Annotated in this window: 80 protein-coding genes; 45 read left to right on the top strand and 35 right to left on the bottom strand. The window is 73.9% G+C overall.

Translation table 11 applies throughout. The features are described 5' to 3' along the window. Positions 1-240: 240 nt before the first annotated feature. Positions 241-804, bottom strand: coding sequence for a DUF305 domain-containing protein (locus ABD353_RS14770; protein ID WP_344624031.1), 564 nt, complete (start codon positions 802-804; stop codon positions 241-243). Positions 805-871: 67 nt separating this feature from the next. Then, entirely contained in the window at positions 872-2,188 is a 1,317-nt protein-coding gene (locus ABD353_RS14775; RefSeq protein ID WP_344624032.1) for a DUF1996 domain-containing protein, read from the bottom strand. Positions 2,189-2,550: 362 nt separating this feature from the next. Between ABD353_RS14775 and ABD353_RS14780 the strand changes: the two genes are divergently transcribed. Together ABD353_RS14780 and ABD353_RS14785 are read left to right on the top strand one after the other, a co-directional pair. Then, entirely contained in the window at positions 2,551-3,546 is a 996-nt protein-coding gene (locus tag ABD353_RS14780; RefSeq protein WP_344624033.1) for an MBL fold metallo-hydrolase, read from the top strand. Between the two features lie 76 nt (positions 3,547-3,622). Next, positions 3,623-4,675, top strand: coding sequence for a HEAT repeat domain-containing protein (locus tag ABD353_RS14785; RefSeq protein WP_344624034.1), 1,053 nt, complete (start codon positions 3,623-3,625; stop codon positions 4,673-4,675). Between the two features lie 32 nt (positions 4,676-4,707). Here the strand turns inward: ABD353_RS14785 and ABD353_RS14790 are convergent, their stop codons facing one another. From ABD353_RS14790 to ABD353_RS14835, 10 genes are all read right to left on the bottom strand, one after another. Then, on the bottom strand, positions 4,708-5,568 hold the full coding sequence (locus ABD353_RS14790) for a peptidase associated/transthyretin-like domain-containing protein (protein WP_344624035.1): 861 nt from the start codon (positions 5,566-5,568) through the stop codon (positions 4,708-4,710). A gap of 88 nt (positions 5,569-5,656) precedes the next feature. Next, positions 5,657-6,148 carry a YcxB family protein gene (locus ABD353_RS14795; protein ID WP_344624036.1) on the bottom strand — a complete coding sequence of 164 codons (492 nt, stop codon included), beginning with the start codon at positions 6,146-6,148 and terminating at the stop codon, positions 5,657-5,659. Positions 6,149-6,210: 62 nt separating this feature from the next. Beyond that, a complete protein-coding gene (locus tag ABD353_RS14800; protein WP_344624037.1) occupies positions 6,211-7,161 on the bottom strand; it encodes an endo alpha-1,4 polygalactosaminidase in 951 nt (316 codons plus the stop codon). Next, positions 7,158-7,868 carry a spherulation-specific family 4 protein gene (locus ABD353_RS14805; RefSeq protein ID WP_344624038.1) on the bottom strand — a complete coding sequence of 237 codons (711 nt, stop codon included), beginning with the start codon at positions 7,866-7,868 and terminating at the stop codon, positions 7,158-7,160. The genes ABD353_RS14800 and ABD353_RS14805 overlap by 4 nt, the downstream gene beginning before the upstream one ends. Beyond that, on the bottom strand, positions 7,868-8,800 hold the full coding sequence (locus ABD353_RS14810) for an NAD-dependent epimerase/dehydratase family protein (RefSeq protein WP_344624039.1): 933 nt from the start codon (positions 8,798-8,800) through the stop codon (positions 7,868-7,870). The genes ABD353_RS14805 and ABD353_RS14810 overlap by 1 nt, the downstream gene beginning before the upstream one ends. Before the next feature lie 3 nt (positions 8,801-8,803). Then, positions 8,804-9,517, bottom strand: coding sequence for a sugar phosphate nucleotidyltransferase (locus ABD353_RS14815; RefSeq protein WP_344624040.1), 714 nt, complete (start codon positions 9,515-9,517; stop codon positions 8,804-8,806). 42 nt (positions 9,518-9,559) lie between these two features. After that, on the bottom strand, positions 9,560-10,567 hold the full coding sequence (locus ABD353_RS14820) for an SDR family NAD(P)-dependent oxidoreductase (RefSeq protein ID WP_344624041.1): 1,008 nt from the start codon (positions 10,565-10,567) through the stop codon (positions 9,560-9,562). Between the two features lie 139 nt (positions 10,568-10,706). Then, complete coding sequence (locus ABD353_RS14825) at positions 10,707-12,281, bottom strand: hypothetical protein (protein WP_344624042.1); 1,575 nt, start codon at positions 12,279-12,281, stop codon at positions 10,707-10,709. After that, a complete protein-coding gene (gene pelF, locus ABD353_RS14830) occupies positions 12,278-13,783 on the bottom strand; it encodes a GT4 family glycosyltransferase PelF (protein ID WP_344624105.1) in 1,506 nt (501 codons plus the stop codon). The genes ABD353_RS14825 and pelF overlap by 4 nt, the downstream gene beginning before the upstream one ends. Before the next feature lie 238 nt (positions 13,784-14,021). Next, positions 14,022-16,232: a hypothetical protein gene (locus ABD353_RS14835; protein ID WP_344624043.1), complete on the bottom strand. Its 2,211-nt coding sequence runs from the start codon at positions 16,230-16,232 to the stop codon at positions 14,022-14,024. Between the two features lie 597 nt (positions 16,233-16,829). On the opposite strand from ABD353_RS14835, the gene ABD353_RS14840 reads away from it, so the two are divergent. The 4 genes from ABD353_RS14840 (at position 16,830) to ABD353_RS14855 (ending at position 19,551) form a co-directional block, all read left to right on the top strand. Then, positions 16,830-17,003: a hypothetical protein gene (locus ABD353_RS14840; RefSeq protein WP_344624044.1), complete on the top strand. Its 174-nt coding sequence runs from the start codon at positions 16,830-16,832 to the stop codon at positions 17,001-17,003. A gap of 154 nt (positions 17,004-17,157) precedes the next feature. Further along, positions 17,158-17,559, top strand: a complete 402-nt coding sequence (locus ABD353_RS14845; RefSeq protein ID WP_344624045.1) for a YciI family protein — start codon at positions 17,158-17,160, stop codon at positions 17,557-17,559. Position 17,560: 1 nt separating this feature from the next. Continuing rightward, complete coding sequence (locus tag ABD353_RS14850; RefSeq protein ID WP_344624106.1) at positions 17,561-18,829, top strand: RNA polymerase sigma factor; 1,269 nt, start codon at positions 17,561-17,563, stop codon at positions 18,827-18,829. Between the two features lie 62 nt (positions 18,830-18,891). Next, positions 18,892-19,551 carry a class I SAM-dependent DNA methyltransferase gene (locus ABD353_RS14855; RefSeq protein ID WP_344624046.1) on the top strand — a complete coding sequence of 220 codons (660 nt, stop codon included), beginning with the start codon at positions 18,892-18,894 and terminating at the stop codon, positions 19,549-19,551. 7 nt (positions 19,552-19,558) lie between these two features. Here the strand turns inward: ABD353_RS14855 and ABD353_RS14860 are convergent, their stop codons facing one another. After that, positions 19,559-20,635, bottom strand: a complete 1,077-nt coding sequence (locus ABD353_RS14860) for a phosphotransferase family protein (protein ID WP_344624047.1) — start codon at positions 20,633-20,635, stop codon at positions 19,559-19,561. 361 nt (positions 20,636-20,996) lie between these two features. Between ABD353_RS14860 and ABD353_RS14865 the strand changes: the two genes are divergently transcribed. Next, entirely contained in the window at positions 20,997-22,394 is a 1,398-nt protein-coding gene (locus tag ABD353_RS14865) for an FAD-dependent oxidoreductase (protein ID WP_344624048.1), read from the top strand. Between the two features lie 114 nt (positions 22,395-22,508). On the opposite strand, the gene ABD353_RS14870 is transcribed toward ABD353_RS14865, so the two are convergent. The 3 genes from ABD353_RS14870 to ABD353_RS14880 all read right to left on the bottom strand — a co-directional run bounded on the left by ABD353_RS14870 (position 22,509) and on the right by ABD353_RS14880 (position 24,847). Then, entirely contained in the window at positions 22,509-23,285 is a 777-nt protein-coding gene (locus ABD353_RS14870) for an MBL fold metallo-hydrolase (protein WP_344624049.1), read from the bottom strand. Positions 23,286-23,485: 200 nt separating this feature from the next. Further along, on the bottom strand, positions 23,486-23,986 hold the full coding sequence (locus tag ABD353_RS14875) for an RICIN domain-containing protein (RefSeq protein ID WP_344624050.1): 501 nt from the start codon (positions 23,984-23,986) through the stop codon (positions 23,486-23,488). A 186-nt stretch (positions 23,987-24,172) separates the two neighbouring features. Next, complete coding sequence (locus ABD353_RS14880) at positions 24,173-24,847, bottom strand: hypothetical protein (protein WP_344624051.1); 675 nt, start codon at positions 24,845-24,847, stop codon at positions 24,173-24,175. A 166-nt stretch (positions 24,848-25,013) separates the two neighbouring features. Here ABD353_RS14880 and ABD353_RS14885 point away from each other — a divergent pair, with 166 nt between their 5' ends. Then, positions 25,014-25,691, top strand: coding sequence for a hypothetical protein (locus ABD353_RS14885; RefSeq protein WP_344624052.1), 678 nt, complete (start codon positions 25,014-25,016; stop codon positions 25,689-25,691). Positions 25,692-25,773: 82 nt separating this feature from the next. On the opposite strand, the gene ABD353_RS14890 is transcribed toward ABD353_RS14885, so the two are convergent. Next, positions 25,774-26,691, bottom strand: coding sequence for a DUF6891 domain-containing protein (locus ABD353_RS14890; RefSeq protein WP_344624053.1), 918 nt, complete (start codon positions 26,689-26,691; stop codon positions 25,774-25,776). 157 nt (positions 26,692-26,848) lie between these two features. Here ABD353_RS14890 and ABD353_RS14895 point away from each other — a divergent pair, with 157 nt between their 5' ends. Continuing rightward, positions 26,849-27,043 carry a hypothetical protein gene (locus ABD353_RS14895; protein WP_344624054.1) on the top strand — a complete coding sequence of 65 codons (195 nt, stop codon included), beginning with the start codon at positions 26,849-26,851 and terminating at the stop codon, positions 27,041-27,043. A gap of 63 nt (positions 27,044-27,106) precedes the next feature. Next, positions 27,107-28,108 (top strand): GNAT family N-acetyltransferase, encoded by a 1,002-nt coding sequence (locus tag ABD353_RS14900; RefSeq protein WP_344624055.1) that lies wholly within the window; start codon positions 27,107-27,109, stop codon positions 28,106-28,108. A 21-nt stretch (positions 28,109-28,129) separates the two neighbouring features. Here the strand turns inward: ABD353_RS14900 and ABD353_RS14905 are convergent, their stop codons facing one another. Then, a complete protein-coding gene (locus tag ABD353_RS14905) occupies positions 28,130-29,533 on the bottom strand; it encodes an NAD(P)/FAD-dependent oxidoreductase (protein ID WP_344624056.1) in 1,404 nt (467 codons plus the stop codon). A gap of 57 nt (positions 29,534-29,590) precedes the next feature. Then, complete coding sequence (locus ABD353_RS14910; protein WP_344624057.1) at positions 29,591-30,178, bottom strand: helix-turn-helix domain-containing protein; 588 nt, start codon at positions 30,176-30,178, stop codon at positions 29,591-29,593. Positions 30,179-30,413: 235 nt separating this feature from the next. Here ABD353_RS14910 and ABD353_RS14915 point away from each other — a divergent pair, with 235 nt between their 5' ends. From ABD353_RS14915 to hypE, 14 genes are all read left to right on the top strand, one after another. Further along, a complete protein-coding gene (locus ABD353_RS14915; RefSeq protein WP_344624058.1) occupies positions 30,414-31,499 on the top strand; it encodes an NADH-quinone oxidoreductase subunit B family protein in 1,086 nt (361 codons plus the stop codon). A gap of 38 nt (positions 31,500-31,537) precedes the next feature. Then, complete coding sequence (locus ABD353_RS14920) at positions 31,538-33,313, top strand: nickel-dependent hydrogenase large subunit (protein WP_344624059.1); 1,776 nt, start codon at positions 31,538-31,540, stop codon at positions 33,311-33,313. Beyond that, entirely contained in the window at positions 33,313-33,828 is a 516-nt protein-coding gene (locus ABD353_RS14925) for a hypothetical protein (RefSeq protein WP_344624060.1), read from the top strand. The genes ABD353_RS14920 and ABD353_RS14925 overlap by 1 nt, the downstream gene beginning before the upstream one ends. Continuing rightward, positions 33,825-34,475 (top strand): DUF5947 family protein, encoded by a 651-nt coding sequence (locus ABD353_RS14930; protein ID WP_344624061.1) that lies wholly within the window; start codon positions 33,825-33,827, stop codon positions 34,473-34,475. Before ABD353_RS14925 ends, ABD353_RS14930 begins: the two co-directional genes overlap by 4 nt. Next, a complete protein-coding gene (locus ABD353_RS14935) occupies positions 34,472-35,161 on the top strand; it encodes a DUF6084 family protein (protein WP_344624062.1) in 690 nt (229 codons plus the stop codon). The genes ABD353_RS14930 and ABD353_RS14935 overlap by 4 nt, the downstream gene beginning before the upstream one ends. Next, positions 35,158-36,549: a hypothetical protein gene (locus tag ABD353_RS14940; protein WP_344624063.1), complete on the top strand. Its 1,392-nt coding sequence runs from the start codon at positions 35,158-35,160 to the stop codon at positions 36,547-36,549. The genes ABD353_RS14935 and ABD353_RS14940 overlap by 4 nt, the downstream gene beginning before the upstream one ends. Beyond that, complete coding sequence (locus tag ABD353_RS14945; protein ID WP_344624064.1) at positions 36,546-37,127, top strand: hydrogenase maturation protease; 582 nt, start codon at positions 36,546-36,548, stop codon at positions 37,125-37,127. The genes ABD353_RS14940 and ABD353_RS14945 overlap by 4 nt, the downstream gene beginning before the upstream one ends. After that, complete coding sequence (locus ABD353_RS40425; RefSeq protein ID WP_420706243.1) at positions 37,112-37,213, top strand: DUF6893 family small protein; 102 nt, start codon at positions 37,112-37,114, stop codon at positions 37,211-37,213. Before ABD353_RS14945 ends, ABD353_RS40425 begins: the two co-directional genes overlap by 16 nt. A 131-nt stretch (positions 37,214-37,344) precedes the next feature. Next, positions 37,345-37,719, top strand: a complete 375-nt coding sequence (locus ABD353_RS14950) for a hydrogenase maturation nickel metallochaperone HypA/HybF (RefSeq protein WP_344624065.1) — start codon at positions 37,345-37,347, stop codon at positions 37,717-37,719. Positions 37,720-37,723: 4 nt separating this feature from the next. After that, positions 37,724-38,560, top strand: coding sequence for a hydrogenase nickel incorporation protein HypB (gene hypB, locus ABD353_RS14955; protein WP_344624066.1), 837 nt, complete (start codon positions 37,724-37,726; stop codon positions 38,558-38,560). Then, positions 38,557-40,878 carry a carbamoyltransferase HypF gene (hypF, locus tag ABD353_RS14960; RefSeq protein WP_344624067.1) on the top strand — a complete coding sequence of 774 codons (2,322 nt, stop codon included), beginning with the start codon at positions 38,557-38,559 and terminating at the stop codon, positions 40,876-40,878. The genes hypB and hypF overlap by 4 nt, the downstream gene beginning before the upstream one ends. Positions 40,879-40,925: 47 nt before the next feature. Next, positions 40,926-41,216 (top strand): HypC/HybG/HupF family hydrogenase formation chaperone, encoded by a 291-nt coding sequence (locus tag ABD353_RS14965; RefSeq protein ID WP_344624068.1) that lies wholly within the window; start codon positions 40,926-40,928, stop codon positions 41,214-41,216. Continuing rightward, positions 41,213-42,346, top strand: coding sequence for a hydrogenase formation protein HypD (gene hypD / locus ABD353_RS14970; RefSeq protein ID WP_344624069.1), 1,134 nt, complete (start codon positions 41,213-41,215; stop codon positions 42,344-42,346). Before ABD353_RS14965 ends, hypD begins: the two co-directional genes overlap by 4 nt. Then, positions 42,339-43,412, top strand: coding sequence for a hydrogenase expression/formation protein HypE (gene hypE, locus ABD353_RS14975; protein WP_344624070.1), 1,074 nt, complete (start codon positions 42,339-42,341; stop codon positions 43,410-43,412). The genes hypD and hypE overlap by 8 nt, the downstream gene beginning before the upstream one ends. 17 nt (positions 43,413-43,429) lie before the next feature. On the opposite strand, the gene ABD353_RS14980 is transcribed toward hypE, so the two are convergent. Continuing rightward, positions 43,430-44,356: a LysR family transcriptional regulator gene (locus tag ABD353_RS14980; protein ID WP_344624071.1), complete on the bottom strand. Its 927-nt coding sequence runs from the start codon at positions 44,354-44,356 to the stop codon at positions 43,430-43,432. Positions 44,357-44,609: 253 nt separating this feature from the next. On the opposite strand from ABD353_RS14980, the gene ABD353_RS14985 reads away from it, so the two are divergent. The 3 genes from ABD353_RS14985 to ABD353_RS14995 are packed head-to-tail and all read left to right on the top strand — an operon-like array spanning position 44,610 to position 47,991. Next, on the top strand, positions 44,610-45,314 hold the full coding sequence (locus ABD353_RS14985; RefSeq protein ID WP_344624072.1) for a succinate dehydrogenase cytochrome b subunit: 705 nt from the start codon (positions 44,610-44,612) through the stop codon (positions 45,312-45,314). Then, on the top strand, positions 45,311-47,257 hold the full coding sequence (locus ABD353_RS14990; RefSeq protein WP_344624073.1) for a fumarate reductase/succinate dehydrogenase flavoprotein subunit: 1,947 nt from the start codon (positions 45,311-45,313) through the stop codon (positions 47,255-47,257). Before ABD353_RS14985 ends, ABD353_RS14990 begins: the two co-directional genes overlap by 4 nt. Further along, complete coding sequence (locus tag ABD353_RS14995; RefSeq protein WP_344624074.1) at positions 47,254-47,991, top strand: succinate dehydrogenase/fumarate reductase iron-sulfur subunit; 738 nt, start codon at positions 47,254-47,256, stop codon at positions 47,989-47,991. The genes ABD353_RS14990 and ABD353_RS14995 overlap by 4 nt, the downstream gene beginning before the upstream one ends. 77 nt (positions 47,992-48,068) lie before the next feature. On the opposite strand, the gene ABD353_RS15000 is transcribed toward ABD353_RS14995, so the two are convergent. Further along, entirely contained in the window at positions 48,069-50,447 is a 2,379-nt protein-coding gene (locus tag ABD353_RS15000; protein ID WP_344624075.1) for an ATP-binding SpoIIE family protein phosphatase, read from the bottom strand. A gap of 434 nt (positions 50,448-50,881) precedes the next feature. Between ABD353_RS15000 and ABD353_RS15005 the strand changes: the two genes are divergently transcribed. After that, positions 50,882-52,303, top strand: coding sequence for a ricin-type beta-trefoil lectin domain protein (locus ABD353_RS15005; protein WP_344624076.1), 1,422 nt, complete (start codon positions 50,882-50,884; stop codon positions 52,301-52,303). Positions 52,304-52,335: 32 nt separating this feature from the next. Beyond that, positions 52,336-54,552: an RICIN domain-containing protein gene (locus tag ABD353_RS15010; protein WP_425555158.1), complete on the top strand. Its 2,217-nt coding sequence runs from the start codon at positions 52,336-52,338 to the stop codon at positions 54,550-54,552. A 75-nt stretch (positions 54,553-54,627) separates the two neighbouring features. Here ABD353_RS15010 and ABD353_RS15015 read toward each other — a convergent pair whose 3' ends face one another. Further along, the gene (locus ABD353_RS15015) at positions 54,628-55,212 is read right to left on the bottom strand and encodes an AMIN-like domain-containing (lipo)protein (RefSeq protein WP_344624077.1); all 585 of its coding nucleotides are present in this window, start codon (positions 55,210-55,212) and stop codon (positions 54,628-54,630) included. Between the two features lie 113 nt (positions 55,213-55,325). On the opposite strand from ABD353_RS15015, the gene ABD353_RS15020 reads away from it, so the two are divergent. After that, a complete protein-coding gene (locus ABD353_RS15020; RefSeq protein WP_344624078.1) occupies positions 55,326-55,751 on the top strand; it encodes a YchJ family protein in 426 nt (141 codons plus the stop codon). A 30-nt stretch (positions 55,752-55,781) separates the two neighbouring features. Here the strand turns inward: ABD353_RS15020 and ABD353_RS15025 are convergent, their stop codons facing one another. Continuing rightward, positions 55,782-56,219, bottom strand: coding sequence for a hypothetical protein (locus ABD353_RS15025; protein ID WP_344624079.1), 438 nt, complete (start codon positions 56,217-56,219; stop codon positions 55,782-55,784). Between the two features lie 93 nt (positions 56,220-56,312). Then, on the bottom strand, positions 56,313-56,621 hold the full coding sequence (locus tag ABD353_RS15030) for a DUF6087 family protein (protein ID WP_344624080.1): 309 nt from the start codon (positions 56,619-56,621) through the stop codon (positions 56,313-56,315). Between the two features lie 167 nt (positions 56,622-56,788). Here ABD353_RS15030 and ABD353_RS15035 point away from each other — a divergent pair, with 167 nt between their 5' ends. Together ABD353_RS15035 and ABD353_RS15040 are read left to right on the top strand one after the other, a co-directional pair. Further along, a complete protein-coding gene (locus ABD353_RS15035; RefSeq protein WP_344624081.1) occupies positions 56,789-57,163 on the top strand; it encodes an RNA-binding S4 domain-containing protein in 375 nt (124 codons plus the stop codon). Positions 57,164-57,272: 109 nt separating this feature from the next. Further along, positions 57,273-57,680 carry a hypothetical protein gene (locus tag ABD353_RS15040; protein ID WP_344624082.1) on the top strand — a complete coding sequence of 136 codons (408 nt, stop codon included), beginning with the start codon at positions 57,273-57,275 and terminating at the stop codon, positions 57,678-57,680. A gap of 217 nt (positions 57,681-57,897) precedes the next feature. Here ABD353_RS15040 and ABD353_RS15045 read toward each other — a convergent pair whose 3' ends face one another. The 4 genes from ABD353_RS15045 to ABD353_RS15065 form a co-directional block, all read right to left on the bottom strand. Further along, the gene (locus ABD353_RS15045) at positions 57,898-59,046 is read right to left on the bottom strand and encodes a CapA family protein (protein ID WP_344624083.1); all 1,149 of its coding nucleotides are present in this window, start codon (positions 59,044-59,046) and stop codon (positions 57,898-57,900) included. A gap of 127 nt (positions 59,047-59,173) precedes the next feature. Continuing rightward, the gene (locus tag ABD353_RS15050) at positions 59,174-60,232 is read right to left on the bottom strand and encodes a LacI family DNA-binding transcriptional regulator (protein ID WP_344624084.1); all 1,059 of its coding nucleotides are present in this window, start codon (positions 60,230-60,232) and stop codon (positions 59,174-59,176) included. Positions 60,233-60,388: 156 nt separating this feature from the next. After that, positions 60,389-61,780 carry a DUF1996 domain-containing protein gene (locus tag ABD353_RS40430; RefSeq protein WP_425555159.1) on the bottom strand — a complete coding sequence of 464 codons (1,392 nt, stop codon included), beginning with the start codon at positions 61,778-61,780 and terminating at the stop codon, positions 60,389-60,391. A 141-nt stretch (positions 61,781-61,921) separates the two neighbouring features. Further along, positions 61,922-65,383: a galactose-binding domain-containing protein gene (locus ABD353_RS15065; RefSeq protein WP_344624085.1), complete on the bottom strand. Its 3,462-nt coding sequence runs from the start codon at positions 65,381-65,383 to the stop codon at positions 61,922-61,924. A gap of 339 nt (positions 65,384-65,722) precedes the next feature. Here ABD353_RS15065 and ABD353_RS15070 point away from each other — a divergent pair, with 339 nt between their 5' ends. The 7 genes from ABD353_RS15070 (at position 65,723) to ABD353_RS15100 (ending at position 73,685) form a co-directional block, all read left to right on the top strand. After that, the gene (locus ABD353_RS15070; RefSeq protein ID WP_344624086.1) at positions 65,723-67,018 is read left to right on the top strand and encodes an ABC transporter substrate-binding protein; all 1,296 of its coding nucleotides are present in this window, start codon (positions 65,723-65,725) and stop codon (positions 67,016-67,018) included. Positions 67,019-67,051: 33 nt separating this feature from the next. Beyond that, entirely contained in the window at positions 67,052-68,017 is a 966-nt protein-coding gene (locus ABD353_RS15075; RefSeq protein WP_344624087.1) for a carbohydrate ABC transporter permease, read from the top strand. Next, positions 68,014-68,847 carry a carbohydrate ABC transporter permease gene (locus tag ABD353_RS15080; RefSeq protein WP_344624088.1) on the top strand — a complete coding sequence of 278 codons (834 nt, stop codon included), beginning with the start codon at positions 68,014-68,016 and terminating at the stop codon, positions 68,845-68,847. The genes ABD353_RS15075 and ABD353_RS15080 overlap by 4 nt, the downstream gene beginning before the upstream one ends. Positions 68,848-68,954: 107 nt before the next feature. Next, the gene (locus ABD353_RS15085; protein ID WP_344624108.1) at positions 68,955-71,345 is read left to right on the top strand and encodes a glycoside hydrolase family 3 C-terminal domain-containing protein; all 2,391 of its coding nucleotides are present in this window, start codon (positions 68,955-68,957) and stop codon (positions 71,343-71,345) included. A gap of 158 nt (positions 71,346-71,503) precedes the next feature. Beyond that, positions 71,504-72,502, top strand: coding sequence for a Gfo/Idh/MocA family protein (locus tag ABD353_RS15090; RefSeq protein ID WP_344624089.1), 999 nt, complete (start codon positions 71,504-71,506; stop codon positions 72,500-72,502). A gap of 23 nt (positions 72,503-72,525) precedes the next feature. After that, a complete protein-coding gene (locus ABD353_RS15095; protein ID WP_344624090.1) occupies positions 72,526-73,026 on the top strand; it encodes an NUDIX domain-containing protein in 501 nt (166 codons plus the stop codon). Positions 73,027-73,076: 50 nt separating this feature from the next. Further along, positions 73,077-73,685 (top strand): hypothetical protein, encoded by a 609-nt coding sequence (locus ABD353_RS15100; RefSeq protein WP_344624091.1) that lies wholly within the window; start codon positions 73,077-73,079, stop codon positions 73,683-73,685. A 45-nt stretch (positions 73,686-73,730) separates the two neighbouring features. Here the strand turns inward: ABD353_RS15100 and ABD353_RS15105 are convergent, their stop codons facing one another. Continuing rightward, complete coding sequence (locus tag ABD353_RS15105; RefSeq protein WP_344624092.1) at positions 73,731-74,459, bottom strand: SDR family NAD(P)-dependent oxidoreductase; 729 nt, start codon at positions 74,457-74,459, stop codon at positions 73,731-73,733. A gap of 50 nt (positions 74,460-74,509) precedes the next feature. Between ABD353_RS15105 and ABD353_RS15110 the strand changes: the two genes are divergently transcribed. Beyond that, positions 74,510-75,367 carry a helix-turn-helix transcriptional regulator gene (locus tag ABD353_RS15110; protein WP_344624093.1) on the top strand — a complete coding sequence of 286 codons (858 nt, stop codon included), beginning with the start codon at positions 74,510-74,512 and terminating at the stop codon, positions 75,365-75,367. A 33-nt stretch (positions 75,368-75,400) separates the two neighbouring features. On the opposite strand, the gene ABD353_RS15115 is transcribed toward ABD353_RS15110, so the two are convergent. Together ABD353_RS15115 and ABD353_RS15120 are read right to left on the bottom strand one after the other, a co-directional pair. Further along, positions 75,401-75,838, bottom strand: a complete 438-nt coding sequence (locus ABD353_RS15115) for a hypothetical protein (RefSeq protein WP_344624094.1) — start codon at positions 75,836-75,838, stop codon at positions 75,401-75,403. A gap of 57 nt (positions 75,839-75,895) precedes the next feature. Continuing rightward, complete coding sequence (locus ABD353_RS15120) at positions 75,896-77,125, bottom strand: serine hydrolase domain-containing protein (RefSeq protein WP_344624095.1); 1,230 nt, start codon at positions 77,123-77,125, stop codon at positions 75,896-75,898. A gap of 215 nt (positions 77,126-77,340) precedes the next feature. Between ABD353_RS15120 and ABD353_RS15125 the strand changes: the two genes are divergently transcribed. Continuing rightward, entirely contained in the window at positions 77,341-78,234 is an 894-nt protein-coding gene (locus ABD353_RS15125; RefSeq protein WP_344624096.1) for a LysR family transcriptional regulator, read from the top strand. 67 nt (positions 78,235-78,301) lie between these two features. Here the strand turns inward: ABD353_RS15125 and ABD353_RS15130 are convergent, their stop codons facing one another. After that, positions 78,302-78,838 carry a GNAT family N-acetyltransferase gene (locus ABD353_RS15130; RefSeq protein WP_344624097.1) on the bottom strand — a complete coding sequence of 179 codons (537 nt, stop codon included), beginning with the start codon at positions 78,836-78,838 and terminating at the stop codon, positions 78,302-78,304. A gap of 278 nt (positions 78,839-79,116) precedes the next feature. Here ABD353_RS15130 and ABD353_RS15135 point away from each other — a divergent pair, with 278 nt between their 5' ends. Continuing rightward, positions 79,117-80,754, top strand: coding sequence for a M4 family metallopeptidase (locus ABD353_RS15135; protein ID WP_344624098.1), 1,638 nt, complete (start codon positions 79,117-79,119; stop codon positions 80,752-80,754). Between the two features lie 80 nt (positions 80,755-80,834). On the opposite strand, the gene ABD353_RS15140 is transcribed toward ABD353_RS15135, so the two are convergent. Continuing rightward, complete coding sequence (locus ABD353_RS15140) at positions 80,835-81,236, bottom strand: pyridoxamine 5'-phosphate oxidase family protein (RefSeq protein WP_344624099.1); 402 nt, start codon at positions 81,234-81,236, stop codon at positions 80,835-80,837. Positions 81,237-81,379: 143 nt separating this feature from the next. Here ABD353_RS15140 and ABD353_RS15145 point away from each other — a divergent pair, with 143 nt between their 5' ends. The 3 genes from ABD353_RS15145 (at position 81,380) to ABD353_RS15155 (ending at position 84,432) form a co-directional block, all read left to right on the top strand. Beyond that, complete coding sequence (locus tag ABD353_RS15145) at positions 81,380-82,765, top strand: DUF2252 domain-containing protein (protein ID WP_425555160.1); 1,386 nt, start codon at positions 81,380-81,382, stop codon at positions 82,763-82,765. A gap of 219 nt (positions 82,766-82,984) precedes the next feature. Continuing rightward, on the top strand, positions 82,985-84,187 hold the full coding sequence (locus tag ABD353_RS15150) for a cytochrome P450 (RefSeq protein WP_344624101.1): 1,203 nt from the start codon (positions 82,985-82,987) through the stop codon (positions 84,185-84,187). Continuing rightward, a complete protein-coding gene (locus ABD353_RS15155) occupies positions 84,184-84,432 on the top strand; it encodes a ferredoxin (RefSeq protein WP_344624102.1) in 249 nt (82 codons plus the stop codon). The genes ABD353_RS15150 and ABD353_RS15155 overlap by 4 nt, the downstream gene beginning before the upstream one ends. A 69-nt stretch (positions 84,433-84,501) precedes the next feature. On the opposite strand, the gene ABD353_RS15160 is transcribed toward ABD353_RS15155, so the two are convergent. Beyond that, positions 84,502-85,749, bottom strand: coding sequence for an MFS transporter (locus tag ABD353_RS15160; protein WP_344624103.1), 1,248 nt, complete (start codon positions 85,747-85,749; stop codon positions 84,502-84,504). A 188-nt stretch (positions 85,750-85,937) separates the two neighbouring features. Beyond that, positions 85,938-86,950: FUSC family protein (locus ABD353_RS15165; RefSeq protein ID WP_344624104.1), on the bottom strand; the 1,013-nt coding region annotated here is incomplete at its 5' end.

Consider the following 86,950-nt stretch of genomic DNA (forward strand, 5'->3'; position numbering starts at 1 on the left):
CCCTGAACGCGGCGTCGGACCTCTACGGTGCCGGATCCGCCGAGTACGCCCAGGTCGCCGCCGCCTGGGCCGCGGTGAACGTCAGCTGACGCACCCCGGAACGGGTACCGCGGCAGCCGGGTCTCCAGGGCGGAGGCCCGGCTGCCGCCGCGCCGGTTCCACAGGTGCGGCGAGCCACGGGTGCGGCGAGCCGCCGGCGAGGTCGGCACGTGAGCGGCGGGTACCCGGCACGGCAGCGGTTTACGGGCCCAGGCGGGCGAGTTGGGCGGCGCGGGTGCGGCGCAGGTCGGCGGCGAGTTGCCGGGCGGGCGCCGCGGCACCGGCGGTGGACTCGGAGTCGGCGAGGCGGACGGACTGCTCCAGGTACTCGCGCAGGTGCAGGACGGCGTAGCGGTCGAAGTCGGCGCCTCCGGTCCGCTCGGCCTCGGCGTACTCGGCGGCGGTGGTGAAGCCGGGCATGTCGTGGCCGGTGTGCGGGTTGTCGCCGGCCACTCCGCCGAGCCGGGTCAGTTCCTGCAGTCGGGCCAGGTCGCCGCGGCCTCCGGCGGCGATCTCCGAGGCGAGCGAGCGGAGTCCGGGGCCGGTGGCCCGCTCCGCGGTCAACTCGGCCAGCCGGACGTTCTGTTGGGTCATCGGCACCAGCAGTTGCAGCCAGGCCGCGTCGGTCGGGTTGAATGCGGTGGCAGAAGGGGAGGCCGGGGCCGCCACGGCAGCCGCGGGCCGGTCCGACGGCCGGGCGACCGCCGCCAGGGCGCCGCACACCGCGAGGGCGGCCACGGCCGCGGCGGCGAAGGCTCGTCTCATCGTTCCTCCTGGGCCTCCGGGTGCGGCGGGGAAGGGACCCCTCGCCGCACCCGGAGGGGTCGTCGGGTCAGGCCGTGCCGTCGGCACCGCACTTGACGATCGGGGCGATGCAGTCCCGGACCCGGCGGGCCATCTCGGCCGCCGGCCAGACGTTGAAGAAGTCGCCGTGCATCGTGTAGCCGGGCCCGGAGGCCAGCCGCAGCCGCGACGGGTCGCCGGTCACCGGGTAGCGCAGCACCTGCCGGAGTTTGGGCACCGGGATCGGGTGGTTGGCCGGGCAGGCGCCGTTGACCGGGTAGGACATGTGGCTCTTGTGGTCGGCGGAGTCGAGGTCCTTGCCGTTCCAGCACTGCGGGAAGTCGAGGTAGGACTCCAGCATCGATCCCGCCGGGCAGTTGACGAAGTCGTGCGAGGGGTTGACCTCGCCGGCGTGCAGGCAGGACCAGCGGGCGATGCTGTTGTCGTTCGGTCCGGTGGCCTTGGCGTTGCCGGCGACGATCCGCAGACCGCGCGGCAGCGGCTGGGTCTGTGCGATGACGTCGTCGCGGACGCCTTCGCCGAGGTAGTAGAAGGTGGTGCCGGTGGGCTCGACCGGGACGTTGTCGGCGTACAGGGTCGGCACCCAGTAGGAGGAGGTGTCGACGGCGGGGTTGCAGGTGCCGCCGGACTGCTCCAGCCGGCCGAGGTCGGAGTTGGCGTCGGTGGCCGCGTTGCCGAAGAAGCTGTGCATGTGCGAGGCGCCGGGCAGGCCGGGGAAGACGATCGGGTCGTCGGGCAGACGGTGGCTGAACGGGCAGTCGGCGAGGAACTCGGCGACCCGCACCGCGCCCGGCGGCACGCCCTGGGTCCCGACCGAGCCGTAGACCTGGAACTCCCAGAGCGAGACGCCCCAGACGGTGGCGCGGGCGGTGGCCAGGACGCGCACGTAGCGGCCGGTGGCGGTCAGGTCGAGGGTCTGCCGGCCGCCGGTGGCGCCGGTGACCTGGCGGACGGTGAGCCAGTCGTTGCCGTTCGCGGAGACCTGCACCTGGTAGGCGCTGGCGTAGGCGGCCTCCCAGCCGAGGACGATGCGGTCGATCGCGGCGTTCCCGCCGAGGTCGACCCGGATCCACTGGTTGTCGGCGGCGGCGCTGGACCAGCGGGTGCCGTCGTTGCCGTCGACGGCCAGCGAGGCCGGATAGGCGGCGTTCTCGACCGAGGAGGCGGTGACCGGCCGGCCCTGCGAGATCGGCTGGTCGACGGCCTGCGCCGGGCCGGAGGTGCCGGTCAGCACCGCGCCCGCGGTGAGGACGGCGGCGGCCAGGGCCACCAGACGGCGCCGCCAGGCGGCACGGCGGTGGATCTGCGGGCGCGGTCGGGAGGACCGCAGCACGGTGGGACTCATGGCTCTCCAATCGGGTGGGGGTCGGAGCCTGAGCGCACGGTGCCCGGGTGGGGCGACACCGCATGAGAGAGCGCTCTCTCAGGGAAGATAGGAGCGCCCCCAAAGGGTGTCAAGGATTCATGAGGATGCTCCGTCAACGGATCGATGTCCGCGGCCCTCGCCCCGACACATCGTCAGAGAGCGCTCACCCGACGGGCATCGACCGAGGCGCCTGCGGAGGCGCACGGGCCGGCCCGGCGGGCGGGGCCGGTCGGCCGGGAGGGCCCGGCGACCGCCGCCGGACCGGCCGCTACGATCGGCGCCGCACCCGATCACGGCGGCCGATCCACCGCCCGCCCCGCGGACGACGTGGAGGACTTCCGATGACGCAGGCGCCCGAACGGCAGGCCGGTCGTACCGAGGAGCAGGCCGACCATCCGGAACGGCTGACGGCCGGCCACCCCTTCCGGCAGTGGAAGACCTGGCGGATCCCCGGCACCGGGCTGACCCTCACCGGCTACTCGCGAGCCAACGACAAGACCTTCTTCCACATACCCGAGCTGCGTTGCAGCCTCGACGCCGGGCTCTGCGAGGGGCGGCAGCCGGACACCGTCTTCCTGACCCACACCCACGCCGACCACGCCAAGGACATCGACTTCCTCGCCGCCAAGGCCTCCGGGGTGGACATCCACCTGCCCGCCGCGGCCGTCCCCTTCGTGGAGTCCTACCTGCGCTCCTCGGCCGAGCTGAACCACGGTCCGGAGTACGACCCGGCGCTCGCCGGGCACCGGCTGCACGGGGTGCAGGGTGGCGACACGTTCTCCTTCGGCCGCGGCGGCCACCGCGTCCGGGTGGTGGAGTGCGAGCACAAGGTGCCCTGCGTCGGGTACGCCTTCTCCGAGGTGCGCACCGCCCTCTCCCCCGCGTACGAGGAGCTGCGGCGGACGCTGCTCGGCGAGGGGCGCGGCGCGGAGTTCGGGCGTCTCGTGGCGCAGCGCCGCAGGGAGGGCGCGGAGGTCGACCGGGAGGTCGTCCGGCCGCTGTTCGCCTACCTCGGCGACACCCACGTGAACGTCTTCGAGCGGAACCCGTGGCTCCTGGAGTACCCGGTGGTGATCACCGAGTGCACCTACCTGGACGACGCCGAGCTGGAGCGGGCGGACCGGGTCGGGCACACCGTGTGGAGCCGGCTGCGGCCGGTGGTCGAGGCGCACCCGGAGACGCTGTTCGTGCTGACGCACTTCAGCCTGCGCCACTCCGATCGCGAGGTCCTGGAGTTCTTCCGGACGGAGAGGGAGCGGGGCGGGCCCGGCAACGTGCTGCTCTGGGTGCACCCGGAGAGCAGCCTGCCGGAGCAGCACCAGCGGACCGACGGCTGACCGGCACTCCGGACCGATGCGAACCGAACCCCTGATCATGTCCTCAGACCGAGCCTCGAAGGGCAGGAGCGCCGCCGTGCCCGAGACCCCGCCCGAACCGCGCACCGCGGCCCTCGCCGACCCTGATCCGGTGGTGCGGGAGCGGGCCGTGCGCGATCTCCGGTCCCGGGGCACGGCGGAGCTGGACACCCTGCCGGCCCTGCTCGGGCTCTTCGGCGACCCGGACCGGAGGGTGGCGTGTCTGGCACGCATTGCGGTCGAGGAACTCGGGGCACCGGCCGTCCCCGTGCTGCAGCGGATCCGGCGTTCCGGGCCGGGACGGCTGCGGCCCGCCGCGCTGACGGCCCTGGCCGAGATCGGCGGCGAACCGCTGCTGTCCGAACGGGACCGGGCAGCCGTCGAACGGCTGGTCCGGATCAAGCTGACCGCCGATCGACCGCAGCCGCTCTCCGCCTGCTGGCTGTACTGGATCGCGGTGGCCGGCGGTGACCAGCAGGGGATCATGCAGGTCCTCGGGCTGACCGGGCCGCGGCCGGTGACCTTCGAGCTGGGCACCGCGATCGTGGACGCGGACGCCCACGGCTGCGGTGACGACGAGCCGGGCAGCCCGGTGGGGCGGGTGTTCGTGACGCCCGAGCTGGACGGCTGGACGCTGGTGGCCGGCGCGTGGTGCGACCCGTGCGATCCGGAGCTCGGCGAGCAGGTGCGGGGGCAGGTCGTCGAACTGAGCGCACGGTACGGCCGCGCGCAGGCGTACTACTTCGGCGCACAGAACGACGGTTCGGCCTGGCTGGTCGCCGAGAACGGCTCGGTGGTGCGCCGCTACAAGGAGGCCGGCGAACCCGACGACCGGCTGTGGACCCTCGGCGAGCCACTGGAGTGCGAGCGTGCCCGGCGCGCCGAACTCGGGCTGCCCGTCCCGTGGGACGACACCGTCCGGGAGGACCTGGACGACGCCGAGGACGAGTGGCGGTGGGAGGCGTTCGGCCTCGCACCCGCGGTGGCCGCGGCCCTGAGCGTCGATCCGCTGACGATCGGACCGGGCACCGTGGTACGGGGGACGCCGGTGATCGCGCTGACACCGATCGGTGTCGCCGAGGGCGTGCCGCGCGGCGCCTACGCGATCTGACGCCGCGCCCGGCACGATCCGGAAGAGCAGGCCTACCGGCCGTTCTTGTCCGGGTCGACGGCGAGGGTGATGACGCCGAGGTGGCCGCCGCCGTCCTCGGTGATCTTCAACAGCATGGCGGGCTTGTAGATGCCGTCGCCGTCGTTGAAGGTGTCGCGGCCGGTGTGCGCCGCGTAGGGCTGCTCGGCGAGGACGGCCGAGTTGAGCTTCTCGTCCATCATCAGCTGGGTGGTGAGGGTGCGTTCGTCGTTCACGTGCACCATGGCGTGGATGTGCACGGTGCGGCCGGAGTACCAGCCGGGCCAGATGGTGGTGAAGGAGACGATGCCGTTGGTGTCGGTGACCTGGGCGCCGCGCAGGTAGCGCTTGTCGTCCTGCGGGACGAGGTCGGCCTGGCTGCCCCCGCCACCGCCACCGCCGTTACCGTCGGGGCGGCCCGGTGCGCCACCGGGGGCTCCGCCGCCGCCCGTGGAGAGTGCCTCGGCGCCCGAGTAGTGGCCGGCCGCGTCGCAGTGCCAGATCTCCACCACCGCGTCGGGCACGGCCCGGCAGCTCTCGCTGTCCTGGACGCGGATCGCCAGCCGCAGCCGGGAGCCCTGCCGGTCCTCGCGGATGTCGGAGCGCACCTTGTCGGCGTCGAAGTAGTACGGGCCCTGGGTGGTCGAGGGCGCGAGCGTACAGGTGTTGGCGCCGGCGAACAGGCCGGTCAGGTCTGCGGTGCCGGTGGCCTGCGGCGAGACGCTGACGGTGGCACCGTCGGAGGCGGTGGCCGTGGTGGTGCTGCCGCCGCCCCGGCCGCAGGCGGCGAGCAGCGCGCCGAGCCCGATGCTGCCGAGCCCGGCCAGGGCGGTCCGCCGGCTCACCCGCCGGCCCTCGTCGTGGTCGATGTCCATGCCACGATGCTGGGCCGCCCTGATGAGATCGGGCTGTGGACACGCTCGACCGGCCATGAGAAGACCGCTTCCCGGCCGGCCTCGGTTGTCAGCCCACGGGCCGGGCGTCCGGCTGCACCGTCCGCCCCGCTGCCGCGGCGGCGCGCACCTCCGCGAGTTGCTCCAGAGTGAAGCAGCGCTTGGGGACGGCGGTGAAGAACCTCGGCGCGTGGAACAGCAGGAGGAAGTCCGCGCTCTCGACGAACCGAACCGACCACCACGCGATCTCCGTCGCGTGGCCCGGCCGCCGGAGGGCCACCCCGGTCGGGGTGACGGTGACCTCGGTGGCGCCCGGCACGGCCGCCGTCTGCTGCCGGGCGGCCGACCGGGTGCCGACGGTGAGCTGGGTCAGGAGGCCGAGGGCGAAGACGGCGGCCACGACCCCCGCCACGGGCTCATGAAGAGCCCAGCCCCAGACCGGGCCACCCAGCAGCAGGGAGATGCCCAGCGTCCAGGCGTTCCGGCGCTGCTTCGCCATGCCCTGTTGGAGCATCCGCACGCGCTCCTGCGGAGTCGTCTCGTAGCTGGCCGTGATGTGCATGGTGCTCCGTTCGCAAGGGACGGATCATCATGGCGCAGTGGCCGCGCCCGGCGGAAGGGTGATCAGCACGGCTGCCGCCAGGCGTCGAGCTCCAGGTGCTTGGTCATGGAGCTGAGGCCGATCTGGCGGCTCTTGGCGCAGTACTGCGCGTTGGGCGTCTTGTACTCGACGTGGAAGACCGCCTTGCCGGCCGTGATGAAGGGTTTGAGGGCGTCGCACTCGTCGAACTCGGCGCACTGCTCGTTGACGGCGAAGTCGAAGTCGCCGACCAGGGCGGGGATCTGGTCGAGGTCGTTCTTGAGGCCGACGGCGAGGCCCCGGTCGTGGGCGAGCTTGGCGATGGCCTTGTTGTAGGCGAGCTGGTCACCGGCGCTGATCTGGAATCCGGTGTCGGCGCGGTAGTTCTCCACCAGGTCCGGTTCGACGCCGTCGAAGCCCTTGTCGCGGCACATGTCGAAGCGCTTGGCCATCAGCGGGAGCAGGACGTCGGTGCGGCGGATGTCCAGTGAGGACTCGCCCTTCCAGCCGTTCGCCCCGCCGAGGACGGTCTTGGGGAAGCTCTTGGCGTCGGAGCGGTAGTCCTCGTACGCGCCGACGTTGACGTAGCAGATGACCTTGCGGCCCTTGGCGTGCAGCGCGGCGACCGTGGCGGCGTCGTTCTCGAAGCCGTCGATGTCGTAGACCGGCACGTCGACGCCGGTGTCGACGCGGCCGTCGAGCTGCCACTGCCAGGCCGTGCGCGGGGCGGGCTGCCAGCGGGCGGCCGTGGTCGGGCGGCCGCCGGTCGGACTGCCGGAGGGGGCCGTGTCGTTGCCCGGGGTCGGCGAGGGGCTCGCCGAGGAGGTGCCGCTCGCGCTCGCGGACCCGGACGGTGCCGGGTTCGCCGTACCGGACGGCGCCGCGGTGGGCTCGTCCGGGTCGGGGCCGTCGTCGTCGCCGCCCCCGCCGGAGCACCCGGCGAGGGTGAGCAGCAGGGCGGCCGCGGCGAGGGCGGCGGGGTGGCGGCGGGTCATGGGTCGGTCTCCGTCCGGGTGGGCGTGAGGGCGGGCCCCGCGAGGGCCGGTGTCAGGGCCGGCGACAGCGTCCGCCACGGGTTGTCGCCGTCGCCCGGTGTCGCGTAGTGGACGGCGGCGCCGCGCAGCCTGGCCTCGCGGGGGACGGCGCGCAGCCGGCCGGACGGCACGCCGTGCACCAGGTGGCAGAAGAGCTCCGGCGGGTGGTCGGCCGTCCAGCGCGGCACGGGAGCCGCCTCGTACGCCTGCCAGTCTCCCTCGAAGGTGACCAGCAGGTCGGCAACCCCGCCGTCGGCGTAGGCCGGGTCGGGGTGGGTGCCGTGGCCGAGGACGACGCTCTCGCAGCCCAGGGCGCGGGCGGCGACGGTGAGCCGCCGCTGGTAGGGCAGGAACGCCGGGTCGGTGCACGCCTGGTCGAAGTAGACGCCGTCGGTGCCGTACCAGGCGCGGTGGCGCTGGAGGTCCTCGGCCACGGCGGCGTGCGGGCGGCGGCCGTAGCCGGTGTCGACGTAGCCGAGGATGCGGACCCCGGCCTCGCGGAGTTCGGCGACGGGTTCGGCGAGCACCGGGTCGGGTGCCTCGCCGGGGCCGTCGGCGGCGTTGACGACGACGCCGTACAGGCGCGGTGCGGCCCGGACGAGGGCCCGCCAGGCGGACGGGTCCTCGGCCGGGTGCACGTAGAGCGGTACCAGCAGTCGCTCCTCCATCAGGCGGCGCGCCCCTGGCTGTCGTTCGGGCCGTCCTCCGCGGCGGCCTTCAGGCCGTGCCAGAGGTCGGCCAGCGAGTCGGCGAGCGTGGTCCGCGGCTCCCAGCCGAGGGCGCGGGCGGTGGAGATGTCGGCCTGCTGCCAGGAGACGGCGGCGGAGCGCTCGGATCCGGCGCCGTGCTCCTCGATCCGGCCGGCGAACCGCGCTGCGGCGACCAGGGCGTCGGCGACGGCGCGGACGGGCCGGGCCTCGCCGCCGGCGATGTTGACCACCGGGGGCAGCGGGTGGGCGGCGGTGAGCACGGTGCCGACCGCGCGGGCGACGTCGCGGGCGTCCACGAAGTCGCGGTGCGCGGAGAGGTCGCCGAGGGTGACGGTGCCGTCGGGGCCGACCCGGCGGAGCTCGGCGGCGAGCCGGCCGGCCAGCGAGGTGCCGGGCGCGCCGGGGCCGATCGGGTTGAACACCCGCAGCACCACGGCGTCCTGGCCTTCGGCGGCGGCGTCGGCGACGGCCAGGGTGCCGGCGAGCTTGGTGGCGCCGTACAGGCCGCCGGGCCGCGGGGCGGCGGTCTCGGCGAGCGAGCTGCCGTGCTCGCAGGCGCCGTACTCGGCGGCGGAGCCGAGGTGGACGAGCCGGGTGCCGGGCAGTGCCGCGCGCAGGGCGGCGGCGAGCACGGCCGGGCCGCGGGCGTTGAGGCCGGTCTGCAGCAGGGCGTCGCCGGTGACGGCGCCGGCGCAGTTCACCACCGCGGCGGGGCGGAGGTCGGCGAGCAGTGCGGCGAGGCCCTCGACGGTCTCGTTGGCGAGGTCGATCCGCAGGTCGGCGGCGGCGGAGTGGCCGGCGCGGAGCACCCGCGCACCGGGGAAGGTGCGCAGGTGCTCGGCGATGTGGCCGCCCAGGAAGCCGGTGGCTCCGAGGACGAGGACGTCCATGGGTCAGGCACCCCGCAGCAGCAGGTCGCGGTTCTCGCGGAAGTCGGCGTTGGCCCGGTCGTAGTCGTCGGGGCGGCCGATGTCCAGCCAGTAGCCGTTGAACTCGTAGGCCTGCGGCGGGGTTCCGGCGTCCAGCAGGTCGAGGACGAGGTCGTCGAAGCCGAGCGGCTTGCCGGGGGTGTACCGGGTGAGGGTGGTCTTGGAGAGGCCGTAGACGCCCATCGAGACGTGGTAGTCCATGCTGGGCTTCTCGCGGAACTCGGTGACCCGGCCCTGCTCGGTGGTGAGGACGCCGAAGTCGATGTTGACCTTGCGGGCGTAGGTGGCGATGGTGAGCGGCGCCTCGGCGTCGATGTGCTGCTTGAGCACGTCGCCGTAGGCGAGGTCGGTGAGGACGTCGCCGTTCATGACGAGGAAGTGCTCGGGCAGGGTGTCGAGCATGGTGAGCAGCGGGCCCATGGTGCCGAGCGGGGTCTCCTCGGTGGTGTAGGAGACGTCGATGCCCCACTGCGACCCGTCGCCGACGTACGCGCGGATGATGTGGCCGAGGTGGCCGATGGCGAGGGTGCAGCTCTCGAATCCGGCCGCGACGAGCTGGCGCATGACGATCTCGAGGATGGCGTGCTGGTCGCCGATGGGCACGAGCGGCTTGGGCAGCGCGGTGGTGTACGGGCGCAGGCGGACGCCCTTGCCGCCGGCCAGGATGACAGCGTGCATGCTGGTGCTCCTTGTCTGTGTGCGGTGGTGGCGGGGCGCGGGTCAGACGTTGTACAGGTCGGTCTTGTAGCGGGCCAGGTTGGCCGGGTCGCGGAAGAACTCGATGGTGTGCAGCAGGCCCTCCTCCAGGGAGTGGGCGGGGGCCCAGCCGGTGGCCTCGCGCAGGCGGGTGGCGTCGGCGACCAGGCGCATGACCTCGGAGGCGGCGGGGCGGATGCGGTCGGTGTCCTCACGGACCGTCAGGTCGGCGTCCATCAGCTTGCCGACCAGGGTGACCAGGTCGCCGACGGAGATCTCGCCGCCGGTGCCGGCGTTGAAGGTGCGGCCGACGACCTGCTCGGCGGGGGCGGTGCCGACGGTCGCGAACGCGGCGGCGGTGTCCTTGACGTAGAGGAAGTCGCGGGTGGGGCGGAGGTCGCCGAGGGTGATGGTGCGCTCCCCCGCCGCGACCTGGCCGATGACGGTCGGGATGACGGCGCGCATGGACTGGCGCGGGCCGAAGGTGTTGAACGGACGGAGCGTCACCACGGGGGTCTCGAAGCTGGCGTGGTAGCTGTCCGCGAGCCGGTCGCCGCCGGCCTTGGAGGCCGCGTACGGGGACTGGGTGTTGATCGGGTGGTCCTCGGTGATCGGGACGGTCTGCGCGGTGCCGTAGGTCTCGCTGGTGGAGGTGTGCACCAGGCGCGGGATCTCCAGGTGGCGGACGGCCTCCAGCACGTTGAGGGTGCCGGTGACGTTGGTCTCCACGTAGGAGTGCGGGGCCTGGTAGGAGTACGGGATCGCGATGAGCGCGGCCAGGTGGTACACCGCGTCGGCGCCCTTGACCAGGCCGGTCACCGAGCCGGGGTCGCGGACGTCGCCGAGCACGATCTCCACGTTGTCCAGGACGTCCTGGCCCAGGGTCTCCAGCCAGCCGAACGAGGAGAAGGAGTTGTACTGGACCATCGCGCGGACGCGGTGGCCGTCGGCGACGAGCTTCTCGACCAGGTGCGAGCCGATGAAGCCCTCGGCTCCGGTGACGGCGGCGGTGGTGGCGGTGGTGCTGCTCATGGACGAGCCTCCGGTGGTGTGGACGTGTGGGTGTGCCTCGCGGGCCCTGGACGGGGCGCGCGGTGGGGGGTACGTGGGTGCCGTCGGTGCGGCACGGGCCCGTTCGGGCGGGTGGCGCGTCAGCCGTGCGCGGTGCGCGTCATCTGTGCGCGGTGACGCGGCCGGTTCTGGCGCGGGCGGCGAGGACCAGCGCGCCGACGGCGAGGCCGGTGGCGGCCAGCCTGGCCGGGGTGGCCCAGGCCGGGTCCAGCGCGCCGGCGGTGCTCTCCGCGACGGCGGCCGCGGTACATATCAGTGCGGGCGGCCACACGGCGCCGAAGACCTGGAGCAGCAGGGCCGTCCAGAGCAGGGCGCCGAGCAGCAGCAGTCCGCCGAGCTGCACCGGGCCGGGCAGGGCGCCCGTCCAGAGCAGCGCGGCGCCGGTGCCGAGGGCGGCGAGGACGGCGAGGTAGCCCGCGAGGAGCCTGACGAGCGTGCGGTCGGTGCGGTTGCGGAACTGGTCGGCGGTGGTGCTGGTGTACAGCGCCGTCACCGAGCGGCTGCGGAACCGGAAGAGCAGCCATTCCGCGAGCCCCATGGTGAGGGTCAGCGCGACGGCGGCCGAGGCGCCGCCGGGCACCGCGGGCCGCCAGGGGTCGCCGAACGAGGCGGTGATCACCAGCGCGCCCACGGCGAGGCCGAACAGGCCGTGCGGCAGGCTGTCGGCGAGCGGCACGCCCGCCTCCGGCGTCTTGTCGCTGGCCTTGAGCCGCTGCCCGATCTCGATGCCGGCGAAGACGGCGGCGAGGAGGAGCGACAGCGCCGGGCCGGCGATCCGCAGCCAGTTCGGCAGGTCGACCGCGAGGGTGGCGGCCGCACCGGCGGTGGTCGGTGCGAGCGCGCCCATCAGCCGCTTGGCCCGCCGGGTCACCAGTAGCACGGTGGCCGAGGCGAGGTAGAGCGACTGCCCCGCGGCGAACAGCAGCACCGCGGTGTCCGCTCCGGCGAGGGCGGCCGCGCCGGTGCCGAGCGCGGTGGCGGTGAGACCGCCGCACAGTAGGCTGCGGCCGACCGCGGCCCGGGCACCGAGCGAGCGCCAGGCGTACGCCCGGTGGGCGAGCGCCTGGTTGAGGCTCCAGCCGACCAGGGCGGTCAGCGCGAGGGCGCTGCCGGCGCCGCCGGACTGCAGGAACCGTGCGGTCGGCAGGTAGGCGAGGCCGGGCAGGGCGAACAGCAGGCCGCGCAGCACGGTGCGTAGCGGGTCGGCCTGCCAGGGGTCGTGCGGCTCCGGTGGCGCGGTGTGGCGCCGCTCGGTGCGGGCGAAGAGCTCCTCCGCGATGGAGAAGGAGTCGGTGCGGCCGTAGCGGACGGCGGCCTGTTCGTCCGTCAGTCCGTCGGACTCCAGGACGGCGGCGATCTCGAAGGGGTGGACGGCGCGGGCGCAGACGTCGGCGAGCCGCTCGGCGAGTTCGTCCAGCGGGTCCTCGGGCAGCGGCACGGGCTCCGCGGCGCCGCGTCCGGCGGCACCGGGCTCGACGATCCGCAGGGCGAGCGTCTCGTCGGGGTTGCGGAGGGTGCCTGCGGCCTTGCCGGTGAGCTCCTCGGGCGGCGGGACGCGCAGGGCGAGCGTCTCGTCCGGCTTCGCGGCCTTCTTGCGGCGGGCCGGCGGCAGGTGCAGGACGACGGTGTCCTCGGGGCGCGGCCCGTCCTCGGAGAGGTTCAGCAGGGTGCTCATCCGGCGGCTCCGACGGCCGAGCGGGCGGCACCGGCGGCGGCCTCCGCCGCCTCGCGCTGGGCGGGCGTCCACCAGTCGAACGGGCCGTCGTCGCGGGCCGTGCGGAAGCGGTCGCGGCGGTCGAGTTCGCTGTAGATGTCGCGGAAGGAGTCGATGGTCTGGCGGAGGGTGAACTGCTCGATGACGCGCATCCGGGCGCCGCGGCCCATCTCGGCGCGGCGGTCGGCGTCGCGGAGCAGTTCGAGCGCGGCCTTCGCCATCGCCTCGGGCTCGCGCGGCGGGACGACCAGCCCGGTGTCGCCGACGGCCTCGCGGACGCCGCCGACGTCGGTGGAGACGGTGGCCCGGCCGCAGGACATCGCCTCGATGAGGGTGAACGGGAAGCCCTCGCTGATGCTGGACAGCATGACGACGTTGCCCGCCGCGTAGGCGTCGCGGATGTCGTCGACGCGGCCCTCGAAGACCACGGCATCGCCGATGCCGAGTTCGGCGGCGAGGGCCTCGCAGCGCTCCCGGTAGGCGGCGCCGCCGGCGGGGGTGCCGCCGAAGAGCCGCAGCCGGGCGCCGGGTATCTCGGCGCGGACGATGCCGAAGGCCCGGATCAGCGTCTCCAGGTCCTTGATCGGGTCGACCCGGCCGGCCCAGCTGAGGGTGGGCACCTCCGGCTCGGGGCCGGCGGGCGGGAAGGCCTCCGGGTCGACGCCGTTGTAGACGGTGCGGATGCGCTCGGCGGGAGTGCCGGCGCGCTCCTCCCAGCGGCGGTTGTAGCGGTTGCCGGGGGTGACCAGGGCGGCCCGTGCGTAGCTCTCGACGGCGAGCATCCGGTAGAAGCCCAGGACGAGCGCCTTGACCGGCCAGGCGTAGCCGGTGCCGTAGCCGAGGTAGCGCTCGCGCAGGTAGATGCCGTGCTCGGTGAGCAGGAACGGGGTGCCGTGCAGGTGGTTGCCGACCAGGCCGGGCAGCGCGGCGAGGCCGCCGCTGACGGCGTGCAGCACGCCGCCGGGCTTGGGGTGCGCGGCGAGGGGGCGCAGCGCGTGCTCCAGGAGCTCGGTGGCGGTGAGGGCGTCGTGCAGGCTGGGCTTGGCGGCGGCGGTGGCGAGGTGGGGGCGGTTCCAGACGTCGGCGAGGACCCGCAGGGCGGCCTCGGAGCGCAGCGCGGGGCTGAGCCGGCCGGCCCGGGCGTGGTCGGCGAGGACGTACAGCTCGGGGCCGAAGGCCTCCTCCTCGGCGGGGTCGAGCAGGGAGAGCAGGAAGCGCTCGTAGCCGGTGAGGAAGGCGCGCATGGCGGCGCCCCTGGGTGCCTGGCCCGGTGGGGCGGGGCCCCAGAGCGGGACGGCGCGGACGTCGGTCACGTGGCCGGGGAGGTCCCAGGAGAGGGGCTGCCCGGCGGTGCCGGTGATCGCGATGACCCGGAACTCGATCTCCGGCATGCCGGTGACGAGCTGGTCGCACCAGACGCTGACGCCGCCGTGGCTGTGCGGGTAGGTGCCCTCGGTGAGCATGGTCACGCGGGTGCCGACCAGGTGCGCCAGGTCGGCCGGGCGTGCCGCGCCCGGCGCGTCGGGCTCGGTCCCGGCCGCGGGCACGGCGTGCAGACGTGTGTTCATGGATTCCCCCCCAGGAAATCCCGCCCCCGGGCTGGCGGGCGGTGGTGGTGCGCGTGGTGCTGGCCGGTGCCCCGGGCCGGGGAGGGTCGCTCCCCGGCCCGGGGCGTTCGGCGGCGGTCGCCGTCCGGTCGGATCAGCGGGTGCTGCGGGTGCCGCCCTTCGTCGCGGTCGACTTGGGCGCGGCCGCCGTGCTGCTCTTGGCGGTGAGCTTGTTAACCGTGGTGCCGTTCGCGGCCGGGCCGGCCGGGACGGGCGTCTTGACACCCTTCGGAACCGGGAGGCTCGCGACCGTCTTGGCGATGGTCGTGCGCAGGGCCGTCATGGCCGTCTTGGCCGGCACCTCGCCGGCCGGCAGCTTCAGCGTGACGCTGACCTGGGTGAGGCCGGGGCCGGCCCAGCCGGACAGCTGCCCGGCGTAGGCGGAGCCGAACGCGGTGGTGCCGATCAGCTGCTTCTGGACGGTGCCGGTGGGCATGGTGGCCTCGGCGAGGACGCCCGACGGCGCGCTGATGGTGACGGTGTCGCCGACCCGGTAGGCGGTGACCTGGCCGGTGTCGACGGCGTTCTTCCACTGCGCGCGGCGCTGCAGCTCGACGCCGATGTCCTTCTGGCGGAGGTTCACCAGCGGGGTGTTGGAGGCGTACAGCCCGTCGTACTCGGAGAGGATGCGCTCCATCACCGGGTAGGCGATGCGGTCCTCGGCGTAGTTCGACTGGTGCACGAAGTGCGGCCGCGGGTCGTTGTTGATCGCCCGGTTGACGGCCAGTCGGGCCTCCAGCGGGACGATGTAGTCGGCGTATCCGGTGTTCACGTCCAGCGGGGTGGGCAGGCAGGTGCTGGTGGCCGGGTTGTCCTCGCAGATGCCGCTGCCGCCCTGCGCGCGGGAGGTGTAGATCCAGTTGTACTCGTCCACCTCCTCGACCGTCTTCGCCGCGTTGTAGAACACGTTCAGCGGGTAGCGCGGGATGGTGAGGGCGTCACCGACCTCGCGCTGCTCGTGCTCGCGGGAGGCGTCGCTGGCCAGCCAGCGGGTGCCGGTGTTGTCCACGGACGGGGCGAGGTACGGGTTGTCGGTGGGCTGCTGCGGGTTGGTGACGAGGCCGGAGTGCTCACCGGTCACCAGCTCGGTGTTGTCCACGTTGGTGAGGCCGTTGTTCGCCGCCCAGGTGCGGTTGTTGGTGATCTGGGAGGTGATGTCGGCCTGGCTGGTCCACACCGTCTGGCCGCTGGCGTTGGTGGTGCAGCGCCACGGCACCACGGTGGTGTCCTGGACACAGCCGAGGAACTGGTGCTGGTAGGTGTGGTTGATCCAGCGGTAGGCGGACTGGTCGGCGATCAGCTGGGCGGCCAGCGGGTCGGTGCCGTTGCCGTCGGCCTTGAAGTCCTCCGAGCCGCCGCCGTTGTACGCCAGGTCGACCTTGAAGTTGTGGGTCTGCTGCCACTGCTTCAGGTACTGGGCGTCGGCGACCGACATCCGGCTGGGGTGCTCCTCCGGGTTGCTGCCGGGCGGGCAGGTCACGTCGCCGGGGGTGCACTTGAGGACGGTGTCCCAGCGGTCGTCCGACATGAAGACGTCGTCGACGTGCAGGGCGAAGTAGTTGCGGTCGTAGCCGAGGTGGATGCCCTCGGTGGCCCACTCGACGATGCCGCGGGCGAGCTGCCGGTACTGCCGCTGGTAGGCGTTGTAGACGAAGGTGACGACCAGTTCGCGGCGACCGTCGTGCGCGTACTCGCCGACCAGCGAACCGCGGGTGTCGGTGCCGGGGATCGGCGCCTCCACGTACGGGGTGAAGGTGGCGCCGGCGGCCTGCTGGGCGAGCGGGGTGGCGATGTAGCCGTAGCTCTCCGACACGGACGGCGAGTTGTCCTCGAAGGTGATACCGCCCTCGAGGTAGCCGAACGGCCCGGACTTGCCGGCGGTGGTCACCTGGGCCTGGACGCCGTCCAGGGTGCCGGCGTAGGCGCCGGGCAGGGTGCCCCAGTTGAGGCCGACGCTCGCACCGGCGTAGGTGTAGGCGTCGACCTGGCGGATGCCGAACTGCGCCTCGTAGGAGGCGAGCGCGGTGAGCTCGGCGGCGCTGAGGCCGGCCGGGCTCTCGCTGGGCATCACCACGGCCTGGAACTTGGCCCGCGGCGCGCCGTTCAGGGTGTCGCTGAGGAAGCCGGCGGCGATGGTCGGACGGCCCGCCGCGGCGAGGTCGATCCGGGTGTACGGCACGCCGGTGCTGTCGAGCTCGGCCACGATCGCGCCGACGGCCGGTCCGCCGTCGTCGACGACCAGCAGCCGCAGGTCGATCCTGGGAGTCGTGGCCGCGTACGCGCCGGGCATCGGCGCCAGCGTCATGACGAGGCCCGCCACCGTGCAGGCAGCGGCAATTCGGGCTCTACGCCCCATGAGGTGTCCCTCCCCCTCGGACGGCGCGCGGGTCGCGCGGAGAGTCGCCGTCCGGATCGTGCGATGTGCGAGTGCGCATTGCGGTGTACGTGTGGTCACCAAAAACGCGGCGCTCAAGGGCGCCGCGCAACGTCATCCCCCGCCGCACATCGTATGACCATCGGCCCCGGTCGCATCCACCGAATCACCCAGGAGAGTGCAAAGTTGTCGAATAATCAGCACATAGGTCATTTGCCATTTCACACGTACCCACCCCGTGCGCCCCCCGCGCTCCCCACTCAGCAAACTCCCAGGTGACCGGCGGGTAGACCGCATCCCTTGCGAGCCCCGCGACCTGGGAACCGTACCGTGCGGGAGCCGTCCGTGCACCTGATCCATTCTCAGGAATGGTCCAGGATCCGCCGAGGAGCCACCTCGCCCGCCTCTCGGGCCTCACAAAGGGAGGGTGACGTTCCGCTACCGACGGCGCGTCAGAAGCGGAACCCGGTTGCGCCACCGGTACGGTTCTGTGACGAGACCGCGACAGTGCATGGGAAGGCCACGTCCATGACACCGTGCTCCCCCTCCGCCGACTGCTCCTGCTCCCCCCGGGACCTCGCCGAGCAGGCCCGCGCCTGGTCGCTGCCCCGGCACCGGCGGCCCACCCCGGCCGGGACGGGCCAGGTGATCGACAGCTTCCTGTCCTGGTGGGGCCGCGCCCGCCGCGCCGACCTCCGCTAGCGCCCGCGGCAAGACCTCCGGTGAGGACCTCCGGCGGGAGCGGGCCGAGATTCTTCGGGGAATCCCGGCCCGGCCTGTCGAAATCGCGCCGCCGGCTTCTACCCACCTGTGACGGCGCCCCGCCCGGGGCCGCCCGCACGGCGAGGAGAGAACGATGAAGTACATGCTGCTGATGCAGTTCAGCGCCCGGAACACCGACTTCCCGGCGATCACCGAGTGGGCCGAGGAGGACGTGCAGGCGCACATCGCCTTCATGGCCGCCACCAACGAGAAGCTGGTCGCCGACGGCGAGTTCGTGGACGGCCAGGGCCTGGCCTTCCCGGACACCGCGAAGATCGTCCGCGCCTCGGGCACCGGCGGCCCGCTGGTCACCGAGGGCCCCTTCCCGGAGACCAAGGAGTTCCTGGCCGGCTACTGGATCGTCGACTGCGAGAGCGAGGGGCGGGCGATCGAGATCGCCGCACACGCCTCCTCCGCGCCCGGCCCCGGCGGCGAGCCGCTGAACATGGCGATCGAGGTGCGCCAGGTGATGGCCGCCCCGCCCGCGGAGCTCTGACCTGACCGGCACCGGCACCGGCACCGGCACCGGCCCTTCCGTCGACGACCTGCTGCGCGACCTCGCGCCGCGGGTCGTCGGCGTGCTCACCCGACGGTACGGCGACTTCTACGCCGCCGAGGACGCCGTCCAGGAGGCCCTGCTCGCGGCCGCCGTCCAGTGGCCCGAGCAGGGCCTGCCGCACCACCCGCGGGCCTGGCTCGTCCAGGTCGCCGCCCGCCGGATGACCGAACAGGTCCGCAGCGAGACCGCCCGCCGCCGGCGCGAGGAGACCGTCGCCGCCCGCGAGCCGGACGACCGCCGCACCGCACCGGCCGCCGACGAGGACGGCGGCGCCGACCGGGACGACTCGCTCACCGTCCTCTTCCTCTGCTGCCACCCCGTGCTGTCGCCGGCCGCCGCCGTCGCGCTCACCCTCCGCTCGGTGGGCGGGCTGACCACCGCCGAGATCGCCCGCGCCTTCATGGTGCCGGAGGCCACCATGGGCCAGCGGATCAGCCGTGCCAAGCAGCGGATCAAGGCCTCCGGCGTGCCGTTCTCGATGCCCGCCGCCGAGGAGCTGCCGCACCGCCTGGACCTGGTCCTGCACGTGCTGTACCTGGTGTTCAACGAGGGCTACGCCGTCAGCGGCGGACCGGACCTGCAGCGCACCGACCTGTCGCGCGAGGCGATCCGGCTCGCCCGGTCCCTGCACCGCGCCGTCCCCGACAGCAGCGAGGCCGCCGGACTGCTCGCCCTGATGCTGCTCACCCACGCCCGCAGCGCCGCCCGCACCGGGCCGGACGGCGAACTCGTCCCGCTCGCCGAGCAGGACCGCGGCCGCTGGGACGCCGCGGCCGTCGCCGAGGGCACCGCGCTGATCACCGCCACCCTGCCGCGCGGACCGGTCGGCCCCTACCAGCTGCAGGCCGCGATCGCCGCCGTGCACGACGAGGCCGCCACCGCCGAGGAGACCGACTGGCCGCAGATCCTCGCCCTGTACGGCGTGCTGGAGCGCCTCGCCGACAACCCGGTGGTCCGGCTCAACCGGGCGGTGGCCGCCGCGATGGTGCACGGCCCCCGCACCGGACTCGACCTGCTCGCCCGGCTCGACACCCCCGACGCCCTCGCCGGCCACCAACGCCTGTACGCGGCACGCGCCCACCTGGAGGAGATGGCCGGCGACCGGCAGGCGGCCCTCGCCGACTACCGCGCCGCCGCCGAACGCGCCACCAACCTGTCCGAACGCCACTACCTCACCCTCCGGGCCGCCCGGCTGAGCGCGGACTGAGCCCCCGGACGGGCTCCGCCGCGTACGGGCCCGAGGCCCGGGCCCGCCGATAGCCTGCCCGCATGACGGAGAACACCGGCGCCGACCACCTCGACGCCACCAGGGACGCCTACGACGCGGTGGCCGTCCAGTACACCGAGCTGTTCGCCGACGGCTTCGGGGCGCGGCCGCTGGACCGGGCGATGATCGAGGCCCTCGCCGGGCTGGTGCTGCAGGAGGGCGGTGGGCCGGTGGCCGACCTCGGCTGCGGGCCCGGCCACGTGACGGCCTACCTGCACGGGCTGGGGGTGGACGCCTTCGGGATCGACGTCTCCCCGGCCATGGTGGCGATCGCCCGGTCGCGGCACCCGCAGCTGCGCTTCGAGGAGGGGGCCATGCTCGGCACCGGACTCGGAGCGGGCTCGCTCGGCGGCATCCTCGCCCACTACTCGCTGATCCACACGCCGCCCGCGGAACTGCCGGGCGTGTTCGCGGAGTTCCACCGCCTGCTGGCGTCGGGCGGGCACGTCCTGATCGCCTTCCAGTCCACCGACGGACCCGTCCCCCCGGTCACGGCCTACGACCACAAGGTCGCGCCCGCCCACCGCTGGTGGCCGGACGCACTCGCCGCACTGCTCCGGGAGGCCGGGCTCACGGAGGTCGCCCGGCTGGTCCGCGGCCCCTACGAGGGCGAGCGCACCCCGCACGCACAACTGCTCGCCCGCCGCCCGGACGCCGGCTGACGCCCGCTCAGCCACCGGCGGCCGTCCCGCCCGGCCCGTCGAGCCCGTCCAGCAGGGCCAGCTGTTCGGCGACCCGTTCGGCGGACCAGGAGAGCAGCCAGGCCGTGTGCTCGGGGGCGTAGCCGCGGGGCGCGCTCTCGACCCGCATCACCAGCGCCAGGTAGATCCGGTAGAGCGCCAGGCGTGCGCGGGCCGCGGGGGTGTCGGTGCGCAGGCCGGGGGCGATGCTCAAATAGCCGGCCAGCAGGTCGGCGTCGTCCTCGGGGGTGCCGAGCGGGTCGAGCCCGACGAGTTCGGCGAGCGGGTCGCCGAAGAAGGCGCGTTCGCCGTCGATGAGGCCGCCGAGTCGCGGGCCGCCGTGCACGGGGTCGCGGGTGAGGACGAGGTTGCCCTCCCAGGCGTCGAAGTGGACGAGGGCGGGCCGGCGGACCTCGGCGAGCGCAGGGGCGAACCGCTCCGGCAGCCCGGCCAGGACGGCGGCCGGCGCGGGGAGCGGGACGCCGAACCGCTCGGCGTCGCCGAGCACGGCGCGCAGCATCCCGGCGAAGGCCGTCGGCCAGTCGGCGCCCTGCAGACCGGCGACGGGCTGGGGGTAGCCGAAGCACGGGCCGGTGGCACCCGCGATCCGGGCGGCGACGGCGCCCAACTGGCGTCGCAGCGGCGCCCGCTGGTCCCTGGTCAGGCCGTCACGCAGCTCGTCCCAGGTGTCGCCGTCGAGGTACTCCAGCAGCAGCCATTCGCCGGGGGTGTCCGGGCCGGCCGGTTCGTGGTGCAGGACGGCGGGGACGGGGGCGCCCGTGGCGGCGGCGAGGCGGTGGAAGAGCGTCTCGGTGCCGAGCAGGCCCTGCTCGTGGGTGAGCGCGGGCGCGTCGGCGGGCGGCGCGGCCTTGAGCACCAGGCGCCGGCCGTCGGCGAGTTCGACCAGCCGGGCGGAGTTGTAGAGCCCCCCGTGCAGGGCCCTCCCGCCGACCACCTCCACCGCCCCGAGCGCCCGGCGGACCCGCCGCTCGGCCAGCTCCTGCGCGGCGCGCCCCTCCTCCCCCCGGCCGGCCCCGGCGGGTTCCTCGGTCACTGCGGCGGTCATGGCGCTCCTCTGCGGACACGGGACGGATCGACGAACGGCGCCACCACGCGGCCGGGGACACCTACGGCGGAGGCACCCTCCGGGAATCCAACAACGCCGCCCCACTTTTGTCGAGCCCTGAACTAAGTCACCGGGACGGCCCCGCGGAGCGTGGCGGCGGTAGCGTTGCGCGGCGGCGGGGCGCGACCGCCGGCCGATGGATCCGGGAAGGCGCCCGGGCCACCCATAAGTCAAACCTATGGGTACATAAAGCAGAGGTATGTACCGCGGAACGTCCAGAGCAGCGAAGGTGGCATTCGGAAACCTCTCCGCCGTCCGTTCCCGGGCCGTCCGCGGCCCGCCCCTGCCGAAGGATGCCGCCATGTCCCGCCCCGTCCGGGTCGCGATCGTCGGAGCCGGCCCCGCCGGCGTCTACGCGGCCGACGCCCTGCTCAAGTCCGAGGTCGCCGCCGACCCGGGTGTCTCGATCGACATCCTGGAGCGGCTGCCCGCCCCGTTCGGGCTGATCCGCTACGGCGTGGCGCCCGACCACCCGCGGATCAAGGGCATCGTGACCGCCCTGCACCAGGTGCTCGACAAGCCGCAGGTCCGCTTCTTCGGCAACGTCGACTACCCGGGCGACCTCGCCCTGGAGGAGCTGCACCGCTTCTACGACGCCGTGGTCTTCGCCACCGGCGCGGTGGCCGACCGCGACCTCGGGATACCCGGGATCGACCTCGACGGTTCGTACGGCGCCGCCGACTTCGTCTCCTGGTACGACGGCCACCCGGACGTGCCCCGCAGCTGGCCGCTGGAGGCCGAGAAGGTCGCCGTGCTCGGCGTCGGCAACGTCGCCCTCGACGTGGCCCGCATCCTGGCCAAGACGGCGGACGAACTGCTGCCCACCGAGATCCCGGCCAACGTGTACGACGGACTGGCCGCCAACCGGGCGGTGGAGATCCACGTCTTCGGGCGGCGCGGCCCGGCCCAGGCGAAGTTCAGCCCGATGGAGCTGCGCGAGCTCGACCACTCCCCCACCATCGAGGTGGTCGTCGACCCGGAGGACATCGACTACGACGAGGGCTCGATCGCCACCCGCCGCGGCAACAAGCAGGCCGACATGGTGGCGTCCACCCTGGAGAACTGGGCGATCCGCGACATCGGCGACCGCCCGCACCGCATCCACCTGCACTTCTTCGAGTCGCCCGTGGAGGTCCTCGGCGAGGACGGCCGGGTGGTCGGCCTGCGCACCGAGCGCACCGCCCTCGACGGCACCGGCGACACCACGGGCACCGGCATCTTCCGCGACTGGGACGTCCAGGCGGTGTACCGCGCCGTCGGCTACCGCTCGGACGAGCTGCCCAAGCTGCCCTTCGACGCCATGACGGCGACCGTCCCGCACGAGGCCGGCCGGGTGCTGGAGGCCGGGGCGCACCTGCCCTCGACGTACGTCACGGGCTGGGTCAAGCGCGGCCCGGTCGGCCTGATCGGCCACACCAAGGGCGATGCCAACGAGACCGTCGCCTGCCTGGTCGCGGACCACCGCGCCGGCCTGCTGCGGCCCGCCGGGTCTCCGGCGGAGGACGCCGTGGTGGCCTTCCTGGAGGAGCGCGGCGTCGACTACACCACCTGGGAGGGCTGGCAGCAGCTGGACGCCCACGAGCGGGCGCTCGGCGAGCGCGAGGGCCGCGAGCGGATCAAGGTCGTCCCGCGGGACGAGATGCTGCGCGCCTCCGGCAGCTCCCTGACGGCCCGCCCCGAGATCGACCCGGCGCAGTGACCTGAGGTTCCGGAACGGCCCGTGCGGCAGCGGCACCGACCGCCGCCGCACGGGCCGCCGCCGTACCACCGCCGCCGAACGACCGCCGCCGAACGGATCCCCGGCAGGCCGGGCTCAGAACCGGACGAGGCCGCCGGGCGCGAGCCGGTGCAGGCGGTCGCCCAGGCCGGCCGCGTCGAAGGCCTTGGCGAGCGAGTCGCCGTCCTCGGTGAAGTGCGTCCAGTGCTCGAAGTGCAGCGGGACGACGCGGCGGGCGCCGAGGATCGCGGCGGCCTCGGCGGCCTGGGCGCTGGTGAGGGTGAGGGGTGCGTCCGGGATCAGCGGGGTGCGGGCGGCGCCGGCGAAGAGCAGCGCCACGTCGACCGGGCCGACCCGGTCGGCGACCTCGCGGACGATGTCCAGCGAGGCGTTGTCCCCGCTGACGTAGACGGTGGGCAGGCCGCCGCCGGACAGCACGAAGCCGGTGACCTCGCCGACCAGCGGCTCGCTGCCCTGCGGCCCGTGCAGGGCGGGCACGCCGGTGACCCGGAGCGAGCCGCCGTCGGGCCGGGCCAGCACGGTGTGCTCCCAGTTCGGCAGCGCCCGGACGGCCCCGCCGAGCCGGTCGGCCGCGGATCCGGTGGAGAGCACCGTCCGCACCGCGCCACCGGTGACCAGCTCGCGCCCGGAGGCGTCCAGGTTGTCCGGGTGGTGGTCGTGCGAGAGCAGCACGGCGTCCACCGGCCCGATCTCGGCGAGCGGCAGCCCGGGGCCGGCGGTCTTGGTGAGCGTCCGGGCGCCGACCGGGTGGGAGCCGGGCCCGTCGAAGGTCGGATCGGTGAGCAGTCGGAGCCCGCCGAGCTCCAGGACGGCGGTCGGGCCGCCGATGTAACGGACGGTCAGCGTGGACATGGTTGCTCCCCTTCGGCCGGTGTCCCGTACACCGGGGACAATCCCGCGGCGATCACGGTTGTTCCCGAGCCGGCGCACGGCCCCCCGAACGGGTGATGCGGCCGGCCACCACCGGGACGCACGGGAAAGCTCGGGGACGCATCCCGGCGCCCGGGCCGCACGGCGGGCGCGTGCGGGTCCGGGCGCCGGTGGGAGCCCCGTCAGGAGGCCAGGGTGACGATCTGCCAGCGCTGGTTCGGGTTGGTCAGCTCGCCGCAGTCGTGGACGTAGACGTAGTCGCCGTCGGTGTCCAGGCACTGCAGGGTCTGCTGGTTCTGCAGGGTGATCACCGGGCCGGCCTTGTTCTTCTCCCACCAGTGCTGGTAGCCGCTGGTGTTGCAGTTGTGGGCATAGGCGGCGGTGCCGTTGTTGTCCAGGCACTGGCCGGAGGCGACGCCCTTGTAGACGACCGAGCCGTCGCCGAGCACCTCGCGGGCGAACTGCTGCCGCAGGTCGTCCTCGTGGCAGTCCTGCAGCCGGTAGTTGTTCCCGCCGCCGGGCGTGTCGTAGACGCACGTGCCGAACTTGGCGCTCTTGAACTGCACGACCGCGCCGAAGCCGGCCGGGGCGGCGGGCGCCGAGGGCGCGGCGGTCAGCAGCGGCACGGCCAGGGCGGCGCTCAGCGCCGGCAGGAGGAGTCTCGCGGGGGTGGGCACGCGCACGGCGGTGGGTCCTTTCGAGAAGGGTCCGCTGCCCGGGGACGGCAGCGGTGCGGACCGGCGCGGCCTGACGCCGCGCCAAGTCCGTTCTCGAACGATGCTAGATCGGCACGAATCACCCCACCTGCGGAGCGGGTCCGCGGGATGGCCCGCCGGGTCCGGCGGGCGCCGGGCACCACCCACGGACCGTCAGGACTCCTCCGCGTCGGCCTCCGGGGCGTACAGGTCCTGGATCTCCAGCCCCTCGGCGCCCAGCCGGGTCCGCTCGGCGTGCTCCCGCATCCGGGCGCCGTAGACCGGATGGTCCATCAGCCCGGTGTAGGTGTCGAAGTCCAGGTCGAGGAGGCCGGCCTCGTCGGCGAGGTACACGTCCAGCCCCGGGTACATCACCGCCACGTACGGAAGGTCGTCCATGTCGGTGACCAGGACGGGGTACTCCCCCGCCGAGTCCGGCTCGCCGAGGTACAGCAGCCGGCGCGAGTCGCAGCCGCCCACCAGCGGCAGGCAGCGGCCCGGCAGCAGCGGCTCGAACTCGGCGAACATCTTCGACCACACCTCCTCGCTGCTGCCGAAGCCGTACAGCTCGTCCACGGTCTCCGAGAGCGCGGCGCCCGCGAGGTCGGGCGCCAGGGCCTCCGGGTACCAGCCGAGCCCGACCGGCAACGAGGAGTCGAAGGCCAGCCAGCGCCGCAGGCTCGGCGGCAGCGGCCGGCCGTCCGGCAGCCGGAGGGCGGCGAGGGTCTCGGCGGGCAGCGGCACCGGCTCGTCGTCGAGGTCCGGCATGTCGGCCGTCTCCCAGCCGTCCTTGCTCACCTTGGCGATGACGCGTTCGATCAGGGCCTCGCCGTGCAGGTCGTTCTCCATGCGCGGCACTGTGCCACACCCCTCCGACAGTCCGTCCGTCGGTAACGATCCGGCGCGGAGAATTGCGGACGACCATGGGCGATCAGGGCAATCGATCTTGCCCTCGCGCCCGGGCTCCTGGTGCGCTCGACCACACCTGACGACCCGACCGACACCAGGGGGAACCGTGCCCGACGCACCGCAGGACGAGCCGGACGGACAGGCCGGGCCCGACGGACCGGCCGACCCACCGGACCGGCCCGGCCGTCGCCGCGGGCTGCGGCGGCCCGTCGCCGCCACGGCGCTGACGGCCGTCCTGCTGGCCACGGCCGGACTCGGCTGCGCGTACCGGGAGAACTTCGCCGCCCTGGGCGCCTACCGCTTCGCCGCCCCGCCGACGTTCCGCTCCCTGCCCGCCCACCAGGACGGAACCCTCACGGTCAAGGCGACGACGGTCGTCGTGACCCGGTCGCTCGGTCCGCTCGGCGCCTACCACACCGGGGTCTCCCGCGGTCTCGGACCGATCGAGGCCAGGTACGGCGACGGCCTGACGGACCGGGTCTCCGCCTACGGCCGCCACCAGCACTTCTTCGACCCCGCGGCCTCCCTGCACGAGCACCTCGACCGCCTCCGCCGGTCCGGCGTGCCCGTGGACGGTCTACGCACCGTCGATCCCGGCCCGCGGGGCGGCGCGATGGCCTGCGGCATGCTGCCGGCGCAGCACGGCAGCATCGGCGAGTGCATCTGGGCCGACGGCAGCATGCTCGTCACCTACGACGAGACGACACCCGGCAGCACCCTGGGACCGGCCGAACTCGCCTCCCACGCACGCGACTTCCGCACCCTCGCCGAAGTCCCCGACTGAGCACACCCGCCGGATGTGATGGGTTCCCATGAGGTGCCCCCACGCGCCCCTGTGGTGATCCCCCGTACCTTGAAGGCCTGTCCTACCCGACCAGGCGGCGGCGCCAGTCGAGCGGGGTGACGGAGATCGCGCGGTCGGGGTCGCCGTCCCACTGGGCGGGCAGCCCGACGGCCTCCAGGGCGGCCACCACCTCGTGGCCGATCGCCGCGGTCGTCCCGGTCGAGCCGTCGAAGCCGCCGTAGAGCAGCATCAGGCCGTGCCCGGCGGCCGCGGAATCGGTGCACTGCGTGTGGAAGTAGACGAAGCCCCGGGCGTCGGGGCCGCCCTCGGCGCCGATCTCGGCCTGGCCGCAGCTGCGGCAGCAGGTGAAGTCCTCGCGGGCGGTGATGCCGGCCTCCTCCAGCGCGGCGAAGGCCCGGGTGAGCTGCTCGGGCTGGGTCTCGCCCTGCCAGGCGGTCTGCTCGGCGACCCGCTCCCGCCACATCCGGTCGGCCAGCGCCTGCGCCTGCGCGCGGGAGACGGGCCGGCGGTCCCCGCTGACCAGGTGGTACTCGGCGGTCTCGGCCAGCCGCGCCCGGGTGGTGTAGCCGCGGAGCAGTTCGGCACGGACGCAGGACTCCAGCTCCTCGCGTTCCTCCTCGTCGAGGTCGAGCGGCGGCACCTCGGGGTCGGGGCCCATGTCCAGCAGCGTCCACGCCGGGCCGGTGTCCCAGCCGGACTCCTGCCGGGCCCAGGCGGTCATCGCGGCGATGACGGCCTCGGGGCCGTCGACCATCGCCTGGAAGTGGCGGTCCGAGCCGCCGTCGCGGTGCTCCAGCTGGTAGTCGCCACCGGTCTTGTGCCAGACCTGGGTGTACACGTCGGGCAGGTCGGGTATCCGCTGCACCACCAGGTACCGGTCGCCCTCGGCGCCGATCCGCCGGACCAGTCCGGCCAGTTCCTCGGCGGGCACCCTGACGTGCCGTTCCCCGTTCTCCGTCTTCACCACGATCTCGAGCATGCGCAGACTCTCGCACACCCTTCCGACAGCACGGCCACGGGCCGCCGTGGACCGTCACGGGCCGCCGCGGCACCGCCGCGCCGGTCCGCCGCCGGGCGGCGGTGCGCCCCTAGACTGGTGGCGTGGGCACCCCGGACGCCACCGGAAGGAGGCCGTGGTGAACGCACTGCAGCCCAGGGACGCGGCGGACGCCGCCAGCGAGCAGGTCGCCACGATCCGCTACTCGGGCAACCCGGAGCAGGACCACCTCCTCGACGAGATCCAGCACCCGGAGACCACGGACGCGCTGTACGAGCTGGCCGCCCGCCCCGGCGCGGCGGCAGCGAACGGCGACGGCCCGGCGGCCCGGTGAGGCCGCGGCCCGGCCGGTAATTCCTTTGCCACGCCCCGGGAGGGGCGGCCAGAATCCCGCGGTATGGGCACTGACGTACCTTTCGACCGGCGGCCGATCGGGGCCGAACAGTTCGACGCCTGGTTGGAGCTGCTGGCCGCCGTCGAGGCCGAGGACCGGGAGGACGAGCACCACGGCGTGGACGACCTCCGGGAGTACCTCGCCGACCCGTACTGCGACTTCGCCCGGGGCTCGGTCGCGTTCTACGACGGCCCGACGATGATCGGTTACGGCTATCTGAAGTCGCGCACCGAGGCCGACCCGGTGCACGAGATGTACTACCTGGGCGGCGTCCACCCGGCGTACCGCGGGCGCGGCGTCGGGGCGGCACTGCTGGCCTGGGCCGAGGAGGCGGCGCTGCCGCTGCACCTGGAGCGCTACCCGGAGCGGCCGCTGACGCTCTACAGCTCCAGCCTGGCGCGGAACGCCCCGGCGTCCGAGCTGTACGCGGCGCAGGGCTACACCGCCGCCCGCTGGTTCCACGGCATGACGCGGGACCTGCTCGCGCCGCTGCCGGACCTCCCGGCCCCGGACGGGATCGAGGTGCGCGGCTTCACCGCCGAGCGCTCCGAGGACGCCCGGCTGGTCCGCAACGAGGCCTTCCGCGACCACTGGGGCTCGACGGAGCAGAGCGAGGAGGGCTGGGCGCACATGACGTCCGGCCCGGCCTTCCGCCCCGGTCTGAGCTTCGTCGCCTACGACGTCGCGGAGGACGCGGTCGGCGGCGAGGCCCTCGGCATCGTCCTCGGCGAGGAGTACGAGGCGCACACCGAGGCGACCGGCCGGCGCGACCTGTACGTCTCGCTGGTCGGCACCCGGCGGGCGGGCCGCAAGCGCGGCATCGCCTCGGCGCTGCTGGTGCAGGCCATGGCGGAGGCCCGCGAGGCGGGGTTCGCCACGGCCTCGCTCGGCGTCGACGCGGACTCTCCGACGGGTGCGCTCGGCCTGTACGGGCACGTCGGGTTCACCGTCAAGGACACCTGGATCGCCCAGCTGAAGCCGCTCTGGTCGCCCGCGGCGGGCTGACCGGCCCGGGCCGGCGGCGGCTCAGCGGCCGCCGAGCAGGTCGGCGGCGTGGGCGATCAGCGAGGTGCGGCCGAGGCCGCCGGACTCCCGGCGGTCGGCGGCCCGGTAGGCGACGTACAGGCCGCGGATGCCGAGCCAGCGCAGCGGTTCGGGCTCCCAGCCGCGGACCTTCCGGCCGACCCAGGGCAGCCGGGTGAGCTCGGTGTCCCGTCCGAGGACGAGGTCGCGCAGGGTTCGGCCGGCGAGGTTGGCGGTGGCGACGCCGTGGCCGACGTAGCCGCCGGCCGCGCCGAGCCCGGTCGCCGGGTCGTACTGGACGGTGGCGCACCAGTCGCGGGGCACGCCGAGCACGCCCGACCAGGCGTGGTCGATCGGCGCGCCGGCCGCGGCGGGGAACAACCGCCCGAGCAGCTCGGCGAGCTGGCGCTGCGTCGAGGTGTGCGTCTCGCCCCGGCTGTCGACGTGCGAGCCGAAGCGGTACGGCACCCCGCGGCCGCCGATGGCGATCCGGTCGTCGGCGGTGCGCTGGGCGTAGCAGTAGGCGTGGGCGCCGTCGCCGAGCACTTCGGCGCCGTGCCAGCCGATCTCGTCCCGGACCGCCCGGTCGAGCGGGGCGGTGACGATCATGCTGCTGTTCATCGGGACCCAGGTGCGGCGCTGGCCGCGCAGCCCGGCGGTGAAGCCCTCGGTGGCGCGGAGGACGTGCCGGGCGCTGACGGTGCCCCCGCGGCAGACGGCCGCGCCGGGGCGGATGTCGAGCACCTCGGTGCCCTCGTGCACGGTGACGCCGAGCCTCTCGACCGTGGCGGCGAGGCCGCGGACGAGCCTGGCCGGGTGGATCCGGGCGCAGTGCGGGGTCCAGAGCGCGCCGCGGGCACCGGCGACCCTGACGCGATCGGCGAGTTCGCCGGGGCCGAGCCGGAGCATGTCCTCCTCGCCCCAGCCCTCCTCGCGCAGTTCGGGCAGGTGGGCGAGCATCCGCTGTTCCTGGACGGCGCCGACGGCGACGTGCAGTTCGCCGTCCTTGCGGACGTCGGCCTCGATGCCCTCCTCCGCGGCGACGGCGACCACCTCGTCGACCGTGGCGAACATGGCCCGCTGCATGGCGACGGCGGCGGGCCGGCCGTGCGCGGCGGCGTAGCGGCGGAACTGGCCGGGCAGGGCGGCGGTGAGCCAGCCGCCGTTGCGGCCGGAGGCGCCGAAGCCGGCGAACTCCTTCTCCAGCACGGCGATCCGCAGCGCGGGTTCGGCCTTCTTGAGGTAGTAGGCCGTCCAGAGGGCGGTGTAGCCGCCGCCGACGAGGGCGACGTCGACATCGAGGTCGCCGTCGAGGGCGGGCCGCGGGGCGGGCAGGCCGTCCGCGGCGTACCAGTGGGAGACGTGGCCGTTGGTGCGGGCGGGGCCGGCGGGCGGTGCGGGGCTCATGGTCACTGCCTGGGGGTCGTTCCGGCGGGGGTGCGGGGGCTCGGGGGTGGGGCGCCGTCAGTCGGGGGTGGGCGGGCTGACGATCCAGAGCACTTCGGCGGGGGCGTCGGAGCGGTTGGCGACCCGGTGCGGGACGGCGGTGCGGTAGTCGAGGCTGTCGCCGGCGTCGAGGGTGTACGGGTGGCCGTCGAGTTCGACGGTCACGGTGCCGGCGAGGACGAGCAGGATCTCCTGGGAGTCGCCGTGCGTGTAGGCCTCCTCGCCGGTGGAGGAGCCGGGGTCGAACTCGCCCGCGTACACCTCCAGATGGGCGAGCGGCCGCTGGGAGACCAGGTACTTGCGGGTGCCGGGCGCGGTGGGCAGCGCGGGGCGGAGCTCGCGGCGGACGACCCGGGGTCCGGCAGGTGCGGAGTGGTCGAAGAGGTCGGCCATGGTGAGGCCGAGGGCGTCGGCGATCCGGCGGAGCATGCCGATGCTGGCGCCGGCGAGGCCGCGTTCGACCTGGCTGAGGAAGCCGGGGCTGGCACCGGCCGCCTCGCCGAGGGCGCGCAGCGACAGGGCTCGGGCCTCCCGGTAGCCGCGGATGCGGGCGCCGAGGGCGCGGGCGTCGGCCTCCGCGGTGGTACCGGTGCTCTGGTCGGTCATGGGGTCCCCGGTTCGGCAGGCGTGTCCGACCCCGGATCAAACGCTGCGTTCGATGGGGCGGAACACACCGTATGCCGGGTGGTGCGGCGGCACAAGGGCCCGGCGCCCACGACGGGCTGAGCCCGTTCGAGCGACCCCGTCGGCCGTTCGCCCGGGCGGTGGAGTGCGGACGCTGCTATGAAGAGCGTTGAGTCCGTTTTGTCCGGTCTCATCCCCGTTTCTAGGAGGCATCCACATGGGTGCTACGGCTACCGACGCCCAGGCCGCCGGCCGGGGCACGCCACCGGAGGGCAAGCAGCCGCCGGTGCACATCCTCTGGATCAACGCCGGTCTGAGCTGTGACGGCGACTCCGTGTCGCTGACCGCCGCGATGCAGCCCAGCATCGAGGAGATCGTCACCGGCGCCCTGCCGGGCCTGCCCGAGGTCGCGGTGCACTGGCCGCTGATCGACTTCGAGTGCGGCCCGGTGCAGGGCGCGGACAACTTCGTCGAGTGGTTCTTCAAGGCCGAACGCGGCGAACTGGAGCCGTTCGTGCTGGTGGTGGAGGGCTCGATCCCGAACGAGTCCATCAAGTCGGAGGGCTACTGGTGCGGCTTCGGCGACGACCCGGAGACCGGCCAGCCGATCACCACCAGCGAGTGGCTCGACCGGCTCGCCCCCAAGGCCACCGCCGTGGTCGCGATCGGCACCTGTGCCACGTACGGCGGAATCCACGCCATGGCGGGCAATCCGACCGGCGCCATGGGCGTGCCCGACTACCTGGGCTGGGACTGGACGTCCAAGGCCGGCCTGCCGGTCGTCTGCGTGCCGGGCTGCCCGATCCAGCCGGACAACTTCTCCGAGACGCTGACCTACCTGCTCTACCAGCTGACCGGTGCGGCCCCGATGATCCCGCTGGACGACAAGCTGCGGCCGACCTGGCTGTTCGGCGCGACCGTCCACGAGGGCTGCGACCGCGGCGGCTACTACGAGCAGGGCCAGTTCGCGGAGGCGTACGGCGAGCCGGAGTGCCTGGTCAAGCTCGGCTGCTGGGGCCCGGTCGTCAAGTGCAACGTGCCCAAGCGCGGCTGGATCAACGGCGTCGGCGGCTGCCCGAACGTGGGCGGCGTCTGCATCGCCTGCACCATGCCCGGCTTCCCGGACAAGTTCATGCCCTTCATGGACGAGCCCCCGGGTGCCCGGGTCTCCGCCACCGCCAGCGAGGCCTACGGTGTCGTGATCCGCAGCCTGCGCTCCATCACCGCGAAGACGGTGGACAAGGAGCCCAAGTGGCGGCGCACCGGCCGCAAGCTGACCACCGGTTACCGCACCCCCTGGTGACCGACCCCGGACGCAACGACGAAGGGCACACACTCCCGATGGCGACGACAGCGAAGCCGACCGGCGACGGCCTGATGGAGATGTCCTGGGACCCGATCACCCGGATCGTGGGCAGCCTGGGCATCCACACGAAGATCGATTTCAAGCAGAAGAAGGTCGCGGAGTGCTACAGCACCTCGTCGGTCTTCCGCGGCTACAGCGTCTTCATGCGCGGCAAGGACCCGCGCGACGCGCACTTCATCACCAGCCGGATCTGCGGCATCTGCGGCGACAACCACGCCACCTGTTCGGTCTACACGCAGAACATGGCGTACGGGGTGAAGCCCCCGCACCTGGGCGAGTGGATCATCAACCTCGGCGAGGCCGCCGAGTACATGTTCGACCACAACATCTTCCAGGAGAACCTGGTCGGGGTCGACTACTGCGAGAAGATGGTCCGCGAGACCAACCCGGGCGTGCTGGAGCGCGCCGAACGCACCGAGGCGCCGCACGCCGCCGAGCACGGGTACAGGACGATCGCCGACATCATGCGCTCGCTCAACCCCATCGAGGGCGAGTTCTACCGCGAGGCGCTGCAGGTCAGCCGCTACACCCGGGAGATGTTCTGCCTGATGGAGGGCCGCCACGTGCACCCCTCCACGCTCTACCCGGGCGGCGTCGGCACGGTCGCCAGCGTGCAGCTCTTCACCGACTACCTCAGCCGGCTGATGCGCTACGTGGAGTTCATGAAGCGCGTCGTCCCGCTCCACGACGACCTCTTCGACTTCTTCTACGAGGCCCTGCCCGGCTACGAGGAGGTCGGCCGCCGCCGCATCCTGCTCGGCTGCTGGGGCAGCCTCAACGACCCGGACCACTGCGACTTCACGTACCGCAACATGACGGACTGGGGCCGGCGGATGTTCGTCACCCCGGGCGTGGTCGTCGACGGGAAGCTCGTCACCAACGACCTCACCCAGATCAACCTGGGCATCCGGATCCTGCTCGGCAGCTCCTACTACCAGGACTGGGAGGGACAGGAGCTCTTCGTCACCCACGACCCGCTCGGCAACCCGGTCGACCCGCGGCACCCGTGGAACCAGCACACCATCCCCCAGCCGCAGAAGCGGAACTTCGACGACAAGTACAGCTGGGTGATGTCGCCGCGCTGGTTCGACGGCAAGGACCACCTCGCCCTGGACACCGGCGGCGGCCCGATCGCCCGCCTGTGGTCCACCGCGCTCTCCGGTCTGGTCGACATCGGCTACGTGAAGGCCACCGGCCACAGCGTCGTCATCAACCTGCCGAAGACCATGACCAAGCCGGAGACCACCTTCGAGTGGAAGATCCCGCAGTGGTCCAACGCGCTGGAGCGCAACCGCGCCCGCACCTACTTCCAGGCCTACGCCGCCGCCTGCGCCCTGCACTTCGCCGAGAAGGCCCTGGACGAGGTCCGCGCCGGGCGCACCCAGACCTGGGAGAAGTTCGAGGTGCCGGACGAGTCGATCGGCTGCGGCTTCACCGAGGCCGTCCGCGGCGTCCTCTCGCACCACATGGTGATCCGCGACGGCAAGATCGCCAACTATCACCCGTACCCGCCGACCCCGTGGAACGCCAGCGTCCGCGACAGCTACGGCACCCCCGGCCCGTACGAGGACGCGGTGCAGAACACGCCGATCTTCGAGGAGAACTCCCCGGAGAACTTCAAGGGCATCGACATCATGCGGGCCGTGCGCAGCTTCGACCCGTGCCTGCCCTGCGGCGTGCACATGTACGTCGGCGACGGCCGCACGGTGCAGAAGATGCACGTCCCCACCGGCCTGAGCGGACTGGCCTGATGACCGCGGAGACGGCCGGCCGGCGGGTCCAGGAGGTCCTGGACCGGCTGGCCGGCGAGGAGGACGGGGCGGCCGTCCCCGCGGCCGAGGACCTCGTCCGCGAGCTGATGGCGTTCTACGGCGAGGGCCTCGCCCGGATCGTCGCCCTGCTCGGCGCGGACGGGACGGCCCCGCTGCCCGCCGCCCTGCTCGACGACCAGGTGGTCTCCGGGCTGCTGGTGCTGCACGACCTCCACCCGGAGAACGTCCAGCAGCGGATCCGGCGGGCGCTGCGCTCGCTGCCGGGCCGCCCGGCCGAGCTGATCGGGTACGCCGCGGAGGCCGGGTCGGTCCGGCTCCGCACCGCCCCCGGCGGCTGCGGCTGCGGCGGCGAGGACGCGCTCCGGCGCGACCTGGAGACGGCGTTCGCCTGCTACGCGCCCGAGGTGACGGACATCCGGCTGGAGAAGGCGGCCCCGCAGCCCGCGCTGCTGCAGATCGGCCGCCGGCCGCCGGTGGGGGCGGACGCCGGATGACCACGTCCCCGACCGACGCCCCGGGGGCGGGCGCCGCGGTGCTGCGCCGGCTGCGCGCACCCGCGGCGCCCCGTCCGGAGCGCTGCGCCTTCTGCGGCACCGCGCTGGCACCCGAGCACCGGCACCTCGCCGACACCGCGCAGCGCGCGCTGGCCTGCGCCTGCCCGGCGTGCGCCATGCTCTTCGACCGCCCGGGGGCGGCCGGCGGCCGCTACCGCGGCGTGCCCCGCCGCTACCTGGTCGACCCGGCACACGGCGTGGACGACGCGGACTGGGAGGCGCTGCAGATCCCGGTCTCCACCGTCTTCTTCCTCCGCAACTCCGCACTGGACCGGCTGGTCGCGCTCTACCCCAGCCCCGCCGGCCCCGCCGAGAGCGAGCTCGACCCGAGCACCTGGCAGACCGTGCTCGACCGCACCCGGCTCGCGGCCCTGCTGGAACCGGACGTCGAGGCGCTGCTGCTGCGCCGCGCGGGCGGCGTGACGACCTGCCACCTGGTGCCGGTCGACGCCTGCTACGAGCTGGTCGGGCGGATGCGGCTGCACTGGCAGGGCTTCGACGGCGGCCAGACCGCCCGCGCCGAGCTGGAGGGCTTCTTCGACCGCCTCGCCGGCCTCGCCCGGCCCCTGACCGAGGACACCGCGTGACGACCTGTGACCTGACCTTCGACTGCACCGGGGTGCAGGGCGACCGGTACGCCGCCGGGCCGACCCTGCTCTTCCGGCTGCGGATCGGCTCCGCCGGCGCCCGGGTGCACGCCCTGGCGCTCCGCTGCCAACTGCGCATCGAGCCGGCCCGGCGCGGCTACGGCGACGGCGAGGCCGAGCGGCTCGGCGACCTGTTCGGCGAACGGTCCCGCTGGGGCACCAGCCTCAACCCCGTCCAGTTCGCGCAGGTCCCGCTGCTGGTACCGGGCTTCACCGGCAGCACCGACGTGGAGCTGCCCGTGCCGTGCACCTACGACCTGGACATCGCCGCGACCCGCTACCTCGCCTCGCTGGAGGACGGCGACGTGCCGCTGCTGATGCTGTTCTCCGGCACGGTCTTCACCGGCGAGGACGGCTTCGGCGTGCAGCCCGTGCCCTGGCACAAGGAGACCCGGGTGAAGCTCCCGGTGCGGGTGTGGCGGGAGATGATGGAGCAGCACTTCCCCGGCTGCGGCTGGCTGCGGCTGCCCAAGGACGCCATGGACGAGCTGCTCGCCTACCGCTCCCGGCACGGCCTGCCCTCCTGGGAGGCCACCGTGCGCGCGCTGCTGGCGGCCGCCGACGGGCCGGCCCCCGCCCGCGGACCCGCCGAGGAGCCCGCCCTGGCCCGGGAGGGTGCGCGATGACCGCCGTCCGCCCCGCCGCCGAGCGGTTCGCCGGCGCCCGGCAGATCGCCGACGCCGTGCTGTTCGAGGGCTACGTGCTCTACCCGTACCGGGCGTCCTCCGCGAAGAACCGGCTGCGCTGGCAGTTCGGCGTGCTGGTGCCGCCGGGCTACGGCGAGGGTGCCGGCGAGCACCCGGACCAGCACACCGAACTGCTCGTGGAGCCGCGCCGCGGCGCCACCCTGACGGCCGAACTGCGCTTCCTGCGCGTCCAGCGCCGCACCGTGCAGCGGCTGCGCGAGGACGGCGGCCACGAGGACACCGAGGCGCTGGAACTCTCCGACCGGGTGCTCACCGCCTGGGACGAGGGCGCCGAGGAACGCGTGGAGATGTCCGCCACCGTCGAAGAGCTGCTCGCCGGCGAGGTCCTGGTGCCCGTCCACTGCCCGGCCCGCACCGAGATCGAGGCCGTCCGCGACGGCGAGCGCACCGTCGGCCGCACCGTCCGCCGCTGCGCCCAGGTCGACGGGGTGCTGCGGGTCCGGCTGCAGCCGCTGCCCGGCCCCTACGCCGCCTACCGGCTGCGCGCCGTCGTGGAGAACACCACCGCCTGGACGGCCGGGCCCGGCGACGGCCGCGAACAGGCCCTGCCGCACGCGCTGGTCTCCGCGCACCTGCTGCTCGGCCTGGACAGCGGCTCCTTCGTCTCGATGACCGACCCGCCCGAGTGGGCGAAGGACGCCGTCGCCGAATGCCGGAACCTGCGCACCTGGCCGGTGCTCGCCGGCGACGACGGCCGCGCCGACGTGGTGCTCTCCTCGCCGATCATCCTGGAGGACCACCCGCAGGTCGCCCCGGAGAGCCCCGGCGCGCTGTACGACGGCACCGAGATCGACGAGATCCTCGCGCTGCGCACCTCCGCGCTGACCGAGCAGGAGAAGCGCGAGGCGCGCGGCACCGACGACCGGGCCGGCGCCGCCGTCGACCTGGCGGACTCGCTGCCCCCGGAGGTGATGGAGCGGCTGCACGGCGCCGTCCGGGCGCTGCGCGAGGTGACCGGCGGTCCGCCCGCCGGGGCCGACGTCCCCGGGGTCCGGCCGGACACGCCGTGGTGGGACCCGGGCGGCGACCCCGGGGTGGACCCGGCCACCGACCGGGTGCAGATCGACGGCCGGGCGGTCGGCGCCGGCGACCGGGTGGTGCTGCGCCCCGGCCGGCGCCGCACCGACGCCCAGGACCTCTTCCTGCAGGGCCGCACCGCCCTGGTCGAGGCCGTCCTACAGGACGTGGACGGCGCGGTGCACGTCGCGGTCACCGTCGACGGCGACCCGGGCGCCGACCTGTGGCGCGCCCAGGGCCGCTTCCTGTACTTCCAGCCCGACGAACTCGCCCCGGTGGAGGAGACGTGACGGAAGGCAGCGGGCCGGCCCCCCGGGTCCTGGTCGCCGGGGTCGGCAACGTCTTCCTCGGCGACGACGGCTTCGGCGTCGAGGCCGTCCGCCGGCTGACCGGGCGGCGGCTGCCCGAGGGCGTCGAGGCGGCCGACATCGGGGTGCGCGGCGTGCACCTCGCGTACCAACTGCTGGACGGCTACGACACGCTCGTCCTGGTGGACGCCACCGAGCGCGGCGGCACGCCCGGCACGGTGTACCTGCTGGAGGCGCCCGCGCCCGGGGCGGTCGAACCGCAGGCACCCGCGCTGGACGGCCACCGGATGGGCCCGGACGCGGTGCTGTCGCTGCTCGCCACGCTCGCCGCCGGCACCGGCGGCAGCCCGCCGCGGCAGGTGTTCGTGGTCGGCTGCGAGCCGGAGACGGTCGAGGAGGGCATGGGGCTCAGCGCCCCGGTCGCCGCGGCCGTCGACGAGGCCGTCGACGTGATCCTCCGGCTGCTGGACGGCGGCCCCGCCGATCCGGGCGCCGCCGCCGCACCGTCCGACCGAAGCCGTACCACCGACAGAGAGGCACCCTCATGCGCAAGTTCCTGATCGTCCTGCTCAGCGCCGCCGCCGTGGCGGTCTTCGTGCAGAGCCTGCCGGACCTCAAGCGGTACCTGAAGATCCGGCAGATGTGACCGCGGGCGGTGCTGCGAATGGCGTAGCGGGCGCCGCGTCCACGGCGCGGCGCACCCCGCACCCCGGGGTCGCGGCCTGTAATGGTCCCCGACCGTCCGGTCACCGCCTCCAGGCGCAAAGCGGGGTGCCGATGCACGAGATGTCGATCGCCATGGCCGTGGTGGACCAGGTGGTGCAGGCCGTCCCCGAGGGCGCCGACCGCGTCGAGTCGGTGCTGCTGCAGGTCGGCGAACTGGCCGGCGTGGTCCCGGACTCGCTGCACTTCTGCTTCGAACTCGCCTGCTCCGGAACGGTCCTGGAGGGCGCCGAGCTGATCACCGAACCGGTGCCGGCGCAGGCCCGGTGCGGCGCCTGCGGCACCGGCTGGGCGGTCGGGATGCCGCCCGAACTCACCTGTCCCGGCTGCGGCGACGGCGCGGCCACCGAGCTGCTGACCGGGCGGGAGCTGCAGATCCGCAGCGTCCGCTGGGCGGACCGTCCGGCGTACGCCGACCAGGAAGGCTGACGCCATGTGCCGAGTTGTCGACCTCCAGCAGGCCGTGCTGGCCCGCAACGAGGACGCCGCCCGGGAGCTGCGCGAGGCGCTCGCCGCCCGCGGCACCGTCGCGGTGAACATGCTCTCCAGCCCCGGCAGCGGCAAGACCGCCCTGCTGGAGGCCGAGTTGGTGCTCGCCGGGCAGCGCGGGACGGCCTCCGCCGCGCTCACCGCCGACCTCGCCACCGAGAACGACGCGCTGCGTCTCGCCCGTTCGGGCGCCCCGGTCAAGCAGGTGCTCACCGACGGGCTCTGCCACCTGGAGGCGGCGATGCTGGCCCGCCACCTGGACGGCTGGCTGCCCGCGGACACCCGGCTGCTGTTCGTGGAGAACGTCGGCAACCTGGTCTGCCCGGCCTCGTACGACCTCGGGGAGAGCCTGCGGGTGGCGCTGGCCTCGGTGACCGAGGGCGAGGACAAGCCGCTGAAGTACCCGACGGCGTTCGGGCTGGCGAACCTCGTGGTGGTGACCAAGGCGGACCTGGCCGCGGCCGTGGACTTCGACCGGCGGGCCTTCCTCGCGCACGTCGAGCGGGTCAACCCGGGCGTGGAGGTGCTGTTCACCTCGGCGCGCACCGGGCAGGGCGTCGGACTGCTGCTCGACCGGGCCACCGCCGTGCTGGAGGGCGCTCCCGTGCACCGGCCGGTGATGGGCGTGCCGAGCGCCGGGCACCATCACGGTCCGCCGGCCGCGCAGCCCGACCACGACCACGCTCCCGGGACGGGACCCGACCACGGCCACGGCCACGGCCACGAGCACGGGCACGGCCACCCGCACCGGGAACCGGCGCTGCCGCCGGCCGCCTCGTGACCGCCGCGCCGCAGGCTCCCGCCGTCGAACGGCGACTGGTCCGGGTCGGCGGGATCGTCCAGGGCGTGGGCTTCCGCCCGTTCGTGCACTCGCTCGCCGCGGAGCTGCGGCTCGCCGGGCACGTCACCAACACCGGCGAGGGCGTGCTCGCCGAGGTCGAGGGCCTGCCGGACGCCGTCGAGGCGTTCTGCCGGCGGATCGCGGACGACGCTCCCCCGCTCGCCCGGGTCGCCTCGGTGCTGCACGAGCCGATCGAGGCGACCGGCGCGGACGGCTTCGCCATCGTGCCCTCCACGGGCGGCGGCGGCAGCCGCACCCTCATCCCGCCGGACACCGCGACCTGCGCCGACTGCCTGGCCGAACTCGCCGACCCGGCCGACCGGCGGCACCGCCACCCGTTCATCACCTGCACCAACTGCGGGCCGCGGTTCACCATCGTCACCGCGCTGCCCTACGACCGGGCCGCCACCACCATGGCCGGCTTCCCGATGTGCACGGACTGCGAGCGCGAGTACACCGACCCGTCCGACCGGCGCTTCCACGCCCAGCCGATCTGCTGCCACGCCTGCGGGCCCGAGCTCTCGCTCACCGTGCCCGGGCGGGCCGGGCTGCGCGGAGCGGCCGCGTCGGAGGACGCCCGCCGGCTGCTCGCCGAGGGCGCGGTGCTCGCGGTCAAGGGCCTCGGCGGCTACCACCTGGTCTGCGACGCGGGCAGTGCCGCCGCGGTGGCCGAACTGCGGAGGCGCAAGCGCCGCGGCGACAAGCCCTTCGCCGTGATGGCCGGTTCGGCCACCGAGGCGGCCGCCCTGGCCCGGGTCGGGGAGGCCGAACGGGCCGCCCTGGAGTCCGCCGCCCGGCCGATCGTGCTGCTGCGCCGCCGGCCCGGCGCCCCCGGGATCGCCGAGGGCGTCGCCCCGCGCTGCCCCGACCTCGGCGTGATGCTGCCGTACACCCCGCTGCACCGGCTGCTGCTCGGCCTGCCCGGCGACCCGGACGGGCCGCGGATGCTGGTGATGACCAGCGGCAACCTGTCCGGCGAGCCGATCGTCACCGACGACGCCGAGGCGCTGGACCGCCTCGCCCCGCTGGTGGACGGCTGGCTGGCGCACGACCGGCCGATCCACGTGCCCTGCGACGACTCGGTGGTGCGGGTGGTGGACGGCGAGGTGCTGCCGGTGCGCCGCTCGCGCGGCTACGCGCCGCTGCCGGTGCCGCTGCCGGTGGACGTCCGCCCGGTGCTCGCCGTCGGTGGGGACCTCAAGAACACCTTCGCGCTGGCCGAGGGGCGCACCGCCTGGCCCTCCGGGCACGTCGGCGACATGGACGACCTGGCGACCCTCGCCGGATTCGGCCGCGCGGTCGCCCAGTTGGCGGCCGTCACCGGGGTCCGCCCGGAGCTGCTGGCCGCCGACCGGCACCCGCGCTACCGCTCCGCGCAGTGGGCCCGGCGGCAGGCCCGCGGGCGCGAGGTCCACACCGTGCAGCACCACCACGCGCACATCGCCTCGGCGATGGCCGAGCACGGCCTGGACGGCACCGGGCGGGTCATCGGCATCGCCTTCGACGGCACCGGCTACGGCGAGGACGGCACGGTCTGGGGCGGCGAGGTGCTGCTCGCCGACTACGACGGCTTCGACCGCTTCGGCCGGCTCGGCCACGTGCCGCTGCCCGGCGGGGACGCCGCGGTGGAACGCCCGTACCGGATGGCGCTCGCCCACCTGTACGCGGCCGGCCTGCCCTGGGAGCCCGGACTGCCCTGCACCGCGGCCTGCCCCGCGGACGAACTCCCGGTGCTGCGACAGCAGTTGGCGCGCGGCCTGAACTGCGTGCCGACCTCCAGCATGGGACGGCTGTTCGACGCCGTCTCCTCGCTCGCCGGGGTCTGCCACCGGGCCGGCTACGAGGCCCAGGCGGCCGTGGAGTTGGAGGCCGCCGCGCTGGACGCCGAGGACTCCGGCGAGCCGTACGCCTTCGGCATGCGGGACGAGGCCGGCGTGTCGGTGGCCGATCCCGGCCCGGTGCTGGCCGCGGTGGTCGCCGACCTGGCGGCGGGCGTGCGCGCCGCGGTGGTCGCCCGGCGCTTCCACGGTGCGGTGGCCGCCCTGGTGGAACGGTGGTGCCTGGCGGCGCGGGAGCGGACCGGACTCGGCACGGCGGCGCTCACCGGCGGGGTGTTCGGCAACGCGCTGCTCACCGAGGAGTGCCTGCACCGGCTGCGGGCGGCCGGCTTCACCGTACTGCGGCACCGGCTGGTGCCGCCCAACGACGGCGGTCTGGCCCTCGGCCAGCTCGTGGTGGCCGGCCGGACCGGCAGCTGAACGGCGGGGGCGCACCCGCCCCCGGAGGACGAACGAGGGAGCAGCCGATGTGCCTGGCGGTGCCCGGCAGGGTGATGGAGATCGAGGAGCGCGACGGCACCCGGATGGCCGTCGTGGACTTCGGCGGCGTGGTGAAGGACGTGTGCCTGGAGTACCTGCCCGACCTGGCGGTCGGTGAGTACGCGATCGTGCACGTCGGGTTCGCGCTGCAGCGCCTGGACGAGGAGTCGGCCCGCCGGACCCTTGAGCTGTTCGAGGAACTCGGGCTGCTGCAGGAGGAGTTCGGCGACCCGTGGGAGGCGGCCGCGGGCGCCCCGAAGGAGGCGGAGACCAAGTGAAGTACCTGGAGGAGTTCCAGAATCCCGAGCTGGCCCGGCGGCTGCTCGACGACATCCGGGCCACCGTCACCCGGCCCTGGGCGCTGATGGAGGTCTGCGGCGGCCAGACGCACACCATCATCCGGCACGGCATCGACCAACTGCTCCCGGAGGAAGTGGAGTTGATCCACGGACCGGGCTGCCCGGTGTGCGTCACCCCGCTGGAGGTGATCGACAAGGCGCTGGAGATCGCCTCCCGCCCCGACGTGGTCTTCTGCTCCTTCGGCGACATGCTGCGGGTGCCGGGCACGGACAAGGACCTGTTCCGGGTCCGCAGCGAGGGCGGCGACGTGCGGGTGGTCTACTCCCCGCTGGACGCGCTGCGGATCGCCGAGCAGAACCCGGACAAGCAGGTGGTGTTCTTCGGCATCGGCTTCGAGACCACCGCCCCGCCCAACGCCATGACGGTGTACCAGGCGAAGAAGCGCGGGATCCGCAACTTCAGCCTGCTGGTCTCGCACGTCCGGGTGCCCCCGGCGATCGAGGCGATCATGCAGTCGCCGGACTGCCGGGTGCAGGGCTTCCTCGCCGCCGGGCACGTCTGCTCGGTGATGGGCACCGCCGAGTACCCGGAGCTCGCCGAGCGGTTCGAGGTGCCGATCGTGGTCACCGGCTTCGAGCCGCTGGACATCCTGGAGGGCATCCGCCGCACCGTGCGCCAACTGGAGCGCGGCGAGCACACGGTGGACAACGCCTATCCGCGGGCGGTGCGCGACGAGGGCAACCCGGCGGCGCAGGCGATGCTCGCCGACGTCTTCGAGACCACCGACCGCGCCTGGCGCGGCATCGGCACCATCCCGCAGAGCGGCTGGCGGCTCTCGTCCCGCTACCGCGAGTTCGACGCCGAGCACCGCTTCGACGTCGGCGACGTCAACACCTGCGAGCCGGCCGCCTGCCGGGCCGGCGAGGTGCTGCAGGGACTGCTCAAGCCGCACGAGTGCGAGGCCTTCGGCACCGTCTGCACACCGCGCAACCCGCTGGGCGCGACCATGGTCTCCAGCGAGGGCGCCTGCGCCGCCTACTACCTGTACCGCCGCCTGGGTGCGCCCGCCGCACCCGCCACCCCGCTGGAGGCGAGCCCCGTTGCCTGACACCGACACCCTCGCCGCCCCCGACTTCTCCAACTGGAGCTGCCCGCTGCCGCTGCGCGACCACCCGCGGGTGGTGATGGGCCACGGCGGCGGCGGGGCGCTCTCCGCCGAACTCGTCGAGCACGTCTTCGCGCCCGCCTTCGGCGGCCCGGTGCTGGCCGCGCTCGGCGACTCCGCCGCCGTCACCCTCGGCGGGGTGCGGCTCGCCTTCTCCACCGACTCCTACGTGGTGCGGCCGCTGTTCTTCCCCGGCGGCAGCATCGGCGACCTGGCCGTCAACGGCACCGTCAACGACCTGGCGATGAGCGGTGCCACGGCCGCCTATCTGTCCTGCGGGTTCATCCTGGAGGAGGGCGTCGAGACGGCCCAGGTGGCCCGGGTCGCGCAGGCGCTCGGCGCGGCGGCACGGGCCGCCGGGGTCGAGGTGGCCACCGGCGACACCAAGGTCGTCGAGGCCGGCCGCGGCGACGGGATCTACCTCAACACCGCGGGCATCGGACTGATCCCGGCCGGGGTCGACCTGCGGCCGCAGCGTGCCGAACCCGGCGACGTGGTGATCGTCAGCGGGCCGATCGGGCTGCACGGCGTCGCCGTGATGAGCGTGCGCGAGGGCCTGGAGTTCGGCGTGGACGTGCAGAGCGACTGCGCCCCGCTCGGCGGGCTGGTGCAGGCGATGCTCGCCGTCACCCCGGACCTGCACGTGCTGCGCGACCCCACCCGCGGGGGCCTCGGCGCCTCGCTCAACGAGATCGCCGCGGCCGCCGGGGTCGGTGTGGTCGTCCGGGAGCGGAGCATCCCGGTGCCGCCGGAGGTCGCCAACGCCTGCGCGATCCTCGGCCTCGACCCGCTGTACGTCGCCAACGAGGGCAAGCTCGTCGCGTTCGTGCCGCGGCAGCACGCGGACGCCGTCCTGGAGGCGATGCGGGCGCACCCGTACGGTGCGGGCGCGGCGGTGATCGGCGAGTGCGTCACCGACCACCCCGGCATGGTGGTGGCCCGGACCGCGCTCGGCGGCACCCGGGTGGTCGACCTGCCGGTCGGCGAGCAGCTGCCGCGGATCTGCTGAGCGCCACCTGCCGCCCTTCACGGCGCGGCGAGCAGCCGGGTACCCTCCGGCAGCTCGCCGCGCCGTGCCTGTGCGGCCAGCCGTTCGGCGACGGTGGCGCGCATCCGGTCGGCGGCCCGGCCGAGCGGGATGTCCCGGCCGTGGGCGAGCGAGATCGTCCGGCCGAGACCGGCGCCGGTGAACCGGGTGGTCGGCAGGCCGGAACGGGCGGCGACCATGGCGGGCACCACGGCCGGGCCGAGGCCGGCCCGGACGAAGCCGAGCACGGCGTCCATCTCGCCGCCCTCGACGGCGAACCGGGGCTCGAAACCGGCCTCCCGGCAGGCCGCCAGGGTGGCGTCGCGCAGCGCGTAGCCCGGCCGGAACATCACCAGCGGGCGGTCCCGCAACTCCCCTACCGGGACGGCCTGTTCGGGCAGCGGCTCGGCGGACACCAGGACCAGGTCCTCGTGCAGCAGCGGGGTGACGTCCAGACCCGGCAGGGCGCCTCCCGGGCTCGGCGAGACGATCAGGGCGAGGTCCAGCTCGCCCGCGTCCAGGGCCGCGACCAGGTCGCCCGAGCCGCCCTCGCTGACCTGCAGGTCGACACCGGGGAAGCGGGCACGGAAGGCGCCGAGCACGTCCGGCAGCAGGCTGACGCACAGGCTCGGCGGCGCACCGAGGCGGACCCGGCCGCGGCGCAGCTGCACCGTCTCCTGGACGGCGAGCCGGGCGCTGTCGGTGTCGGCGAGGATGCGGCGGGCCAGCGGCAGCAGGGCCTCACCGGCGTCCGTGGGGGTGGTGGCGCCGCGGCTGCGGTGCAGCAGCTCGGCGCCCAACTCCCGCTCCAGCGCCTTGATCTGCTGGGAGAGCGAGGGCTGAGCGACGTGCAGCCGCTCGGCGGCCCGGGTGAAGTTGCCGAGCTCGGCGACGGCGGTGAAGTAGCGGAGCTGCTGGAGTTGCACGGTGACGGCCTTGGGGTGAGACGTGAGCGCAATCAGGGGCGTGTGGGGGCACCTCCCGGCCGAAGGCCGGGGGAGGACTGCGCAATTGGGCTGCGGGTCACTGCGCGAACCAGGGGTCGGCCCGGATTCGTACGGTGAGCCACCCCCGGACTGCGCAGTTCCCCGCGCCCCTCTCGATCATAGCCATATCCTATGGTGACGAGCCTTTTCATGTCTTGGACGGCGGGTAGGTGCCTTTCCTAGCGTGGAGCGCATGGCTCTGGCGACTGGAACGCGTCGGCCGCGGCACGCCCTGGCGGTGCTGTGGGGTTCGACGATCGGCAAGAAGGCGGTGATGGCCGCCTCCGGCGCGGTGATGCTGCTGTACCTGGTGGCGCACATGCTCGGCAATCTGAAGATCTTCTTCGGGCCGGACGACCTCAACGGCTACGCCGCGTGGCTGCGCACGATCGGGCAGCCCTTCCTCGGACACGCCTGGTTCCTGTGGATCGCCCGGGTGGTGCTGCTGGTCTCCGTGGTGGCGCACGGCGTCGCCGCGTACCAGTTGAGCCGGCGCGACCTCGCGGCGCGCCCGCAGAAGTACGCGCGGCGGCGGGCCCGGTCCAGCTACGCGACGCGGACGATGCGCTGGGGCGGGGTGATCCTGGCGCTGTTCATCGTCTGGCACATCCTCGACCTGACCACGCTGACCGTGAACCCGCGGGCGGAGGAGGGCCACCCGTACCAGAACGTGGTCGCGTCCTTCTCGACCTGGTACGGCGGCGGGATCTACGTCGTCGCGATGCTCGCGGTCGGGCTGCACGTGCGGCACGGCTTCTGGAGCGCCGCGCAGACCCTGGGCGTCAACAACGCACGCCGGGACCGGGTGTTGAAGGCGACCGCGAACGTGCTGGCGCTGGTGCTGACGGCCGGCTTCCTCGCCGTGCCGGTGGCCGTGATGATCGGAGCGGTGAAGTGACCCCGTACCTCGACTACGCCCTCGGCGCGCCGGTCGCCGACACCAAGGCACCCGCCGGGCCGATCGAACAGCGCTGGGACCAGCGACGGTTCGAGGCGAAGCTGGTGAACCCGGCGAACCGCCGCCGGCACACCGTGATCGTGGTCGGCACCGGTCTCGCCGGCGGCGCGGCCGGTGCGACCCTCGCCGAGCAGGGCTACCGGGTGGTGCAGTTCTGCTTCCAGGACTCACCGCGCAGGGCGCACTCGATCGCCGCGCAGGGCGGCATCAACGCGGCGAAGAACTACCGCAACGACGGCGACAGCGTGCGGCGGCTGTTCTACGACACCGTCAAGGGCGGCGACTTCCGGGCGCGGGAGTCCAACGTGCACCGGCTGGCGCAGATCTCGGTGGAGATCATCGACCAGTGCGTGGCACAGGGCGTGCCGTTCGCCCGGGAGTACGGCGGGCTGCTGGACACCCGCTCGTTCGGCGGCGTCCAGGTGCAGCGCACCTTCTACGCCCGCGGGCAGACCGGCCAGCAACTGCTGCTCGGTGCCTACCAGGCGCTGTCGCGCCAGATCGCGGCCGGCGGGGTGGAGATGCACCCGCGCACCGAGATGCTCGACCTGGTCGTCGTCGACGGCCGGGCCCGCGGCATCGTCGCCCGGGACCTGGTGACCGGGGAGGTGTCCACCCACCTGGCGGACGCGGTGGTGCTGGCGACCGGCGGGTACGGCAACGTCTTCCACCTGTCGACCAACGCCAAGAACTCCAACGCCACCGCCGTCTGGCGGGCGCACCGGCGCGGCGCGTGGTTCGGCAACCCGTGCTTCACGCAGATCCACCCGACCTGCATCCCGCGCTCCGGCGACCACCAGTCGAAGCTCACCCTGATGAGCGAGTCGCTGCGCAACGACGGCCGGATCTGGGTGCCGAAGGCGGCCGGGGACACCCGCCCGCCGGCGGAGATCCCCGAGGCCGAGCGGGACTACTACCTGGAGCGGATGTACCCGGCCTTCGGCAACCTGGTGCCGCGCGACATCGCCTCCCGCGCCGCCAAGGCGGTCTGCGACGAGGGCCGCGGCGTCGGCCCCGGCGGGCAGGGCGTGTACCTCGACTTCGCCGACGCGATCGCCAGGCTGGGCCGGGACACCGTCTCCGCGCGCTACGGCAACCTCTTCGAGATGTACGAGCGGATCACCGCGGAGGACCCGTACCGGGTGCCGATGCGGATCTACCCGGCGGTGCACTACACCATGGGCGGCCTGTGGGTGGACTACGACCTGCAGACCACCGTCCCCGGGCTGTTCGCGATCGGCGAGGCCAACTTCTCGGACCACGGCGCCAACCGGCTCGGTGCGAGCGCCCTCATGCAGGGACTCGCCGACGGCTACTTCGTGCTGCCGCCCGCCCTCAACGACTACCTGGCACGGCAGGGTTCGGAGCCGGTCGACCCGGGCGACCCGCAGGTCGAGGGCGTCCGGCAGGAGGTGGTACAGCGGCTGGACCGGCTGCTGGCCGTCCGCGGCGACCGCACCCCCGAGTCCTTCCACCGCGAACTCGGCCGGATCATGTGGGACGAGTGCGGAATGGCCCGCAACGACGCCGGACTGCGCCGGGCACTCGCCCGGATCCCCGAACTGCGCGAGGAGTTCTGGCGGCGGGTCACCGTCCCCGGCACCGGGGAGAGCCTCAACCAGCAGCTGGAGAAGGCGAACCGGGTCGCCGACCACCTGGAGCTCGCCGAACTCATGTGCCTGGACGCGCTGCACCGCACCGAGTCCTGCGGCGGGCACTTCCGCGAGGAGAGCCGCACCGAACAGGGCGAGGCGCTCCGCGACGACGAGGCCTTCTCGTACGCCGCCGCCTGGGAGTTCACCGGCACCGGCCGCGCGCCCGTGCTCCACCGCGAGCACCTCTCCTTCGAGCACGTCCACCCCACCCAGCGGAGCTACGCATGAACCTCACCCTGCGGATCTGGCGGCAGGCCGGCCCCGACGACCCCGGCGGGTTCAGCACCTACCAGGTCGGCGACATCAGCCCCGACATGTCCTTCCTCGAGATGCTCGACACCCTCAACGAGACCCTGGTGCTGCGCGGCGAGGAGCCGGTGGCCTTCGACCACGACTGCCGCGAGGGCATCTGCGGCGCCTGCGGCATGGTCATCGACGGGCAGGCGCACGGGCCGCAGCCGACCACCACCTGCCAGCTGCACATGCGGCACTTCGAGGACGGCGCCACCGTCGACGTCGAGCCGTGGCGGGCCGCGGCCTTCCCGGTGGTCAAGGACCTGGTGGTGGACCGCTCCGCACTCGACCGGGTGATCGGCGCCGGCGGGTACATCACCGCACCGACCGGCAGCGCACCGGAGGCGCACGCCACGCCCGTCCCCAAGGAGGCGGCGGACGCGGCCTTCGAGCACGCCGCCTGCATCGGCTGCGGGGCCTGCGTGGCGGCGTGTCCGAACGGGTCGGCGATGCTGTTCACGGCGGCGAAGGTGGTGCACCTGAACCTGCTGCCGCAGGGTGCGCCGGAGCGGTCGAGCCGGGTGCGGGGGATGGTCGGCGCGATGGACGCCGAGGAATTCGGCGGCTGCACCAACACCGGCGAGTGCGCGACGGCCTGCCCGAAGGGGATCCCGCTGTCGGCGATCTCGGCGCTGAACAGGGAGTTCCTGCGGAGCAGTCTCAAGTGAGGGACACCTGATGGGGGTGCTTGCCCCATCGGGCAAGTCCCAGCGCCCCTGGTGGTTGCTCCTCCTGAGGGAGTCCGTCAGGGGTCGGTCGGGAGTTCCTGTTCGGTCCAGATGGTCTTGCCGGCGGCGGTGTAGCGGCTGCCCCAGCGGTCGGTGAGCTGGGCGACGAGGTAGAGGCCGCGGCCGCCCTCGTCGGTGAGGCGGGCGCGGCGCATCCGGGGCTGGGTGCTGCTGCCGTCGGAGACCTCGCAGGTCAGGGTGTCGGCGTGGATCAGACGGACGCCGACCGGCCCGCCGGCGTAGCGGATGGCGTTGGTGACCAGTTCGCTGAGGACGAGTTCGGTGGTGAAGGCGAGGTCGTCCAGGCCCCAGTCGGCGAGCCGGGCGGTGGCGTCGGCGCGGACCTTGGCGACCGCGGCGGGGTCGGGGTCGACCGTCCAGGTGGCGGTGGATTCGGCGGGGACGGCGCGGGTGCGGGCGAGCAGCAGGGTGACGTCGTCGCGCAGCCGGGTGGGCGGCAGTCCGGCGACGAGTTGCAGGGCGGCCTCGCGCAGCGGGCGGTCCTGCCGGGCGACGGCGGCCAGTCGCCGCTGGATCTCGGCCATGCCCTCGTCGATGTCGCCCTCGCCGCGTTCGATCAGGCCGTCGGTGTAGAGGGCGAGGACGCTGCCCTCGTCGAGGACGGCCTCGGTGGCTTCGAAGGGCAGTCCCCCGACGCCGAGCGGCGGGCCGGGGGTGACGGGCAGGAAGTGGACGGTGCCGTCGGGGCCGGCGACGGCGGGCGGCGGGTGGCCGGCGCTGGCGATGGTGCAGGCCCGGGTGACCGGGTCGTAGACGGCGTACAGGCAGGTCGCGCCGACGGAGCCGGGGTCGGGGCGGTGCCGTCGCCCGGCGGGGGCGGTGTCCACCGGTTCGGCGGTGTCGCCCTCCTCGGCCTCGCCGGTGAAGTCGCCCTCGAAGAGCAGCTGGGAGACCAGGTCGTCGAGGTGGACGAGCAGTTCGTCGGGTTCGAGGTCGAGGTCGGCGAGGGTGCGGACGGCGGTGCGCAGCCGGCCCATGGTGGCGGTGGCCTGCAGTCCGTGCCCGGCGACGTCGCCGACGACCAGCGCGACCCGGGCGGAGGAGAGCGGGATGACGTCGAACCAGTCGCCGCCGACGCCGCCGGCGCTGTCGGTGGGCAGGTAGACGCTGGCGGTGGAGACGGCGGCGACGGTGCGGACGGCGGGCGGCAGCAGGCTGCGCTGGAGCCCGACCGCGGCGCGGTGCTCGCGGGTGTAGCGGCGGGCGTTGTCGACGGCCAGGGCGGCGCGGGCGGCGATCTCGGCGAGCAGCAGCCGGTCGCCGTCCTCGTAGCGGTCCTTCCAGCGGTCGCGGCGGACGGCGACCTGGCCGAGCAGGATGCCGCGGGCGGCCAGCGGGGCGGTGATCTCCCAGCCGTGGGCGGGTTCGGCGGCGGTCGTGCGGTCCGCGGTGCCGTCGGCCTTCACGTGCACGGTGTCGCCGGTGGCGGGCGCGGACTCGGACGGCCCGGCGACGGCGGTGCGGCGCAGCACCAGGCGTCCGGTGGGGTCGGGGACGGGTTCGTCGCCGGTGAAGACGGCGGCGGCGATGTCGACCACGGCGACGTCGGCGAAGTCGGGGACGATCGCCCTGGCGAGGCCCTCGGCGGTGCCGGTCACGGAGAGCGAGCCGCCGGCTGCGGCGGTCACCCGGTGCAGCAGGGCGAGGCGCTGCCGGGAGCGGTGCTGTTCGGTGATGTCGGTGAAGAGCACGGTGAGGCCGATGACGACGCCGTCGGAGTCCTGCAGCCGGAAGGCGGAGATGGCCATCATCCGGCCGCTGCGCGGGTCGACGACGGTGCGGGCGAGCCCCTCGGCCTGGACCAGCGGGCGGCCGGTCTCCAGGACCTCGCGCAGGTGCGCCTCCAGGACGAGGGCGTCCGCGGGCTGCAGGAAGTCGGAGAGCTTGAGGCCGCTGAGGGTCGGCGGCACGCCGGAGTAGGGCAGCAGGTGGGTGTTGGTGCGGACGATCTGCAGGTCGGTGTCGAAGACGGCGAGGCCGAAGCGGTCCTGGAGGAAGAGTTCGCGGGTGAAGGCCTGGTCCTGGCGCCATCGGGCGACGGTGGAGGACTTGGCGCCGAGGACGACCTGCCGGGTGGCGGTGGGGTCGTTGGGGTTGTCGCCGTGCAGGGTGAGGACGCGGACGTACAGGTTGAGCGGGCGGCCGTCGCCGGTGCGGACGGTGACCCGGCCGTCCCAGCCGCCGGGGCCGGACTCCTCGGGGCCGCGCCAGGCGTCCGGGTCGGCGAGCAGGTCGCGCAGGGCGCGGCCGACCAGGGCGCGGGCGGGCAGGGCGAGGAGATCCTCGGCGGCGCTGGTGCAGCCGACGATCGTGCCGCTGCCGTCGACGAGCGCTCCGGCGACGCCGTCGAGGAAAGGGAAGCGGCGGTCTTCCATCTCGTCTCACCCCGTCCGGTGGTCTCCTCCCTCCCTCATACTCCACCGGTCCCCGGGTGTCGGCGCCCCGGGACACGGAGGGTGACCGGAGGTTCTGCCTTCGGGTCCTGTACGCACGGGGGTTGACGCGGCTGGTTCAACGGGCCTAACTTCACGTTCTGAAAAAGGGTCCAGACCAATTCGTCGGGACCCCTGTGCCGTCCGCCGCACCCGGGACGAACTGGTGACATGTCGCCAGGCGGATGCTGTGGAAGGACTTTGACGGATCGCAAGGAGATCCGTGTGCACCACCGCAGCCTGCGGCCCGGCGGCCGGTCGATCCTGCCGCACGGGTCGCCGACGGCTGCACCATGTTCACTTCGTGAACGCAAAGGTCCCTGATCCTCACCCCCCACCACGCCCGGTGCACCGTGCCCGGGCAGGAGGAGACAGCCTTGATCCGCACCCTTGCCCGTACCGTGGCGACCGCGGTCGCGCTGCCCGCGACGGCCGCCGCCCTGCTGATCGCCGGCGGTTCGCCGGCCGCCGCCGCGGCCAACCCCGGCCCGGGCTTCCCGGCCCACTTCGCCGCCCCCTACCTGGAGACCTGGAACTCGCCCTCGGTGATGACCGATGTGCGCAACGCCACCGGCCTCAAGTACTTCACGCTCGCCTTCGTGATCAGCAACGGGAGCTGCACCGCCACCTTCAACGGCAACACCGATATAGCCGACGCCTCCTGGCAGAGCGCGATCAACGGCCTCCGCTCGGCCGGCGGCGACGTGATCGCCTCCTTCGGCGGCGCGGCCGGCACCGAGCTGGGCCAGGCCTGCACCAGCGTCTCCGCGCTGCAGGCCCAGTACAAGCGGGTCGTCGACACCCTGAACCTGACCCGGATCGACCTCGACATCGAGGGCTCCGCACTGAACGACACCGCCGCCAACGACCGCCGCAACCAGGCACTGGCAGCCCTCCAGCAGCAGTACGCGGCTGCCGGCAAGCGGCTCGCCGTCAACTACACGCTGCCGGTCAGCCCGTCCGGCCTGGAGTCCAACTCGCTCAGCCTGCTGAACAACGCCAAGAGCCGCGGCCTGGACGTCAACATGGTCAACATCATGACCATGGACTACGGCCCGGCCATGGACATGGGGCAGGCCGCGATCAACGCCGCGAACGGCCTGCACACCCAGCTCGGCCAGATCTGGACGGGCAAGACCTCCGACCAGCTGTGGGCGATGGAGGGCAACACCCCGATGATCGGGGTCAACGACACCACCGCCGAGGTCTTCACCACCGGCAACGCCTCGACCCTGGAGTCCTTCGCCGCCTCGCACGGCATCCAGCAGCTCGCCTTCTGGGCGATCGGCCGCGACAAGGCCTGCGCCGCCAACGGCACGCTCTCCGACTCGTGCAGCGGCACCCCGCAGTCCGCGTACCAGTTCACCAGGACCTTCGACGCGCTGACCGGCGGCACCACCCCGCCGCCCACCGGCCGCACCGGCCGGATCACCGGCTACGGCGGCAAGTGCGTGGACGTGGCCGCGGCGAACAGCGCCAACGGCACCGCGGTCCAGCTGTACGACTGCAACGGCACGGCCGCGCAGACCTGGACGGTCGGCACCGACGGCACCGTCCGCGCGCTCGGCAAGTGCATGGACGTGACCGCCGCCGGCACCGCGAACGGCTCCCAGGTGCAGCTCTACGACTGCAACGGCACCGGCGCCCAGCAGTGGCAGGCCCGCGCCGACAAGACCCTGGTGAACCCCGCCTCCGGCCGCTGCCTGGACGCCACCGGGCCCAGCTCCGCCAACGGCACCCGGCTGCAGATCTGGGACTGCTTCGCCGGCGCCAACCAGCAGTGGACCCTGCCCGCCTGATGCCGCGACCCGACCGAACAGGAGCGAACCCCATGCCACTCCCACCCGTGCACCGGCGGGCGCACGCCCGGCGCCGGGCCCTGCCGCTGGTCACCGCCGTCGGCCTGATCGCCTCGGCGTCCACCGCGGTGATGCTCGTCCAGGGCCAGGCCGCGCAGGCCGCCGGCCTGCCCACCGGCGCCACCGCCCTCGTCGCTCAGCACAGCGGCAAGTGCGTGGACGCCGCGGCCGCCGCGACCGCCAACGGCACCGCCGTGCAGCAGTACGCCTGCAACGGCACCGGCGCCCAGCAGTGGCAGTTCCAGGACGCCGGTGGCGGCTACGTCCGGATCAACGCCCAGAACGACACCAGCAAGGTCCTCGACGTCACCGACGTCTCCACCGCGGACGGTGCGAGGATCCAGCTCTGGGCGTACGGCGGCGGCCCCAACCAGCAGTGGCAGGCGGTCGCCGAGGCCGGCGGCGCCTACCACTTCGTCAACCGCAACAGCGGCAAGTGCCTGGACGTGCCGAGCGCCTCCACCGCGGACGCCGTCCAGCTCCAGCAGTGGACCTGCAACGGCACCGCCGCGCAGTCCTTCTCCTTCGGCAGCGGCAGCCAGAACCCGCCCGGCACTCCGGACTTCGGGCCCAACGTGGCGGTCTTCGACCCGTCGATGCCCGCCTCGACGATCCAGGCCAAGCTGAACTCGGTCTTCTCGCAGCAGGAGTCCAACCAGTTCGGCGCCCAGCGCCAGGCCCTGCTGTTCAAGCCCGGCAGCTACAGCGTGGACGCCAACGTCGGCTTCTACACCCAGGTCGCCGGGCTCGGCCTCTCCCCCGACGACGTCACGATCAACGGCGCCGTGCACGCCGAGGCGGACTGGTTCCAGGGCAACGCCACCCAGAACTTCTGGCGCTCCGCCGAGAACCTGTCGGTCAACCCGACCGGCGGCACCGACCGCTGGGCCGTCTCGCAGGCCGCGCCGTACCGGCGGATGCACGTCCGCGGCAACCTGCAGCTGGACGACGGCGGCTGGTCGAGCGGCGGCTTCATCGCCGACTCGAAGATCGACGGCCAGGTGCGCTCCGGCTCCCAGCAGCAGTGGCTCTCCCGGAACGCCCAGTGGGGCAGCTGGACGGGCTCCAACTGGAACATGGTCTTCGTCGGCGACGTCAACGCCCCGGCGAACTCCTTCCCCAACCCGCCGTACACCACCGTCGGCCAGACCCCGGTGGTCCGCGAGAAGCCCTTCCTGTACGTGGACCCGGCCGGCACCTACAAGGTGTTCGTCCCGGCGCTGCGCAGCAACAGCAGCGGCACCACCTGGGCCGGCGGGGCGCAGCAGGGCGGCTCGCTGCCGATCGACCAGTTCTTCGTCGTCAAGCCGGGCGCCACCGCCACCGACATCAACGCGGCGCTCGGCCAGGGCAAGAACCTGCTGTTCACGCCGGGCGTGTACCACCTCGACCGGGCGATCAACGTGACCCGGGCGGACACCGTGGTGCTGGGCCTGGGCCTGGCCACCCTCGTCCCGGACAACGGGGTCACCGCGATGACCGTCGCCGACGTGGACGGGGTGAAGGTGGCCGGTCTGCTGATCGACGCCGGCACCACCAACTCCGCGATGCTGATGCAGGTCGGCCCGGCCGGATCCGCCGCCGACCACTCGGCGGACCCGACCTCGCTGCACGACGTGTTCTTCCGGGTCGGCGGCGCGGGCGTCGGCCGGGCCACCCAGTCGCTGGTGGTGAACAGCAACAACGTGATCGGCGACCACATGTGGATCTGGCGCGCGGACCACGGCAGCGGCGTCGGCTGGACGAGCAACACCGCCGCCAACGGCCTGACCGTCAACGGCAACAACGTCACCATGTACGGCCTGTTCGTCGAGCACTACCAGCAGACCCAGGTGGTCTGGAACGGCAACGGCGGCCGGACGTACTTCTTCCAGAACGAGATGCCGTACGACCCGCCGAACCAGGCCGCCTGGACGAACGGCTCGACCCGCGGCTACGCGGCGTACAAGGTCGCCGACTCGGTGACCAGCCACGAGGCGTGGGGGCTGGGCAGCTACTGCTACTTCAGCGCCAACCCGTCCGTGGTGGCCGAGCACGCCTTCGAGGTGCCGAACCGCTCCGGGGTGCGCTTCCACGACATGGTGACCGTGTCGCTGGGCGGCACCGGCACCATCAACCACGTGATCGACTCGACCGGGGGCCCGTCCAACTCCTCGTCGAACGTGGCGAACCTGGTCGCCTTCCCGTAACCGCGCGAACGCTCCCCGGCCGGGTCCGCACCCGGCCGGGGAGCCCCGTGTTCATCCGTGCCGTGCCCGTACGGCTCAGGAGGTGGCGTTCCAGCTGTGCGCCACGTCGATCACCAGCCGGTTGTCCAACTGGAAGACCCGGAAGGGCAGTCGGGCCCGCACGCCCAGGCCGACCTGGCTCTGGCCCTCGAAGCTGCCGCCGAACTTGGCGTCCTTGAAGGTGCGGTAGCCGGTGAGGTTGACGCCGGGCAGTGACTGGCCGGCCTTCGCCGGGTACACCGGCGCACCGGTCGACGGGTCGTAGGACGGCGCCACGACCACGATCTCCAGGATCGCGCCGCCGTTCACCGGGATCGTCCGGCCCGAGCCGTCCTGGATCAGCGACGGCACGTACTGGACGCGGTAGCCGACGTGGCCGGCCGGCGTCGTGCCGGGGATGTCGAGCACCATGCGGTCCCAGCACGGGTGCTGGCCGGTGCGGATGTTGGTCAGCGGGTGCTGCCCGGTGGCGGGGTTCGCGGCCTTCGGCAGGCTGCCCCAGCCGGTCGGGCAGGTCGTCACCGTCGCCGTGGGTGTTGTCGCGGATGCCGCGGCCGGTACCACCACGGCACCGGTGCCGGCGAGAACGAGTGCCATCGGGATCGTGATCCACCGTCGCATGATGCGCCTCCTCGGGCCGCGCCTGGATCCCTCACCCGAAGAGACGTGGGCAGCGGCCGGGCAGTTGCAGCACCCGGCCCCGAGTTCCGGGGGCGGGCGGCGCGCCCGGCAGAATGGGACGCATGTCGAAGCGCCGCCGCCACCCCCGATTCTCCCCCGCCGACCCCTGCCCGTGCGGCCTGGGCGGGCCCTACGGCGGCTGCTGCGGGCGGCTGCACCGCGGCGAGGCGGCGGCGGGCACCGCGGAGCAGCTGATGCGCTCGCGCTACAGCGCCTTCGCCGTCCAGGACGGGCCCTACCTGCTGCGCAGCTGGCACCCGGACACCAGGCCGCCCCGGATCGGCTTCGACCCGGGGCTGCAGTGGACGGGGCTGGAGGTGCTGGCGACGACCGAGGGCGGGCCGTTCCACACCACCGGGACGGTACGGTTCCGGGCGCACTTCACGGACGGCGGCGAGCCGGGGGCCATGGAGGAGCACAGCACCTTCGTCCGGCTGGACGGCGCCTGGGTGTACGTGGCGGCGCTGCCGGAGGACTGAGCGTCGCCGCCCCGTCCCGGACGGGCGGGATCAGTCGTGGAAGGCGGCGACCAGGTCGTCCAGCGGGTCGTCGTCCACGATCAGGACGGTGCGGTCCAGGCCGCTGGTGAAGGCCGAGGCGGCCGCCACGTGCGCCCGGGCGATCTCCAGCGTCTCGGCGGCCCGCTCCAGCTCCTCGGAGACCCGGGCCTGCCGGGCTGCCGGGGTGTCCCCCTCGCCGTCCGGCAGCGCCACCTTGATCTGTCCCGCCGGGATCGCGGCGAGCTCGCCGGCGGCCTGCGCCAGCGCCTGCGGCAGGTGGAACAGGATCGCGTGCAGCGCCGTCACCACGTCGTGCACGCTGGTCGGGTCGGGGAAGGCGCCGACCCCCGGGGCCGTCCGGTGGTTGAGGACGCGGACCTCCTCGCCCACGGCATTGGCGATCTCGTACGGGGTCCGGGCCGGGCCCGGTGCGCGGTCAGGGCTCATAGCGGACATGCTCACCTCCGTGCGGTACGGGCACGTACGGCGGGGCCGTTGCGCGCCCCGACGACCACCCGTTGTGCGTAGCGGCCGGGCGGCTCAGTCCGCACGGCGGCCGGTCGGACCGGGCCGGAACACCGGCAGCCGGCCCGAGACCTGCGGGAAGACGGGGGGCCGGCCGTCGCCGACGATCATCTGGTGGGCGGCGGCCCAGCTGTCGGCGATCGCCACGGGCTGCCAGGCGCGGCCGTCCCACTCGACGACCAGACGGGGTGCGTCCCGGTGGTGCGGGTGGCCGGCGCCGTCCGACGGCTCGCCGATCAGGAACGCGTCCCGGGTGCCGACCGGATGCCGCAGGTCGGCGGGGCGGGCACAGCTGTCGGACAGTGGCTCTCTCTCGTCGGGCACGAACACCGGGGCGTCCTTTCGGCGGTTGGGCCGCCGGTGTGGCGGTCCTCCCGTCAGGCTAACCCGCCGTGCCTGACCGGGCACGTTGTGCAACGGCGGGCGACGGGAGGGACCGTCCGGGGCGCCGACGTTTCGGTGCGGGGCGGGCCGGCGTCTAGGCTCGTGGCATGGCGGAGGACGAGGGCCCGGTACGGGTGGACAGCTGGATCTGGTCGGTCCGGCTGCTGAAGACGCGCTCGATGGCCTCGGCGGCCTGCCGGGCCGGGCACGTGCGGGTGAACGAGGAGCGGGCCAAGCCCGCGCAGACCGTGAAGCCGGGGGACGAGGTCCGGCTGCGGTACGACGGCCGCGAGCGGGTCGTCGTGGTCTCCAGGCCGATCCGCAAGCGGGTCGGCGCCGAGATCGCGGCGCAGTGCTACGTCGACCACTCCCCTCCCCCGCCGCCGCGCGAGTTCGCAGCGCCGACGGCACTGCGGGACCGCGGCACCGGCCGCCCGACCAAGCGCGACCGCCGGGAGATCGAGCGCCTGCGCGGCTCCTGACGCCCAGCCGTTGACGTGCACCCGGCACCTGTCGCAGGCTTCGGATCACATCGCCGAATGTGAGCGGGCGTCAGGAGCGTGGCCGGCGCCCGGGAGGGAGGGGCGCGCCGTGAGGCTGACGCTGTTCGGATACTGGTGCTCCCCCGAGAGCCCGGACCTGCCCGACCCCGCGGCCCTGGTGGACCCGGAGTGGGAGATGTGGGAGCGCTCCGAGGTCGCCGACTACCTGGAACACGGCCACGTCGCCCGCCAGTTCCTCGGCGTCTCGAGATGCCGCATCTGCGGCGAGGTCAACGGCTCGGCCGAGTTCACCGACGGCGAGTACCTCTGGCCCTCCGGCCTCGCGCACTACGTGCGGGAGCACGCCGTCCGGCTGCCCGAACGGATCACCGCCCACATCCTGCGCCGCACCGCGGAGTGGGAGGAGGTCGAGGTCGACGCCTCCTGGTGGCACGAACGGGCCTACGCCCCGGCCCCGCGCGGAGGACCGCTGACCGCGGCCGGGCCCCGGAGTTGATGCCGAAGCGCCCGGAGGGTCGGCTCGGGAGCGGGTGGGGAACCTCCCGCACCCGCACCCCAGGCCCCCGTGAAGGCCGGTCCTGAGGGGTGCGGGCCGCTGGGCGGCGTGAGCGTTCAGGGCTGCTCACGCCGTGTCCCAGCGGGTCCGCGGCCGTGCCGGTGCGTGGGCGCGGCCGATCGTGGGTCCGGCCTCGGCCGGGGCGGGGGCCGCGGGTTCAGTCGCGGGCCGCGGGCGCCGGGGCGAGGCCGGTGCAGGTGCGCAGCCGGTCGCGGCGGTGCTGGGCGGCGGTCGCGGCGGCACCGGACTGCGGCACCGGGACGCCGCGCTTGTCGATGTGCGCGGGGGTGAACCGCTCGCCGACGGTGCGGCCGTCCCCGCTCAGGGTCAGCGTGGTGACACCGGTCTCGTCGGAGTCGGTGTAGTTCGAGGTGCCGTACCAGAGGAAGTTGCCGAAGCCGTACGCCACGTAGGTGTCGCCGAGCATGCCGGAGCCCAGCATGGTGTGCGCGTGGGTGCCGACCACCGCGGTGGCGCCCGCCGCGGAGAGCTTGCGGGCGAGGTCGGTCTGGGCGCCGGTCGGACAGGTGTGGCCCTCCTCGCCCCAGTGCAGGTAGACCAGCACGACCGGGGCCTGGCGCCTGGCCTCGGTGACGGCCCGCAGGAGCGCGGCCGGGTCGAGGGCGGAGGCGATCCCGGGCTTGGACGAACCGGCCCGCCACTTCTGGTTGGTGAGGTCCTGGACCTGGCTGGCGGCGAGCACCGCGACCTTCACGCCCTTGACCATCGTCACGTACGGGGCGTACGCCTCCTCGGCGTTGCGGCCGAAGCCGACGACCGGGATCGGTGAGGAGGCCTTGGCGGCGAGCGTGTCGGCGAGGCCGGCGGCGCCGAAGTCCACGGCGTGGTTGTTGGCCAGCGAGACCACGTCCACGCCCGCGTCGCGGAGCGTCTGCAGCGCCTTGGGACTGGTGCGGAAGGTGTAGGTCTTCGGCTCGGGCGCGCCGCGGCCGGTGATCGCCGTCTCCAGGTTGAGCACCGCGAGGTCGGCGGCGGCGAGCGTGCGGGAGATCGGGCCGAGTGCGGTGTCGGGGCCGCCGGCGAGGCGGGACGCCGTCCGGCCCTCGAAGTGGACGTCGCCGGCGAAGGCGACGGTGATGGTGCCGCCGGCCGCGGCGGAGCCGGAGGGGGCGGCCGGGTCGGACGGGGCGCCGGACGCGGCGGGGTCGGCGGAGCCCGAACCTGCGGGCGCGGCGGCGGTGGTGGCGGCAGTGGCACGGTCGGCGGCCGGACCGGGGTGGCTGCCGCAGGACGTCAGGCAGGCCAGGCCCAGCACGAGCGCAGCAGCAGGCGCGGCACGGCGCACGACAATCCCCCCGGTCATCGAACTGTACGCGCCAACTCTACGACACGATCCGCACATCCATCCGCACGATCCCCATAACTCGCGCACATATGTGGAGGACTTGATTCCGCATGAGCCTGACAGTGGATCAGGAGGACCGGCGGACGACCAGCTCCGGCTCGAAGATCACCGAGGTGGCGCCGCGGCCGGGGCGGGCCAGCACGTCCAGCAGGATGCGGGCCATCTCGGCCGCCATCTCCTCCACCGGCTGCCGGACGGTGGTGAGCGGCGGCCGGCCGGCGGTGGCCGCGCTGCTGTCGTCGAAGCCGACCACCGCGACGTCCTCCGGCACCCGCAGGCCGTGGTCGCGCAGCACCGCGACGGCCCCCTGCGCCATCAGGTCGTTGGCGGCGAACACCCCGTCGAGGTCCGGGTGTTCGACGAGCAGCCGGGTCATCGCCCGCTCACCGCCGGCCTGGGTGAAGTCCGCCTCGGCGTGCGGCAGGTACGGCATGCCGTGGCGGGCCATCGCCTCGTGGAAGCCCTCCAGCCGGTCGCGGGCGGCGCGCACCGCGGGCGGCCCGGCGATGGTCACCACCCGCCGGCGGCCGCGGGCGTGCAGGTGGTCGGCGGCGAGCCGGGCGCCGTCCCGGTTGGCCAGGTCGACGCAGCTGACCGGCAGGGGGGCGGCCGGGCGGCCGAAGAGCACGGTGGGCACGCCGGCGGCCAGCAACAGGCCGGGCATCGGGTCGTCGGCGTGCGTGGAGACCACCATGGCGCCGTCGGCGTTGCCCTGCTTGAGGTAGGAGAGCGCCTGCTCGCGGGCCTCCGGGGCGTCCGCGAGCATCAGCACCGGGTGGACGCCGTGCGGGCGCAGACCGGTGAAGACGCCGCTGACCACCCGGCCGAAGAAGGGGTCGGTGAAGACCTGCGTCCGGCCGGCCTCCTCGTCCCGCCCGTCGGTGCCGCTGCCGGAGACGACCAGGGCGAGGGCGCCGGCCCGGCGGGTGACCAGCGAGCGGGCGGCGCCGTTGGGCACGTACCCGGTGGAGGCGACGGCCCGGCGGACGCTCTCCTGGATGGCCGGGTCGACGTTGCGGATGCCGTTGATCACGCGGGAGACGGTCGCGCGGGAGACGCCGGCGACCCGGGCCACGTCCTCCAGGGTCGCGGAGCGCTGGGCGGCCGGGCGGAGGGCTTCGCTCATGAGCCTTTTATAGCATGTGGGAGAGCGCTCTATCCGGTTGTTCCCGGGCCTTCACCAGCGCTGTTGCCCGACCCGGGCCGGGCCCGCCGCACGCCGTGCGCCCCCGTCCTCCCCGGGGGAGCGGGGAGGACGGGGGCGACGGTCGGCCGACGGGCGTCAGGGCAGCAGGTACTGCTCGTTCAGCGCCGCACCGCGCCCGGGCTGGGTCTCGTCGTAGCCGCGGGCGTTGCACTGGAGGCCACCGATGATGCAGTGGTTCACCAGCGCCGCCAGGGTGGGCGCGTCCCACGCGTTGAAGAAGTCGTAGTGGAAGGAGTACCCCCGGCCGCTCGCCAGCCGCAGCTGCGAGAGGTCGCCGGAGGGCACCGGCCACGCCATCTTGAACTCGATCATCGGGAGCGCCACCGGGTGGGTGGAGGGGCAGACACCGTTGACCGGGTAGGCCATGTGGCTCTTGTGGTCGGGGGTGTCCAGGTACAGGCCGTTCCAGCAACTGGGGGCCTGGTAGCGCAGGTTGACCGCGCCGCCGCCGGGGCAGGAGGTCGGCAGGTCGGTGTTGTGGTAGCTGTTGCCGCACTCCCAGCCGGCCACGTAGCCCGGGTTGGTGGCGAACTCCGTCTGGGTCGCGGACGGGCTGCCCACGACGAACCGCAGACCCGGCGGGAACGGCCGCACCGAGGTGTAGTCGGTCACCCCCGTCTTGTAGTAGATGGTCTGCAGGCCGACCGGGTTGACCTCCGTGGCGCCGTTGTACATGGTCGGCATCCAGTAGGCGGACTTGTCACCGGGGGCGAGGCAGGTGGTGCCGCCCGCCGCCAGCGAGGCCGGGGTGGAGGTCGCCGTGGTGGTGGTGTTGCCCATGAAGGTGTGCATGTGCGAGGCGCCGGCCAGCCCGGGGAAGACGATCGGGTCGTCCGGCAGGTTGTGCGTCGGCGAGCAGTTCGCCTGGAACTCGTGGAAGTAGGTGTGCGGCGGGTTGGCCGTGGACGGCGTCACCCCGGTCACCTGCGGGTTCGCGAGGACGTAGCCGGTCTGCGGGGTGGTGACGGTGCCGTACACCTTGAACTCGTACAGCGAGTAGCCGTACTGGGTGGCCCGCTGGGTGGCGTTGAGCCGGACGTACCGGCCGGTGCCGTTGACGTTCAGCGACTGCACGCCGCCGGCCGAGGTGGTGGTTGAGTAGATCGTCGACCAGGTGGCGGCGTCGGACGAGGTCTGCAGCTGGTAGGCGGTGGCGTACGCCGCCTCCCAGCTGAGTTCGACCTTGCTGACCGTCGCCGGACCGCCGAGGTCGATCTGGATCCACTGCGGGTCGCTCCAGTTCGAGGCCCACCGGCTGGTCGGGTCGCCGTCGACGACGGCTCCGGCCGGGAAGTTCAGGCTCTCGATGGACGAGGCGGTGACCGGCTTGGACTGCGAGATCAGTCCGTCGGCGGCGACGGCCTGGCGGGCGGTGCCGCCGATGCCCGCGAGGGCGAGCACCGCGGCGAACGCGACGGCGAGCGCCGTCCGGCGCGGCCTGCCCCGGGACAGGAAACGGGGTCGCATCGGACCTCCATTCGAACGGATGGGTGGGGGTTGCCCCGGGACGCGCCCGGTGGGGCGTGGCGCGCCCCGGGAGTCTGGGACCGGACACGGGTGTCCGGGTCGCGGAGCCCCGGCCCGGGGAGGCCGGGCCGGGGCTCCGGGTCAGGCGTAGACGCCGAACTCGTACAGCGAGTCGCCGTAGGCGGTGCCGCGCTGGGTGATGTTCACCCGCACGTAGCGGCCGCTGCCGTTCACGTCGACGTCGTCGACGCCGCCGGTGCCGCTCGTCGTCGCCCAGGCGGTCGTCCAGTTGGTGCCGTCGGTCGAGGTCTGGATCTGGAAGGCCTTGCCGTAGGCGCCCTCCCAGCCCAGCTGGACGTGCTTGAAGGACTTCACCGCGCCCAGGTCGACCTGGATCCACTGCGGGTCGGCCCACTCGCTGGCCCAGCGGGTGTTCCAGTTGCCGTCGGTGGCGTTGGACGCCGGGTACGGCGCGCCGTTGCCCTGGGCCTGGAAGGTGGAGGCGGTGGCAGGCCGGCCGAGCGCGATGTTCGTGCCGCTCGGGGTGGACGCGACCACCCGGAAGGACTTGGTCTCGATGCCGACGTTGCCGTGGCCGTCGTAGGCGTAGACGTAGACCTTGTAGACGCCGAGGCTCTTCGGGGCGACCGCGGTGAAGCGGCCGTCGCCGGTCTGGGTGAAGGCGACCTGGCTGAAGCCGGTGCCGCCGCCCGCGTACTTGGCGCAGTAGTAGAGGTTGTAGCGGATCAGGTCGCCGTCGGGGTCGGTGGTGGCGGCGGTGATGTCGAAGGTGCCGCCGGCCGGGACGGTCGCGGTGTTGCTCAGCGACAGGTCCGAGATGACCGGCGGGGTGTTGCCGCCGGCGTTCCCGCCGTAGTTCTTGGCGACCGAGTAGAAGGCGAGCCGCCGCCAGCCGGCGGGCACGGTGTTGTACCAGACGCCGCCGAAGTCGTTCTCGGTGCCGTAGTGGAAGACCGTCGCACCGAGCGACACACCGGTGTGGCCGGTGATGCAGCCCCAGTTGGAGAGGTAGGCGTCGCGCTTCTTGACGTCGGTGGGCTCCAGCGGCACGCCGTTGGCGTCGTTGGGCACCTCCCACTCGCCGTCCTCGCCGGACTCGGTGATGATGTACGGCTTGGTGTAACCGCCGCTGATCCAGTCGTTCTTGACGTTGCAGACCGCGCCGTAGGAGTTCACCGCGAGCAGGTCGAGGCTGGGCGAGTAGTCCTTGTAGTACTTCCACGCGGCGGTGTACGCGTCGGTGGAGGTCACCGGGTGGTTGGGGTCGATGGCGTGGATCGCCTGGGTGACCCGCTCGACGTACTTGGCGTAGGCGACGCGCTGCTGCTCGACGGTGGTGCCGTTGTAGGTGTGGTCCTGGGTGGTGAGGATGACCTCGTTGCCGACGTCCCAGAGCAGCACGCCGGGGTGGTTCCTGTAGGTGGTCACCCACTGCTTGATCTGGTCGAGCGTGGAGTCCATGTAGGCGGTGTCGTTGACGTAGTCGGCGCCCTGGTTCAGCCAGAAGCCGTTGACCACCTTGAGGCCGTGCGCGGCGGCGGTGTCGAGCAGCGGCTTGCTGCCGGCGTCGGTGCCCCAGGTGCGCAGGGTGTTGACGCCCATCGCCTTGAGCTCGCGGATGTGCGCCTCGGCGGTGGAGTTGGCCGGGCCCCAGGTGATGCCCTTGAGCTGGTACGGCCGGCCGTCCACCTGCAGCTGCCAGTTGCCCTGCGAGCCGGTCACCTTGACGGCGGACGGCGCGGTGGGCACGGCCGGGTCGGTGAGCGGGGCCGGGGCGGGGCCGGTGGCGACCTGGACGGCGACCTTGTCGATGCTCAGGGTGCCGCCGGAGGTGGTGGCGTCGGTCGGGGTGGTGCAGTTGCAGACCGCGTCGGGGAAGCCGCCGCCGATGCCGAGGTTGAACACCAGGTAGAAGCCGTGGTGCACGGCCGCGTCCCAGGTGGCGACGCCGACCTGCGACTCGTTGACCTGCCAGACCTGGCGGCCGTCGAGGTACCAGCGGATCTGCTCGTCCGAGGTGGTGCGGTCGATGATCTGGGAGTAGGTGTGGTAGCCGGTCTGGCAGCCGGTGCAGGAGGCCAGGCCGCTGGTCATGCCGTTGTACTCGTTGCAGTTGCCGCCGGGGGCGGTGCCGCAGTGCAGGGTGGTGGAGAGCTGGCTGCGGCCGTTGACGTTCTCCAGGATGTCGCTCTCGCCCGCGCCGGGCCAGACGGTGGAGTTGCCGCGGTTGGCGGCGCCCATCGCCCGGAACGACGGCCAGTAGCCGAGGCCGTTGGCCACGTCCGGCTGCTTGACGGTGGCGGAGATCTGCAGCTGGCCGCCGGCCGGGGCGGCGAAGTCGGTGCGCTTGGACTCGACCCGGCCGGACGTCCAGGCCGAACCGTTCTTCAGGGCGGTCAGGTTGAGCGCGCCGCTGCCGTTCAGGCCCACGTTGGCCGGGGCGCCGGTGGCCGTCTGCACCTCGCCGGTGCCCCAGTTGGCCGGGCCGCCGGGGTACGCGGTGCCGGTGTCGGTGATCCAGTCGTTGCCGTTGGGCGCGGTGCCGGCGCCGCCGTTGAAGTCCTCGTTGAAGACGGTGGTCCAGTTGCCGGGCGGCGTGGTCGGCGGGGTGGTGGGCGGCTCGGTCGGCGGGGTGCTGCCGCCGCCGGTGCGGACCTGGAACTCCCAGAGCGAGTAGCCGTATCCGGTGCCGCGCTGGGTGCCGTACATCCGCACGTAGCGGCCGGTGCCGGAGACGTTCAGCGTCTCCGTGCCGCCCGCGCCGGTGGTGGTGGAGTAGGCGTCCGTCCAGCTGGTGCCGTCCGCGGAGAGCTGGATCCGGTACGCCTTGCCGTACGCGGCCTCCCAGGTGAGGACGACCTGGCAGACGCTCTGCGCCGAGCCGAGGTCGACCTGGATCCACTGCGGGTCGGTGTTGGCCGAGGACCAGCGGGTGCCGGTGTTGCCGTCCACCGCGTTGGCGGCCGCGGTGCCGTAGTTCTCCTCGCTGGAGGCGGTGACCGGGCGGCCCTGGGCGGCGTCGGCGGTGCCGCAGCTGCCGGTGGGGGTGCCGCCGCCGAGGGTGCCGTAGACCTGGAACTCCCAGAGGGAGTAGCCGTATCCGGTGCCGCGCTGGGTGCCGTACATCCGCACGTAGCGGCCGGTGCCGGAGACGTTCAGCGTCTCCGTGCCGCCCGCGCCGGTGGTGGTGGAGTAGGCGTCCGTCCAGCTGGTGCCGTCCGCGGAGAGCTGGATCCGGTACGCCTTGCCGTACGCGGCCTCCCAGGTGAGGACGACCTGGCTGACGGTGGCGACGGCGCCCAGGTCGACCTGGATCCACTGCGGGTCGGTGTTGGCCGAGGACCAGCGGGTGCCGGTGTTGCCGTCCACCGCGTTGGCGGCCGCGGTGCCGTAGTTCTCCTCGCTGGAGGCGGTGACCGGGCGGCCCTGGGAGAGCAGCGAGGCCGCCGCCTGGGCCCGCCCGGCGGGCAGGAACAGCAGCAGTCCGGCGACCAGGGCGCCGGCGACGAGCCCGGCCAGGGCGCGCCAGGGCGGTGCGGAGTGCGCGGTGGGGGCCGCCGCACGGGCGGGTGGAGCGGGCATGGGGAACTCTCCTGACGAGACGGGTGGGGGAGGACGGCACGCGTCGGCCGATTCCTGGGAGAGCGCTCTCGCAGTCATGGGAATGGTTGCCGCGATGTTTCCGTCATGTCAAGCCCCGTGCAGCAGCTCGGCCCCCGGCGATCGCCCTTTCAAATCAGCAGGTACGCAAAGCTTTTGGGCGCAGCCCCTTGACGGCGGGGCGGTTTCGGGGCCAGGCTCCGTCCGGCGGGAGAGCGCTCTCCCATCTGATCCGGCAGGCGCCCGCACGCCTGCCCGGTGGAGCGCTCTCCCACCGTCGCACTCCCGCATCACGCCGAATCCCCCGCAAGGAGCCCCGCCATGCCCACCGCCCGCCCCGGCCGGAGATCCGCGGCCCTCGCCGTCTCCGCCGCCCTCGCCGTCGCCCTGCTCGCCGGCGGCTGCTCCAGCGGCGGCCCGGCCGCCGAGGACGCCGCCGACGCCAAGATCACGCTGACCGTGAACCTGTTCTCCGAGTTCGGCTACGCGGACCTCTACAAGCAGTACGAGCAGCTGCACCCCAACATCACCATCAAGGAGAACCGCGCCGACCTCGGCGCCCACCACCAGAACCTGCGCGCCCACCTGCTGGCCGGCTCCGGCACCGCCGACATCGAGGCCATCGAGATCGGCCAGGTCGCCGGATTCCAGCCGCAGGCCTCGAAGTTCGTCGACTTCCTGCAGTACGGCGTCAGCAAGGACCAGTGGGTGCCCTCGAAGACCGCCCCGGCCTCCAGCGCCGACGGCAAGGCGCTGTTCGGCCTCGGCACCGACATGGGCGGCCTGGCGCTGTGCTACCGAAGCGACCTGTTCAAGGCCGCCGGCCTGCCGACCGACCGCGACCAGGTCTCCGCGCTGCTCGCCGACTGGCCCGCCTACACCGCCGCCGGCAAGCAGTTCCTCGCCAAGAGCCCCACCAAGGGCGCCAAGTGGTTCGACAGCGCGGGCAACCTGTTCAGCGCGATCGTCGCGCAGTCCCCCACCGGCTTCTACGACGCCTCCGGCAAGCCCGTCGTCCAGGAGAACCCGGCGGTCAAGCAGGCCTTCGACCTGGTCGCCGGTGCGGTCAAGGACGGCCAGTCGGCGGGCATCCAGGCCTTCACCCCCGCCTGGGACACCGGCTTCCAGAAGAGCCAGTTCGCCACCGTCGCCTGTCCCGCCTGGATGAGCTACGAGTTCAAGGGCAACCCGCCCACCGACGGCGGCACCTGGGACATCGCCCGGATCCCGGGCGGCGGCGGCAACTGGGGCGGCTCGTACCTGACGGTTCCCAAGTCCGGCAAGCACACCAAGGCCGCCGTCGAGCTCGCCAAGTGGCTCACCGCCCCCGAGCAGGAGTCCTGGCTGTTCAAGAACAAGGGCTACTTCCCGTCCGACCAGGCGCTCTGGAGCCAGCCGGACATCGCCGGATTCACCGACCCGCTGTTCAACGGCGCACCCACCGGCAAGATCTTCTCGCAGTCCGCCAAGGACCTGCAGCCGCAGCCGCTCGGCGCCCACGGCGCGGAGATCGGCACCGCCGTCGGCAACGCCCTCACCTCGATCGAACAGGGCAAGGCCGACCCGGCCACCGCCTGGCAGAAGGCCCTCGCCGACGTCGCCAACATCACCGGCTGACCCACCCCCTCACCCCGCAAGGAGACCCCCGCCATGGCCGCGACCGTGTCCGCCGACACGCCGCTGCGCCCCGCCCGCGCCCCGGCAGCCCGCTGGAGCCGGATCGAGCGCCGCACCTCCCCGTACCTGTACGTCGCCCCGTTCTTCGTGGTGTTCGCGGTGTTCGGGCTGTTCCCGATGCTCTACACCGGCTACGTCTCGATGACCGGCTGGCGGGCCGACCAGCCCGGCACCGAGAGCAGCTGGGTCGGCCTGGAGAACTACCGCCGGCTGCTGGACGACCCGTTCTTCTGGAACGCGCTGAAGAACACCCTCGGCATCGGCGTGCTCTCCACCGTCCCGCAGCTGCTGCTCGCGCTCGGCCTCGCGCACCTGCTGAACTACCGGATCCGCGGACGCACGTTCTTCCGGCTCGGGGTGCTGCTGCCCAACGTCACCTCGGTCGCCGCCGTCACCCTGATCTTCGTCCAGCTCTTCGGCCGGGACTTCGGCCTGGTCAACTGGGTGCTCGGGCTGTTCGGCGTGGACCGGATCGACTGGCAGGCCGGCACGCTCTCCTCCTGGGCGGCCATCTCCGCGATCGTCACCTGGCGCTGGACGGGCTACAACGCGCTGATCTACCTGGCCGCGATGCAGTCCGTGCCCTTCGAGCTCTACGAGGCCGCGGCGATCGACGGGGCGAGCCGCTGGCGGCAGTTCCGGTCGATCACGATCCCCATGCTGCGGCCGACGATCCTGTTCACCGTCATCGTCTCCACCATCGGCGCCCTGCAGCTGTTCGGCGAGCCGATGCTCTTCGGCCAGCAGCAGGACCCGACCACCGGCGGCTCCCAGCACCAGTTCCAGACCCTCGCGCTGTACTCGTACAACCAGTTCTGGGGCCGCTTCAAGTACGGCTACGGGGCGGCGGTCTCCTGGGCGATGTTCCTGCTCATCGTCGTCGTGGTGGCCGTCAACCTGCTCGCCGCCCGCCGGATGAAGGGGGCCGACGCCTCGTGAGCCGCAACCGCCAACTCTCCGCCGGCAGGGGCGTGTACGCCACCCTCGCGGTCGGCGTGGTGCTGTCCGTCTTCCCGCTGTACTGGACGGTCGTCGCCGCCTCCCGGAACAACACCGACGTGCACCGGGTGCCGCCCGTGCTGCTGCCCGGCGGCAACCTGCTGCACAACATCGGCGAGGCCTTCCGGCAGACCGACATGGGCCTCGCGCTGCTGAACTCGCTGGTCGTCTCCTCGACCGTCACCGCCTGCGTGGTGCTGACGAGTTCACTGGCCGGCTTCGCCTTCGCCAAGCTGCCCTTCCGCGGCCGGAACCCGCTCCTCGCCTCGGTGGTCGCCACCATGATGGTGCCGACCCAGCTCGGCATCATCCCGCTCTACATCATGATGGCGAACTGGTTCCACTGGGCCGACCGCCTGCAGGCGCTGATCGTGCCGGCCGTCGCCAACGCCTTCGGCGTGTTCTTCCTGCGCCAGTACTTCGTCACCGCCGTGCCCGACGAACTCCTCGACGCCGCCCGGATGGACGGCTGCACCACCCGCGGACTGTACTGGCACGTCGCACTGCCCGCCGCCCGGCCCGCGACGGCGGTGCTCGGCATGCTCACCTTCATGGCCACCTGGAACGACTTCTACTGGCCCAAGGTCGTCATGACCCAGCAGAACCCCACCGTCCAGCTCACGCTCTCCGAGCTGGCCAGCGGCTACATCAAGGACTACTCCCTCGTGCTCACCGGCGCCCTGGTCGCCAGCCTGCCGGTGATCGCCGCCTTCCTCCTGATGGGACGCCAGATCATCAACGGCATCATGCAGGGAGCGGTGAAGAGTTGACCGCCATCGACACCTCCGGCCGCTTCCCCGACTCCCCCGCACCCGACGCCCCCGGCGCCACCGACGCCGTCGGACCCGAGGTCCTCGACACCGCACGCAAGGCCCGCCTGGTCTCCGGCGGCGGCACCTTCCGCACCAGCGCCGAACCGGCCCTCGGGCTGCGGCCGATCGTCACCTCGGACGGCCCGATCGGCGTCCGCGGCGAACGCTGGGACGAGACCGACACCGCCCTCGCGCTGCCCTCCCCCACGGCGATGGCCGCCAGCTGGGACGAGGAACTGGTCGAGCACCTCGGCACGCTGCTCGCCGCCGAGGCCCGCCGCAAGGGCGTCGACGTGCTGCTCGCACCGACCCTCAACCTGCACCGCTCCCCGTACGCCGGCCGGAACTTCGAGTGCTTCGCCGAGGACCCGCTGCTCACCGGACGGATCGGGGCCGCGTACGTCCGCGGGGTGCAGGGCGGCGGGGTCGCCGCGACCGCCAAGCACTACGTCGGCAACGAGTCCGAGACCGAGCGGCTCACCCTGGACGCCGCGATCGACGAACGCACCCTGCGCGAGGTCTACCTCGCCCCCTTCGAGGCCGCCGTCCGGGCCGGGGTGTGGGCGGTGATGTCGGCGTACAACGGCGTCAACGGCCGTTCCATGAGCGAGTCGCCGCTGCTGGCCGAGCCGCTCAAGGGCGAGTGGGGCTTCGACGGCCTGGTGGTCTCCGACTGGGGGGCCGTCCGCAGCACCGAGACCGCCGGCGCGGCCGCCGTCGACCTCGCCATGCCCGGCCCCAACGAGCACTGGGGCGAGCGGCTCGCCGAGGCCGTCCGCACCGGCCGGGTGCCGGCCGCGGCCCTGGACGACAAGGTACGCCGGCTGCTCCGTCTGGCCCGGCGGGTCGGCGCCCTGGAGGGCACCCCCGCGCGGCCCCCGGTCGCGGCCCGCCCGGAGCGGGACCGCGCGCGGCTGCGCCGGGCCGCGGCCACCGGGGCCGTGCTGCTGACCAACCGCGGCGGGCTGCTGCCGCTGGACCCGGCCCGGGTGCGCCGGATCGCCGTCCTCGGACCCGGCGCGGCCGCCGCACGGATCCAGGGCGGCGGCAGCGCCTCGGTCTACCCGGCCTCGGTGGTGTCGCCGCTGGACGGCATCCGGGCCGCGCTCCCGCCCGGTGTCGAGGTCGTCCACGCGCCCGGCGTCCGGAGCTCGGTGCGCCCGACCCCGGTCGCCGCCGGCGACTGCCGCAACCCGGTGACCGGCCGGCCCGGCGTCCACGTCCGCTTCCTGGACGTCGCCGGCCGGGTGCTGCACACCGAGGACCGGCCGAGCGGGCGCTCCTTCGAGGTCGACGAGTCGGTCGACCTCACCGCCCTGCACAGCGTCGACCTGCGGACGGTGCTGCGGGTCGGCACCGCCGGACGCTGGCGGCTCGGGGTGGTCGGGCTCGGCGCCGTCCCGCTGCGGGTGGACGGCCGGACGGTGCTCGACTGCTACACGGCACCGGAGTCCGACGACCCGACCTACCTGCACGTCATGCCGTCGTTCCGGCAGGCCGAGGTCGAACTCGCGGCCGGGCAGGAGACCGAGGTGGCGGCCCGGCGGATCGTGGAGCCCGGCCACGGCCGGGTCGTCGCGCTGACCGCGGACGCCCCGGCCGGCACCCCCGAGGAGGAGCTCGCCGCTGCCGTCGAACTCGCCCGCGGGGCCGACGCCGTGATCGTCGTGGTCGGCACCTCCGAACAGCACGAGAGCGAGGGGTTCGACCGCAGCACCCTCGACCTGCCGGACGGGCAGAACGCCCTGGTCTCCGCGGTGGCGGCGGCCAACCCGGCCACGGTCGCGGTGGTCACCTCCGGCGGACCGGTGCTGATGCCCTGGCGCGGCGAGGCCGCGGCGGTGCTGCTCGGCTGGTTCCCCGGCCAGGAGGGCGGCGACGGACTGGCCGACGTCCTCTTCGGCCGCGCCGAACCGGGCGGCCGGCTGCCCGCCACCTGGCCGGCCACCGGCGCCGGACCCGCCGTCCCCGGCACCCGTCCCCGGGACGGCGTGCTCGCCTACCGCGAGGGCCTGCACCTCGGCCACCGCGGCTGGCTGCGGGCCGGCGCCGAGCCCGCCTACTGGTTCGGCCACGGGCTGGGCTACGGGCAGTGGGAGTACCTCGCGGTGGAGGTGCCGCAGCACGTCGCACCGGGCGCCGGGTTCACCGTCCGGACGGTGCTGCGCAACACCGGCCGGCGGGCCTCGCGCGAGGTGGTGCAGGTGTACCTGGCCAGGCCCGGCAGTGCCGTGGAACGGCCGGTGCGCTGGCTGGCCGGGTTCGCGGCCGTCCGGGCCGAGCCCGGGCAGCGGGTGGAGGCCCGGATCGAGGTCGCACCGCGGGCGCTCGCCCACTGGTCGGTCGAGGAGCGCCGCTGGCTGGCCGAGGAGGGCGTGTTCACGGTGCTGGTCGGGCCGTCCTGCGGCGAGGTGCCGCTGTCCGCGGCCGTGGAGGTCGTCGCCGCCGACGGGTGAGTGCTCCGGCGGTGACCGGTGGGCGGACGGGGGTCCCGGCCGCCGGTCACCGCCGGTTAGGCTGACCGGCGATCGGAGAGCGTTTGCCGTGGTGTCCGCCCCGGGCGCCGCCCGGCCCGTGCCTCCCGAGCCGTACCACCGACCCAGGGAGCAGCAGCATGGAGCCCGCCGCCGACCGTCCGATCCGCTGGGGCGTCCTCGCGACCGGCGGCATCGCCGCCTCCTTCACCGAGGACCTGCTGCACGTGGAGGGCGCCGAACTGCTGGCGGTGGCCTCCCGTTCCGAGCAGGGCGCCCGCGCCTTCGCCGACCGCTTCGGCGTGCCCCGCGCGTACGGGAGCTGGCGGGAGCTGGCGGCCGACCCGGACGTGGACGTGGTGTACGTGGCCACCCCGCACGCCCACCACCACGGCGCGACGTCGCTGCTGCTGGACGCCGGCAAGTCGGTGCTCTGCGAGAAGCCGTTCACGCTGAGCGCCCCGCAGACGGAGGAGCTGGTCGCGACCGCGCGCAAGCGCGGGCTCTTCCTGATGGAGGCGATGTGGACCTACCTCGACCCGACGGTGCGCCGGATCACCGAGCTGGTCGCGGACGGCGCGATCGGCGGGATCCGGTCGGTGCACGCGGACTTCGCCTTCCCGGCGGAGTTCGACCCGGCGCACCGGCTCTGGGACCCGGCCCTCGGCGGCGGCGCCCTGCTCGACCTCGGCGTCTACCCGGTGGCCTTCGCCCAACTGCTGCTCGGCACGCCCGAGTCAGTGCACGCCTGGGCGCAGCTCACCCCGCAGGGCGTGGACGCCAACACCGCGATCGTGCTCGGCCACCCGAGCGGGGCCACCGCCCTGCTGGGCTGCTCGCTGACGGCGCGGAGCGGCCAGCGGGCGAGCATCCAGGGGTCGGCCGGCCGGATCGAGATCGAGCGCGACTTCTTCCACCCGGACGGCTTCGTGCTGCACCGGGACGGCCGCGAGCCCGAGGAGTTCCGGGCGGCGCCGCGGCAGGGCCACGGGTACGGGTGGGAGGCGGCGGAGGTCGTCCGCTGCCTGCGGGCCGGGCTGACCGAGTCGCCCTTGGTGCCACTGGACGGTTCGATCGCGGTGATGCGTACATTGGACGCGGTCCGGGACCGGATCGGGGTGCGTTACCCCGGCGAGTGAGCCCCGGCCAGGAGGGGGCTGCTGTGGAACTGCTGCCGACCGCGGAGTTCGTCCGGACGCTTCCGCACGGCACGGTGTTCGCCGCCGCCCATCTCACCGACGCGGACGGGAATCCGCTGATGCTGCGGTCGGTCTACGACCCCGAGTTGTGGCAGCTGCCCGGCGGGAACCTGGACTTCGGCGAGGATCCGTGGGGCTGTGCACGGCGGGAGACCTGGGAGGAGACCGGCCTGGTGCTGCCGGAGGAGCCGGGCCGGCTGCTCACGGTGATGTTCGCGCCGCCGGTCGGCGAGCTGCCGTTCAAGATCGGATTCGTCTTCGACGGCGGGGCGCTGGACGCCGACCGGCTCGCGGCCGTCCGCACCGACCCGGCCGAGCACACCGGCTTCCAGGTGCTGCCGATGGCGGACTGGGCCGCCGAACTCACCCCGCGGCGGATGCGCTTCCTGGAGTCGGTGGACCGGGCGCGGCGCACCGGGCAGGCTGACTACCTCTACCTGGGACCGATGGGCGGCCGGAAGTGAGGCTGCCGATCCAGGTGCACCGGGCACGGCTCGGTGTGCAGGAACACCGGGTGATCCGGCCGCGCGGGGCGGTGGAGCGGGCGGTGCTGCTCGACCAGGACCACGTCCTGAACGGCTGGTTCGACCGCGGGGCGGCGCGGACGGTCGGCGGGCTGTGGCTGCTGGCGGCGCGCTCGCCGCGGTCGCTGGTCCATCTGCCGATCCGGGGCAACCGGTTGCCGGGGGCGTTCGCGCCCGCGGCGGGCGGGGACGAGCGGCTGGACCTGGTGCTGGTGCACCACTCGCTGCAGTTCGCGCCCTCGCGGTGGAAGGAGCTGAGGGCCAGGCTCGGCGCCGGGGTGCCGCGGACGGCGGACCTGCCGGAGGCGGAGGGGCCCGCGGCGGAAGTGCCGGACACCGCACTGGAGGAGCGCCACCACCGGGAGTTCCGGGACCGCTTCCACCAGCACGTGGTGGCCGGGACGCTGTTCATGACCGGCAGTGCGCGGGCCTTCCGGGAGACCGCGGACCGCTTCCTGGACGTGGCCCGGCACGGCCCCGCGCACGTCCGCGCCCACCCCGCCTCCCCGCACTACTGCGCCGAGATCCACTACCTGGAGGGGCTCGTCGCCGACGGCCGCGGCCTGCACCTCGAGTACTGCGAGGACTGGGCGGCCTGACGCACCGTCGGCGGCTCCGAAAGGGAGTGCGCGGGCGGGCCGCCGTCAGGCGTCGCGGAGGATGCGGCGGGCGGTGGCCGGGCTGAGGCGGTTGATCGCCAGGAGGGCGCGGGAGGCGCCGATCGGGACGGTGCGGCGGCCGGTGCGCAGGCCGCGCAGGATCGCGTCGGCGGCCGCCTCCGGGGTGAGTTTGCGGGCCGGGCCCTCGCGGCCGGCGGTCATCGGGGTGTCCACCAGCGGCAGCACGACCTCCTGGACGCGGACGTGCGGGGTGGCGGCCTCGGCCTGGTAGCGGAGGGCGTCGAGCAGGGTGTGCAGGCCCGCCTTGGTGGCGCAGTACACGGGTGCGCTGCGCTTGGGGGCGTACCCGAGTCCGGAGCCGACCGCGACGAAGGCGGCCGTGGGGCGGGCGGCGAGGTGCGGCCAGGCCGCGGCGGCGAGTTCGGCGACGGAAGTGAGGTTGACGGCGATCTCGCCGCGGATGCGTTCCAGCAGTTGTGCGTCCGGGCCGTCGGTGAGCGGGGTGGCGTACTGGACACCGGCGTTGGCGATCACGACGTCGAGTCCGCCGAGCCGGGCGGCGGCCTGCTCCACCACGCGGGCGGCGGCGCCGGGTTCGGCCAGGTCGGCGGTGAAGGCGAGGTCGGTGCCGGGCGGCACGGTGCGGCCGCAGGTGGCGACGGTGGCGCCGCGGGCGGTCAGTGCGCCGGCGAGGGCCCGGCCGACTCCGCTGGTGCCACCGGTGACGAGGATGCGCGTGGTGCTGAGGTCCATGGCCGCCATGCTGCCGCCGGACCACGGCGCGCCGCTTGTACGATCGCGCCATGCCCAGCCGCCCCGTCGAACCCGGCCGCACCGTGCATCCGGCGATGACCGCGGCGGTGCTGGCCTCGCTCGGCGACCGGTCCGCCTCCGGGCGGACGGCGGAGCGGGTGGCGGAGCTGCTGGCGGCCGGGCGGGCCGCGCCGGAGCGGCTGCATGCGCTGCTGGTGGGCGAGTTGTGGGCCTCCGCGGGCGGGCCCGGTCTGCAGGAGGCCGCGGACCGGCTGCTGGCGGTGTTCGGGACGCCGCTGCGGGCGGCGGGGCCGGAGTCGCTGGCGGAGGCGGCCGGACGGCTGGAGGCCTGGCTGCACCTGGGGCACCGGACGGCGCTGGTGGCGGGGCCGGGCTTTCTGGCGGTCAGTCACCGTGCCCATCTGGGTGGGGAGCCGGCGGGGGCGGAGTCGCTGTTCGTCCGGGCGGTGCAGGGTGCTGCGGCTCGGGCCCGGGTGGGGCGGCGGGTCCGGGTGCGCGGTGGGAGCCGCGCGGCGGACTGGCGGCTGGAGTGGGACGGCGCGGAGCCGGCCGCGACGGCGGTGGAGCGGTTGCGGGCGGCGGTGCGGTGGGATCCGGCCGCCGGGTGGCGGCTGTCGGTGGCGGCAGGCGCGCTGCAGCTCTCGCCGCGGACGCTGCAGCGTGAACTGGCCCGCGGCGGGAGCACGTTCCAGGCGGAGGTGCTGGGTGTCCGGCTGGACGTGGCCGGGCAGTTGGTCCGCCGGACGGCCCTGCCGCTGACCCAGGTCGCGGCCATGGCGGGCTTCACCGACCACGCCCACCTGACCCATCGCTTCACCGCCCGCTACGGCCGCACCCCGTCCGCCTTCCGACTCGCCCCTGAGCCGGACCTGACGGCGTTCGGGTGAGTGTGCCGCCGGGCGGGCGGTGGCGCGCCGGACTCAGCCGACCGGGCTGCTGTCGCGACCGGCCGGCCCGACGGCGCCGAGGGCTGCGGTGATCCTGCGCGCGATGTCCGCCAGGACGGGGGCGGGTCGAGCCTCGTGGACCCGGCCGGCTTCGAGGGCGAGGAGGACGGTGTCGCGGAAGTTGTCGGCCTCTGCGGGATCCTGCCGGTCGAGCAGCGCCATGGCTGCGGTGAGGGCCGGCAGCACCTGGTCGGCGAGTTCGGCCACGGACGTGCCGTGCAGGGCCACGCCCTTGCCCTTCGCGGCAAGGACGTGTCCGACCGGCCCGGTCGCGGAGGCCAGGGCGATCGATCCGGCGGCGGCGATCCTGTGGGGGGAGCCGGTGGCGCCGGCGGCGGCCATCAGCTCGACGGCACCGTACGCGGCGGTCCGCAGGGTGGTCCTGTCCTCGTCGGTCAGGGTGAGGGACATCGTGTGCTCCTTCGTCTCCGGCGGGGAAGTCCTGTACGACTGCCTGCCGGGTCGGTGTCAGTAGTCGACGGCCTGGTAGACGGTGGTCCAGAAGTCGTGGATGAGGTGGGCGGCGTTGGGGACGGACAGGCCGACCTGGGTGAGCAGGATCCCGGTGACCCCGTACTCCGGGTCGGCGTAGGTCGAGGTGCCGCTTCCGCCGTCCCAGCCGAACTGTCCGACCGGCGCGTAGTCGCCGCGGTAGGTGCGCACCGCCATGCCGAGGCCCCAACCGCCGTGCTGTCCCTGGCCGAAGGACAGGTGCACGTTGTCGAGGGCCATGGCGGTGCGCGCGGCGTTCTGCTCGGGCGTGAGGCGGTTGGTCGTCATCAGGTCGACCGCGGGCCGGGACAGGATCCGCTCGCCCTCGTGGAGGCCGCCGTTCAGCAGCATCCGGAAGTAGGCGTGGTAGTCGTCGGCGGTGGAGACCAGGCCGCCACCGCCGCCCGGGAACGCCGGGGGCTTGCTCCAGCGTCCGTCCGTCGCCTCGTCCCACACCGTGAACCCGCCCGTCCGCGGGTCGGGGGCGTAGAGGGTGGGCAGGCGGCCGGTCCTGTCGGCGGGCACGTGGAAGCCGGTGTCCGTCATACCCAGCGGGTCGAGGACGCGCTCGCGCAGGAAGGTCTCGAACGGCAGGCCGGTGACCCTGGCGACGAGCACGCCGAGCAGGTCGCTGCCGATGTGGTACTGCCAGCGCTCGCCCGGCTGGTGCATCAGCGGGAGCGTGCCGAGGCGGCGCATCCATTCGTCCGGCTCGGGCATCGGGGTCGGCAGGTCGGGGGTGAGCCCCTGCTCGAAGACGGCGTTCATGATCGGCGTGCCGAGCGACGTCATATCCATGCCGAGGCCGAAGGTGCAGGTGAGCACGTCCCGTACGGTGATCGGCCGGCGCGCCGGCACGGTGTCGTCCAGCGGGCCGTCGATCCGCTTCAGCACCTGCCGGTCGGCCAGCTCCGGCAGCCACTGCTCCACCGGGTCGTCCGGGCGCAGCCGGCACTCGTCCAGCAGGACCGCGGCCGCAGCCATGGTGACCGGCTTGGAGGTGGAGGCCATCCGGAAGACCGTGTCCCGGCGCATCGGCGCGCCGCCGCCGTGGTGCATCGCCCCGAGCGCCTCGACGTGCGTCTCCTCGCCTCGGCTCACCAGCGCGACGACGCCGGGTATCCGCCCCGACTCGACGTGCCGCGCGAGCACGTCGCGCACCCTCTGCAGTCCCGTCTTCGAGAAGCCGGTCGTACGCGTTCCCATCACGGGTCTCCTTGCGTTCGGTGGTCGATCTGCGGCGCGCCGCGGGGGACCGGCACCCGGCCGGGTCACCGCCTCTCGGACACCGGCCCTCAGCCTGGCGGGCGCCCCTGGGGACGAACAACGGCGAAGTCGGCAAGGCTGCGTTGCCCGGCCGGTCATCGATGCGCGTTGTGTCAACGCAGCATTGACCGCTAGGTTCATGATCAGGAGGCGGCATGGAACTGCGCGACATCGAGATCTTCCTGGCGCTGGCCGAGGAACTGCACTTCGGGCGCACCGCCGAGCGGCTGCACATCACCCCGTCCCGGGTCAGCCATGCCATCAAGAAGCAGGAACGGCGCATCGGCGCGCCGCTGTTCGAACGCACCTCCCGCACCGTCCGCCTCACCGCGCTCGGCCAACAGCTGTGCGACGACCTGCTGCCCGCCCGGCTGCAGATCCAGCAGGCCATCGACCGGGCCGTCGCCGGGGCGCGCGGCATCACCGGTCCGCTGCGCGTCGGCTACTCGACTCCCTGGTGCGCCGATCTGGTCCTCCGCGCGGCCGAGGTCCTCCGCAGCCGGCACGCCGGGTGCACCGTGCAGATCCTCGAGATCCAGTTCGACGACCCGCTCGGCCCGCTGCGGCGCGGCGAGCTCGACGTGCAGGTGAGCGAGTTCCCCGTACGCGAGCCCGGCATCACCAGCGGACCCGTGCTGCTGTCCGAGCCGCGGGCGCTGATGGTCCCGGCCGGCCACGCGTTGGCCCGGCGCAGCAGCGTGTCACTGGAGGACCTGGCCGCCGCCCCGCTGATCACCCCGCGGGGCACCTTCCCGAAATCCCTGCTGGACTTCCACCTGCCCACCCATACCCCGTCGGGGCGTCCCGTCCCCCGAGGACCCGTGTACACGTTCTGGCCCGAGACCACCGCCATGGTCGCCGCGGGTCTCGGAGTGTCGGTCGTGGCCGTGCGCGCCGCGCAGTACCACGACCGGCCCGGCATCGCGTTCGTTCCCTTCCGTGACGGGCCGGCCCTCGACTACGGCGTGCTGTGGCCGAGCAACGGGCCGTCGGCCGCCGTCACGGCTCTCGTCGACCTGATGTGCGAACTCGCCGACGAGAAGCCCTGACCCGAGCCCGTCGCGTGATCCGCCGGACAGAACCCGACCGTCCGTCAGGCCGGTCGCTGCCGCACGGTCAGCTCGATGCGCCGCCGGGCCGCTCCGTGCGGAGCATGGAGAAGATCACCTGATCGTGCCACCGGCCGCCGCGCCACTGCGCGGAGCGCAGCACGCCCTCCCGGACGAAGCCCGCTTTCTCCAGGGCGCGCTGCTCGGCGAGGTTGGCGCAGTCCGTCCATGCCTGGAGCCGTTCGGCCCTGGTGTGGTCGAAGAGGTAGTCGGCCAGCAGCTGTTGGGCCCGGGTGCCCGTGCCGCGGCCGTGCGCGGCGGGCACCAGCCCGATCGCCAGGGTCCAGCAGGTGGAGGTGGCGGGCCGTCCCCACGTGCCGGCGAACCACTCGACCCGGCCCACCGTCCGGCCGGCCTCCGCGACGGAGAGCACGCCGCCGTCGGGGCCGAGCAGGCCGTTCTCCGCGAACTGCCGGCGCAGACCGGCCGGTGAGCCGAAGCCGAACCACTGGTACGGGCCCGTCCCCTCCGGCCCGTTGAACTCGCTCTCGAACAGGTCGAGATCGTCGGCGGTCACCGGGCGCAGGGTGATCTCCTCGGGCATGGAACGGCTCCTGATCCTCTCGGCCACGGGGTTCGACCCCAGGTGGCCGGCACGGGCAACGCCCCCGACTCTTCCACACGCGGGTCCGCACCTCTCGTGACTGTCCCTCACAAGTCGTTCCGTGGGCGGTCTTTACGGGAACTGTCCTGGACATGTAAAACAACGTACTCCGGCGGCACCCTCCCGCCGTGCCCCCTCTCAGGTTCAGCGCCAACGCTCCCCGGGCGCCGTGCACACCCCTCGCGGTGCCCGTACCTCCCCACACTCCGAGGAGCACGATGCGCATTCCCCGCAGCACTGCCGTGGCCACCGCCGTCGCCGTCGTGGCGGGTGCACTGGTGTCCGTCGCCTCGCCGGCGGCGGGTGCGACCGACCGTCCGACGCCGGGGCCGCAGGCGGCCGCGGTGGCCCGGGCCGAGGCCGCGATGGCCTCGCACGCCGCCCAACTCGGCGTCACCGAACGCCAGTCCAGCTCCGTCCGGGACGTCGTCACGGATGCCGACGGCAGCCGGCACGTCCGGTTCGACCGCAGCTACGCCGGCCTGCCGGTGCTCGGCGGCGACCTGGTGGTGCACCTGGGCCCGGACGGCTCCTACCGCGGCGCGGACCGGGCGGCGAGCACCGACCTGGCGGTGCCGTCGACCACGCCGTCCGTCCCGAAGGAGGCCGCGGCCGCGCAGGCGAACGGCGAGCTCGTCCGTGCCGTGCCCGGCCGGACCACCGTCCAGCAGGGCGCGCAGCCGCAGTTGGTGGTGGACGCCCGCTCCGGGAAGCCGCGGCTGGCCTGGCAGACCACCGCCTCCGGCACCGACTACCTGGGCAACCCGGTGGCGCGGACGGTGCTGACCGACGCCCGCACGGGCGCCCGGATCGACGCCTGGGACGGCCTGGAGACGGCCGCCGGCGACGGCGCCTCGCTGTACGGCGGGACGGTGCCGCTGGAGACGACCGCCTCCGGCAGCACCTTCCAGCTGAAGGACCCGACCCGCGGCAACACCTACACCGGCGACGCGGCCAACAAGACCGACCTGTGCTTCGGTTCGATCTGCTTCAGCCGGGCGCCCGCCACGCTGTTCACCGACGCGGACAACCACTGGGGCACCGGCGCCAACACCGACCGGGCGACCGCCGCCGTCGACGCGCAGTACGGCACCAACACCACCTGGGACTACTACAAGAACGTGCACGGCCGCTCCGGCATCGCCGGCGACGGCAAGGGCTCGTACAACCGGGTGCACTACGGCAGCAACTACAACAACGCCTTCTGGCAGGACAGCTGCTTCTGCATGACGTACGGCGACGGCGACGGCTCGACCTTCGGACCGCTGGTGTCGCTGGACGTGGCCGGGCACGAGATGTCGCACGGCGTCACCTCGCGCAGTGCGAAGCTCAACTACTCGGGCGAGTCCGGCGGGTTGAACGAGGCGACCTCGGACATCATGGGCACGCTGGTCGAGTGGTACGCGGCCAACGCGTCCGACCCGGGCGACTACCTGATCGGCGAGGAGATCGTGCAGCCCGGCTTCGGCAAGCCCGCGCTGCGCTTCATGGACCAGCCCTCCAGGGACACCAAGTCGGCGGACTGCTGGAGTTCGAGCGTCGGCAACCTCGACGTGCACTACTCCTCGGGCGTGGCCAACCACTTCGCGTACCTGCTGGCCGAGGGCAGTGGCGCGAAGGTGGTCAACGGAGTCTCGTACAACAGCCCGACCTGCAACGGGTCGACGGTCGGCGGGATCGGCCGGGACGCCCTGGGCAAGGTCTGGTACCGGGCGCTGACCGTCTACATGACGTCCACCACCAACTACTCCGGTGCCCGGACGGCCACCCTCAAGGCCGCGACCGACCTGTTCGGCGCCGGCAGCGCCGAGTACGCGGCGGTCGCCGCCGCCTGGTCGGCGGTCAACGTGAGCTGAGCACCGGCGCAGAACCGCGCCCCGCTCACCCGGCTCCCGGCCGGGCGGGCGGGGCGCGGTGCGTTCCCCGAGGAGGGTGCTCAGGCGCGGCCGAGGGCGCGGTCGACCCTGATCTCGATCACCACGCGGTCGGGGTTGACCCGCGGCGGGCGGTAGCGCTCGGTGTAGCGGGCCACCCCTTCGGCCACCTTGTCCGGGTCCTGGCTGACCGTCGCCACACCCTCCAGGGTGGCCCAGCGGGCCCGGTCGACCTGGCAGAGCGCCACCCGGGCGCCGTCCGGGCCGGCCTCGACGACGTTGCGCACCTTGCGGCTCGTCCGGCTGCTGATCACCCGGGCGGTGAGCGTCTCCGGGTCGAAGGTCGCACCCACCGGCACCACGTGCGGCGTGCCGTCCGGTCGCAGCGTGGTGAAGGTGCACAGCTGGTACTCCCGCCAGAAGGCGAGGTAGGCGTCGTCGAGCGCGCGCAGGTCATGGGCCATGACCTGCATGTTACGGACCCGGGACGTCCCCGCTGCCTGCCGGGGAGCCTCCGGCGGTAGCGTGCTGGGCTGCAGTAGCGTGATCGACCAGAGGAGACGGAGTGCCGGTGGCAGGGTTGGCCGAGCAGACGGCGGGTGGGGCGATCTTGGGACGGGCGGTACCGGGATTCGCGCCGTGGCCCCCTCAGGGGGACGGCAAGCAGCGCGGCAAGGCGCTGCGCGAGCGGGCTCCGCGGGCGGCGCACGCCCGCTTCGAGGTGTCGGCCGACCGGCCGACCGTCGCCGAGGCGGTGGACGAGGCGAACATCGGGCGCCTGGAGCACCTGGTGCCGATACGAGTGGGACGGATGGCCGCCTCGCCGTTCGCCTTCCTGCGCGGATCGGCCGGGCTGATGGCCCACGACCTGGCGGACACCCCGGTGTCGGGCGTGGTCGCACAGCTCTGCGGTGACGCGCACGCGGCGAATTTCGGCCTCTACGGCGACGCCCGCGGCCGGCTGGTCATCGACATCAACGACTTCGACGAGACCGCGCCCGGTCCGTGGGAGTGGGACCTGAAGCGGCTCGCGGCGAGCCTGGTGCTGGCCGGCCGCCAGGCGGGTGCCTCGGAGGACGTCTGCCGGCAGGCCGCGTTCCACGCCTCCTCCTCGTACCGCAAGACGGTGCGCAAGCTGGCGAAGCTGCCCGCGCTGGACGCCTGGAACGCGATCGCCGACGAGCACCTCGTCGCCTTCGCCGAGGCGCACGACCTCGCCGGGGTGCTGGAGGCGGTGGCGGAGAAGGCGCTGCGCAACACCAGTGCGCGCTTCGCGGCGAAGTCGACGGTCCGTCAGGACGACGGCGGCTGGCGGTTCGCCCCGGCGCCGCCGGTGCTCAGCCGGGTGCCGGAGGCCGAGACCGCCGAGGTGGCGGGCTCGCTGGCCGCCTACCTGTCGACCGTGGCGCCGGAGATGCAGCCGCTGCTGAGCCGCTACAGCGTGCAGGACGTGGCGTTCCGGATCGTCGGCACCGGCAGTGTCGGCACCCGGGCGTACGTGGTGCTGCTGGTCGACCAGCGCGAGCAGCCGCTGGTGCTGCAGGTGAAGGAGGCACGGCCCTCGGTGCTGCTGCCGCACCTGGCCCGGGCCGGCTTCGCCGTCTCCGGCCTGCCGGTGCACGAGGGCCAGCGGGTGGTGCTCGGCCAGCGCCGCATCCAGGTGGTCAGCGACGTGCTGATGGGCTGGACGACCGTCGACGGACTCCCGTACCAGGTGCGGCAGTTCCGCAACCGCAAGGGCAGCGTCGACCCGGCCGCGCTGCGCCCCGACCAGCTGGACGACTACGGCCGGCTGACCGGCGCGCTGCTCGCCCGGGCGCACACCCACACCGCGGACGCGGCCCTGCTCGCCGGGTACTGCGGCAAGAGCGAGGAGCTGGACGTGGCGATGGCGGACTTCGCCGTCGCGTACGCGGACCGCAGCGAGGCCGACCACGCCGAGCTGCTGGCCGCCGTCCGGTCCGGCCGGCTGCCCGCGGAGACCGGTATCTGAGACGGCGTCGGCCATCGGCGGACTCCGGTCCACCGATGGCCGATTCGCGTCCTTCCGGCGCGTGCGACGTACCCGTACGGTCGGGTGTCGGGACGGGTGCCGCGGCCGCGGCGCCCGCACGCCCACCGACCGCGCACCAGCACGAGTGAACGCCCGGACCACGCGTCCGCCTGCGGTGTGCGCAGGCGGACGCCCGGGCGCCGACGCCTGGAGGACCGGATGACCACCGCGAACGCCGCGGCCCCCGACATGCCCGCCCTCGTCCCGCTGCACTGCCTGCGCCACGCCGAACCCGGCCCGCCGCGACTGGCCGCCCTGCCCACCGGCACGCCCGTCTGGGTGGTGACCCGGCACGCCGACGTCCGCAAGCTGCTCGCCGACCCGCGCCTCGACCGGGCCTCGCTGTTCGCCCCCGACGCCCCCGCCACCACCCTGGTGCCGAACCTGCTGGACGACCCGCAGGCCATCCTCAACCTCGACGGCGAGGCGCACCAGCGGCTGCGCCGCACCGTGCAGCGCGCCTTCACCCCGCGCTCGATCGCCCGCTGGCGGCCCTGGGTGGGCTCGGTGGTGGAGGACCTGCTGGACGGCCTGGAGGCGGCCGGGTCGCCCGCCGACGTGGTGGGCGCGTTCAGCCGTCCGCTGCCGGTCGCGGTGATCAGCCGGCTGATGGGCCTGGACGGACTGGACTACGAGCGGCTCGGCCGCTGGAGCGACCACGCGCTGTCGGCCACCGCGTACACCGCGGAGGAGATCCGGCAGGCCATGCAGGAGTTCGGCCGGTTCGGGCAGCAGCTCGTCGACGAGCGGCGCAAGGACCCGGGCGAGGACCTGGTGAGCAGCCTGGTCGAGGCCGCCGACCGCACCGAGGGCGTCACCGAGGCGCAGCTCGTCTCGCTGGTCTGCGGGCTGGTCGTGGCCGGCCACGAGACCACCATGACCTCGCTCGGCAACGCCCTGGTCTACCTGCTCTCCGACGGCGCCGACGGCTGGGCCCGGATCGGCGCCAGCGAGGCGGACGCCACCGCCGCGGCCGAACAGCTGCTGCGTGCGGTGCCGCTCGGCGACCAGGAGACGGCGCCCGGGCTGCTGCGCCGCGCGGTCGAGGACGTGGAGATCGGCGGGGTGCTGATCCCGGCCGGCAGCGTGGTCGCGGCGGACGCCCGCACGGCCAACCACGACCCGGCGGTCTACCCCGACGGCATCCCGCTGTTCGATGCGCTCGACACGCCGAGCCTGACCTTCGGCGCCGGCCCGCACCACTGCCTCGGCGCCTGGCTCGCCCGGATGGAGCTGGAACTCGCCCTGCACGGGCTGGCCCGCCGCTTCCCGCAGCTGCGGCTGGTGGACGCGCCGGACGCGATCGAGTGGCGGCGCGGCCTGCTGACCCGCAGCCCGCAGCGGCTGGCGGTGGCCTGGTGAGCACCGCGGCGGGGGACGCCGGCGCTCTCGAGGTCCGGGTGGACCGGATCCGCTGCGTCGGCACCGGGCTGTGCGCGGCGGCGGCCCCGGCGGACGTGCTGATCGGCCCGGACGGCCGGGCGGTGCCCCGGCACGCCCGGGCCGAGGCGTCGGATCGGCTGACCGAGGCCGCCGAGATGTGCCCGACCGAGGCGCTGACGGTGCACCTCGCGGCGACCGGCGAACTGGTCGCCCCGCTCGACTGAACCGGGCGCGGGCGTGTGAACGGTGCTGCCGGTGCTGCCGGGGCCCGCACCGCGGGCCCCGGCGGGCCGTCAGTTCGGCACCGGCTGCGGCGCCTCGACCACCGCACCTGCGACCGCCGCGGCCGGTCCGCCGGCGCGGCGGTCCACCGCCCAGGAGACCGTGGCGATCGCGCAGCCGGCCAGCGCGAGCCCCGCGCCGACCAGGGTGGGCGAGGTCCAGCCCCAGCCTGCGCTCAGGGCGAGACCGCCGAGCCAGGCGCCCTGCGCGTTGCCGAGGTTGAAGGCGCCCTGCACGGTGGCGGAGGCGAGCGTGGGCGCGTTCCTGGCCTTCTGCAGCACCAGGGTCTGCACGGTCGGCACCACCGCGAACCCGAAGACGCCGATCAGCACGACCGTGGCGGCCGCCGACCACTCGGTGTGCGCCGTCACCGCGAAGACGCCCAGGGCGAGCGCCATCAGCAGGAAGGCGGCGCAGATGCTCGGCCGCAGCGCCCGGTCCGCGGCCCACCCGCCGACGGCGTTGCCGATGGTGAAACCGACGCCGAACAGGGCGAGCACCAGGGTGACCGAGCCGTCCGCGAAGCCCGAGACCTCGGTGAGCAGCGGGGTGATGTAGCTGTAGCAGGCGAACAGGCCGGCGCAGCCGACGACCACGGTGGCCAGGGCGAGCCAGAGCTGTCCGCTGCGGAAGGCCGAGAGCTCGTGCCGCAGGCCGGCCTGCGGGTGGCTGGGCAGCGGCGGGACGAACCGGGCGATCGCGGCGGCGCCGAGCCCGCCGATCGCCACGACGACGAGCATCGCGGCCCGCCAGCCGAGCTGCTGGCCGAGCAGGGTCGCGGCGGGCACGCCGAGGATGTTGGCGACGGTGAGGCCGGAGAACATCACCGAGACGGCGCGGGCCCGGCGGTGCGGGGCGGCGAGTTCGGCGGCGGCGACCGCGCCGGCGCCGAAGAACGCGCCGTGCGGCAGGCCGGTGATCAGGCGGGCGGCGGCGAGGAAGGCGAAGTTCGGGGCGATCGCGCAGAGCAGGTTGCCGACCGTGAACAGGCCGGTCAGTCCGACCAGCACGGCCTTGCGCGGCAGTCGGGCGCACAGGGCGGTGAGCAGCGGTGCGCCGATCACCACGCCGAGCGCGTACAGCGAGACCAGCCAGCCGGCCCGCGGGATCGAGACGTGCAGGCCGTCGGCGATGTGCGGCAGCAGCCCCATCGCGGCGAACTCGGTGGTGCCGATGGCGAAGGCGGTGACGGCGAGGGCGGCGAGCGCCGGGCCCCCGCCCTCGGACCGGGTCGGATCGGCGGGCGGCGCTGGGCGCATGAGGGGCTCCGTGGTGCGCCGCCGGTGCGGCGGCTTCGCTGGACGGCGGGCGGTCGCCGCTGACCGCCGGAGGGCCGCGCCGATCCGCGGGTGAGGGCGGCCCGGGGGATTTCCGCCAGTCCGGCCGGGATCGGGCGTGTTCGCACCGAATGCTAGCGTCCGGGCCCGCGCCGGCTGCCGTCGGGGTGTCAGGCGGCGGTGGTGAGCGTCCGGATCCGGCGGAGTTCGGTGACGATGTCGTTGAGGGTGAGGCAGTCGGGCGGCAGGTCGGCGAGGGCCGGGCCGCTGCCGGGTGCGTCGCGGCGGCCGTCGAGGGCGTCGGCGAGGGCGTCCAGGGCCTCGGCGACCCGGCGGCCCGCCGGGGCGGCCGGGCGGGCGGCGCCGTGTTCCAGCCGGACGGCGCAGGCGGGGGCCGCGTCGACGATCCGTTCGGCGCCGGTGGTGACGCCCAGCCAGTCGGGGCCGCGGCCGGTGTGCAGTTCGGCGGCGGCGGTCTCGGCGGCGGTCCGCGCCTCGGCGAGTGCCTGGTAGGCGGCGCGGCGCAGTTCGGCCCGCTGCTCGGCGGCGTGGCCTGCGGGGTGGCCGGCGGGATGCCCGTCGGGATCGCCCGGCCCGGCGGCCAGCACGTGCTGCAGGTAGCGGCGGGTGTGCCGCAGGGCGTGCGCGGAGCGGTGGCCGACCCGCGCCTGGGTGTCGGCGAGCCTCGGCAGGTGGCCGACGAGCAGCACCAGCAGGCAGGCGACGGCGGTGTCGGCCAGCCGGGAGGCCGCGGCCTGCCGGTCGCCGCCGACCGAGACGAAGGTCAGCACGGTCACCGTGACGACGGCCGTCTGCAGGGCGAAGTGCCGTACGGCGAGCGGCACCAGGGCGGCGCCGAGGGCGACCGCCGCGGCCGGCCACCAGCGGCCGGTGAGCAGCCCCGCGAGCGGCACGAAGGCCAGGACCCCGGCGGCGGTGCCGGCGAACCTGCTGACCACCCGCGAGAACAGCGGCCCGAGGTCGGGCTTGACCAGGAAGGCCGCGGTCGCCGGCAGCCAGTACCAGTGGCCGGTGTGCAGCAGCAGGGCGACGGCGGTGCTGACGGTCACGCACGCCGCCACCCGCAGGCCGTACTCGCGGCCCGCGGGGCGGGCCGGGCCGACCAGCGGGCGCCGGGCCGGCGGCGGGGGCGCGCCGGGGGCGGCCCCGCCCCAGGGGGGGC

Origin of the sequence: Kitasatospora arboriphila, assembly GCF_039528095.1 — a bacterium.
In the GTDB taxonomy this organism is placed as follows: Bacteria; Actinomycetota; Actinomycetes; order Streptomycetales; family Streptomycetaceae; genus Kitasatospora; species Kitasatospora arboriphila.

What these genes read in the sequence shown, in the direction of transcription:
- ABD353_RS14770 (WP_344624031.1), bottom strand. Translation starts at nt 804, where the DNA reads ATGAGACGAGCCTTCGCCGCCGCGGCCGTGGCCGCCCTCGCGGTGTGC.
- ABD353_RS14775 (WP_344624032.1), bottom strand. Translation starts at nt 2,188, where the DNA reads ATGAGTCCCACCGTGCTGCGGTCCTCCCGACCGCGCCCGCAGATCCAC.
- ABD353_RS14780 (WP_344624033.1), top strand. Translation starts at nt 2,551, where the DNA reads ATGACGCAGGCGCCCGAACGGCAGGCCGGTCGTACCGAGGAGCAGGCC.
- ABD353_RS14790 (WP_344624035.1), bottom strand. Translation starts at nt 5,568, where the DNA reads ATGGACATCGACCACGACGAGGGCCGGCGGGTGAGCCGGCGGACCGCC.
- ABD353_RS14795 (WP_344624036.1), bottom strand. Translation starts at nt 6,148, where the DNA reads ATGCACATCACGGCCAGCTACGAGACGACTCCGCAGGAGCGCGTGCGG.
- ABD353_RS14800 (WP_344624037.1), bottom strand. Translation starts at nt 7,161, where the DNA reads ATGACCCGCCGCCACCCCGCCGCCCTCGCCGCGGCCGCCCTGCTGCTC.
- ABD353_RS14805 (WP_344624038.1), bottom strand. Translation starts at nt 7,868, where the DNA reads ATGGAGGAGCGACTGCTGGTACCGCTCTACGTGCACCCGGCCGAGGAC.
- ABD353_RS14810 (WP_344624039.1), bottom strand. Translation starts at nt 8,800, where the DNA reads ATGGACGTCCTCGTCCTCGGAGCCACCGGCTTCCTGGGCGGCCACATC.
- ABD353_RS14815 (WP_344624040.1), bottom strand. Translation starts at nt 9,517, where the DNA reads ATGCACGCTGTCATCCTGGCCGGCGGCAAGGGCGTCCGCCTGCGCCCG.
- ABD353_RS14820 (WP_344624041.1), bottom strand. Translation starts at nt 10,567, where the DNA reads ATGAGCAGCACCACCGCCACCACCGCCGCCGTCACCGGAGCCGAGGGC.
- ABD353_RS14825 (WP_344624042.1), bottom strand. Translation starts at nt 12,281, where the DNA reads ATGAGCACCCTGCTGAACCTCTCCGAGGACGGGCCGCGCCCCGAGGAC.
- pelF (WP_344624105.1), bottom strand. Translation starts at nt 13,783, where the DNA reads ATGCTCACCGAGGGCACCTACCCGCACAGCCACGGCGGCGTCAGCGTC.
- ABD353_RS14835 (WP_344624043.1), bottom strand. Translation starts at nt 16,232, where the DNA reads ATGACGCTGGCGCCGATGCCCGGCGCGTACGCGGCCACGACTCCCAGG.
- ABD353_RS14840 (WP_344624044.1), top strand. Translation starts at nt 16,830, where the DNA reads ATGACACCGTGCTCCCCCTCCGCCGACTGCTCCTGCTCCCCCCGGGAC.
- ABD353_RS14845 (WP_344624045.1), top strand. Translation starts at nt 17,158, where the DNA reads ATGAAGTACATGCTGCTGATGCAGTTCAGCGCCCGGAACACCGACTTC.
- ABD353_RS14855 (WP_344624046.1), top strand. Translation starts at nt 18,892, where the DNA reads ATGACGGAGAACACCGGCGCCGACCACCTCGACGCCACCAGGGACGCC.
- ABD353_RS14860 (WP_344624047.1), bottom strand. Translation starts at nt 20,635, where the DNA reads ATGACCGCCGCAGTGACCGAGGAACCCGCCGGGGCCGGCCGGGGGGAG.
- ABD353_RS14865 (WP_344624048.1), top strand. Translation starts at nt 20,997, where the DNA reads ATGTCCCGCCCCGTCCGGGTCGCGATCGTCGGAGCCGGCCCCGCCGGC.
- ABD353_RS14870 (WP_344624049.1), bottom strand. Translation starts at nt 23,285, where the DNA reads ATGTCCACGCTGACCGTCCGTTACATCGGCGGCCCGACCGCCGTCCTG.
- ABD353_RS14880 (WP_344624051.1), bottom strand. Translation starts at nt 24,847, where the DNA reads ATGGAGAACGACCTGCACGGCGAGGCCCTGATCGAACGCGTCATCGCC.
- ABD353_RS14890 (WP_344624053.1), bottom strand. Translation starts at nt 26,691, where the DNA reads ATGCTCGAGATCGTGGTGAAGACGGAGAACGGGGAACGGCACGTCAGG.
- ABD353_RS14900 (WP_344624055.1), top strand. Translation starts at nt 27,107, where the DNA reads ATGGGCACTGACGTACCTTTCGACCGGCGGCCGATCGGGGCCGAACAG.
- ABD353_RS14905 (WP_344624056.1), bottom strand. Translation starts at nt 29,533, where the DNA reads ATGAGCCCCGCACCGCCCGCCGGCCCCGCCCGCACCAACGGCCACGTC.
- ABD353_RS14910 (WP_344624057.1), bottom strand. Translation starts at nt 30,178, where the DNA reads ATGACCGACCAGAGCACCGGTACCACCGCGGAGGCCGACGCCCGCGCC.
- ABD353_RS14915 (WP_344624058.1), top strand. Translation starts at nt 30,414, where the DNA reads ATGGGTGCTACGGCTACCGACGCCCAGGCCGCCGGCCGGGGCACGCCA.
- ABD353_RS14920 (WP_344624059.1), top strand. Translation starts at nt 31,538, where the DNA reads ATGGCGACGACAGCGAAGCCGACCGGCGACGGCCTGATGGAGATGTCC.
- ABD353_RS14925 (WP_344624060.1), top strand. Translation starts at nt 33,313, where the DNA reads ATGACCGCGGAGACGGCCGGCCGGCGGGTCCAGGAGGTCCTGGACCGG.
- ABD353_RS14930 (WP_344624061.1), top strand. Translation starts at nt 33,825, where the DNA reads ATGACCACGTCCCCGACCGACGCCCCGGGGGCGGGCGCCGCGGTGCTG.
- ABD353_RS14940 (WP_344624063.1), top strand. Translation starts at nt 35,158, where the DNA reads ATGACCGCCGTCCGCCCCGCCGCCGAGCGGTTCGCCGGCGCCCGGCAG.
- ABD353_RS40425 (WP_420706243.1), top strand. Translation starts at nt 37,112, where the DNA reads ATGCGCAAGTTCCTGATCGTCCTGCTCAGCGCCGCCGCCGTGGCGGTC.
- ABD353_RS14950 (WP_344624065.1), top strand. Translation starts at nt 37,345, where the DNA reads ATGCACGAGATGTCGATCGCCATGGCCGTGGTGGACCAGGTGGTGCAG.
- hypB (WP_344624066.1), top strand. Translation starts at nt 37,724, where the DNA reads ATGTGCCGAGTTGTCGACCTCCAGCAGGCCGTGCTGGCCCGCAACGAG.
- ABD353_RS14965 (WP_344624068.1), top strand. Translation starts at nt 40,926, where the DNA reads ATGTGCCTGGCGGTGCCCGGCAGGGTGATGGAGATCGAGGAGCGCGAC.
- ABD353_RS14985 (WP_344624072.1), top strand. Translation starts at nt 44,610, where the DNA reads ATGGCTCTGGCGACTGGAACGCGTCGGCCGCGGCACGCCCTGGCGGTG.
- ABD353_RS14995 (WP_344624074.1), top strand. Translation starts at nt 47,254, where the DNA reads ATGAACCTCACCCTGCGGATCTGGCGGCAGGCCGGCCCCGACGACCCC.
- ABD353_RS15000 (WP_344624075.1), bottom strand. Translation starts at nt 50,447, where the DNA reads ATGGAAGACCGCCGCTTCCCTTTCCTCGACGGCGTCGCCGGAGCGCTC.
- ABD353_RS15010 (WP_425555158.1), top strand. Translation starts at nt 52,336, where the DNA reads ATGCCACTCCCACCCGTGCACCGGCGGGCGCACGCCCGGCGCCGGGCC.
- ABD353_RS15015 (WP_344624077.1), bottom strand. Translation starts at nt 55,212, where the DNA reads ATGCGACGGTGGATCACGATCCCGATGGCACTCGTTCTCGCCGGCACC.
- ABD353_RS15020 (WP_344624078.1), top strand. Translation starts at nt 55,326, where the DNA reads ATGGGACGCATGTCGAAGCGCCGCCGCCACCCCCGATTCTCCCCCGCC.
- ABD353_RS15025 (WP_344624079.1), bottom strand. Translation starts at nt 56,219, where the DNA reads ATGAGCCCTGACCGCGCACCGGGCCCGGCCCGGACCCCGTACGAGATC.
- ABD353_RS15035 (WP_344624081.1), top strand. Translation starts at nt 56,789, where the DNA reads ATGGCGGAGGACGAGGGCCCGGTACGGGTGGACAGCTGGATCTGGTCG.
- ABD353_RS15050 (WP_344624084.1), bottom strand. Translation starts at nt 60,232, where the DNA reads ATGAGCGAAGCCCTCCGCCCGGCCGCCCAGCGCTCCGCGACCCTGGAG.
- ABD353_RS40430 (WP_425555159.1), bottom strand. Translation starts at nt 61,780, where the DNA reads ATGCGACCCCGTTTCCTGTCCCGGGGCAGGCCGCGCCGGACGGCGCTC.
- ABD353_RS15065 (WP_344624085.1), bottom strand. Translation starts at nt 65,383, where the DNA reads ATGCCCGCTCCACCCGCCCGTGCGGCGGCCCCCACCGCGCACTCCGCA.
- ABD353_RS15070 (WP_344624086.1), top strand. Translation starts at nt 65,723, where the DNA reads ATGCCCACCGCCCGCCCCGGCCGGAGATCCGCGGCCCTCGCCGTCTCC.
- ABD353_RS15075 (WP_344624087.1), top strand. Translation starts at nt 67,052, where the DNA reads ATGGCCGCGACCGTGTCCGCCGACACGCCGCTGCGCCCCGCCCGCGCC.
- ABD353_RS15090 (WP_344624089.1), top strand. Translation starts at nt 71,504, where the DNA reads ATGGAGCCCGCCGCCGACCGTCCGATCCGCTGGGGCGTCCTCGCGACC.
- ABD353_RS15105 (WP_344624092.1), bottom strand. Translation starts at nt 74,459, where the DNA reads ATGGACCTCAGCACCACGCGCATCCTCGTCACCGGTGGCACCAGCGGA.
- ABD353_RS15110 (WP_344624093.1), top strand. Translation starts at nt 74,510, where the DNA reads ATGCCCAGCCGCCCCGTCGAACCCGGCCGCACCGTGCATCCGGCGATG.
- ABD353_RS15115 (WP_344624094.1), bottom strand. Translation starts at nt 75,838, where the DNA reads ATGTCCCTCACCCTGACCGACGAGGACAGGACCACCCTGCGGACCGCC.
- ABD353_RS15120 (WP_344624095.1), bottom strand. Translation starts at nt 77,125, where the DNA reads ATGGGAACGCGTACGACCGGCTTCTCGAAGACGGGACTGCAGAGGGTG.
- ABD353_RS15125 (WP_344624096.1), top strand. Translation starts at nt 77,341, where the DNA reads ATGGAACTGCGCGACATCGAGATCTTCCTGGCGCTGGCCGAGGAACTG.
- ABD353_RS15130 (WP_344624097.1), bottom strand. Translation starts at nt 78,838, where the DNA reads ATGCCCGAGGAGATCACCCTGCGCCCGGTGACCGCCGACGATCTCGAC.
- ABD353_RS15135 (WP_344624098.1), top strand. Translation starts at nt 79,117, where the DNA reads ATGCGCATTCCCCGCAGCACTGCCGTGGCCACCGCCGTCGCCGTCGTG.
- ABD353_RS15140 (WP_344624099.1), bottom strand. Translation starts at nt 81,236, where the DNA reads ATGGCCCATGACCTGCGCGCGCTCGACGACGCCTACCTCGCCTTCTGG.
- ABD353_RS15150 (WP_344624101.1), top strand. Translation starts at nt 82,985, where the DNA reads ATGACCACCGCGAACGCCGCGGCCCCCGACATGCCCGCCCTCGTCCCG.
- ABD353_RS15160 (WP_344624103.1), bottom strand. Translation starts at nt 85,749, where the DNA reads ATGCGCCCAGCGCCGCCCGCCGATCCGACCCGGTCCGAGGGCGGGGGC.